The organism is Streptomyces sp. NPDC047981 (assembly GCF_040653315.1).
Classification (GTDB): domain Bacteria; phylum Actinomycetota; class Actinomycetes; order Streptomycetales; family Streptomycetaceae; genus Streptomyces.
The window spans coordinates 111,392-223,597 of the sequence record NZ_JBEZNQ010000001.1; the positions used below are offsets into that span (position 1 = coordinate 111,392).

Genomic DNA, 112,206 nt, shown 5'->3' on the forward strand with positions numbered 1-112,206 from the left:
CTGGTCGCCTCCGCGGTGGACGAGGCGATCATCCGGTACCTCCAGGACGAGCGGGACTACGACGCGGTCACCGAGCTGATCGGGATCGTCGAGGACGCCAAGACGATCGTGACCACGATCAGCTCCGCGATGATGACCTTCATCGGTGTCGTCTTCTCCATCTCGCTCGTCGCCGTGCAGATGGCCAGCGGGCAGTTCAGCCCGCGCGTGGTGCGGATCTTCATCCGGAGCCGGATCACCAAGGCGACGTTCTCCGTCTTCCTCGCCACGTTCCTGCTCTCGCTGCTCGTCCTCACCTCGTACGACAGCGAGACCGACCCTCGGTACGTGTCGACGGTGCCGCTGGTGCAGTCGGTACTGACCGTGCTCATGGTGGGGCTGAGCCTGCTGCTCTTCGTGGCGTACGTGAACTCGACGCTGCGACTGATGCGGGTGGGGCACGTGGTGGACCGCATCACCAGGGAGGCGTTCGGGGTCCTGGCCAAGCAGCCGCAGTACGCGGGAGAGCTCGGCGAGCTGGGCGAGGCGACCGAGCACGTGCTGCACCGGGGGCGCGCCGGGGTGCTGCGGGACGTGAACGTCGCCCTGCTCGTGCGGCTCGCTCGACGCCACGGGGTCGTGCTGCGGCTGCTGCCGCGGATGGGCGACTTCGTGGTGCCGGGGACTCCGATCCTCGCCGTGCACGGAGGGCGGGTGCCCCGCAGGATCGGGGCGGCCGTGTCGGTGGGGGTGGAGCGGACCTTCCACCAGGACCTCGGCTTCGGGCTGCGGCAGCTCGCGGACATCGGGCTGCGCGCCCTCTCCCCCGCCGTGAACGACCCGACGACGGCCGTCCAGGCGCTGGACCGGATCACGCAGTTCCTGGCCGCGGTCGCGAACCGCCCGTTGGGGGCGGTCCACCACCGCGACACGAAGGAGACGGTCCGGCTGGTCCAGGACGGACCGGGGTGGACGGACCTGGTGGACCTCGGCTTCACCGAGATCCGGGGCTGCGCAGCCGGCAACCCCCAGGTGTCACGGCGCATGCTGGCGGGTCTCGACGACCTGCTGTCCCTGGCCCCGCCGGACCGCCGCGAGCCGCTGCTGCGACACCGCACGCTGCTGACCCAACTGGTCGAGCGCACGACGCCGGAGGCCGCCGACCGGGCGTTCGCGCTGGAGGGGGACCGTCAGGGAATCGGCTGACCGAGCCGGCCGCCGGCGGTCACCCCGAGCGGTCGGCCGGCCAGGGGTCACCCTGCACGCGCGCGTGCAGATGCTCGTCGTGCCATCCGTCCGCGTGGAGCAAGGCGCTCCGCATGGTCCCTTCCAGCGCGAAGCCCGCCTCCGTCGCCACCCGGCAGGACGCCGTGTTGGCGACGGAGTGCGTGATACGGAGACGGTGCAGCCCCAGGTCTTCCAGGGCCCACCGGCTGACCCGGTCGGTCGCCCCGGCCATCAGTCCGTGTCCGCGGCCTGACGGCAGCAGCCAGTAGAGGAACTCGGCGCTTCCTCCGTGGAGGTCGATGTCGGCGAGGCCGATCAGGCCGACGGGCCTGCCGTCGCCGAGAGGGGCGATCGCCCAGATCACGGCCTGTTCCGCGAGCCGGCGCTGCCGCCAGCTCGCGATCTTGGCGGCAGCCTCGGCCGGCGACAGAAGCCCGGGGCGGTTCCACTGCTGGATCTCCGGATCGCGGCAGGACTCCGCCAGCACGTCGGCGTCGGCGCTGCTCCACGGCCTGAGTTCGAAGCCGTGCCCGAGGTCGAAGACCGGCTGGCCGCCCGCGCTCATCCGGCCGGCCGGGACCACCGCTGGTATCGGATCGATCATGGCGCCATCATGCCAAGGCCCCTCTACGGCATCAGGTGGTAGTCCGGGAAGTTGCCCGGAAGCCGCTCCCCGTCCGGGCCCTCGGTGACGGCCTTGACGAGGAGGTCGCCGCCGACGAAGGCACCGCGCCAGGAGGCGCCGAAGCCGCCGAACAGCTCGTCCCGGTCACCGCGCGAGCGGGGCTTGCCGTGGCCGGTCTTGAAGGCCCGGATCTGAGGCGCGAGGCGGGCGTACGTCTCCGGGTCGTCGGTGGCGAGGGTCGCGACGAGGGCTCCGTTGGAGGCGTTCATCGCGGCGAGGAGTTCGGCCTCGGTGTCGACGAGGACGATCGTGTCCACCGGGCCGAAGGGTTCGGCGTGGTGGAGGGGGGAGGACGGGGGCGGGTTCAGGAGCGTGACCGGCGGGAGGTACGCCGAGGTGTCCTGGCCCGGCAGGAAGCGGCCGTCGTCGAGGGAGCCCCGGTGGAGCGGGATCGCGCCCCGGTCCACGGCCTCGGCGACCTGGTCGCTGAGTTCCTTGGCCTTGGCCGCGTTGATGAGCGGACCGAAGTCGAGGTCGGGCAGGGGGTCCTCCGGGCGCTCGACGGCGAGCGGGTGCCCGAAGCGGAGTGCGCGGACGGGCGGCAGATAGGCGGCGAGGAAGTCGGCGAAGGCGGTCCGTTCGACGACGAAGCGGGGATAGGCGGTGCAGCGCTGCTTGCCGTAGTCGAAGAGCTTCGGGACCACCGCGGACAGGGCAGGCCAGTCGCTGTGCTTCCAGACGCCCCAGGTGTTGAGCCCCTCCTGTTCGAGGACATGGCGTTTCCCCAGGTCGGCGACCTCGGTGGCGATACGCGCGCCGGTGTCGCGACCGCCCACGAAGGAGACGCACCCGATCTCCGGGGCGCGGACCAGGGCCTCGGAGAGTTCGCCGCCGTTGCCGCTGACGAGGGTGATCGGGACGCCCTCGCGGGCGGCGAGCGCGGCGGCCAGGGTCAGGCAGGCGAGGCCGCCGTCGGTCGGGGTCTTGGCGATGACCGCGTTCCCGGCCAGCGCCTGCACGAGCAGGGCGTGGACGAGGACGGACATGGGGTAGTTCCAGCTGGCGATGTTGGAGACGGGGCCGGGCAGCGGGGTGCGGCCCGCGAGCATGGTGTCGATGCCGTCGACGTACCAACGCACGCCGTCGATCGCCCGGTCCACGTCCGCCTGGGCCAGCCGCCAGGGCTTGCCGATCTCCCAGACGAGGAGGAGCGCGAGCAGCTCGCGGTGGGCGGTGAGCGCGTCGAGGGTGGCGGAGACGCGGGCGCGGCGCTCGGCCGGCGGGATGTGGCGCCAGGCCCGGTGCTGGTCGAGCGAGGCGCGTACGGCCTGGTGGGCGGTGGTGGCGTCGAGGCGCGGCGGGCCCGCGATCGGGCTGCCGTCCACGGGGCTGGTGGCGGGCAGCGGCCGTCCGTCGGGCTGCCAGGTGGCGGCCCAGAGGTTGAGGACGGTGTCGTCGCGGAACGCCTCGGGGGCGACGGTCAGGCAGCGCTGCCAGGCGTCCGTCCAGGCGGTGCCCGGCTTGAGGGTGAGGGTGGGGGAAGGGAAAGGGGATCGGGAAGGGCTCGTTGCCATGGGGTGGTCTCCGCTCTCGGTGCACCGTCGGGGCGGGAAGGGCGATGGCCGCGTCAATTCTTCGCGAGGGTGTCCGGGGCCGCCAGCCGGGCGACGACGAGGGCAGCGGTCTCGGTGGGGGTGGCGCCGACCTGGACCCCGGCCGCCTCCAGCGCCTTCCGCTTCCCCTCCGCCGTGCCGGACGAACCGGACACGATGGCTCCGGCGTGCCCCATGGTCCTGCCCTCGGGCGCGGTGAAGCCGGCGACATAGGCGATGACGGGTTTGGTGATGTGCGCGGCGATGTGGTCGGCGGCGCGTTCCTCGGCGTCGCCGCCGATCTCGCCGATCATCACGATCAGTTCGGTGTCCGGATCGGCTTCGAAGGCGCTGAGGCAGTCGATGTGCGTGGTGCCGACGACCGGGTCTCCGCCGATGCCGACGGCGGAGGAGAAGCCGTACTCCTTCAGTTCGTACATGAGTTGGTAGGTGAGCGTGCCGGACTTGGAGACAAGGCCGATCCGGCCGGGCTCGGGAGCGATGTCGGCGGGGATGATTCCGGCGTTGGAGCGCCCGGGGCTGATCAGGCCGGGGCAGTTGGGGCCGATGATCCGGGTGCCGTGGGCGCGGGCGTACGCCTGGAAGTCCACGGTGTCGTGGACGGGGACGCCCTCGGTGATCACGACGGCGAGGCCGATACGGGCGTCGACGGCTTCGCGTACGGCCGCCTTGGCGAAGGGCGGCGGGACGAAGACGACGGTGACGTCCGCCCCGGTGGCGGCGACGGCTTCGTGGACGGAGCCGAAGACCGGGATCCGGCGGCCGTCGAGGTCGAGGACGGTGCCCGCCTTGCGCGGGTTGACCCCGCCGACGATGCCGGAGCCGGCGGCGAGCATGCGGCGCGTGTGCTTCATGCCCTCGGCGCCCGTCATGCCCTGGACGATGATCTTGCTCTGTTCGGTGAGGAAGATGGCCATGGGTTCACATCCCTTCAGGGGAGGCTTCGGCTGAGGCGCCGTCGGAGGCGTCAGCGGAGGCTTCGGCGGAGGTGTCAGCGGAGGCATCGGCTGAGGCATCGGCTGAGGGGTCAGCGGAGGCATCGGTGGAGGCATCGGCTGAGGGGTCAGCGGAAGCTTCGGTGGAGGCTTCAGCGGGTGGCGAGTTCGGCGGCGCGGGCGGCGGCGCCGTCCATCGTGGTGGCCTGTTCGACCAGGGGGTGGGCGCGCGCGTCGAGGATCGCCCGGCCGCGGGCGGCGTTGTTGCCGTCGAGGCGGACGACGAGCGGCCGGGTGAGGTGGACGGCGTCCAGGGCTCGGACGATGCCCTCGGCGACGGCGTCGCAGGCGGTGATGCCGCCGAAGACGTTGACCAGGACGGCCTTGACCTCGGGGTCGGAGAGGATGACGTCCAGACCGTCGGCCATGACCTGCGCGGAGGCGCCGCCGCCGATGTCGAGGAAGTTGGCGGGGCGGGCGCCCTGGCCGGCGACGACGTCGAGGGTGGACATGACGAGTCCGGCTCCGTTGCCGATGACGCCGACCTCTCCGTCGAGCTTGACGTAGGTGAGGCCCCTGGCCGCCGCGGCGGATTCCAGTGGGTCGAGGTGCGGGTCGGGGTGGTGGGCGGGGCCGGGATCGTCTGTGGGGTCTGCCCAACGGGCCTGTCGGAAACGGGCGTTGTCGTCCAGGGTGACCTTGCCGTCGAGGGCGAGGATCTGCTGGCCGGTGGTGCGGACGAGCGGGTTCACCTCGACGAGCAGGGCGTCCTCGCCGACGAGCACCTGCCAGAGGCGGACCAGGGTGTCGGCGGTCTCCGGCGGCAGCCCCGCCGCCGCGGCGATCTCGGCGGCCTTCGCCGCCGAGACCCCTGCGGCCGGGTCGACGGGGATCCGCGCGACGGCCTCGGGTCGGGTGGCGGCGACCTCCTCGATGTCCATGCCGCCCTCGGCGGAGGCGATGGCGAGGAAGGTGCCGGCCGCCCGGTCGAGGACGTAGCTCACGTAGAACTCCGCCTGGATGTCTACGGGTTGGGCGAGCATGACCCGGTGGACCGGGTGGCCCTTGATGTCCATGGCGAGGATCTGGCGGGCGGTGAACTCGGCGGCGGCGGGGTCGGCCGCGACCTTGACCCCGCCGGCCTTGCCCCGACCACCTGTCTTGACCTGGGCTTTGACGACCACCCGCCCGCCGAGTCGTTCGGCGGCGCGGCGGGCTTCCTTGGGGTGGTCGACGACGGCCGCGTCGGGGACCGCGATGCCGTAGCCCTTGAAGAGTTCCCTCGCCTGGTACTCGTACAGGTCCATCGAGACTCCCTCGCTCGAAAGTGCCGCACACCCCCTGGACACCATCCGGGCGATGCGGGATAACAAGCTTCATACAGTATTCGTCGACTGTATGCAATCGACCGCGATCACCCTCAACTCCCCTACGAAGGGACAGGACTTCGCCATGCCCGACGACAGCCAGCAGCAGCCCGCGCAGGAACGCATCTCCGGTGGACACCTGGTCGCCAAGGCCCTCAAGGCGGAGGGCGTCGACGTCATCTACACGCTCTGCGGCGGCCACATCATCGACATCTACGACGGCTGCGTCGACGAGGGCATCGAAGTCGTCGACGTACGCCATGAGCAGGTCGCCGCGCACGCCGCCGACGGCTATGCCCGGATCACCGGCAAGCCCGGCTGCGCCGTGGTCACCGCGGGCCCCGGCACCACCGACGCGGTCACCGGCGTGGCCAACGCCTTCCGCGCCGAGTCCCCCATGCTTCTGATCGGCGGTCAGGGAGCGCACACCCAGCACAAGATGGGCTCTCTGCAGGACCTGCCGCACGTCGACATGATGACGCCGATCACCAAGTTCGCCGCCACCGTGCCCGACACGGCGCGCGCGGCGGACATGGTGTCCATGGCGTTCCGCGAGTGCTACCACGGCGCCCCCGGTCCCTCCTTCCTGGAGATCCCGCGGGACGTCCTGGACGCCACCGTCCCGGTGGAGAAGGCGCGCGTGCCCAAGGCAGGTCAGTACCGGGCCTCCACCCGCAGCGCCGGGGACCCCGAGGCGGTCGAGCGCCTCGCCGACCTGCTGGTGCACGCCGAGAAGCCGGCCGTCCTGCTGGGCAGCCAGGTCTGGACGACCCGGGCGACGGACGCGGCCGTCGAGCTCGTCCGCACCTTGAACGTCCCCGCGTACATGAACGGGGCGGGGCGCGGCACCCTGCCTCCCGGCGACCCGCACCACTTCCAGCTCTCCCGGCGCTACGCCTTCGCCAACGCGGACGTCATCGTCATCGTCGGCACCCCCTTCGACTTCCGCATGGGGTACGGCAAGCGGCTCTCGCCGGACGCCACCGTCGTCCAGATCGACCTCGACTACCGGACCGTCGGCAAGAACCGGGACATCGACCTCGGGATCGTCGGTGACGCGGGGCTCGTCCTGAGGTCCGTCACGGAGGCCGCGACCGGCCGGCTCAACGGCGGGGCCATCAAGCGCAAGGCGTGGCTGGAGGAGCTGCGCACCGCCGAGCAGACCGCGCTGGACAAGCGGCTGCCGCAGCTGCGGTCGGACGCCTCGCCGATCCACCCGTACCGCCTGGTCAGCGAGATCAACGACTTCCTCACCGAGGACTCGATCTACATCGGCGACGGCGGGGACATCGTCACCTTCTCCGGCCAGGTCGTCCAGCCCAAGTCACCCGGGCACTGGATGGACCCGGGCCCGCTCGGCACGCTCGGTGTCGGCGTCCCCTTCGTCCTGGCGGCCAAGCAGGCGCGTCCGGACAAGGAGGTGGTGGCGCTCTTCGGCGACGGCGCGTTCTCCCTCACCGGCTGGGACTTCGAGACGCTCGTCCGCTACAACCTCCCCTTCGTCGGCATTGTCGGCAACAACTCCTCGATGAACCAGATCCGTTACGGCCAGGCGCAGAAGTACGGCCCGGAACGCGAGCGGGTCGGCAACACCCTGGGCGACGTGCACTACGACAAGTTCGCCCGGATGCTCGGCGGTTACGGCGAGGAGGTGCGGGACCCCGCCGACATCGCCCCCGCGCTTCGGCGGGCCCGCGAGTCCGGACTGCCGTCGCTGATCAACGTGTGGGTCGACCCGGACGCGTACGCCCCGGGAACCATGAACCAGACCATGTACAAGTGAGGGGTCGTCATCATGACCAAGGCTCTCGGTACGAAGGCACTCGACGGGATTCGTGTCCTCGACATGACGCACGTGCAGTCCGGTCCCTCCGCCACGCAGCTGCTCGCCTGGCTCGGCGCGGACGTGGTGAAGCTGGAGGCCCCGTCCGGTGACATCACCCGCAAGCAGCTGCGGGACATCCCAGACGTCGACTCGCTCTACTTCACGATGCTCAACTGCAACAAGCGGAGCATCACCCTGAACACCAAGACCGAGCGCGGCAAGGAGCTGCTGACCGAGCTGATCCGCCGCAGTGACGTGATGGTCGAGAACTTCGGCCCGGGGGCCGTCGACCGGATGGGCTTCACCTGGGAACGGATCCAGGAGATCAATCCACGGATCGTCTATGCCTCCATCAAGGGTTTCGGGGACGGCCCGTACACCGACTTCAAGGCGTACGAGGTCGTCGCTCAGGCCATGGGCGGCTCGATGGCCACCACCGGGTTCGAGGGCGGGCCGCCGCTGGCGACGGGCGCCCAGATCGGTGACTCCGGCACCGGCATCCATGCCGTGGCGGGAATCCTGGCGGCGCTCTTCCAACGCGAGAACACCGGGCGGGGGCAGCGGGTGAACGTCGCGATGCAGCACGCGGTGCTGAACCTCTGCCGGGTGAAGCTGCGGGATCAGCAGAGGCTCGTGCACGGTCCGCTCTCCGAGTATCCCAACGAAGATTTCGGCGAGGAAGTCCCCCGTTCGGGTAATGCTTCGGGCGGCGGGCAGCCGGGCTGGGCGGTGCGCTGCGCGCCCGGCGGTCCGAACGACTACGTGTACGTCATCGTCCAGCCCGTGGGCTGGGCACCGCTCGCGGAGCTCATCGGCCGGCCCGAACTCGCCGAGGACCCGGACTGGGCCACGCCGGAGGCGCGGCTGCCCAGACTCTCCAAGATGTTCCAGCTGATCGAGGAGTGGTCCTCGACGCTGCCCAAGTGGGAGGTCCTGGAGCGGCTGAACGCCAAGGGCGTCCCGTGCGGTCCGATCCTCTCGACCAAGGAGATCATCGAGGACGCCTCCCTGGTCGCCAACGAGATGGTGGTCGAGGTTCCGCACCCCGAGCGCGGCACCTTCACCACGGTGGGCTCCCCGCTCAAGCTCTCCGACTCCCCGGTGGAGGTCGTCAGCTCCCCACTGCTCGGCGAGCACAACGCGGAGGTGTACGTGGGCGAGCTGGGGCTCGGCGACGAAGAGCTGCGGCTGCTGAAGACGAGCGGGGTGATCTAGGTGAGCGCTCACGGCTTCGACGAGCGGGCCGTACGCGAGGTCCTCGACGCGGTCCGGGCGGAGGGACGCACAGCCCTGACCGCGCCCGAGGGGAAGCTTCTCGCCGACGCGTACGGGATCGCCGTGCCGGGCGAGGCCCTCGCCCGGGACGTGGACGAGGCGGTCGCCCAGGCCGACCGGCTCGGCGGGAAGGTCGTCCTGAAGATCGTCTCCCCCGACATCCTGCACAAGACCGACGCGGGCGGTGTGGTGGTCGGGGTGGAGGGCGCGTCGCAGGTCCGCGAGGCGTTCTGCCGGATCGTCGAGAACGCCCGCGCCTACGCGCCGGACGCCCGCATCGACGGGGTGCAGGTGCAGCAACTGCTGCCGCCGGGGCAGGAGGTCATCGTCGGCGCCGTCACCGATCCGGCCTTCGGGAAGGTCGTCGCCTTCGGCCTCGGCGGGGTGCTGGTGGAGGTGCTGAAGGACGTCACCTTCCGGCTGGCCCCGGTGACCGCCGACGAAGCGGTGTCGATGCTGGACTCGATCCGGGCGGCGGAGGTCCTGCGCGGGGTCCGCGGCGCGCCGGCCGTCGACCGCTGGGCGCTCGCCGAGCAGATCAGGCGGGTCTCCCGACTGGTCGCCGACTTCCCGGAGATCGCCGAGGTCGACCTCAACCCGGTGATCGCCACGCCCGAGGGCGCCGTGGCGGCCGACATCCGCGTGATCCTCGGCTCGCAGGCGCCCGCCCCGCGGCGGACCTTCGCCCGCGCGGAGATCCTCCGCTCGATGCGGCGGCTGATGGAGCCGCGCGCGGTGGCCGTGATCGGGGCCTCCAACGAGCGCGGGAAGATCGGCAATTCGGTGATGCGCAACCTCGTCGACGGCGGCTTCCCCGGGGAGATCCATCCGGTGAACCCGCGGGCCGATGACATCCTCGGCCGCAAGGCGTACAAGAGTGTCACGGACGTTCCCGGTGAGGTGGATGTGGCGGTCTTCGCGATCCCCGCCCCGTTCGTGGCGTCGGCGCTCGAGGAGGTGGGCCGCAAGGGCATTCCGAACGCGGTGCTGATCCCGTCCGGCTTCGCCGAGACCGGGGAGCACGCGCTGCAGGACGAGATCGTGGCGGTGGCGGAGCGGTACGGCATCCGGCTCCTCGGCCCGAACATCTACGGGTACTACGCGACCTGGCAGGACCTGTGCGCCACCTTCTGCACGCCGTACGACGTCAAGGGGGGTGTGGCGCTGACCTCACAGTCGGGCGGCATCGGGATGGCGATCCTCGGCTTCGCCCGGGCCACGCGGACGGGTGTGTCGGCGATCGTCGGGCTCGGCAACAAGTCGGACATCGACGAGGACGACCTGCTGACCTGGTTCGGCGAGGATCCCCGTACCGACTGCGTCGCGATGCATCTGGAGGACCTGAAGGACGGGCGGGCGTTCGTCGAGGCGGCCCGGCTGACCGTGCCGAAGAAGCCCGTGATCGTCCTGAAGGCGGGGCGCACCAGCGCCGGCGCGCGGGCGGCCGGTTCGCACACGGGCGCGCTCGCGGGCGACGACGCGGTGTACGACGACATCCTGCGGCAGGCGGGGGTCGTACGGGCGCCGGGGCTGAGCGACATGCTGGAGTACGCGCGGGCGCTGCCCGTGCTGCCGACACCGCGCGGGGACGACGTCGTCGTGATCACCGGCGCCGGCGGTTCCGGGGTCCTGCTGTCGGACGCGATCGTGGACAACGGGCTGCGGCTGATGGAGATCCCGGCCGACCTGGATGCCGCCTTCAAGGCGTTCATCCCGCCCTTCGGAGCGTCCGGCAATCCGATCGACATCACGGGCGGCGAGCCGCCGTCGACGTACGAGGCCACCATCAGGCTCGGCTTGGAGGACCCGCGGATCCACGCGCTCGTCCTCGGCTACTGGCACACCATCGTCACTCCCCCCATGGTGTTCGCCGAGCTCACCGCGCGCGTGGTGGCGGAGTTCCGGGAACGGGGGATCGAGAAGCCGGTCGTGGCCTCTCTCGCCGGCGACGTCGAGGTCGAGGAGGCCTGCCAGTACCTGTTCGAGCGGGGTGTCGTGGCCTACCCGTACACGACGGAGCTGCCGGTGGCGGTGCTCGGCGCGAAGTACCGGTGGGCGCGGGCGGCGGGGTTCCTGGGCGGTGATGCGGTGAGCTGAGCGACAGCTCGAACCACGGGGCTCGCGGCGGCCGCTCGCCGCGGGCCCCGGTGCGAAGGGAACGGACAGGGGGCGCTGGCCAGACTTCTTCCACGCGAGGGGTTCGATCTCCATGACGACAACCGACATCACCACCCCCCTCCCTTACAGGGAGGTGACGGACGCCAACGGCCGTACGTACCGGCTCGGTGAGACCGACGTCGACCTGATGGGCCGCACACGCAAGTGGATGGTCATCCTGCCCTGGGTGGGCATGATGGGCATCAGCTCGGCGGAGTACGCGTTCGCCTCCGCCGAGGACACCCTGCACACCGCGCACAGCTGGAGCAGTGCGCACATCTTCTGGATGCTCGGGGTCTGGGTCTTCTTCCAGGCCGCGGTGGCCTTCCCGGCCGGGAAGCTGCGGGAGAGCGGGCGGTTGCCGGCCCGCTGGGCGATGATGCTGGGCGCCCTGGGCACACTGCTCGGCTATCTCTCGCTCGCCTTCGCCCCGCATGTGATCGTCGCCTATGTCGGCTTCGGGATGTTCAGCGGCATGGGCGCCGGCATGGTCTACGCGACCTGCGTCAACATGGTCGGCAAGTGGTATCCCGAACGGAAGGGCGGCAAGACGGGTTTCGTGAACGGCGGCTTCGCCTATGGCTCGGTGCCCTTCGTCTTCCTCTTCACGGGCTACATGGACCTGACGAACTTCCGCTGGGTGCTGGTCTCCGTCGGGCTCTTCCTGGCCGCGACGGTCGCGGTGGCCGGGTACTTCTTCCAGGACCCGCCGAAGAACTGGTGGCCGCCCCACGTGGATCCGCTGCGGAAGCCGGACGACCCACGCGCGCGGCGGGCCATGGAGAAGAACCCTCCGGCGGTGAAGCAGTACACGCCGATCGAGGCCTGGCGGACCGGGCGGGTCGCGCTGATGTGGTTCTGTCTGCTCTGCACCTCGGGCGTCAACATCTTCGGCATCGCCTTCCAGGTGCCGTTCGGCGACGAGGCGGGCTTCGCGGGCGGGATCGTGGCCACGGCGATGTCACTGAAGGCCATCGTGAACGGCACCGGTCGGGGCGTGATCGGCTGGCTCTCCGACCGCTACGGCCGCAAGCAGTGCCTGATCTTCGTGTGCATCGTCCTGGGGCTCGCCCAGTACGGCATCCTCTGGTCGGGCAACATCCACAACCTGCCGCTGTTCCTGGTCTTCTCCAGCATCTCCGGGTTCGGTGGCGGCGCGATCTTCCCGATGTTCGCGGCGATGACGGCGGACTACTTCGGGGAGAACAACAACGCCTCCAACTACGGCCTGGTCTACAGCTCCAAGCTGGTGTCGGGGCTGCTCGGCTCCGGTATGGGCGCCGTCGTGGTCTCGGCCTGGGACTACTCGGGGGCCTTCGTGCTCGCCGGGTCGATCTCGCTGTTCGCGGGCTTCGTGGCGCTGTTCCTGCACCCGCCCGGGCGGCCGCGGGCCCGCCGGGTAGCGGCGAACCCGCGGCCGATCAGCCGGGACGTGTGAGCGTGACGGCCTGCCGGCTGCTCGGGCAGTTCCGGCTGTACGGGCAGTTACGGCTGGTCGGAGTGCTCCGGCTGGTCGGGGTGCTCCGGCTCAGCGCTGCTTCTCGCGCAGCGAGTGCAGGTGCGCGCTGGACTTGCGGGCGAACGCGAAGGACTCGACGGGGTTGTCGTGTTCCGCCTGCCAGTGGTGCGCGCGGTAGCCGTGGTGGGTGCGGTTCACCGCCGAGATGAAGCGCCGGTAGTCGATGTCTCCGTCCCCGACGTCCGCCATGCGGTAGCCGTCGCGGACGGAGTCGTCCTGTTCGCCGTCCTTCACATGGAAGAGCGGATAGCGGTGGGGCTGGGCGAGGACGTAGTCCAGCGGGTCGAAGGGGGCGGGGGTGCCGTCGGCCCGGCGGGAGAAGCGGAACTGGGCGACGTGCGCCCAGTAGATGTCCATTTCGAGGTGGACGAGGTCGGGGTCGGTCTCGGCGAGCAGGACGTCGTAGAGCCGGACGTTCGGCCGGTCGGTGGCGAAGGAGAACTCTTCGGCGTGGTTGTGCTGGTAGAACTTCATGCCGCGCTTCCTCGCCTCGGCGCCGTACCGGTTGAAGTCCTCGGCGCAGCGCTTCCAGCCGTCGACGGTGGCGCCGTAGCGCCACGGGCCCGACGCTGTGCCGATGTGCGGAAGGCCGAGGGCCTGGGCGTCGTCGAGGACCTTGTCGAGGTTCTGCGCGAAGGTGTACGCGTTCGGGTCGCCGTCGTTGTAGTAGCCGACGTGGCTGCCGATGCCGCGCAGGCCGTGTTCGCGGGTGAGCTTCTTGAGTTCGGCGAGGGTGATCGGTCCTGCGGAGCCCTGGCTGTACCCGGCGAACTCGACCTCGTCGTAGCCGTACTTGCTCAGTTCGGCGAAGACCGCGGCGAAGCCGAGGGTGGAGACCTTGTCGCGGAGGGAGTAGAGCTGGATGCCGAGGCGGCCTGGCGGGAGGACGGGCCGGCCCTTTCCGTGGTGGTGGTCACCGTCCTTGCCGGGGCCGCGGTCGGTCGAGTCGGCGGCCGCGGCCTGGGGCGCGGCCGCTCCGAGCAGGGCGGCGGCGGTGGTGCCGGCGGCGACGCCGAGCATGTTCCGTCTGCTGAGCTTGCGGCTCAGCTCCGGGTCCGGGGTGGTGGGCGAGATGCGGCGGGAGCGGGTCATCTGTGGATAACTCCTCGTTGTCGGTGGTCTCTGCTTCACTGGAGATCGGTCAGGAAAGACCGGCCAGTCGGAGCAAGAGGGACTTCACATCGGTGGCCGCTACGCGGCCGCTCACAGCGCGGGGGGTGGAGCACAGGATGAGCGGACCTTCGTCGTCGCTCGTGGGGAGGCGGCCATGGCTGCCGCGAATAGGTGAGGGGTCCAGGGGGACCACCGCGAGCCGGTAACGCATGCCGAGCTTCTTGCGGGCGATCGCCTTCGCCGCCCTGACCCGTACGTACGGATCGAGCGGGTCCATGAAGAGTTCGGCGGGGTCGTAACCGGGTTTCCGGTGGATCTCGACGAGCTGGGCGAAGTCGGGCGCGAGCGTGTCGTCGAGCCAGTAGTAGTACGTGAACCACGCATCGGGCTCGGCGAGGGCGACCAGTTCGCCCGAGCGGGGGTGGTCGAGACCGTGCTCCTTCTTGCCCTCGTCGTCCAGGAGCCGCTCAACGCCGGGCAGCCCGGCGAGGGTCTCGCGGACGGTGTCGAGGTCCTCGGGGCGGCGGACGTAGACATGGGCGAGCTGGTGGTCGGCGACCGCGAAGGCGCGCGAGGTCATCGGGTCCAGGTACTCCATGCCGTCCTGGGTGTGGACCTCCAGGAGGCCTGCGCGGCGCAGGGCGCGGTTGATGTCGACGGGCCGGCTGACGCGGGTGATGCCGTACTCGGAGAAGGCGACGACCGTGCGGCCTTCGGCTCGGGCGTCGTCGAGGAGGGGGGCGAGGGCGGTGTCCAGGTCGGCCGCGGCGCGCAGCGCGCGCGGGTCGTCCGGGCCGTATCGCTGGAGGTCGTAGTCCAGGTGCGGGACGTAGGCGAGAGCGAGGTCCGGGTGGCGGGTGCGGAGGATGTGGCGGGTCGCGTCGATGATCCATCGGCTGGAGATCAGGTCGGCGCCCGGGCCCCAGAAGTGGAAGAGGGGGAAGGTGCCGAGTTCCTTGGTGAGTTCGTCGTGGAGGGCGGGTGGTCGGGTGTAGCAGTCGGGTTCCTTGCGGCCGTCGGCGTAGTAGACGGGACGGGGGGTGACGGCGATGTCGGTGTCGGCGCCCATGGCGTACCACCAGCAGATGTTGGCGACGGTGTAGCCGGGGTGGGCGCGGCGGGCGGCGTCCCAGAGCCGGTCGCCGGAGACGAGGCCGTTGTGCTGGCGCCAGAGCAGGACGTCGCCGAGTTCACGGAAGTACCAGCCGTTGGCGACGATGCCGTGCTCGGAAGGGAGGGTGCCGGTGAGGAAGGTGGTCTGCGCGGTGCAGGTGACGGCCGGCAGGACGGTGGTGAGCGGGGCCTGTGAGCCGGCCGCGCCGAGGGCCCGCAGGCGGGGCATGTGCTCCAGCAGGCGGGGGGTGAGACCGACGACGTCGAGGACGAGGAGGGGGGTGGGCCGGGTGTCGCCGCGTGGGCTGGTCATGGCAGTTCCTTGAGGCCGAGGTCGGTCAGCAGGTCGCGGGCCAGGGTGAGTTCGGCGGCGATGCCGTCGGCGAGGCGGGCGCGGTTGCGGGGGCGCCGGTCCGCCGGGAGTGCCTGCCAGGTGTAGGTCTCGACCTCCAGGTGGTGGGTGCGGGGGCGCGGGCCGCCGAGGAGGAGGGCGAGGGTGGTGCGGAGGAGCGGAAGAGTGGAGGTGAGTGGAGGCTCGGGCGGGGCGTGCAGGGGGACGTGGAAGTGGGAGCGCCAGGGGGCGCCGTCGGGGAGGGCCCGGCCGGAGACGGCTTCGGGCAGGTCGTCGGTGCCGCGCAGTCCGGCGGCGGTCCTGGTGCGGGTCTGGTGGAGGAAGCGGGGCTCGGCGAAGGCGGCGAGCGCGGCGCGGACCTCCGGGAGATGGGGGTGCTCGGCGTGCAGGGCGGCGGAGAGCTGGGCCTTGACGACGGGGATGCCGGCGGCGCCGAGGGCTTCCAGAGCGGTGGTCGGGTCTTCGAAGGAGGTGGCGAGATGACAGGTGTCGAGGCAGACGCCGACGCGGGGGCTTGAGACGGCGGTGAGGGGGGCGATCGCGTCGGCGGTGGTCTCGACCGTGCAGCCGGGTTCCGGTTCGAGGCCGATCCGGATGCTCTTCCCGGTGAGTTCCTCCAGGGCGTCGAGGCGTTCGGCGAGGGTGGTCAGCGCGGCGAGGGCGGTCGCCTCGGCGCCGGAGTCGAAGGAGGTGCGCCAGGCGAGCGGAAGAGTGGAGACGGAGCCCTCGGTGACGTCGTCGGGGAGGAGGGCGGCGAGCAGCCGGGCCAGGTCCCCGGTGTGGGCGAGACGTTCGGGGCGGGTCCAGTCCGGCTGGTAGACGCGGTACTTGACCTCCGCGGCGCCGAAGCCCTCGTACGGGAAGCCGTTGAGGGTGACGACCTCCAGGCCTCGGCGGTCGATCTCGGCGCGGAGGGTGCGCAGCGAGCCGGGGTCGTTGATCAGGGCCTGGGCGGCGTCCCGGGCGAGCCAGAGGCCGATGCCGAGGCGGTCACGGCCGAGGCGCCGACGGACGGGTTCGCAGTGGTCGCGCAGTTGGTCGAGAACGCCGTCGAGGGTCTCGGCGGGGTGGACGTTGGTGCAGTAGGCGAGGTGGACGGTGGAGCCGTCCGGATGGCGGAAGCGCATCGGTCGGCCCGCCTCATTCCCCGCCGCGGAGGACGGAGTTGCCCAGATGGGTCGGGGCGTCGGAGGAAGGAGGGGCGAGATCGAGGCGGCCGCTGAGGCCGTAGAAGGCGACGGGGTTGCGCCACAGCACGCGGTCGACGTCGTCGTCGGAGAAGCCGGCGGCGAGCATGGCGTCGCCGACCTTGCGGGTCTTCAGCGGGTCGCTGTTGCCCCAGTCGGCGGCCGAGTTGACCAGGACCCGGTCCAGGCCGTGGTCCTTGAGCACGGCGACCATGCGGTCCTCGTCCATCTTGGTGTCGGGGTAGACGGAGAAGCCGAGCCAGGCGCCGCTGTCGGCGGCCTCCTTGACGGTCGTCTCGTTGAGGTGGTCGAGCAGCACCCGGTCGGGGGCGAGGTCGGACTCGCGGACCACGTCGAGGGTCCGGCGCAGCCCGGCGAGCTTGTCCCGGTGCGGGGTGTGGACGAGGGCCGGCAGGCCGTGGTCGGCGGCGAGCTGGAGCTGTGCGGTGAGGGCGGTGTCCTCCGCGGGGGTCATGGAGTCGTAGCCGATCTCGCCGACGGCGACGACGTTGTCCTTGACGAGGTACCGGGGCAGGAGGTCGAGAACGGGGGTGCAGCGGGGGTCGTTGGCCTCCTTGGGGTTGAGGGCGAGGGTGCAGTGGTGGGCGATGCCGTACTGGGCGGCCCGGAAGGGTTCCCAGCCGAGGAGGGAGTCGAAGTAGTCGACGAAGGAGTGGGGTGAGGTGCGGGGCTGGCCGAGCCAGAAGGCGGGCTCGACCAGGGCGCGGACTCCGGCGTCGTACATCGCGCGGTAGTCGTCCGTGGTGCGCGAGGTCATGTGGATGTGGGGGTCGAAGATGCGCATCAGGACTCCTCGGGGCGGGCCGTGGGGGTGGTGAGGGCGAGGACGCGGGGGAGGTCGGTGGGGACGGGGCGGCCGGCGGCGGTGCGTTCGGTGGCGTAGGCGGTGAGCATCCGGGCGAGTTCGGAGTCACCGCGGGCGCGGTCGTGGAGTCCGGCGACGGTGTCGAGGGGGACGCCGGTGAAGAGGCACTTGAGGACGGCGTGCCGCCAGGGGTGGGGGGCGAGGTGGGCGGCGGCGTAGGGGCCGAGGGCGGCGGCGATCAGGTGGGTGTCGTGGGTGCGCAGGGCGTCCTCGACGAGGGGCAGGGCCTCGGGGCCCGTGACGAGGGAGGGGAGGGCGAGGAGGACGGCGCGGCGCTCGGGTGCCGATCCCTGCTGGTAGAGCCGGGTGAGGACGGCCGGGTCGGCGCGGGCCGCGCGGAGCAGGGCGACACGGACGGAGTCGGCGTGTTCCGGGCCGCAGTGCCGGCCGGCGGAGGCGAAGCGCAGCTCCCAGAGGGCGGTGTGGTCGGTGGCGGCGGTGAGGGCCTCGTCGAACCAGGCCCGGGCGGTCGGGTTCAGCATGTCGGCTCCCTCGGTGGGATGGGGTGGCCTGAGGGGCCGGGCTGTCCGGAGTGGCCGCGCAGGAACGCGAGGGAGGAGCGGGCGAGTTCCGGGCCCGCGTGGGAGTGGCGGGGCAGTTCGACGACCGTCAGGCCCTGGTAACCGGCGGCGGTGAGTTCGGCGAGGGCGGCGAGGACGGGTGGGAAGTCGATCTCGCCGTCGCCGAACGGGAGGTGCTCGTGGACCCCGCGGCGCATGTCCTCGATCTGGACGTGGTGCAGCCAGGGTGCGGCGGCCCGGACGCAGTCGGCAGGCGACGCGGGCTCCAGGCACTGGCAGTGGCCGATGTCGAGGGTGAGGCCGAGATGGCGGGGGTCCGGGTCGCCGAGGAGCGAACGGAGGGTGTGGAAGTCGTCGAGGGTGGCGAGGAGGTGACCCGGTTCGGGCTCGACGGCGAGGGGGACCCGGGCGGCGGCCGCCGCTTCGAGGACGGGAGCGAGGGATTCCGCCAGGCGCTTCCAGGCGGTCTCGTCCGTGGTCCCGACCGGGGTGACGCCGCTGAAGCAGTGCACGGCGTGGGCGCCGAGGTCGGCGGCCACCCGGACCGCGCGGAGCAGGAGACCGACGCGGGCGGCACGGGCCTCGGGGTCCGGGTCGAGCAGTGACGGGCCGTGCTTACGGCGGGGGTCGAGGACATAGCGGGCGCCGGTCTCGACGGTCACCCCGAGACCGACGGCGTCCAGGCGCCGGGCCACCTGGGCGGTGCGGGCGGCGAGTTCGGGGGCGAGGGGGTCGAGGTGCATGTGGTCGAGGGTGAGGCCGACGCCCTCGTACCCGAGGTCGGCGAGGACGGCGAGAGCGTCGTCGAGCCGGAGGTCGGTGAGGCCGTTGGTGCCGTACCCGAGGCGGATGCCCGGCGGGGTGGGGGTGGAGGTGGAGGTGCGGGCGGGGTTGAGGATCGGGGTGGGGGCGGGTCCGGGTGTGTGGTGTGCACTCATGTCGGGCTCACCTTCCGGGCGAGGGCTCGGGCGAGGGGGGCGAGGCCGAGCACCAGAAGTGCGGTGCCCGGCGCGCCCGACCGGGCGGCGAGGGTGGCCTGGAGCGGGATCAGGGCACGGATGCCGGCGCCGACGGAGCGCTGGGTGAGGGGCGGTGACGGGTTGAGGGCCGCGTGGAGGAGGGGGGTGGCGGGGGTGCGGGCGTAGGTGGCGGCGAGGGCCGCCGTGACCAGCGGGCCCGCCGCGGCGGCGACCCGCGCGCTGGCCGGAGTAGCAGGTCGCGCGGTGGCCGGAGCAGCGACCCGCGCGCTCGCCGGAGCAGCGGGTCGCGCGGTGGCCGGAGTAGCGGGCCGCGCGGTGGCCGGGGTGGCGGGTCGCGTCTGGGAGCCGGTGGCGGCCGGGGCGGTGGGTCCGCCCGCCACGGCGGCTCCCCGGGCCGTCGCCGGGGCGATGGGGCGCCCGGCGGCCGGGAGCGTGGGCTGCTTCGAGGGGCGGGTCGTGAGGGCCGCGAGGGTCAGGGTGGTCGCGAGGGCCAGCAGGGGGGTGCGGGTCGAGCCGCCCTGGGTCTCGTGGCGGGAGACCGCGGTGACCGCGTAGGTGTGGGCGCCGACGGCGCCGGCCGCGCCCAGGGCCGCGGCTCGGGGGGCGCGGAGAGCGCAGGAGTTCGCCGTGGCGACCGCGCCGAGGAGGACGTCCAGGGCGCGGGCCGCGGCCATCGTGGCGGGGGCCGCCGGGGTGTGCTTGAGGTGGAGGTCGTACGCCCAGACCGTCGCCGTCAGCGCGGTGGCCGTGGCCAGGGCGGGGCGGCCCGCGCGGGCGGCGAGCGCGAGCCCGGCGGCCGTCAGGACGGCGGAGGCGGCGAGGGCGGCGCGCGGGGTGACGCGGCCGGAGGGGAGGGGGCGCCCCGGGCGGTCCACGGCGTCCTCGGCGCGGTCCGCCCAGTCGTTGAGCGCCATGCCCGCCTCGTACAGGCACAGGGAGGAGCCGATGGCGAGGAGGGTGGAGCGGTTGGGGCGCAGGCCGGCCGCCGCCGCGCCCGCGAGGGCGTCGCCGGGCACGGTGGCGAGGGCGGAGACCCGCAGCAGTTCCGCCCAGGCCGTGACGCGTCCGCGCGCCCGGCTCACCGGGCCTCCCCCAGGCGGGCCGCGAAGGAGACGAGGCGGGCGTACTGGTCCGCGAGGCCCGCGGGGGCCTCGCCCTCCGGATCCTTGAAGTAGAAGGCGAGGTCGGAGAGAGGACCGGAGAGGCCGTTCTCGTGGGCACGGGCGGTCAGCCGGGCCAGGTCCAGGACGAGGGGCGCGGCGAGGGCCGAGTCGCACCCCTGCCACGTGGTCTGGAGGACCATCCGGGAGCCGAGGAAGCCCTCGAAGGCGATGTGGTCCCAGGCCGTCTTCCACTCCCCCAGGGCCGGGACGTCGTCGATGTGGACCTCGCCCTCGGGGGCGTGGCCGAAGACGTCCGCGAGGACCCGTTCCTTGCCCGCGTTCTTGGCGGCCGCGGCGGCCGGGTCGGCGAGGGCCGCGCCGTCTCCGCCGCCCAGCAGGTTGGTGCCGGACCAGGCCCGTACGGTCAGGGCGCGCTGGAGGAACATCGGGGCGAGGACGGAGCGCAGCAGGGTCTGGCCGGTCTTGCCGTCGCGGCCCGCGTGGGGAAGGCCGCTCGCCGCGACGGTGTCGGTGAGGGCGGGGTGGCGCAGCCCGGTCGAGGGGGTGAAGTTGACGTAGGGGCAGCCGGCGCGGAGCGCGGCGGCGGCGTAGAGGGAGCTGGGCGGGAGCCCGGCGCCCCCCGACGCCGGCTCCGTGGAGGCAACATTGATCACGACGACGCGGTCCAGTTCCAGCCGGATCCTGAAGTCCGTCAGGTCGGCGGCGAAGGAGGTGATCAGCTCCTCCTCCGTGCGCGTGTCGCCGGGCAGCGGGCCACCGGGGCGGATCTCCGCGTCGGCGGCGCCCAGTTCGGCCGCGACGGCCGGGGCGAGGCCGTGCGGGAGGACGCCCGCGACGGTGAGGTGCTCGGCCCGCTTGGGCAGCGGACACGTCGCCGTGTCGTGTCCGCCGAAGACGAGGGAGGCGAGGGGCGGGAGTCCGGCGGAGGCGAAGGGGGCGGTCTCCGTCACCATGCCGGTCGGTGGGTGCAGGCCGGCCGTGGCGGCCGCGCAGCCCGCGACCGCCGTGGTGGCGACGGAGCCTCTCGCTCCGACCAGCCAGATTCCCGTGCGTGTTCCTGTGGATGTCACGACCCTGCCTCCCTGGACTGTGGTGGAGACGGCGGGCGGGGGGTACGGCGCCTCCCCGCCCGCCGCCGACTGGGCAGGGGGCTCTACGAGGGGAGCTCCCTGAGCTTGATGGCGCGGAAGGACACCTGGTCGGCGGCTCCGTGGTTCTGGATGCCGATGTGGCCGTCCTTGAGGCTCCGTGCCGGGTCGGTGTTGGTGAAGTCGTTGATCTTCACCCCGTTGAGGAACACCTGGAGGCGTTCGCCCTGGACGCGGATCTCGTAGCTGTTCCACTGGCCCGGCGGCCTGAGCACGGCGTCGCGGGCCGCGAGGTTGGCGGACTTGAAGCCGTAGACCGCTCCGGTGGTGCGGTCGGCGGCGTCGGTCGCGTCGATCTGGATCTCGTAGCCCTTGTTCACCGCCGACCAGGGGTCGTCGGAGGCGGGGAAGCCGACGAAGATGCCGGAGTTGTCGTCGCCCGCCGCCTTCCAGTCGAGCGTCAGCGAGTAGGAGGAGAACTCCTTGGCCTGGTACCAGAGCATCCCCATGCCGCCGACCGAGCGCAGTTCACCGTCGACGACGTCGAAGCTGCCCGGTCCGGCCTGCTTCCAGCCCTCGCGGGTCTCTCCGTTGAAGAGCTCGCGGTAGCCGGTCTGCGGCCGGCAGTCGGCCGCGGTCTGCCCGGTGGCGTACCGCAGTCCGCCGAGGAGGTGCTGCCGGAAGGCCGGCTCGGCGTAGGACTCCTTGGTGTGGCCGCCGCCGGTGTAGAAGGACCGCCCGCCGCCGTAGGACTTGCACCAGGCGATCGGGTGGTCGCCCTTCATGGTGCCGCCCTCGTAGGTGGTCTCGTCGAGGGTGGCGAGGATCCGGGCCTGACCGCGCGGGTTGGTGCGGTAGTTGTACCACTCGTCGGTGCGCTGCCAGGTGGCGTCGAGGTGCTCGGTGGCCGGGTGGTCGTGGTCCTCGACGCGTACGGTGGCCGGCTGGATCTGCGGGTGCGACTGGAAGTGGGCGCCGACGAGGCCGCCGTAGAACTCCCAGTCGTACTCGGTGTCGGCGGCCGCGTGGATGCCCATGTAGCCGCCGCCGGTGGAGACGTAGTGCTCGAAGGCGGTCTGCTGTTCGGCGTTGAGGACGTCACCGGTGGTGGAGAGGAAGACCACGGCGTCGTAGCGGGCGAGGTTGTTGGTGGTGAACTGGCGGGGCTCCTCGGTCGCGTCGACGGTGATGCCGCTCTGCGCGCCGAGTTCCTTCAGCGCGGTGACTCCGGTGCCGATGGAGTCGTGCCGGAAGCCGGCGGTACGGGAGAACACGAGGACGCGCTTGGCGTTCCGGTCGATCGGGGCGCTGGAGATCGTGAAGTCGTCCACGTCGTAGAGGGCGCCCGCTCCGCCCTTGAAGACGAGGAAGAGTTCGGTGGTCGTGCGGGGCACGTTCCGCAGGGGTACGTCGATGTCCTGGAAGGTCTCCCAGCCGCCGGTGACGGGGACGGGCGCCGAGCCGTGCAGGGTGCCGGTGGGCGAGCCGGTGCGGACTTCGAGGAAGCCGCCCGCGCCGCCGGAGGAGACCCGGGCGGTCAGCTTGGTGGCCCCGGCGAGGTTGTAGGGCTTGAGCGAGATCCAGTCGCCGTTGTCGATGTCGCCGACGGTCCGTCCGCCGTTCGCCTCGGCCTTGTCGTACGTACGGATGCCCTGCTGGCCGTCGAAGTGCTCGGCCTGGCGGTGGCGCGGCTGGAGCTTGGCCTGGTCGTGGGTGGTGAGCGCGGCCTGGCCGCCGCCTCCGCCGTCGGTGTACTCGGCGTCGAAGACGGCGAAGATGTTGGCGTCGTCGTCGTGGCCGCCGTCGGCGGAGGTCTTGATGGTGCCGGAGCAGCCGTTGGCCGAGGTGACCGGGTGGCCGTGGCTGTCGTGGCCGAGGACGTAGGTGACCTTGACCTTGGCGCAGTCGATCGCGCCGTCCTCCGGGTCGGTGACCGTGACCTTGAAGGGCACCTCGTCACCGAAGGCGAACAGGGCGCCTTCCGCCGGGAGTTCGAGGGTGACCTTGGGTGCGGTGTTGCCGACGACGACCCGGACGGAGGCCGAACCGGTGCGTCCGGTCGTGTCCTTCGCGGTCACGGTCGCGGTGTAGGTGCCGTTCTTCCGGTACGTGTAGGTGGGGTTGGCGGCCGTGGACGTGCCGCCGTCGCCGAACTCCCAGCTGTAGGTGAGGGCGTCGCCGTCGTCGTCGGTGGTGCCGGCGGAGGAGAAGGCGACCTTCAGCGGTGACGTGCCGGACGTCTTGTTCGCGCTCGCCTCGGCAACCGGGGAGCGTCCGCCGGTGGCGTTCTCGATGCGGTAGAGCCCGGAGTTGTGGTCGCCGCCGAACCAGGCGGTGCCGTAGTCGAGGACGTACAGGGCTCCGTCGGGGCCGAAGGCCATGTCCATCACCTGGGTGCCGGTCCACGGCACGGGGTTGATGGACTGCACGGTGCCGTCGGCGCCCTGCTCGACGCGCTTGATCCAGCGCCGGCCGAACTCCCCGGCGAAGAAGTCGCCGTCGTAGGCCTCGGGGAACTTGACCGGGGAGGTGGAGGCGGGGTCGTAGCGGTAGACGGGTCCGCCCATCGGGGACTCGGATCCGGTGCCGAACTCCGGTACGGAGCCGCCGTCGTAGGGGAGCCAGGCGGGTTCGGCAGGCGGGAGGTCGACGAGTCCGGTGTTGTACGGCGAGTCGTTCTTCGGCGCGGCGCAGTCGAAGGCGGCGCCGGAGACCTTGGTCGCGAAGTCGTAGTCGACGTAGGCGTCGTTCTTGCCGGTGCAGAACGGCCAGCCGAAGTTGCCGGGCTTGGTGATCCGGGCGAACTCGACCTGGCCGGCGGGTCCGCGCTTGGGGTCGGCGGCGCCCGCGTCGGGGCCGTAGTCGCCGACGTAGAGGATGCCGGTCGCCTTGTCGACGCTGAAGCGGAACGGGTTGCGGAAGCCCATCGCGTAGATCTCGGGGCGGGTCTTGTCGGTGCCGGGGGCGAAGAGGTTGCCGTCGGGGACGGTGTACGAGCCGTCCGCGGCGACCTTGATCCGCAGGATCTTGCCGCGCAGGTCGTTGGTGTTGCCGGAGGTCCGCCGGGCGTCGAACGCGGGGTTGCGGCCGGGGCGTTCGTCGATGGGGGTGAAGCCGTCGGAGGCGAAGGGGTTGGAGTCGTCGCCGGTCGACAGGTAGAGGTTGCCCTGCGCGTCGAAGTCGATGTCGCCGCCGACGTGGCAGCAGATGCCCCGGGTGGCGGGGATGTCGATGACCTTCTTCTCGCTGGCGTTGTCGAGGGTGCCGTCCGCCTTCAGCGTGAAGCGGGAGAGGCGGTTGACGCCCTCGTACTGCGCGAAGTCGGCCGCCGTGCCGTTCTCGGGGGCGTCCCCGGCGGGGGTGTCGAGCGGCGGGGCGTAGTAGAGGTAGAGGGCCTTGTTCGTGGCGAAGTCCGGGTCCAGGCCGATGCCCTGGAGGCCTTCCTCGTCGTGGGAGTAGACGGGGACGGTACCGATGACCGTGGTGTTGCCGGCGGCGTCGGTGCGACGCAGCTCGCCGCCCCGCGAGGTGTGCAGGACGCTCCGGTCGGGGAGCACGGCGAGCGACATCGGTTCGCCGACCTCCTCGCCGCCCTTGGCGAGGGTGACCTGCTGGAACTCCTCCGCGGCGGCCGCGGGGGCGGCGGTGCCGTTCTCGGTCTCCGCGGCGAGGGCCTGCTGGCCGCCGAGGGCGAGGAGTCCGGCGGCGAGGAGGGCGAGGGGCTTTCTGGCTCGGGGGCGTTTCTTGCTGTGCACGAATGTCCTCCGGAGTAGGGCCGGGTGGGTGCGGGTGTCCGGGGACCGGCGCGCGCCGTCACGCTGGTCGCAACCTTCACGCGTTCACAGATACGTCATGTACACATCAGGGACGGTAGCGGGGTTCGTCCGGGCCGGAAAGCCCTTGCGCACCGCTCCCGTCGAACTTTTCACCGCGACAGGACAAAGCCGGGTGAGGGCAGGGCGGGGCCGCCCGGGTGACGTCGCCGCCACCCGGGCTCCCAGCTGCGTACACAGGCAGTCCTCGGTCTAGTCGCGGCCACCGAACGCCGCGTCGAAGGAGGCCGAGGGCGGGTCGAAGTCGAAGCGCTTGAGGTGGGCAAGCGCTTCCGGAGCGCCGGTGAGACGGTCCATCCCGGCGTCCTCCCACTCCACCGAGACGGGCCCCACGTAGCCGATCGAGCGGAGCATCCGGAAGACGTCCTCCCACGGCACGTCACCGTGGCCGGCCGAGACGAAGTCCCAGCCGCGCCGGGGGTCGCCCCACGGCAGGTGCGAGCCGAGCCGCCCGTTGCGTCCGTCGAGCCGCTTGCGCGCCTCCTTGCAGTCCACGTGGTAGATCCGGTCGCGGAAGTCCCAGAGGAAGCCGACAGGGTCCAGGTCCTGCCAGACGAAATGGCTCGGGTCGAAGTTCAGCCCGAAGGCCGGCCGGCGGTCCACCGCGTCGAGGGCCCGCTGGGTGGTCCAGTAGTCGTACGCGATCTCGCTCGGATGGACCTCGTGCGCGAACCGCACACCCTCCGCGTCGAACACGTCCAGGATCGGGTTCCAGCGCTCCGCGAAGTCCTCGTAGCCGCGCTCGATCATGCGCTCGGGGACCGGCGGGAACATCGCCACCAGGTGCCAGATCGACGAGCCGGTGAAGCCGATGACGGTGTCGACGCCGAGCGCGGCGGCGGCCCGGGCGGTGTCGGCCAGTTCGCGCGCCGCCCGCCGCCGTACGCCCTCCGGCTCCCCGTCGCCCCAGATCCGGGCCGGCACGATCGCCTGGTGGCGCTCGTCGATGGGATGGTCGCAGACCGCCTGGCCGACCAGATGGTTGGAGATCGCCCAGCACTTCAGGCCGTACTTCTCGAGGAGGGCGTGGCGGCCCTCCACGTACGACGGGTCGGCGAGGGCCTTGTCGACCTCGAAGTGATCGCCCCAGCAGGCGAGTTCGAGGCCGTCGTAGCCGAAGTCGCGGGCGAGCCGGCAGACCTCCTCGAGCGGCAGGTCGGCCCACTGGCCGGTGAACAGGGTGAAGGGACGGGACACGGTCGACGGCCTCCTAGACCTGGACGGGGGTGTAGACGGCGTTCTTCTCGGCGCTCTCCTCCACGGCGGCGAGCACCCGCTGCACCTGGAGCCCGTCCGCGAACGACGGGACAGGACCGGTCCCGTGCGCGACGGCGAGGACCAGGTCGCGGGCCTGGTGGACGAAGGTGTGCTCGTAGCCGAGGGCATGACCGGGCGGCCACCAGCCCTCCAAGTACGGATGGCCGGGCTCGGTCACGAGGATCCGGCGGAAGCCCGCGGCGACGGCCGGCTCGGTGTGGTCGTGGAACGAGAGCTCGTTGAGCCGCTCCAGGTCGAAGGCGAGCGAACCCTTCTCGCCGTTGAGCTCGATCCGCAGCGCGTTCTTCCGCCCGGCGGCCATCCGGGTCGCCTCGAAGGAGGCGAGCGCCCCGGACGCCAGCCGCCCGGTGAACAGCGCCGCGTCGTCCACCGTCACCGCCCCGTACGCCGCTCCCCCGGCGGCGCCGGAGAGTCCCGCGGACACGCCCGCGAGCAGCGGCCGCTCCCGCACGAAGGTCTCGGTGAGCGCCGAGACCCCGACCAGGAGCTCCCCCGCGAGGTACTGGGCGAGGTCGACGGCGTGCGCACCGAGGTCGCCGAGAGCCCCGGACCCGGCGTGCGCGCGCTCCAGGCGCCAGGTCAGCGGGAAGCCCGGGTCGACGAGCCAGTCCTGCAGATAGGTGACCCGCACGTGCCGCAGCGCGCCGAGCCTGCCCTCGGCGACGAGCCGGCGGGCGTACGCGAGGGCCGGCACCCGCCGGTAGTTGAAGCCGACCATGGCGACCTGGCCCCGGGCCGCCGCCGCCTCGGCGGCGGCGACCATGGCCTCGGCCTCGGCGACGGAGTTGGCGAGCGGCTTCTCGCACAGGACGTGCTTGCCCGCCTCCAGGGCGGCGACCGCGATCTCGGCGTGGCTGTCGCCCGGGGTGCAGACGTCCACGAGCTGGACGTCGTCCCGGGCGACCAGGGCGCGCCAGTCGGTCTCGGCGGCGGCCCAGCCGTGCTTGTCCGCGGCCGCCCGTACGGCGGCCCGGTCCCGGCCGGCGACAGCGGCGAGGACGGGCCGCAGCGGCAGGTCGAAGACGCGCCCCGCGGTGCGCCACGCCTGGGAGTGGGCGGCGCCCATGAAGGCATAGCCGACCATGCCGATGCCGAGCGTCGGCGCCGCGCCGGCCGCCTCGCCCACCTCGACGGTCTCGGCCGCCTCGACCGTCGCGGCCGTCGTCGACGTCCGGGCTGCCGTCGGCGTGGTCTCGTCGCCTTCGCTCTCCCGCTGTTCCATAGGGTTCCTCCTCGTCGGTTGCACGGTGGGGGGTGCCGGGCTCGGGCCGGCGGCCCGGGCCCGCTCAGCTGAAGCCGGTGGGCAGGTACTCGTCGACGTTCTCCTTGGTCACGACGGCCGAGTAGAGGGTGAGGGAGGCCGGGATCTCCAGCTCGGACAGGCCGCCGACACCCTTCTTCTGGCCCAGCGCACGCGCCAGGTCGATCGCGGAGGCGGACATGGTCGGCGGGTAGAGGACGGTGGCCTTGAGCACCCCGTCGTCGGCCTTGATGGCGTCCATCGCGGACTTGGCGCCCGCGCCGCCGACCATCAGGAAGTCCTTGCGGCCGGCCTGGGCGATGGCCCGCAGCGCGCCCACACCCTGGTCGTCGTCGTGGTTCCACAGGGCGTCGAACTTCGGCTGGGCCTGCAGGAGTTGTGCCATCTTGGCCTGGCCGGACTCGACGGTGAAGTCGGCCGCCTGCCGGGCCACCTTGCGGATGTTGGGGTAGTTCTTGAGGGCGTCGTCGAAGCCCTGGGTGCGCTGCTTGGTCAGCTCCAGGCTGTCCATGCCCGCGAGTTCGATCACCGTGGCGTTCGGCTTGTCCTTGAGCTGCTCGCCGATGTAGCGGCCGGCGTTGAGCCCCATGCCGTAGTTGTCGCCGCCGATCCAGCAGCGGTAGGCCTGCGGAGAGGCGAAGATCCGGTCCAGGTTGATGACGGGGATGCCGGCCTTCATGGCCTGGAGGCCGACCTGTGTGAGGGCCTTGCCGTCGGCGGGCAGGATGACGAGGACGTCGACCTTCTTGTTGATCAGGGTCTGGATCTGGCCGATCTGCACGGCCGTGTCGTTGGAGCCCTCGGTGATCTCCAGGGTCACCTCGGAGTACTTCTTCGCCCGGTCCTTGGCGTTCTGGTTGATGGCGTTGAGCCAGCCGTGATCGGCCTGGGGGCCGGCGAAACCGATGGTGACGGGAGTGCCGGGCTTGTCGTCGGCGGCGGGCACGTTGCTCGCGGCCGGGGCCTGGCTCTTGGGCTCGTTGCTGGTGCAGGCGGTGAGGAGGGCTCCGGCCGAGACGGCGGCGGTGCCGAACAACAGTCCTCTGCGGCTGGTTTCTGGCATGGCGATGGTTCCCTTCGGGGGGTGAGGGAGAGATGTGCCGGGTACGGGGGGGGCGGGGTCAGGTGGTTTCGCCGTGGCGGGCGGTGCGGTGCTGGACCAGGACGGCGGCGACGATGATCGCGCCCTTGGCGATCTGCTGGACGTCGCTCTGCAGGTTGTTGAGCGCGAAGATGTTGGTGATCGTGGTGAAGACGAGGACGCCGAGGACGGAGCCGACGATGGTGCCCCGGCCGCCGCTGAGAAGGGTGCCGCCGATGATCGCGGCGGCGATGGCGTCGAGTTCGTACAGGTTGCCGTTGGTGTTCTGGCCCGAGCCGGAGAGGATGATCAGCAGGAAGGCCGCGATGCCGCAGCACAGGCCGGAGAGCAGATAGAGGTAGAGGCGCTGGCGGCGGACGTCGATGCCGGCGAGGCGGGCGGCCTCCGCGTTGCCGCCGACGGCGACGGTGCGGCGGCCGAAGGTGGTCCGGTTGAGAACCAGCCAGCCGAGGACGGTGACGGCGGCGAAGACCAGGACGAGCGGCGGGATCCCCAGGATGTAGGCGTCCGGGATGCCGAGGTCGAGGACCGATTCGACGCTGACGATCTGGGTGCGGCCGTCGGTGATCTGCAGGGCGAGGCCGCGGGCCGAGGCGAGCATGGCGAGGGTCGCGATGAACGGGACCATCCCGCCGTACGCGACGAGCAGCCCGTTCACCAGGCCGCACCCGACCCCCACCACGACGGCCGTGAAGAGGATGCCGGCGAATCCGTACTCCTGGGTCGCCAGCGTCGTCGCCCACACGGAGGCGAGGGCGACGATCGCGCCGACCGAGAGGTCGATGCCGCCGCTGGTGATGACGAAGGTCATGCCGACGGTGACGACGCCGATCACGGAGGCCTGGGTCAGCACGAGTTGGAGGTTGGAGACGGCGAGGAACTCGTCGGGGCGGGTGAGTCCGCCGACCGCGATCAGGACGGCGAGGACGCCGAGCAGGGAGAGGTTGCGGACATCGGCCCGCAGACCGAGCGGGCGCCGGCCGCCGTCCTGCGCCGACGCCCCGGCGGTCTTGGCGGTCTTGGCGGTGGACAGCGTCATGAGCGGGGGCTCCCTTCCATCACGAGGTCGAGTACGCGGTGTTCGTCGAGCTCCCGGGCGGGTGCCGTGTGGACGACCCGGCCCTCCCTGAGCACCAGGACCCGGTCGGCGAGGCCCAGCACCTCGGGGACCTCGCTCGACACCAGGAGGACGGCGAGTCCGTCGTCCGCGAGGCGCCGGATGACGGCGTACAGCTCGGCGCGGGCGCCGACGTCCACGCCGCGGGTCGGCTCGTCCAGCAGCAGGACGCGGCAGCCGCGCAGCAGCCAGCGGGCGAGGACGGCCTTCTGCTGGTTGCCGCCCGAGAGGGTGCGGACCGGGACGTCGGGGTTCTCCGGGCGGAGCGACAGCTCCCGGGTGGCCGCCCGGGCGGCCTCGCGTTCGCCGGTACGGTCGATCCAGCCGGCGCGGGCGAAACGGGCGAGCGTGGACACCGAGACGTTGCGGGTGACGGACTCCAGCATCAGCAGGCCCTGGGCCTTGCGTTCTTCGGGGGCGAGACCGAGTCCGGCGCGCACGGCGGCGCGTACGCTGCCGGGGCGCAGGGCCCGGCCGTCGACGAGGACCTGGCCCGCTCCGGCCTTCCTGGCGCCGTAGATCGTCTCCAGGATCTCGGAGCGTCCTGATCCGACGAGGCCGGCGAGGCCGACGATCTCCCCGGGCCGCAGTTCGAGGTCGACGGCTTCGAACTCGCCTTCCCTGGCGAGTCCTCGGACCTGGAGCACCGGCGCGGCGGCGGGCGGTTCGGCGGGACGCGGCGGGAAGACGTACTCGACGTTCCGGCCGGTCATCAGGGAAACGATGTCACGCGTCGGAGTCGAGGCGGCGGGCAGCCCGCCGGCGACGGCGCGGCCGTCCTTGAGCACGGTGACCCGGTCGCCGATGCGGCGGATCTCCTCCAGGCGGTGGGAGATGTAGACGACGGCGACACCTGCGGAGGTGAGGTCGGCGACGATACGGAACAGGTTGTCGACCTCGTCGGGGTCGAGGGCGGCGGACGGCTCGTCCATGACGATGAGCCGGACGTCGTGGGAGAGGGCACGGGCCATCGACACGATCTGCTGCTGCGCGGCGGAGAGTTCGCCGACACGGCGGGCCGGGTCGATCTCGGGGTGGCCGAGCCGCTTCAGGAGGGCGGCCGTGGCGGTACGGGCGGCGCGGCCGCGGACGATGAATCCCGCGCTGGTGGGTTCGTGTCCGAGGTGGACGTTCTCGGCGACGGACAGCCCTTCGACCAGGTCGAGTTCCTGGTAGATGGTGGCGATGCCGAGCCGCATGGCGGCGATCGGGGAGCGGAGCTGGACGGGTTCGCCGCGCCAGGTGATCCGGCCGCCGTCCGGCTGGTGGGCGCCTGCGAGGACCTTGATGAGGGTGGACTTCCCGGCACCGTTCTGCCCGAGGAGGCAGTGCACCTCGCCGGGGGCGACCTCCAGGTCGACGCCGTCGAGGGCGCGGACCCCGGGGAAGGACTTGGTGATGGCGGACATGGTGAGCAGGGGTGGGGGCCCATGGGAATCTCGGGGGTCGTGGGGCCCTTGGGATTCTTGGGCCGCTTGGGACTCTTGGGGCGGTTGAGGTTCTTGAGGCATGGGTGGGGTCCCCTCGGCGAATGCGGGTGTGCGCCTGAGCGGGTGCTGACTGCGGCGGTACGGGCGCGGTGGGCGCGGGCGGGTGCCGGTGCGGGTGGGTGCCGGTGCGGGTGGATGCCGGTGCGGGTGGGTGCCGGTGCGGGTGAGCGCTTACGGGTACGGGGCGAGCGCTTGCGGGAAGGGGGCGAGCGCTCGGCGGGTGCGAGTTCGCGCGCCAGGTGGGAGTGGGTGCGGGCGGGTGCGGGTGCGGGCCGGTTGGGGGCGCGGACCGCCGGTGGTGCAGGGCCGCCGGAGGCGGCTACGCCGGGGAGAAGAGGTGGTCGCTGATGAGCCGGGCCGCGCCGATGACGCCGGCGGTCTGGCCCAACTCGCCGAGGACGATGGGAAGGTTGCCGGTGGCCAGCGGGAGGGACTGGCGGTAGACCTGGGTGCGGACACTGGCGAGGAGGTTGTGACCGAGGCCGGTGACCCCGCCGCCGATCACCACCAGACCGGGATTGAAGAAGCTGACGAGTCCGGCGATGACCTGCCCGACCCGGTTGCCGCCCTCACGGATGAGGGCGAGCGCGGTGGCGTCCCCCGCGGCGGCCGCCGCGGCGACGTCGACGGCGGTGAGCGCGCCGACCGCCGCGAGGCGTACGGCGAGCTCCTCGGAGCGGCCCGCGCGCGCCGCGTCCTCGGCGTCGCGGGCCAGGGCGGCGCCGCTGAAGTGGGCTTCCAGGCAACCCTTGTTGCCGCACGCGCAGGCGCGGCCGTCCGGTTCCACCTGAATGTGCCCGATGTCGCCGGCGCTGCCCGTCGTACCGCGGTACACGTCTCCGCCGACGACGATGCCGCAGCCGATGCCGGTACCGATCTTGACGCAGAGGAAGTCGCCGACCGAGCGGGCGACGCCCGCGTGCTGCTCGCCCATGGCCATGAGGTTCACGTCGTTGTCGACCATGACCGGGCAGCCGAGTTCCTGGCTGAGGGCCTCCCGCACGGGGAAGCCGTCCCAGCCGGGCATGATCGGGGGCGCGACCGGGATGCCCTCGGGGAAGCGGACCGGGCCCGGGACGCCGACACCGGCGCCGTCGAACCCTTCGGCGAGCCCGGAGGCGCGCAGCTTCGCCGCCATGGCGAGGGCCTGCTCGAAGACGGCGACGGGGCCCTCGCGGACGTCCATCGGGTGGTTGAGATGTCCTAGCACCTCCAACTCGGCGTTGGTGACGGCCACGTCGACGGACGTGGCACCGATGTCGACGCCGAGGAAGCGGAGTTCGGGGGCAAGCCGGATGTTGTGCGACCGGCGGCCGCCGCGCGAGGCGGCGAGGCCGTCCGCGACGACGAGGCCGGTGTCGAGGAGCCGGTCCACCTCGACGGCGAGCCTGGAGCGGGACAGGTCGATCTGATCGCCGAGCTGTGCGCGGGAGTTGGGGCCCCCGTCACGCAACAGGCGCAGCAGTCGCGCCTGGTGCGCGTTGGCGGGTCGTGCGGTCATGCGTCTCACGCGCCCCTCCCCTAGCCGGTCGGCGAAGCCCTTCGGTCGGCTCTCCGCCGGGCTTTCGAGGGGAACGTAGCAGTGGCGTCCGGGGCTGGGAAGAAGTCGCGCACGGATCCGTGCAGACTTTTTCCCGGAGAAGGACAAAGGCGCGCCGCGACCGTGGACCGGCCGGGCTCGGCGAACGGTCGGCGGACCAGGTCAGCGCACCTCGACCAGTCGGGCGGAGACGACGACGTTGCCGTCGTACCCGCGCTGCCGCGAGAAGCCTCCGCCGCAGGTGATGACCCGCAGCTCGGGGTGCGGGCCCGCCCGGTAGATCCGCTCGGCCGGGAAGCCGTCCTTGGGGACGACCTCGGTGCCGTACACGGAGAAGACGGCGGTCCTGCCGTCCTGCCGGACGATCTCGACCCGGTGCCCCTTGGCCAGTGCGCCGAGTTCGTAGAAGACGGCCCGTCCGTCCGGGGTGTCGACATGGCCGACGAGGACCGCCGTGCCCTTCTCCCCCGGCGTGACGGCGCCGGTGAACCAGCCGGCCAGGTTCGCCTCGTGCGCGGGCGGGGTGTCGATCCAGCCCTCTGCGTCGAGGCCGACAGGGGTGACGGGCGCGTCGACACGGACGGCGGGCACGCGCACCCGGGTGGGCCGGGAGGCGGGCAGCGGATCGGGGGCGCCCGGGGGCGCGAGCGCGGCGGCGTGGACGGGCGCCGCGGCGGTCGGCGGCTGCGGAGGGCCTCCAGTCACCCACCCCTGCGTGCCACCCCGCACGAGATGGACGCCGACGAGCAGGACGACGATGACGACGCCCCACGCGCCACGCCTGGACGGCCCGTTCGACCCGTGCACGATGTGCGCTCCCGGTTCCCGCTGTACGCGATGGCGCTCCTCCACCCCGGACCTCGTCACCCCAGGGCGGAGGAGCTGTTTCAGGCGCGGTCGCCGGCGCGGCGGTGGCGCCGTGCCAGCAGGACGCCGCCCGCGCCGAGCGCGCCTGCGATCAGTACGCCGCCCATGACGGCCTCGGTGGCGCCCATGGCGTCGGCGCCGCCGCCGAAGCCCGCCTTGACGCCCTTGTGCGCGCCGGTGTCCGTGGTGGTTCCGCCGTCCTTGCCACCCGTCGCGTGGCCGCCCGTCGTGTGGCCGCCCGTCGCGTCTCCGACAATGGTGAGGGGGGTGGTGCCCTTCTCGCCCTTGCAGTCGAAGGTGACCTGGTACTCGGCGCCGGCCTTGGCCTCGACGTCGACGGTCGCGGTGCCCGCGCGGCCTTCCTTGAGCGTGACGGTGTCGAAGATCCCGGAGGTGACGGTCACCGAGCCGACCTCGCAGCCGTCGGACGTGAGCGTGACGGTGCCGCCGGGGGCGACCGTCGCGGGTGAGACGGAGAAGCCGAAGGAGGTGATGTCGTGTCCGGTTCCCTCTCCGGTGGGGGCGCCACCGACCGCGCCGTCGCCCGCGCCACCGTCGGCCGTACCGCCACCGTCGCCCGTACCGGCGCCGACAGTCGTACCGCCACCGTCAGCCGTACCGCCGCTGCCTGCACCGCCGTCGCTCAGCGGGATGTCGATCCACGGCACGTCGTCCACCGCCCCGGCCGTCGGCGCGGCGAGGCACAGGGCGGCGGTGGCGAGCAGAGCCGTTGCGGCACCGCGTATCGCGCGCATGGCCGATCGCTCCTCCCGATCACGCGAGGGTGCGCGGCGGACGGTTCCGCGTGCGGTACGAGACGACCCTCGACCCGTCCGAAGCTAGGACGGGCCCGGGGCCGTCGCCACCGGGCTCCGCCGAACGGGGGAAGGGACACAACGCCCACGGCCCGAACGGCCCTTGGCAGCTCTTGCCCACCGTCGGCCATCGGTCATCGACTGTCAGGCGTCCGGCATCAGGCGTCCGACGTCAGGCATCAGGCATCAGGCGCAACCATCCCCATGGCCCCGTGGCCGCCCCGCTCAGCCCTGGCTGTGCTCCCGGTAGGTCGCCCGGGTGTGCTCGGTGTGGGCGCGCATGACGGTCGTCGCGCGGGTCTCGTCGCGGGCCGCGATCGCCGCGATCAGCTGCCGGTGCTCCTTCCAGGACTGCTCGCCGCGCTGCCGGGCGACCGGCGTGTAGTACCAGCGGACGCGGCGGTCGACCTGGCCGGCCAGCTCGGAGAGCACGACGTTCCCCGCCAGCTCCATGACCTTGGCGTGGAAGGCCGCGTTCGTCGCCACCGCCAGGTCGACGTCGTCGTCCGCCACGGCCTGCTCGCCCCGTGCGCAGAGCTCCTCCAGGGCGGCGATCCCGGCCGAGCCGGAGTTCGCGGCGGCGAGCCGGGCGGCCTCCGCCTCCAGGAGCGTACGGACGGAGAGCAGCTGGTCGGCCTCCTCGTCGGTCGGCTCGTGGACGAAGGCGCCCTGCGCGGGCCGCAGGTCGACCCAGCCCTCGGTGTTCAGCCGCTGGAGCGCCTCGCGCACGGGCTGGCGGGAGACACCGAGGTGGCCGGCGAGTTCGCTCTCGACCAGGTGCTGACCGGGGCGCAGGGCGCGGGTCGTGATGAGTTCCAGCAGCGCTTCGTAGACCCGGTCGCGCAGCGGCCCCGGCCGCTCCAGCCGGGGCACGGCCCCTTGCGGCAGTCCTGCGGACAACATCGCGGCCCCCTCGTACGCCGTAGGCGATCACCCTGGATTGGCTATCGTCTACAGTCTACCGACGCACATGTCCAGGCATGCGACCGCTCCGCGATCTCGGCCGAAACAACCCCACGGCCGCCAGGGGGAGTTACGGGACCCGGACGACCTGTCCCGCGTACGAGAGGTTCCCGCCGAAGCCGAAGAGCAGGGTCGGCGCCCCGGACGGGAGCTCCCCGCGCTCGACCAGCTTGGCGAGGGCCATCGGGATGGAGGCGGCCGAGGTGTTGCCCGACTCGATCACGTCCCGGGCCACCACCGCGTTGACCGCGCCGATCTTGGCGGCGAGCGGCTCGATGATCCGCAGGTTGGCCTGGTGCAGTACGACCCCGGCCAGGTCCTCGGGCGCGAGCCCGGAACGCTCACAGGCCTGGCGGGCCAGGGCGGGCAGCTGCTGGGTGGCCCAGCGGTAGACGGACTGGCCCTCCTGCGCGAAGCGCGGCGGCGTGCCCTCGATCCGGACGGCGTGTCCCATCTCCGGGACGGAGCCCCACAGCACCGGGCCGATGCCGGGCGCGGCACCTCGCGCGGCCTCGTCGTCCCCCGTCGCCTCGACGATCGCCGCGCCCGCGCCGTCGCCGACGAGGACGCAGGTCGTACGGTCCGTCCAGTCGGTGACCTCGGTCATCTTGTCGGCGCCGATGACCAGGGCGCGGCGGGCGCCGCCCGCCCGGATCGCGTGGTCGGCGGTGGCGAGGGCGTGCGTGAATCCCGCGCAGACCACGTTGAGGTCCATGGTGGCGGGCGAGGCCATGCCGAGCCGGGCGGCGACGCGGGCGGCGGTGTTGGGCGAGCGGTCGATCGCCGTGGAGGTGGCGACGAGGACCAGGTCGATGTCGGAGGCGCCGAGGCCGGCGGCGGCGAGCGCCTTGCCGGCGGCGTGCGCGGCCAGCTCGTCGACCGGCTCGTCGGGTCCGGCCATGTGACGGGTCCTGATGCCGACGCGGCTGCTGATCCACTCGTCGCTGGTGTCGACGAGCTCGGCCAGGTCGCTGTTGGTGAGCACCTTGGCGGGCTGGTAGTGCCCGAGCGCGGCGATACGAGTGCCCGTCATGCCCGGGACCCCCTTGGGTTCAAGTGGAAGCAGGACCTCCCATCCTGACCAGCGACTGATGGGTAACCAGGCACGTAAACCACCAAGATTCGCCCGTAGGTGTTGGGAGACCATGACAACGGACGTTCCGCGCCCCTTGTCGACCACCCCTCCATACTGTAGACAATATTTCGTCGACACTTCCCTTCCGGTCCCCTCGACCGGTCCACTCGAACGGCTTCCTCGAACGGTTCCCTCGACCGAACGGAGATCCGCACGTGAAGGTCGCAGTACTCGGCGCCGGTGCGATCGGCGCCTATGTCGGAGCCGCGCTCGACCGCGCGGGCGCCGACGTCCATCTGATCGCCCGCGGACCGCATCTCGCGGCCATGAAGCGGCACGGCGTGCGGGTCGAGAGCCCGCGCGGCGATTTCACCGCCCGGGTGCACGCCACCGACGACCCGTCCGACGTGGGCCCCGTCGACTACGTCTTCCTGGGCCTCAAGGCCCACGCGTACGCGGCGTGCGGGCCGCTCGTCGCGCCGCTCCTGCACGACACCACGGCGGTCGTCGCCGCCCAGAACGGCATCCCCTGGTGGTACTTCCACCGGCACGGCGGCCCGCACGACGGCCACCGGGTCGAGAGCGTCGACCCCGGCGGCGCCGTCTCGGCCGTCCTCGCCCCCGAACGCGCCATCGGCTGCGTCGTCTACGCGGCGACCGAACTGAGCGGCCCCGGCGTCGTCCGGCACTTGGAGGGCACCCGGTTCTCGATCGGCGAGCCCGACCGCTCGGCGTCCGAGCGGTGCCGGACGTTCGCGACGGCGATGCGCGCCGGCGGGCTGAAGTGCCCGGTCGAGGCGGAGCTGCGGCACGACATCTGGATCAAGCTGCTCGGCAACATCTCCTTCAACCCCATCAGCGCGCTCGCCCGGGCGACGATGCGCCAGATGTGCCTGCACGGCGGTACGCGGCAGGTGATCGAGCAGATGATGCACGAGACCCTGGCCGTCGCCGCGGCGCTCGGCTGCCGGCCCGACATCTCCGTCGAGCGCCGTCTCGCCGGGGCGGAGCGGGTCGGCGACCACCGCACCTCGACCCTCCAGGACCTGGAAGCGGGCAAGCCACTGGAGCTGGACGTGCTCCTCGCGGCCGTGGTGGAACTCGCGGCCGTCACCGCTGTGCCGGTGCCCACGCTCCACACCGTCCACGCCCTGTCGGACCTGCTCGCGAACCAGTCCAGGAGCACGACATGAAGAAGCGGAACCGCGACCCGAAGACGTACACCCGGCTGACCCACCCGCTCGTCCGGGACGAGAAGGGCGGGCCGCTGCGTCCGGCGAGCTGGGACGAGGCACTGGAGCACGCGGCGGCCGGCTTCCGGGCGGCGCGGGGCGCGTTCGGGATGTTCTCCTGCGCGCGGGCCACCAACGAGATGAACTACGTGGCGCAGAAGTTCGCCCGCGTGGTGATGGGTACCAACGACGTCGACTCCTGCAACCGGACGTGCCACGCGCCGAGCGTCGCCGGCCTCTCGGCGGTCTTCGGCTCGGGCGGCGGCACGTCCTCGTACGAGGAGATCGAGCACACGGACGTGATCGTGATGTGGGGCTCCAACGCCCGTTTCGCGCATCCGATCTTCTTCCAGCACGTCCTGAAGGGGATCAGGAACGGGGCGCGGATGTACGCGGTCGATCCGCGCCGCACCTCGACCGCCGAGTGGGCCGAGAGCTGGCTCGGCCTCGACGTCGGCACCGACATCCCGCTCGCCCATGCCGTCGGCCGCGAGATCATCCACGCGGGCCTGCACAACCGGGCGTTCGTGGAGCGGGCGACCAGCGGCTTCGAGGAGTACCGGGAGCTGGTCGAGCCCTGGACGCTCACGGCGGCCTCGAAGGTGACGGGCGTACCGGCGCCCGCGATAAGGGAGTTGGCGCACGCCCTCGCCCGGGCCGAGCGGGCGCAGTTGTGCTGGACGCTCGGCATCACCGAGCACCACAACGGCACGGACAATGTGCGGGCGTTGATCAACCTGGCGCTGCTGACCGGGCATGTGGGGCGGTACGGCTCCGGGGTGCAGCCGCTGCGCGGCCAGAACAACGTGCAGGGCGGCGGTGACATGGGCGCCATCCCCAACCGGCTGCCCGGCTTCCAGGACATCCTGGACGCGGGGGTGCGGGCGAAGTTCGAGTCCCTCTGGGGCACGCGCATCCAGCCGCGCTACGGGCGGACGCTCACCGAGATGTTCGAGGCGATGGAGAGCGGCGAGCTGCGGGCCGTGTACTGCGTGGGTGAGAACCCGGCGCAGTCGGAGGCGGACAGCGCGCAGGCGATGGCGCGGCTCGCGAAGCTGGACTGCCTGGTGGTGCAGGACATCTTCCTCACCAGGACGGCCGAGTTCGCGGACGTGGTCCTGCCGGCGACGGCGGCCTGGTGCGAGACGGACGGCACCACGACCAACAGCGAGCGGCGGGTACAGCGGGTACGGAAGGCGGTGCGGCCGCCGGGCGAGGCCCGCGAGGACATCGACATCATCTGTGAACTGGCCCGGCGGCTCGGCCACGAGGAGTGGGCGTACCCGGACGCCGAGGCGGTCTGGAACGAGCTGCGGGCGCTCTCCCCCGACCACTGGGGCATGACGTACGACCGGCTGGAGGAGCACCAGGGGATCCAGTGGCCCTGTCCCGACCTGGAGCGGATCGAACCGTCCTTCCTGCACGGCAGGTTGTGGGAGTCCGACCCCGAACAGCGGGGTCCACGAGCGTCGTTCGGTCTGGTGCGGCATGATCCGCCCGTCGATCTGACGGACGAGCGGTATCCGATCAGGCTGACGACCGGGCGTCGACTGGACTCGTACAACACGGGCGTGCAGAGCGGGAGTTTCGCCTCGCCGCTGCGGCGCGGGGAGTACGTGGAGCTGTGCCCGGAGGACGCGGAGCGGTACGGGGTCGCGGTCGGCCAGGAGGTCCGCGTGACGTCGCGGCGCGGGTCGGTGGTGGCACCGGTGTGGGTGGACCCCGCGCTGCGGCCGGGCCTCGCTTTCATGACGATGCACTTTCCGGACGAGGTGGACACCAACCAGCTGACGATCGAGGCGAACTGCCCGATCGCGGGGACGGCGGAGTTCAAGGCGTCGGCGATACGGATCGAGCGGATCGAGCGGATCGGGACGAGCGAGGGGGTGGGCTTCGATGGATCTGCGCTTCGGTGACGCCAAGCCGTCGGACGAGGAGCGGGAGGCGGTCGACACGGTCCTCGGTCCGCCGGAGTCGGCGTGGGAGGGCGCGGACGACCGCTCGGCGGGCGACCTGCGATGGGCGCGGGGCGGACGGGAGGCCCGCGAGCGCCGGGACCTGCTGCTCCCGGGGCTGCACGCGCTCAACGACCGGGTCGGGTGGATCAGTGAAGGCGGCCTGGCCTATCTGTGCCGGCGGCTGACGGTGCCGCCGGCGGAGGCGTACGGGGTGGCCACGTTCTACGCCATGTTCGCGGTGCGCCCGCGCCCGGCGCAGGTCCTCCACGTCTGCACGGACCTGGCGTGCGCGGCGCGCGGCGCCGACGCCCTGACGTCCGGTCTGACGGCACAGGGCGTCGCCTTCGAGCCGAGCCCGTGCCTGGGCCTGTGCGAACGGGCCCCGGCGGCGCTGCTGGTACGGGCGGGGGTCGACGAACGGGAGGACGGGCCCCTGTCCGCGCCACCGCCCGACCCGGGGGCGGCGCTGCCGGCCCCCGGCACGCAGCCACTCGGCACCGGCACCGTTCCACCCGATCCCCTGACGGCGCTGCCCGGACCCGGCACCGCGCTGCTCGGCGCGCTGAGCGGCCTGGCGCCCACCGCACCGCCCTCACCGTCGCCCCCGTCCCCGACCCCGACCTCACCACCGGACTCCCCGCCCACCCGCCTGGCCCGCGTCGTCGCGCCGGCCGACGTCGCGACGCTCGCCCGGGCCACCCGGCATCCCGAGGCCGCCGCACCCGAGGCGGACGCCGTCATGGCCGTCCCGCAGGCGGGGCGGCACGGGCTCACCCTCCTCGCGCGCGTCGGGGTCGTCGATCCGTCGAGCGTGGACGACTACCGGGCGCACGGCGGCTACGCGGCGCTGCGCCGGGCGTTCGCGCTCGGACCCGCCGGGGTGATCCGGGAGGTCACCGAGTCCGGGCTCGTCGGCCGGGGCGGGGCCGCGTTCCCGACGGGGCGGAAGTGGCAGGCGACCGCCGCCCAGCCGGACGGCCCCCACTACGTCGTGTGCAACGCCGACGAGTCGGAGCCGGGCACCTTCAAGGACCGGGTCGTGATGGAGGGCGACCCCTACGCGCTCGTGGAGGCGATGACCGTCGCCGGGTACGCGGTCGGCGCCGGGCGCGGCTACCTCTATCTGCGGGGCGAGTACCCGCGCGCGTACGACAGACTCGCCCACGCCCTCGACGAGGCCCGCGCCCGCGGGCTCCTCGGCGACGACGTCCTCGGCAGCGGTTTCGCCTTCGACATCGAAATCCGGCGCGGGGCGGGCGCGTACATCTGCGGCGAGGAGACAGCCCTGTTCAACTCGATCGAGGGCTATCGCGGCGAGCCCCGGTCCAAGCCGCCGTTCCCGGTCGAGAAGGGCCTCTTCGGCAAGCCCACCGCCGCCAACAACGTCGAGACCCTGGTGAACGTGCTCCCGATCCTGACCCGGGGCGCCGAGGCCTTCCGGGCCGCCGAGACCAAGCTCTTCTGCGTCTCGGGCCACGTCACCCGACCGGGTGTGTACGAGCTCCCGTTCGGCGCCGCCCTCGGCGAGCTGCTCGACCTCGCCGGGCCGCCGGACTCCCTGCGCGCGGTCCTGCTCGGCGGGGCGGCGGGCGGCTTCGTCCGCCCCGACGAGCTGGACATCCCGCTGACCTTCGAGGGCACCCGGGCCGCGGGGACCACCCTCGGCTCGGGGGTGGTCCTCGTCCTTGACGAGTCGGTGGACCTGCCGCGGATCCTGCTGCGGATCGCCGAGTTCTTCCGCGACGAGTCCTGCGGTCAGTGCGTGCCCTGCCGGGTCGGCACGGTCCGCCAGGAGGAGGCGCTGCACCGGATCAAGGACCGTACCGGCGCGGCGGCCTCCGCCGACCTCGCCCTGCTGCGCGAGGTCGGGCAGACCCTGCGCGACGCCTCGATCTGCGGTCTGGGCCAGACCGCGTGGAACGCCGTCGAATCCGCCATCGACCGACTGGGGGTCTACCGATGACCACCGTTCCGCTCGCCCCGCCCCGCCGGCTGCTGGAGTTCACCCTCGACGGCTCGCCCGTCCGGGTCCCCGAGGGCGCGACGATCCTCGACGCCTGCCGCGCGGCGGGCACGGACGTGCCGACGCTCTGCCACGGCGACACGCTGACCCCGAAGAACGCCTGCCGGCTGTGCGTGGTCGAGGTCGAGGGCGCCAGGACCCTCGCCCCGGCCTGCTCGCGCCGAGCCGAGCCGGGGATGGTCGTCCGTACCGACACCGCCCGGACCCGGCACAGCCGCAAGGTCGTCCTGGAGCTGCTCGCCTCCTCGGTGGACCTGTCGACCACCCCGGGCGCGGCCGAGTGGCTCAAGGAGTACGGGGCGGAGCCCGACCGCTTCGGCCCCGAGGCGCGCCGGCTCGGGGAGGCGCCGCGCGTCGACAACGACCTGTACGTGCGCGAGTACGACAAGTGCGTCCTCTGCTACAAGTGCGTCGACGCGTGCGGGGAGCAGTGGCAGAACTCCTTCGCGATCTCGGTGACCGGGCGCGGCTTCGACGCCCGGATCGCCGTGGAGCACGACGGGCCGCTGACCGAGTCCGCGTGCGTGTACTGCGGCAACTGCGTCGAGGTCTGCCCGACCGGCGCGCTCAGCTTCAAGCGCGAGTTCGACATGCGGGCGGACGGCACCTGGGACGAGGCCGCGCAGACGGCGACGACGACGGTCTGCGCGTACTGCGGGGTGGGCTGCAACCTCACCCTGCATGTTCAGGACAACGAGATCGTCAAGGTCACCTCACCGCACGACAACCCGGTGACCCATGGCAACCTCTGTATCAAGGGCCGTTTCGGCTTCCAGCACGTACAGAATCGGGTGTAACCACATGGGACGGGTCACCGAACGACGGCGCGTCATCCGGATCCGGGGCGCGGCCGTCAACGAGCGCCCGGACACGCTGGTGGCCGAGGAGCCGCTGGAGATCCGGCTGAACGGCCGGCCGCTCGCGATCACGATGCGCACACCGGGCGACGACTTCGCGCTCGCGGCCGGGTTCCTGGTCAGCGAGGGTGTGCTCGGCGCCGCCTCGGACGTGCGGAACATCGTGTACTGCGCCGGCGCCAAGGACGACGGGACGAACACGTACAACGTGGTGGACGTCCAGCTGGCGCCCGGTGTGCCCGTCCCCGACATCACGCTCGAGCGGAACGTGTACACGACGTCGTCGTGCGGGCTGTGCGGCAAGGCCAGCCTGGACGCGGTGCGCACCACGGCCCGTTTCCCGATCGCCGACGCTCCCCCGGTCCGGCTGACGCCCGAGCTCCTGGCCCGCCTCCCCGACCGGCTGAGGGCCGCCCAGCGGGTCTTCGACCGGACCGGGGGCCTGCACGCCGCGGCGCTGTTCTCGGAGGAGGGCGAGCTGCTGGACGTACGGGAGGACGTGGGCCGGCACAACGCGGTGGACAAGCTCGTCGGCCGGGCCCTGAGCGACGGGCGCCTTCCGCTGTCCCGGGCGGTCCTGCTGGTCTCCGGGCGGGCCTCGTTCGAACTGGCGCAGAAGGCGGTGATGGCGGGCATCCCGGTGCTCGCGGCGGTGTCGGCGCCGTCCTCGCTGGCGGTGGACCTGGCCGCGGAGACGGGCCTGACGCTGGTCGGCTTCCTGCGCGGGCAGGACATGAACGTGTACGCGGGCGAGCACCGGATCGCCCTCGGGGCCGCGGCCGCGCACGGCTGACCGGGCGCCGCCCGCCGCACGGGTCGGGCCATCGGCCGGCGGGGAGCGCCCCCTGCGCCGGCCGGTCCCGCACCCTCCCGCCGCTGTCAGCTTCCGGCGGCTTCCCCGGCGACCGTGAGCAGCAGCTTGCCGGTGCTCGCCCGCGCGCCCATCAGCCGGTGCGCCTCGGCTGCTTCCGCGAGCGGGAACTCGGCGGTGACCGGCAGGGTCACCGTGCCGTCCGCGACCGTCGCGAAAGCCCGCTCGGCCAGGGCGCGCAGCTCGGCCGGGGCGGTCCGCGCGAGCGAGAGGATCGAGAAGCCGCCGACGTTCAGACCCGTCGGGTACAGCTCGGGCTGCCCGACCTGCCACGGCTCGGCCGAACCCGCGTTGCCGAAGGAGACCAGGCGGCCGAAGACCGCGAGCGAGGCGAGGGCGGCGCGGAAGGTGTCGCCGCCGACCGGGTCGAGCGCCAGGTCGACGCCGCGTCCGCCGGTCGCGTCCCGGACGGCCTTCTCGAACGCGCCGACGAAGACCTCGTCGTAACCGTGGGCGAGCGCGTGGTCGGCCTTGGCCTCGGAGGAGACCACGCCGTAGACCGCGCCCGCGCCGGCGGCCTTCGCCAGCTGGCCGACCACGGTGCCGATGCCGCCGGCCGCGCCCTGCACGAGAAGGCTCTCGCCGGGCCGGATCCGGCCCACGGTGTGGACGAGGGCGTACGCCGTGGGCAGGACCGTGGGCAGCGTGGCGGCGGTCCGCGGGTCGATGCCGGGCGGGAGCCGGAAGACGGTGGTGGCGTCGGCGAGGGCCACCTCCGCGTAGGCCCCGCCGTCCGTCAGTGCGGTCACCTGCTCGCCGACGCTCAGTCCTGTGACGCCCGCGCCGAGCGCCCTGATCCGTCCCGAGGCCTCCAGGCCGGGGCGGTACGGCAGGGCGGGGACCCGGTAGCCCTCGGCGCGCGCCTTGAGGTCGGCGAAGTTCACCCCGGCGTAGGCGACATCGATGGTCACCTGCCCGGGCTCCGGCTCGGGCACGGCGGCCTCCACGGTACGCAGGACCTCGGGACCACCGGTCTGCTCGAACTCGATCGCGCGCATGCCACACCCCTGGCTCGACTGTTCAACGAAAAGCGAACAGTCGCGAGTGTATGGTTTTCATCGAACAGTCGGCAAGGGAAAGGCAGCGGAGCATGACGCAGCGCGCCACCGGTCACCGGGCGGCCCCCGAGCACACCCACCCCGACGAGGTCCCGGTCGAGACCGCCCTCGCCGCCCTCGCCGATCCCGTACGCCTCACCCTCGTACGGGAGTTGGCGGACTCGGCCGAGTGGTCACGGAGCTGCGGCAGCTTCGACGTACCCGTCGGAAAGGCGGCCCTCAGCCACCACTTCTCCGTCCTGCGCGGGGCAGGCCTCGTCGAACAACGCGACGAGGGCCCCCGCCGCGTCAACCGCCTCCGGCAGACGGAGTTCGAGGCCCGCTTCCCGGGCCTGCTGGCGCTGGTCCTGCGCGCGGACCGGAGCTAGCGCCTCACCGCCAGTGCGGGGGGGGCAGGGGTCAGGCCAGGCCACGTCAGCGGCGGCGGCCGGTCGGGGTGGGCTTCGGGGCGGGCGGGTCGATCATCTGGAGGGTGAGGGTGGGCGGGGGCTCGGCGAGGCCGGGGCCGCCCGCTGCCGTCCAGGCCAGGATGTCGTCCAGGCAGTCCTCGTCGGTGACGAACGCGATCCAGGCGGCGCGCCCGCCTCTGCGACGACCCTCGGTGGAGGGCTGGACGACGACGATGTTGGCCTGGGCACAGGGGCCGAGGCAGTCGCTGGTGCGGACGGACAGCCGGCCCCCGGACTCGGCGGCCGCGTGGCGCAGCCGGGCCAGCTGGCCGGCGTGGTCGACGCCGGGGTTCTTGCCCGCGTCGCCGCAGCAGCAGCCGCGGCAGACCACCAGGGAGCAGGGACGGGCGCCGTACCGTATCGGGACCGGGGTCACGCGGGACCGTCCAGGGGGTGCGGGGCGAGGCGTGCGCTGGGGCCGAGGGCTCGTGCGGGCATGGAGGCAACGGTAGCGGGACCGTTGATCTTGACCAGGGGGCGGGGCGTGAATCCGCCACTCCCGACAGCCGTCGCCCGCTCAGCTTCGGTTCGCGGCGCCCGCTCAGCCCGACAGCCGTCGCCCGCTCAGCCCCGGTTCGCGGCGACGGCCTGGCGTGGCTCCGTGACCGCCTCCGCGAGCGCCTCCGGGTCCCGGGCACGGCGCTTGGCGATCACCGCGCAGACCATCAGCTGCATCTGATGGAAGAGCATCAGCGGCAGGACCGCCATCGCGGCCTGCGGCCCGAACAGCACGCTCGCCATCGGCAGCCCCGCCGCCAGGCTCTTCTTCGACCCAGCGAACTGGATCGCGATCCGGTCCCCCCGGTCGAAGCCGAGCCGCCGCGCGCCGAACCAGGTCAGCGAGAGCATCGCGGCGAGCAGCACCGCCTCGACCACGAGCAGCAGCCCGAGCCGCGCCGGGGTGACCTGGTGCCAGATCCCGGCGGTCATGCCATGGCTGAAGGCCGTGTAGACGACGAGCAGGATCGATCCCCGGTCGACGTACCCCAGCACCTTCTTGTTCCGCAGCACGAAACCGCCGACCCAGCGCCGCAGCAGCTGGCCCGCCAGGAACGGCACGAGCAGCTGGAGCACGATCTGCGTCAGCGAGTCGGCGTTGAAGCCGCCCGCCGTCGAGCCGAGGAGCAGCGCCGCGAGCAGCGGGGTGAGCACGACACCGGCGAGCGAGGAGAAGGAACCCGCGCAGATCGCGGCCGGGACGTTGCCCCGGGCGATCGAGGTGAAGGCGATCGAGGACTGGACGGTGGACGGCACCAGGCAGAGGAAGAGCAGGCCGCTGTAGAGCGGGGGCGTGAGAACGGCCGGTACCAGACCCTTGGCCGCGAGCCCGAGCAGCGGGAAGACGACGAACGTGGCCGCGAGGACCGTGACGTGGAGCCGCCAGTGCCGGACGCCGTCCAGCGCCTCGCGGGTGGAGAGGCGGGCGCCGTAGAGGAAGAAGAGGAGCGCGATGGCGGCCGTCGAGGCGCCGTCGGCGACGGTCGCGGCGCCGCCGGACGCGGGCAGCAGGGCCGCCAGGCCCACGGTGCCGAGGATCGCCAGGATGTACGGGTCGATCGGCAGCCAGGACGGTAGGAGGGTCGTACGGCGGCTCATGTGCTCCGGCTCCACTGCTTCGGACAAAAGATCGTGCCTCCCCATCCTGCTCCTCGCGGCGGCGATCGGGAATCCCGTACAGCGCTCTGACTGTCATCACGGAACGCGATAACCTGGCTCCTGTGTACGATCCGGCCCAGCTCCGCACCTTCCTCGCGGTCGCCGAGACCCTGAGTTTCACGCGGGCCGCCCGCCGGCTCGGCGTCCGCCAGTCGACCGTGAGCCAGCACGTGCGCCGGCTTGAGGACGCCACCGGGCGCCCGCTCTTCACCCGGGACACCCACAGCGTGGAGTTGACGCAGGACGGGGAGGCGATGCTCGGCTTCGCCCGGACGATCCTCAGCGCCCACGAGCGGGCCGCCGCGTTCTTCACCGGGACCCGGCTGCGCGGGCGGCTGCGCTTCGGCGCCTCGGAGGACTTCGTGGTCACCCGGCTGCCCGAGATCCTGGAGTCCTTCCGGCGCGAGCACCCCGAGGTGGACCTGGAGCTGACGGTCGAACTGTCCGGGACGCTGAACACCCGCCTGGAGGCGGGGCGGCTCGATCTGATCCTGGCGAAGCGGCGCGCCGAGGAGAGCGGGGGCGAGCTGGTCTGGCGGGACGCGCTGATCTGGATCGGGGCGCCGCGGCTGCGCCTCGACCCGGAGCGCCCGGTGCCGCTGATCGTCTTCCCACCGCCGGGCATCACCCGCGCCCGGGCGCTGGAAGCCCTGGAGGCGCAGGGCCGGGCGTGGCGGATCGCCTGCACGAGCTCCAGCCTGAGCGCCAACATCGCGGCGGCCCGTGCCGGCCTCGGGGTGATGGCGCACACCCGCGGGCTCGTGCCGCCCGGTCTGGCGCGGATGCCCGCCCGGGCGGGGCTGCCGGACCTGGGCGACGTCGACTTCGTGCTGCGGAAGGGCCGACGGCCCGGCTCGGCCCAGGACGCGGCCGACGCGCTGGCCGCCGCGATCCTGGCGGGCGGCGTCCGCCTGCACCGGCCGGACTGACCGACCGGGCCGACCCGGCTGACCCGACCCAGCCGACCCGACCCAGCTGACCCGACCGAGCCGATCCGCCGCGCGCTGGCCGTCGCGGCACGCCGGGCAGGTCCGCCGCGCCCTCGTCGCAGCGGCACGCCGGGCAGGTCCGCCAGGGCAGGTCCGACCGGTCATCCGGGCAGGTCCTCCGGGCAGGTCCACCGGACCTGTTCGCCCTTGCGCCCGCCCCGGGGTCGGGTGAACGGTGAGCAGCCGGTACAGATTCCGTGGAGATTGCCGCCCGCCCTACTTACCCCCCGGTCAGTAACCGCCCCCGATACCCCGCCACTTGCTCCCTCACCCTCCCCTGACCTGTGACAACACCCAATGTCCCGGCTTGGTGAAGGCTCTCCCGCCCGTCCGCCGGGTGGGGTACCGTCACCCGCGCCGTACGGAGCGCGACACCGAGCGTGCGAGGAGTCAGGTCATTGCGCGAGTTCACCGTGCCGCCCATCGAGGCGGCGCCTCAGGTCGGCGGTCTGGCGGACGCCGTGTTCGACCGTGCCGAGCAGACTCCCGACCATGTCGCGCTCGGCCGCAAGGACGCCGGCGGGCAGTGGCGTGACGTGACGTCCGCGCAGTTCAGGGACGAGGTCCTGGCGCTCGCGAAGGGCCTGATCGCGCACGGCGTACGGTTCGGGGACCGGGTCGCCATCATGGCCAGGACCCGCTACGAGTGGACGCTGTTCGACTTCGCGCTGTGGACGCTGGGCGCCCAGTCCGTGCCGATCTACCCGACCTCCTCGGCCGAGCAGGTCTACTGGATGCTGCACGACGCCGAGGTGACGGCCTGCGTGGTGGAGTCCGAGGACCACGCCATGACCATCGGTTCGGTCATCGACCGGCTGCCCAGGCTCCAGCGGCTGTGGCAGCTGGACGCGGGCGCCGGCGCGGTCGCCGAACTCACCGCGGCGGGCACGGAGATCGACGAGGACGTGGTGCAGCGGCACCGGCGGGCGGTGACGCCCGAGTCGGTGGCGACGATCATCTACACCTCCGGCACCACGGGCCGCCCCAAGGGCTGTGTCCTCACCCACTCCAACTTCATGTTCGAGACGGACATGCTGACCGGCCGCTGGGAGCCGGTCTTCCACTCCAAGCCGGGCGACGAGGCCTCCACGCTGCTCTTCCTGCCGCTCGCCCATGTCTTCGGGCGGATGGTGGAGGTGGCGGCGGTCCAGAGCGGGGTGAAGCTGGGCCACCAGCCGGTGCTGCAGGCATCCGCGCTCCTGCCGGACCTGGCCGCCTTCCGGCCCACCTTCATCCTGGCCGTGCCGTACGTCTTCGAGAAGGTCTTCCACGCCGCCCGCCGCAGGGCCGAGAGCGAGGGGAAGGCGGGGCCCTTCGACAAGGCGGTCGACGTGGCGGTCAAGTACGCGGAGGCGGCGGAGCACAAGGCCTTCGGGCTCGGCCCCGGCCCGTCGGCGGCGCTGCGGATGCAGCACCAGTTCTTCGAGAAGGTGGTGTACGGCAAGGTCCGCGAGGCCATGGGCGGACGGGTCAGACACGCCATGTCGGGCGGCTCGGGCATGGACCGGCGGCTCGGGCTCTTCTTCGAGGGTGCCGGGGTGACGATCTTCGAGGGGTACGGCCTGACGGAGTCCTCGGCGGCGGCCACGGCCAATCCGCCCGAGCGGGTCAGGTACGGGACGGTCGGACAGCCGGTGCCGGGAACGACGGTGCACATCGCCGAGGACGGGGAGGTGTGGCTGCACGGCGGCCAGGTCTTCTCGGGGTACCTGAACAACCCGCAGGCCACCTCCGCCGTGCTCAACGACGGCTGGCTCGCCACGGGTGACCTGGGGTCGCTCGACGAGGAGGGCTACCTGACGATCACCGGGCGGAAGAAGGAGATCCTGGTGACCTCCAACGGCAAGAGCGTGGCGCCGTCCGGCCTGGAGGAGCGGGTGCGCGCGCATCCGCTGATCGCCCAGTGCATCGTGGTCGGCAACGACCGGCCGTACATCGCCGCTCTGGTGACGATGGATCACGAGGCGGTCGAACACTGGCTGGCGATGCAAGGGCGGGCTCCGCTGCCGCCGGCCGAGCTGGTGCGCGATCCGAGCCTGGAGACGGAGATCCGACGGGCCGTGGTGGCGGCCAACACCCTGGTCTCGAAGGCCGAGTCGATCCGCACCTTCCGGATCCTGGCCCATCCGTTCAGCGAGGAGCACGGCCTGCTCACCCCCTCCCTGAAGCTGAAGCGGAAGGCGATCGAGCAGGCCTACGCGGCGGAGGTCGAGGCGCTGTACGGCTGATCGGGGCGCCGGTCAAGGGCCTTCGACGCCCCAGAACGTCTTCTGACGCATCATCAATTGACGTTGTATCAGTTATTGACGCTTCATCAGCTCGGTCACAGAATGCGGTCACCCGACGGAGGGACGACCGACCGTGCTGCGACCGATCCGCACCCTCGCCGCCGCCGCGGCGGCCCTGCTCCTCGCCACCGCCTGCAACTCTGCCTCCACCGGCGGCACTTCGGAGAAGCCGGGCGTCTCCGGCGCCTCCGGCGCCTCCGTACGCGGAGTCACCGCCGACACCATCAAGGTCGGCGGGATCGTCTCCATGACGACCGCGAGCGGCTACTCCAAGAAGGACACCGACCTCGGTGCCAAGGCCCGCTACGACCGGGCGAACGCCGAGGGCGGGATCAACGGCAGGAAGATCGACTACCTGGGCGCGGAGGACGACGGCCAGGACCCGGCGAAGAACCTCGCGGCCGCCCGCAAACTCGTGCAGCAGGACAAGGTCTTCGCGGTCTCCCCGATGAGCTCGGTCACCTTCGCGGGCGCCGACTTCCTCAACGGTCAGAAGGTCCCGACCGTGGGCTGGGGCACGCTCCCGTCGTTCTGCGGCCCGGAGTACATCTACGGTTTCAACGGCTGCCTCGTCCCCACCCCCGGCGGCACCCTCAACCAGACCTGGCCCGAGGGCCTCGCCGCCGTCCTCGGCGGCGCGCGCGGCAAGTCGGTCGCGCTGATCGCCGGCGACAACGACGCCGGCAAGTTCGGCATCCGCACCTTCACCCAGGGCTTCAAGTCGGCCGGTTTCCAGGTCCCGTACGCCAAGGCCGTGGTGCCCGCGACCTCGATGCCCAGCGACTGGTCGGCCTACACGAAGGAGATCCTGCGCTCGGGGCCCGGCGGCGGCGCGCCCGACGCCGTCGTCTCGGTGATGCAGACGCCGTACAACATCGGCCTGTTCACGGCGCTCAAGCGGTCCGGCTACAAGGGGATTCTCACCGACCCGACGGACTACGACCCGGGGCTCCTCGCGAAGGACGCGACGAAGCAGGCGCTCGACGGGGTGCACGTACTGCTGCAGTTCCAGCCCTTCGAGGCCGACAGCCCGGCGATGCGCCAGTTCAAGGAGGACATCAGGAAGGCGGCGGGCGGCAAGGACGTGCCGCTCAACATGCACATGATGACCGGCTACATGAGCGCCGACCTCTTCCTCGCCGTCGCCGCGAAGGCGGGCAAGGACCTCACCGTCGAGTCCTTCCAGCGGGCCGCCGCCGGGTTCTCCGACACCGGCACGCTCGTCGGCGACCGGGCCCTGCCCAAGGGGCAGAAGGAGAGCTTCGGCTGCGGGTCGCTGGTCCGGCTGAAGAACGGGCGGTACGAGGTGGCCGTGCCGTTCAAGTGCTACCCGCCGATCCCGTTCGGCTGAGGGGCGCGTTCGCGTGGGTGACCTGCTGGGCTTCGTCCTGAGCGGTCTCGTCTCGGGCGCGCTGTACGCGCTGCTCGCGACCGGGCTCGTCCTGTCGTACTCCGCCTCGGGGCTCTTCAACTTCGCGCACGGCGCCACCGCGTACCTCTGCGCGCTGGCGTTCTACGAGCTCCACTCCGGCTTCGGCTGGCCGGCCGTGCCCACCGCGCTGCTCCTGGTGTGCGTGGTCGCGCCCGGCCTCGGCTGGGGGCTCGACCGGCTGATGTTCCGGAAACTGGCGGGCGTCGGAGAGACGGCGCAGATCGTGGCGACCATCGGTCTGCTGGTCGCCCTGCCGGCCGCCGGGCTGTGGGCGGTCGAGCTCCTGGAACGGGCCGGGGCACCGGTCCTGCCCGCCGAGAACCAGTTCGGCCTGCCGGGCGTCGGGCCGAGCCCGGCGGAGTCCTGGCAGCTCCTCGACGGCGTCGGCATCGACTCCGATCAGCTCATCACCTGGGTCGCGACAGCGCTCGCGGCAGCCGGGCTCTGGGTGCTGATGCGGCACACCCGGCTCGGGCTGCTGCTGCGCGCCGCCGTCGACAACCGCTCGCTGACCGAGCTGCGCGGGATCAGCGCGGACCGGCTGTCCTCGATCGCGTGGATGCTGTCGTCCGGTCTGGCGGGCCTGGCAGGGGTCCTCGCGACCCCGCTGCTCGGGCTCTCGGCCCACGACTACACCCTCTTCCTCTTCGTCTCGGCGACCGCGGCGGTGCTCGGGCGCTTCGCCTCCGTGCCCCTCGCCTTCGCGGGCGGCCTCGGCCTCGGGGTGCTGCAGAACCTGGTGGCCGGCTACACCTCCTTCGCCGAGGACATCACCGGTTTCCGTACCGCCGTCCCCTTCCTCATCCTCTTCGCCGGTCTCGTCGTGCTCGCCCAGCGGCGGCGCGCGGCGGGCACGGCGGCGGCGGACCCTCCCCCGGTCGACTATCTGGCCGGGAAGGGCTGGGGCAGACGCTGGGGCGCCTGGGCGGTGGGCGGTGTGCTGCTCGGCACGGCCTTCTACACCGTCACCACCCCGTTCTGGAGCGGGATCCTGGCCCAGGGGCTCGCCATCGGGCTCGTGTTCATGTCCTTCACCGTGGTCACCGGGCTCGGGGCGATGGTGTCGCTGGCCCAGGCCACGTTCGTGACCGGCGCCGCCCTGGTGGCCGGTCTGCTGATGAGCCACGGCTGGCCGTTCGTCGCGGCGGCGGCCGTGGGCACGGTCGCGGCGGCGGTGCTCGGCGCGGTGGTGGCGCTGCCCGCGCTGCGGCTCGGCGGGCGGTCCCTGGCGCTCGCCACGCTGGCCCTCGCCTTCCTCGCGGACCAGGTGCTCTTCCAGCTGGGGTGGCTGCGCAACGGCGACACCGGCTGGGAGATCCCCCGGCCGGTCGTCGGCCCGGTGGACCTGGCCGACGACCGGGCGCTCGGGCTCGCGCTCGTGCTGCTCTGCGGTGCGGTGGTGGCGCTGCTGACCTGGCTGCGCGGCTCGCGGTGGGGCCGGGCGATCCTGGCGGTGCGGTCGGCGCCGGAGGCCGCCGCCGCGTCGGGCGTGTCGGTGGTGCGGACGAAGCTCCTGCTCTTCACCGTGTCTGCGGGGCTCGCGGGGTTCGGGGGCGTGCTCCTCGCCTCGTACAGCACCCGGATCACGGCGACGGACTTCACGGCGATGACGGGTCTGGTCTGGCTGGCGGTCGTCGTCGCGGCAGGGGTGCGGCGCCCGCAGTTCGCCGTGGTGGCGGGGCTCGTCTTCGCGGTGGTCCCGCACCTGATGGCGACGTACGTGACGGAGTCCGCGCACCTGCCGGTGATCCTCTTCGGTCTGGCCGGCCTCGCGCGGGCCAACGACCCGGACGGCTACTGCGCGGCCTGGCCGTCCCGACGGGCGGCGCGCGCGGCCGCCGCCCCCGTCGCCGCGGCGATCCCAGCGCAGCCCGTACGGGAGGACGTACGGCCCCGGCGCCCGGAGGCGGGTCCCGCGTCGGCTCCCGGTGTCCGGCCCGCGCTGGAACTGCGCGGGGTACGGGCCGGATACGGCGGCGCGGCCGTGCTCAACGGGGTGGACCTCGCGGTGCGCGGGGGCGAGGTGCTGGTGCTGCTCGGGCCGAACGGGGCCGGGAAGTCGACCCTGTGCCGGGTCGCGGCGGGGCTGCTGCGGCCCACCGAGGGTCTGGTACGTGTACGGGGCGAGGACGCGACCCGGGACGGCGCGGTCGGGCGGGCGCGGCGCGGCGTGCGGCTCGCGCCCGAGGGCCGGGGGATCTTCGCGGGGCTCTCGATCGAGGAGAACCTGGCCCTGCACCTGCCCGCTGCCGAGGACCGGGACGCCGTGTACGCCCGCTCCCCGGTCCTCGCCGCCCGTCGCGGGGTCCCGGCCGGGTCGCTGTCGGGCGGTGAGCAGCAGCTGCTGGCGCTCGCCCCGCTCCTCCAGCACCCGCCGGAGGTCCTGGTCGCCGACGAGCCGTCCCTCGGGCTCGCGCCCCGTGTCGTGGACGAGGTCTTCGGTCTGCTCACCGAGCTCCGCGCGCACGGGACCGCGCTGGTCCTGGTCGAGGAGAAGGCGGCCGAGGTCCTCGCGCTCGCCGACACCGTGGCGTATCTCGCCCAGGGCGAGACCGCCTGGTCCGGGCCGAGGTCCAAGGTGGACCCGGACCGGCTCGCCGAGGCCTATCTGGGAACGGGGGTACGCCGATGACCGCCGCCATGCTCCGCGCGAGCGGGATCTCCGTCCGCTTCGGCGGCGTCCACGCCCTGCGTGACGTGAGCGTCGACGTCGGGCCGGGTGAGGTCTGCGGCCTCATCGGCCCCAACGGGGCGGGCAAGACCACGCTCTTCGACGTCCTGTCCGGCATCCGCCGCCCGGACGCGGGCGGGATCTCGTACGCGGGGGCGGACATCACCCGCCGCTCCCCCGTCTGGCGGGCCCGCCACGGCATCCGCAGGACCTTCCAACGCCAGCAGCTCTTCGGGCAGTTGACCGTGGCGGACAACCTGGTCGTGGCCCAGGACTGGCGGGGCGGGGCCCGCCGGGGCGCGCACCGGCGGGAGCGCGCCGCGGCCGTGCTCCACGAGTGCGGGCTCGACGCGCTGGCCGCTTCGTACGCCGGCGCGCTGCCCGTCGGGCAGGCCCGCATGGTCGAACTCGCCCGGGCCCTCGCCGATCCGCCCCGGGTCCTGCTGCTCGACGAGCCCGCGTCCGGCACGACCGCCGAGGAGCGGAGCCAACTGGCCGCCGTCATCCGGCACATGGCGGACGAGGAGGGCTGCGCGGTGCTGCTCGTCGAGCACAACGTGGCCTTCGTGATGGAGCTGTGCTCGCGGGTCGTCGTGCTCGACCTCGGCCGGGTGCTCGCCGAGGGGACGGCGGCCGAGGTCCGGGCCGACCCGGCGGTCCGGGAGGCGTATCTCGGCTCGACCGCCCCGCCCGGGAACGGTCAGGGGCGGGGGGCCGGGGAATGAGACCGCCGACGCGTGCGTTGTCGTGGGGAGTACCACTCCCCACGACCTAAGGATCGACCGCACGTGACCACGGACAACAAGGTCCCCTCCCTCACCCTGAACAACGGCGTGGAGATGCCCCAGCTCGGCTTCGGCGTCTGGCAGGTGCCGGACGACGAGGCTGCGGGCGCGGTGACGACCGCCCTCGAGGCGGGTTACCGCTCGATCGACACGGCAGCGATCTACGCGAACGAGAAGGGCACCGGCCGGGCCATCGCCGCGTCCGGTCTCCCCCGCGAGGAGCTGTTCGTCACCACCAAGCTGTGGAACAGCGAGCAGGGCCACGACTCGACGCTGCGGGCCTTCGACGCCTCGCTCGACAAGCTGGGCCTGGACTACGTGGACCTGTACCTCATCCACTGGCCGGTGCCGGCGAAGGACGCGTACGTCGACACCTACCGGGCGTTCGAGAAGATCCTCGCCGACGGCCGGGCGAAGGCGATCGGTGTCTCCAACTTCCTTCCGGAGCACCTGGAGCGGCTGATTGGCGAGACCTCGGTCGTCCCCGCCGTCAACCAGATCGAGCTGCACCCGCAGCTGCAGCAGCACGCGTCGCGCGAGGCGCACGCCCGGTACGGCATCGCGACCGAGGCGTGGTCGCCGCTGGGCCAGGGCAAGGGACTGCTCGACGTCCCGGCGATCGTCGCCGTCGCCCAGAAGCACGGCAGGACCCCGGCCCAGGTGGTGCTGCGCTGGCACCTGCAGACGGGGAACGTGGTCATCCCGAAGTCGGTGACCCCCTCCCGGATCCGCGAGAACATCGACGTCTTCGGCTTCGCGCTCGACGACGAGGACATGGCCGCGATCGCGGCCCTCGACGAGAACCGGCGGCTGGGTCCGAACCCGGCCGAGTTCAGCGTCGGCGCCTGAGCGCGGACGCGACGTGTGACGGCCGAGGTGGGCGCCGGTCAGTCCCGGGCGCCCACCTCACGGGTCCGTACGGCGCGTCCGTACGGTGGGTCAGACGGTCAGGACGAGCTTGCCGCGCGTCCGGCCGGACTCGCCGAGCGCGTGCGCCTTGGCCGCCTCCGCCAGCGGCAGGACGGTGTCGACCTCGGGGCGCAGCCGCCCGGCCTCGACCAGCTCGGCGAGGGCGAGCAGCCCGGCGTAGTCCGGCTCGACCAGGGTGAAGCCGGTGCGGATGCCGCGCTCGGGCGCGGGCGCGTCGAGGGGCGAGGGCAGTGTCACCAGCGAGCCGCCGTCGCGCAGCACGGGCAGCGAGCGCGTGCCGTAGTCGCCGCCGTAGCAGTCGAGGACGATGTCCACGTCGCGTACGGCGGTGGCGAAGTCGGTCGTCGTGTAGTCGATCGGCTCGTCCACGCCGAGGGAGCGCAGGAAGTCGTGCTTGGCGGCGCTCGCGGTGCCGATGACATGGGCGCCGCGCGCCTTGGCGATCTGGACGGCGAGGTGGCCGACACCGCCGGCGGCCGCGTGGACCAGGACCCGCTGCCCGGCGCGCAGGCCGGCCGTCTCGACGAGCGCCTGCCAGGCGGTGAGCCCGGCCAGCGGCAGCGCGGCGGCCTCCACGTGGCTGAGCCCGGCGGGCTTGCGGGCGAAGTGGCGGGCGGGGGCGGCGACGTACTCGGCGTAGCCGCCCGCCTGCTGAGGGAACTGCGGCATGCCGAAGACCTCGTCGCCGGGCGCGTACAGGGTGACGCCGAGTCCGACGGCCTCGACCACGCCGGAGACGTCGAAGCCGAGGATCGGGGGCTCGCCCCAGGGGCCGAAGCCGCCGGTGGCGCGGATCTTCCAGTCGGCGGGGTTGATGCCGGCCGCGTGGACCCGGACGAGGATCTCGGTCGGACCGGGTTCCGGGCGGGCGACCCGGGTCTCGGCGAGGACCTCGGGGCCGCCCCACGCGGTGGCGGCGATCGCGCGCATGGTGGCGGGGGCCTCGGTGGCGGTGTCGTTCATCGGAGGAGCTCCTGGTGGCGGGGGTGTGCTGATGACCTGATGTCCACCAGCCTCGGACGGTCTCTCCCTCACCGGTACTGGCCAGATAGCCATGATGTGACAGAATCTGGCCATGACCTCCTGCGTGCCCCTCCCGCCCGGAGAGCGACCGGCCGACGCGCCCCCGCCCCACCGGGTGGCGGTCCTCGCCCTGGACGGGGTCATCCCGTTCGAGCTGGGCATCCCCGCCCGGATCCTCGGCGGCGCCCTCACGTCCGACGGCTGGCCCCTGTACGACGTGCGCGTCTGCTCCCTCGACGGCTCCCCCGTGCGCACCTCCGACGGTTTCTCCGTCGTCCCCGAGCACGGCCCCGAGGAGCTGTCGGCGGCCGACACCGTCGTCGTCCCGCCCACGGCGAACATGCGCGCCCTCGCCGACGAGGGCAGCCTTGCCGCCCTGGCCGGCGAAGCCCTGGCGCGGATCGGGCCGGGCGCGCGGGTGGTGTCGATCTGCAACGGCTCGTACGCGCTCGCGGCGGCCGGACTGCTCGACGGCCGCCCGGCCACCACCCACTGGTGGGAGGCGGCCCACTTCCGGACCCTCCACCCGCACGTCCTGCTCCAGGAGGACGTGCTGTTCGTCGACGACGGGGACGTCCTGACCTCGGCGGGGGCGGCGGCCGGGGTCGATCTCTGCCTGCACCTGGTACGCCGCGACCACGGCAGCGCCACCGCCAACGCGGTCGCACGGCGCTGCGTGGTCCCGCCGTGGCGGGACGGCGGGCAGGCGCAGTACATCGAGCGTCCGGTCCCCGAGCCGACCTCGACGACCACGGCCCCGACCCGCGCGTGGGCCCTGGAACGGCTCGACCGTCCACTGACGCTGGCCGAACTGGCCGGGCACGCCCGGATGAGCGTGCGCACCTTCACGCGCCGTTTCCGGGACGAGGCCGGGACGACCCCCGGCCAGTGGCTGACCGCCCAACGGGTCGAGCTGGCGAAGCAGTTGCTGGAGACGAGCGATCTGACCGTGGATCACATCGCGTCCCGGACCGGATTCGGCAGCGGGAACTCGCTTCGGCAGCACATGCGTGCCCTGGTCGGGGTCTCCCCGGCCGCCTACCGGCGCACCTTCCATCTCACCTCCAAGGAAAAGGAGTTCGCGCAGTGAGCAGTACGAGCGGTTCGACCGCCCCGGTCGTCGAGGGGCTCTACCGGGTGCGGAACGTGGCGAGCGGGCTGCTCCTGGAGGTGTACGACGGATCGAGCCGCAGCGGCGCCAACGTGCAGCAGGGCAAGGAGAGCGGCGCGCCCGGCCAGCACTGGCACGTCACCGCCGTGCCCAACGGCAGCGGCCTGTACCACCTGGTGAACGCGGCCAGCGGCAAGCGTCTCGACGTGGCCAACGCCTCGACGGAGAACGGCGCGAACATCCAGCAGTGGAAGGCGAACAACTTCGGCGCTCAGGAGTGGATCATCGAGCAGGACCTCCAGTCGCCGGGCACGGTCGCGCTGGTGAGCTTCATCAGCGGGCTGCTGCTGGAGGTCGAGGAGGGCTCGATGGACGACGGCGGGAACGTACGGCAGTGGGAGGACACCGACTCCCCCTCGCAGTGGTGGCAGTTGGAGCCGGTGTCCTGACTCGCTCAGCCCTTGCGGGCGGTGTGCACGGTGGAGGCGGAGAGCATGAAGAGGTCCGTGCGCCGGTGCAGGGAGAGCGGGTTCGCCGGGTCGAGCAGCCGGTCGAGGCTCGCCACGTCCTCGGCGTCGAGCCGCTCGCCGATCGGCTCCCGCAGCCGCGTGAAGTGGGCGACGATCTGTTCGCGGTGGATGGCGGGCACGGGCGCCGGGACGTCGGTGAGGAACGTCCGGGTGCCGCTCGGGGTGAGACCGGCCGCCGCGAGCAGCCCCCGCCAGTCGTCCGGTTCCTCCTTGCTGTCCGGGAGTTCGGCCCGCATCAGGGCGAACCACTCCGCGTGCGCGGCCTCGATCCTGGTCTCCAGGCCGGGCCTGCCGAAGCCGATGTTCGCGGGCAGGTGGCGGGCGTAGAGCCCGCCCTCGACGAGGGCGATGAGCCCGCCGGGCCGCAGCAGGCCGGCGAAGGAGGCGAGGGCGGCCCGCTGGTCGCCGATGTGGTGGGTGGAGTTGCCGGCCCAGATCAGGTCGGCCTCGCCCAAGGTGGCGAAGTCCGCGGGGAGTTCGGCGCGCAGGGTGGTGACGCGGCCGGCCAGGCCCCGCGCCTCGGCGCGCGCGAGCGCCCGCTCCAGGAGTTCCGGGCTCGCGTCCACGGCGACCACCTCGGAGAGCGGGAAGGCCTCGGCGAGCAGGGTGGAGATCACCCCGGGGCCGCTGCCGACGTCGAGGGTCCGGCGGACGCCGACGGCCGGGACGAGCTCGCCGAGCCAGTCGGCGGCCTGGGTGTAGAGGGGGCCGTGGAGCTCGGCCTGGCGCTCCAGGAGCGGCGCCATCGCGGCCCAGTCGAGGTGGGTGGCGTGGTGGTGACCGTGCTTGTGGTCGTGGTCGTGGTCGTGGCCCTGCCGGTGCGCGCTGTCGTGGTCGTGAGTCATGCGGCCAGCCTGCGGGCGTCGCGCGGAAAACGCGAGAATTCTTGCCGTTCCGGCAACACGGTTCACTCCCGCCGCCGGTACTCCTGCGGGCTGACTCCCCGGACCCGCTTGAACGCGGCGCTCAGTGCGAAGGCGCTGCTGTAGCCGACCTGCCGGGCCACCGACTCGACCGTCGCGTCCGTCTGCCGCAGCAGGTCGGCGGCGCGGGCGAGCCGCCAGCCGGTGAGGTACGCCATCGGCGGCTCGCCGACCAGCTCGGCGAACCGGCGGGCGAGTCCGGCACGCGAGACACCCGCCGCGACGGCCAGCGAGGAGACCGTCCAGGGGTGGGCCGGGTCGTTCTGCAGCAGGCGCAGGGCGCGGCCGACGACGGGGTCGGCCATGGCACGGTACCAGGCGGGGGCCTGGGCGCCGGGCCGGGAGAACCAGGCCCGTACGGCGGCGATGAGCAGCAGGTCGAGGACCCGGTCGAGGACCACGCTCTGCCCGGGTTCGTCGCGGGAGATCTCCTCGTCGAGGAAGGGCATGAGCGGGCAGTTCCACACCTCGGTGGGCAGGTGCAGCAGCGGCGGCAGCGCGTCGAGGAGGCGGCGGCTGACCTCGCCGCCCATCTGGTAGGTGCCGACGAGCACGGTGGTCGCGCCGTCGAGGGCGTTGCCCCAGGTCCGTACGCCCAGGTGCATGGACTCGGCGAGCGGCTCCCCGCTCAGGGTGGTGCAGACGCCGCCGGGGCCGATCCTGGCGCGCGGCGGGGCGTCGGGCGCGTCCGCGACGGTGTACGGCTCCGGGCCGCGCGCGATCGCGACGTCGCCGGGGCGCAGCAGGACGGGCTCTCCGCGGTCGGGGACGATCCACGCCTCGCCGGCGGTGACGCACATCAGGCAGAGCGGCGCGCGGTCCTCGATCCGTACGGACCACGGCGGCTCCATGATCATCCGGAGCAGGAAGGCTCCTTTGGCCCGTGGTCCGTCGAGGAGTCCCGCGAGAGCGTCCATGGGGCGCAAGGGTAGACGCACGCGTATGGGAGTGAGTCCGTGGAGCATGGGACGCGGGGCCTGGTCCCGCGAGTCTTGAGCCATGACGACGAACACGAACCAGACGATGTACACGGACACCGGCCTCGCGACGCGGACGGTCCTCGTGACAGGAGCGACCGGCAAGACGGGCCGCCGGGTGGCCGAGCGGCTCGAAGCCCTCGGCGCGACCGTCCGGGCGGGCTCCCGGTCCGGCGCGACCCCCTTCGACTGGGAGTCGTCGGCCACCTGGGGCCCGGCGCTGCGTGGCGCGGACTCCGCGTACGTGAACTACTACCCGGACCTCGCCGCTCCGGGCGCGGTCGAGGCGATGCGGACCGTCGGCGAGCTCGCCGCGGCGAACGGTGTCCGGCGGCTGACGCTGCTGTCGGGGCGCGGCGAGCCGGACGCGGTCCGCGCGGAGGAGGCGCTGCGTGCGGGGCTCGGCTCCTCGGGCGCCGAACTGACCGTCGTACGGGCCTCGTTCTTCGCGCAGAACTTCAACGAGGGGGCCCTGGCGGACGGAGTCGCGGCGGGCTCGCTCGCCTTCCCGGCGGGCGGGACGGCCGAGCCGTTCATCCACGCCGACGACCTGGCGGACGTGATCGTGGCGGCGCTGACCGAGGACGGCCACGCGGGCGTGGTGCACGAGGTGACGGGCCCGCGGCTGCTGACCTTCACGGAGGTGGCGGCGGAGCTGTCGGCCGCGTCCGGGCGCGAGGTGGCGTACGTGCCGATGACCGAGGGCGAATACGCCTCCCTGCTGCAGGAGTTCGGCCTCCCGGAGGGGGATGCGCGGTGGCTCTCGGCGCTCTTCTCGACGCTGCTCGACGGCCACAACGCCGCGGTGACCGACGGAGTGAAGCGGGTCCTCGGCCGCGAACCGCGCGACTTCACGGAGTTCGCGGCGGAGGCGTGGGCGACGGAAGCGGGGGCGTGACTCCGTAGCGGGCCGCAAGGCGGGAGACGGTCTCGGTCAGGCGGTCACGGAGCTCCGCCGGCTCCAGGACCTCGATGTCCGCGCCCAGGGCGAGGAAGGCCTGGTGGGCGTGGGCGACCGACTCGATCGGGAGGGTGGCGCGGATCCTGCCGTCCGGCTCGGGGACTCCGGTGTCGGCGAGGGCCCGCGCCGCCTCGCCGCTGAGGCGCTTCGCCCCGTCCGGGGAGACCAGGACGAGGGCGTCGCCGCCGTGCAGCCGGGCACGGAAGGCGATCTGGTGGGCGGCCCACCAGTCGGGCAACGAGAAGTCCTCGGGGATGTCGAACTCCTCTGCGGTGAAGTGGAGTTCGAGGATCTGGTCGACCCGGTAGCTACGCGGTCCGGGGGCCGCGACCAGGTACCAGCGGCCCGCTTTGAGGACCAGGCCGTACGGTTCGAGGCGCCGGTCGACGTCCGTGGGCTCCTTCCAGCGGCGGTAGCGGACGGCGAGGACACGGCCCGCCCGCACGGCCTCGGCGACCCCCGGCAGGAACGGCGCTTCGGTGTTCTCCGCGTACCACCCGGGCGCGTCGATGTGGAACCGGGACCGCAGCCGGTCGACATGGTCGCGCAGCGGCGCCGGCAGGGAGGCGCGCAGCTTCAGCTGGGCGTCGACGAAGTGTGCGCCGAGCCCGAGTTCGGCGGCGGCGCCGGGGATCCCGGCGAGGAAGAGCGCCTCGGCCTCCCCGGCGAACAGGTCGGTCAGCCGGGAGAAGCGGTGGCCGGCGAGCAGTTGGTACCCGCCGGAGTGGCCGGCGTCCCCGTAGAGCGGCACACCGGCCGCGTGCAGGGACTCGACGTCGCGGTAGACCGTCCGTACCGACACCTCCAGCTCGTCGGCGAGCTGGGCGGCGGTCATCCGACCGCGGGTCTGGAGCAGGAGAAGGATCGAGATGAGACGGCTGGACTTCACTGACACAGGGTGTCAGTGAAGCGTTCCTACAGTCCAGCCATGGCTTTCGCAGAGAAGTTGCTCTTCGTGCCCCCGCCGATCGAGGTCGGCGGCCGGCGCGTCAAGCGGTACCACGTCACCCACGACCCGGCGGGCATCGCGCCGGAGGTGGAGAAGGCGGCGTACGCGCTCCTGCCCGAGATCCTCCCCGAGCCCGACTCCACACCGGCGGCGTCCTTCGTCGTGCTGCACCGGGGCGGCGACACCGGCGCGTATCTGAACGTGTACAGCTGGGTGTGGGACAACGTGATCCACTTCGCCGGCGCGGCGGCCGGTCAGCCGGTCCTGGGCTGCCCGGACACGGACCCCACCCACTTCGTACGGACCGACCTCCGCTGGATCGGCTGCGTCTGGGAGCTGCCGCCGATCCAGCACGAACGGAACGCCTGGGTCCGGCACATACTGACGCCGGACACCCCCGACCTGGACGCCTACGCCCTCGACTCCCTTCCCGCGGGCACCACGGGAGACAGTGCATGACCACCGACCAGGGCTTCGCCTTCCTCGACGGGCGGTGGACCGTCCACAACCGCCGGCTCGCCGATTTCCTCGACCCCGAGAGCGGCTGGGAGGAGTTCGACGGCCACACCACGGGCCGGCTCTTCTGGGGCGACCGGGCCCATGTCGACGAGATCGTCTTCCCGTCCAAGGGGTTCAGCGGGCTGACGTTGCGTCTGTACGAGCCGGACACCGGCGAGTGGACCCTGAACTGGTCGAACAGCCGCACCGGCCGGCTCGATCCGCCGGTCAGGGGGCGGTGGGCCGGGGACGGCACGGGAGAGTTCCACGGCGAGGACAGCTACGCGGGCAAGGACGTGCGGGTGCGGTTCCGCTGGTCGGGGATCTCGGCGGACACCGCCCGCTGGGAGCCGGCGTTCGCGCTCGACGGCGGGGAGTGGGTGACGAACTGGGTGATGTCGTTCAGACGTCCGTGACCGGCCGCTTCTCGAAGGCGACGAGCCGGTAGGCGGGGTCGGCGCGGGGTCGGTCCTGGTCGGGGAGGGCGGCGAGTGCGGCGGCGAGCGCGTCCGTGGTCGCCTGCGGGCCGTCGAACCAGGAGGCGTAGTAGCCGCGCCGCAGGTTCTCCGCCGTACGGCGCGGTGTGGCGCCCTGGCCGTGTCCGGTGAAGCGGGTGGCGCCCGCCGGGACGAGGCCGTGGGTGGCGGCGGTCGCGGTGATCGGGTCGGCCCGGTCGAAGGCCCGCCCGTGGGAACGGTACGGAGCGAGGACGCGGTCGATGTCGCTGCCGACGTCGTGGGCCGCGTCCTTGTCGACCGTGGCGACGAACACCCCACCGGGGCGCAGCACCCGCGCCGCCTCGGCCACGATCGCGGCCGAGAACGGCACCAGGTGCAGCAGCCAGACGGCGCTGACCGCGTCGAGGGAACCGTCCGCGAGGGGCAGCGCGCGGGCATCGGCCAGCACGACCCCTCCCGGGACCCGCCGGGCGGCCCTGCGCGCCATGCCGGCCGCCGCGTCCGCGCCGTACACCCGCAGTCCCGGGCGGACCAGACGCTCGGTCACGAGCCCGGTTCCGCAGGCCAGGTCGAGCAGCGTACGCGCCTCGGGCGGGACGAGCCGGAGAACGGCCCCGGCCGCCGCCTCGGCCCGAGGCACCCCGCCCCGCGTCTCGTCGTAGCGGTCCGCCTCGGCGTCGTAGTCCAGCACGGTCTCCCCCATGGGGAGACCGTAGTCCCCCGGGTCAGCTCGCGCCGTGGCCGGGGGCGATGTGGTCGACGCGGGCGGCCAGTTCGAAGTCCTTCTCGGTGACCGCGGGACCGGCCGAGTGGGTGTTCACGGAGACCGCGACGGTGTTGTAACCGAGCGTCAGATCCGAGTGGTGGTCCAGCTCCTGCTGGATCTGCGCCACATGGACGACCATGGCGGTGGCCGCGAAGTGGTCGCCCAGGCGGTACGTGCGGGTGATCCGGTCGTCGTCGAGGGCCCAGCCGGGGAGCTCGCGCAGCCGGTCCTCGATCTCCTTCTGCGACAGCGGCTCTGTGGCCATGTCCGTACTCCCTCCGGTCGGGTTGCTCACGGTGACGATACGGGCCCCTTGACTCGATACCCGGACCGACACCTGGGATAGCGTCGGAGCATGACATCGGTGGACACGAGTACCGGAGTGGGGCCGCTGCTGCGCGGCTGGCGCGAGGAGCGGCGGCTGAGCCAGCTGGAGCTGGCGCTGCGGGCCGACTCCTCGGCCCGGCACATCTCCTTCATCGAGACCGGCCGCTCGCGGCCGAGCGAGCAGATGGTCCTGCGCCTCGCCGAGCACCTGGACGTGCCCGTACGCGACCGCAACGCGCTGCTGCTCGCCGCCGGTTACGCCCCCCGGTACCGGGAGTCGACGCTCGACGACCCGCGCCTGGAGACGTTCCGCGAGGGCATCGAGCAGCTGCTGCGCGGCTACGACCCGTACCCGGCGCTCGTCGTGGACGGCGCCTACGACGTGGTGGCCGCGAACGACAGCATCGGCCTGCTGCTCTCCGGGCTGCCGGAGCACCTGCTCACCCCGCCCCTGAACGCGATGCGCATCACGCTCCACCCTGAGGGGCTCGCCCCCCGGATCCGGAACCTGCGGGAGTGGCGGGGCCATCTGCTGGCCCAGATGGAGCGGCAGATCGCGCTGTCCCGCTCGCAGCCGCTGCGCGAGCTGTACGAGGAGGTGGCGGCGTACCCGCTGCCGCAGGACGGCGTCGCGGACCCGGAAGACCGGGAGGACCCGGAGCCGTACCCGTACTTCGCGCTGCCGCTGCGGATCGAGCACGACGGCCGGGTGCTGTCGTTCGTGTCGTCGATCTCGACGTTCAACACCCCGATGGACGTGACCGTCGCCGAGCTGGCCATCGAGACGCTGCTCCCGGCCGACCCGGAGACGGTCGCGTATCTGCGGTCGCTCAAGGCGTAGCGGTCGCCCGCAGGGCCGACCACTGGAGGCCGGCGAAGCCGGCGACGGTGGCGGCCTGCATGAGGGTCCAGACCGTGCCCGCCGTGGTGGGCTCCAGCCAGGCGAGGAGGGCGACGACGCTGAGCAGCGTCCACAGGACGTTGATGTCGACGACGAGCTTGACGCCGAGGGCCGGGGGCTCGGCGCGGCTCGCGACCCAGGCCACGCCGGCGGCGTACACGGCCAGGAAGAGGCCGAGTTCGACGAGCAGCGCGGAGTCGACGCCGAACAGCTCGCCGAGCGGCCCGGAGGCGGCGAGGTAGGCGAGGGCGTTGCCCCCGGTGACCACGGCGTCGAGCGCGAGGAACCGGCGCAGCATGGACGTCGGGCGGGTGGTGCGGGAGAGTCCGGCGAGCAGGGCCTGGGACATGGCGGATCAGCCTCCATCGAGGACGTTTCTGCTGGTCGTGGTCCCGGGTCTCGGCCGGAGTGCGCCGGCCGAGCCCCGATGGCCACCACGATGCCGCCGCGCCGGACGTGGGTCGATTACGTGGGAGGTAATGCGACCCGTCTCGCGGCCACCTTCAACCCATCCACCACCCCACAGGCTGGGAGCCACAGCGTTCGCCGAAGTACGCCTGAGTTCGTTGCGTGTCGCCTCCCGTGGCTCCCCGTCTGGCTCCCCGAGCTGTCAGGAGGCGGCCCGGGCAGTCAGGTGCTTCCGCCCTCAGCCACGAGAACACAGCGCCACACAGGTGCGGAATCTACGCATTGCTTCCTGTTGCGCAGGAAGTGACGAGCCATCTCGCCGGCCTCCCTCGATCGCAGATTCGACTGTCGGAGGGTTCCACCCGTGTGGCGGTTCTCTGTGGCCTTTGGTGTCTACGAGCCACCTTCCAACGGCCCAGACGCCAGGCTGGGTGTCATCACGCCCCCTTCACGCTATGAGATCAAATGACAGGCGCGCATCCAGGAAGCGAAGTTAGGGCTTCTCCCAATTCACCATCCTCCTCTTCTGAATGCGGTGCTGAAAATCTCGAACTGAGGAAACGAGCCCTTCGGGCCCCTGCTCGGGATCCCACGTCCTCATCACAATGAGCGGCTCACCATACCCTTTCTCCCGCATCAGGTAGTTCTTCACGACAGATGAAACCTGACCCGTTGGCGTCACCACCAAGAGACCCGAGAGGCCACTGATTTCAGCCAACCCTCGAAGTTGAGTCAATTCCTTAAGTCCGATCACCTGCACCATTTTGACCTCAACACCGAAGGGACCGTTCGAAGTTTCAATAATGGCATCAGGGAGGATCTCACCCTTCGCCGACACGGAATGACGAGTATCCGCCATCCCAGGAAATGCTTCCTGCAAAGCCGAAATCACTGCAGCCTCGTACTGAACGTAATCCCCCAGGGAAGACCTTGTCACCTGCTGAATCGCCTCCGGAGACACTTCTTTCGCCAGGAACTGGGCGCTCCTTCTCAGGAATCCAGACAATCGCTGCTGATAGTACTTGACGCCAACCGATTCCATCTCCTTAACCAATTCGACGCGAGGCCCAATGGTCCGACCACTCTGCTCCCGATACCAGTCCTCCTTGGCGTCGTTCGTGACAAGGAGTACCCGATCGGGACCTCCTTCACGGTGGCTCTTCAAATGCTCCAGCAGCTCCAGCCAAAGGAGGGCATCCCCGTACCGGTTGGCAAGCGGCTTAGAGGCATCCTTGTACCCGGGCGGAACCTCCGCTTCATACCTCACCTCAGCCTCCTTAATCCACCCTTCCCGGATCACTCCCGACGGAGCCTCACCGACTCTCCCTTCGAGAATTGACTCCCATCGCGAGAGGATCGAATCCAACCTCAACGCATCCTCAAGCTTCTCATCCCGCCCTTCACCGAGACGCGCAACAAGCGCAATCGCATCTTCCAAATGTCGGGTGATGCGAGATTGCTCTTGATCGGTCACCACAGGATGCCCCTTCAGGGTCTTCATGTGAGCTTCAATGGATTGCAAAGCCTGCTTTAGAGGCTTCTCCAGATCCGCATAGACCTTGTCCTCGCCACCGAGAACATTCGGGCGATTCTTGAAGAACTCCCAACCTGCCTGATAAGGAATCCAGATACGCTCCTTGAGTTCCTCCAGCACGGAGAAAACTTGCACCCTTGTTTCCGCATCAACCCGATAGGGAGTGAGCAATACGTTCGCATCAAGAACAATCATCCCCTCACTAACGAATCGCTCGTACTCCGAGTCATCCGGCGTGTAGTACTCAGAAAACGATGCGCGCATTCCCACCCCTAAAGCCAACGAAGCCTCGCGCGCCATCATCAACGAGAGGACCTGGAAGCCGCAACCGTTTCACCGAGATATCGAAACCCTTCCAGCCACCCAGCCCACCCGCACGCCACGGGTGCCGCAGAAGCGAGGCAACGATGGCCGCCCACGTGAAGACAGAGCCCCGATACGCTGGCCGCTACCAGTCGCCAATTGGGGAGCGTGTGCCAAGGATGGGACCCAAGACACAGAGGGTCTACGAGACGATCCGGTCCAGGATCGAGTTGGGCCGATACGGCCCAGGCGACAAGCTGCCGTCCGAGCGGGCGCTGAGCGCCGAACTTGAGATCGGCCGTACCGCGCTCCGCCAAGTACTCGCACGGCTAGCGAACGAGCACTTCATCAGGGCTCACGATCGCAGCTCCTACCGAGTCCTAGGAGGCGAGAGCGCTCCGACGCCAGCAGAGATGGAGCCGTGGAAGATCCATGGCTCCCGCCACGTCTATGAGAACCGTTGGGTGAACCTGGACCTGGTCGACGTCGAGCCTCCCGGCGTCGAGCGCTTCGAGCATCACGTCGTCCGGCTCTTCCGCGTTGCCATCACCGCTGTGATCGACGACCAAGACCGTGTGCTCATGCTGTGGCGCTACCGCTTCGTTCCGGAGCAGTGGGGCTGGGAACTGCCGGGCGGAATCGTGGATGCGGGCGAGGACGCCTCTACCACTGCGGCCCGCGAGACCGAGGAAGAGACGGGTTGGCGTCCCGGCCCAGTCAAGCACGTCGTCAGCTACCAGCCGATGATCGGCATGGTCGACTCGCCACATGAGATCTTCGTAGCCCGCGGCGCCGAGAAGGTCGGTGAACCGACCGACGCGGAGGAGGCCGGCGAGGTCGCCTGGATTCCCTTGGACGACATCCCACGCTTGATGTCCGAGGGCAAACTCATGGGTTCGGGCACGCTCGTGGCTCTGCTTCACATCCTGGCCTCCCGCACTAGAGGCGACCGGTAAGCAGATCCACGCGACGGCGATACCGCACAGACCCCGTGCGGTTCGCCAGCAACCTGGCTTGCTGAAGGTGGGACCGAGCGTCTTCCAACTCCCCCCGGGCCAAGTGCGCCTGAGTGAGATCGCAGTGCAGGCCGGAAGTCGCGCGTACGAAGGACGCGTCCGCGCTGGCCAGGGAGGCATACAGCTCTTCCATCGCTGAGGCGTCCCCGAGCTTGGCGAGGACGTTCCCACGCCACCTCGCCAGGTGATCCGTGTTGAGGAAGATGCTCAACATTTCGGCATCGCGCACTTCACCGTCGTCGGGGAGGAGCGAGGTCGCTCGCTCAAGGGCTGCCCGCGCCTCCGACTCCCAGCCTTCCCCCGCCGCTGCACACAACTCGGCCTCGGCGGCAGCCAGCCAAGCACGCAGCCTCGGCGACTGACGCTCGGCATGGGTGCGCTGTGCGTCGTGCACCAGCTCGATCGCGAGCTGGGGTCGCCCGGCGTCCGCGAGTACGTACGCCTGCTCACCCATGGCGTGCGCGAGGTAGAGCGGGGAGTCGGCGTCCTGCGCGGCCTTCTTGGCGAGTTCGTACCTGCGCCAAGCCCTGTCAACAGCGCCGGCGTCCAGAGCTTGCCACGCGGCGAGGGTGGACGCTCCTGCGAGCGCGGTCGCGATGGGCTTCCGCATCCCTGGCAGAACAGCGAAAGTCAGCGCTTCCTCCATGGCCGCCAAGTGGCCATTCATCTGGTCAACGAGGCCAGTCGCACCCATCTGGCGGTCCATGGTACGGAGTAGCTCGGTTTGGGCCAGGAACGACGGAACCATGGATTCGCTCAGGCTGCCCGCCGCATCGATCCGGCTCAGCAGATCCGCGTAGCCGTCTGCCTGCTGCTCGGGCGCGCTGGCCTCGCCGCGCAGCTCATCATCCGTAACACCCAGGAGCGGCCTAAGGATCACGGCGTACCGATCCGTGATCGCGCGTCGGCCGTTCTCCCACTCCGAGATGTACGTCTTGAGGCTCGCGGCCGAGGCGATGTCGAGTAGCCGTTGCTCCGCAAACCGCTGCATCTCGTAGATCAATCGGTCCTGAGACCACCCTCGCGCGGTCCGGACTGTCCTTAACCCCTTAGCCACTCCGCCTCCCGAAAAGCCCCAGGTGAGAGCTGGTTAACACCCTTGAGGTTAACCGCAGTTGGCTACCGCAGCACCCAACTCAAGCCGTTCTCTGGAGAAGCACACCGACACGCACCCCACACCAAGGGTTGCATCTGGTGCGCACCAGATGCCAATCTATTGGTGCGCACCAGATGGGTCGGATGGCCCGGGTCTGATGTGCCTACAACTCAACAGAGTGATCCACCGCAGCAACACGACCGTGAAGACGCCGGCGAGGCGAGTGGAGACCAGCCGACCGAGACCGGGCCCGCGTCACAACCGGGCCCCACACCCCGTAGGGGGACACGCCATCGGCTCTAAAGAACCGCGTGGCCGACAGCCGCACAAGCTCCGGGAACCAGACCTCCCCGGGGTTAGCGCCACCACGCGACTAGGGGGTCTGACCCGCAACACCCCACCATCTCCGCAGCCCAGCGCTGCGGCCGGTTGCCTCCTCCGCCCGTCTCGTACGGGCGGGGTTGAGGGGAGCCGGATCCCTGGTTCTAACGGCGAGAGGCCCCGGAGTTGCCGCTCCGGGGCCTCGTTTCGGGCCGTTCCTGACTGGAAGGAACACACCCAATGAAGTCCATCGCTGCACTTCAGGCCCTTGTTACCTCCACCCCGTTCGACGGTGAGCCGTCGGACGCGGAGCTGGACGGGATCGAGCAGGAGATGCCGCTGGTCCTGGCGGAGGTCGACCTGCTCGACGCACAGATCGCGACGCTCGACCGCACGCCGTCGGTGCTGGACGCCCGCCGGATCCGCCGAGCCCACCGCCGCGTCCTCGCCGCCCGCACCACGCTCGCCAACCAGGCCGCCGCGGCGGCGCCGGAGGTGGCGTGATGGCCACGACCATCACCGCGCACCTGACCAGCCGGCACGACCGCTGGCGCCTCTTCGTCCTCCTGCCCGGACCGGTCGCCGACTGGCCCGAGCACGACCTCGGAACCGGTGACGTACCGACGATCCGGGAACGTTCACGGGCGCTGAACGCGCTCGGCTACGTGTTCACGGACGACGCCGAGTGGTCCTGGACGGAGCCCACCCTGCGGCCCAACGACCCGGACGCCCGGGCCTACCTGATCGCCTCGATCGAGGTACGGGAAGCGGCGGAGGCGCGGGGATGAACAGTGTTCAGATCCGTTCAGCCGAGCGCGCGCTGTCGGCCGGCACGTGGCTGATCGTCGGCGGCGCAATGCTCTACTCGATCCTCACCGTCACCCCGCTCATGGCTGCCCACACCCCCGACAAGTGGGACTGGACGGCCCCGATCCTTCCCCTCGTCGTGGACGCGGCGGTCGTGATCGTGGTCCGCCTGGACGCCGTGCTGGCCCGACTGGGCGGGCACGGCGGCCGGTGGCCGATCGTGCTGCGGTGGATGACCGGCTGCATGACCCTGGCCCTGAATGTGGCGGATTCCGCGCTGAGGAATGACCTGGTGGGCGTGGCCGTCCATGCGGTCGCGCCGCTGCTGCTGATCGTGACGGCGGAGACCGGACTCGCCTACCGGCGGGCCATCACCGCCGCTCTCGCCGCGCAGGAAGTCCAGCGCAAGGCCGAGCAGGCGGAGCGCGACCGGGAACTCCGGGAACGGCGCGATACCGAGGCTCGGCGGGTCCGCGAGGAGCGCGAGCACGCCGAGTCGCTTGCTCGTGAACAGCGTGAGCATGAGGCCCGCCTCGCCCGTGAACAGGCCGAGCGGGACGAGGCCACGCGCCGCGCCGAGCGAGCCGAAGAGCAGGAGCGTGAGCGTGCGGAACAGGTGGCCCGTGAACACCGTGAGCGCGAGCGTGAACAGCAGCAGCGGGAGCGTGAACGCCTTGAACGCGAGGCCGCTCAACGCTCTAAGGCCGACCGACTGGAGCGCGAAGCCGCGGCCCGTCGGGAGGAGGCGGAGCGCTCGGAGCGGGCGGCGCGTGAACGGGCCGCGCTGCTCGCCGGGGGGCCGGTGAACGAGAAGCTCCCCGAGGCCCGTGCCCGTCAGATCGTCGCCGCCGCCGTCGCGGAGGGCATGTCCGTGAGGGCAGCTGTGGACCTGTGCGGCTGGTCGGTCGGCTGGGTCTCCACCCGCTACCAGGAACTGCGCGACACCACCCCTGAGTCTGCTCGTGCTCTGGAAGGAGCCGCGTCGTGAAGCTCTCGCCGAACACCGCCCCGGTGGAGCCGGTCAACCTCCTGATCCGCTTCCACAACCAGGTCGGCGCCGCCGTCGACGTCACCGGCACCACGGCCTACATGGGCTCGCGCTGGCGCTGCCACGGCTGCGGCGACGACGACGGGCTGCACGGCATCATCTCCACCCGTCGCAACGCCAACGACCACGCTGGCTTCTGCCGCGCCGCGTACCACCGCCTGTGATGGGCACCATCCCCACCTACCGGTGGCGGTGCGCCCCCGACGGCTACGCCACCTACCGCCAGCTGCGGGCGATGGGCCTTCGGCCCGGCGGTCAGGACGTGGCCGCGCAGCTCGAACGGCCGCGCCGCCGACGGGGGCCGCTGGTCGCCTACCTCTACCGGATCGACCGGGCCAAGCCCGTACGCCCGATGACGCCCGCTCGCTGGGCGGCCCTCGATCGAGCGAACACGGCCCGCAGGATCTGCCCCAACTGCCGCCGCGACGCCGGGTATCGCATCCCGCCCTCGCTCGGCATGTGCGTCCCGTGCGCGGACGCTCCCCAACTCGCCGCGTGAAACAGGAGAGAAGCCCTGTGGCCAGCACCAACCCCCGGAACCTGCGCCTGGCGGCCGGGGCGGCCCTCGTGGTCGCCACCGTCTGCGGCGCAACCACCGCGATCCGACTCGACGCCTACAACGTCCCGTTCAGCCTGGCCGTGGCGTGCGGGCTCGGTGCCGCGAGCACCGCGTTCGCGCTCCTGATGCGGCTGGTCGGACGCCTCGGCACGACGGTGTACGCCTGCCCGGTCGACGGATGCAACTTCCGCGCCCGGCTCACGGCCGCGAGCCCGGCCGATCACCGCCGCTTGCGGGAGGCCGCCGCCGCCCACCCCGCCCATCACGTTCCGCGTTCCTGACCTGCAACACCTCGCCCAGCAGGGCCCACACGCCTCGCCCTAGGAAGCCTTGCGTGTGGGCCCTGCTGTTTCTCCGCGAAGGAGTGCACACCAGCATGACGGACACCACCCTCGCCCCGGTAGAAGCCACCGAGGCCCCTCCGGACACCACCCCGTCCCCCGCCCCCGAACCCGTTCCCGCCCCTGTCCCGGCCGTTGAGCACACGCCGGGCGGTTGGCCGGTCGTGCCGCTCGCGGTGACCGGAACGAACGCCACCACAACGCTCCTGGCCGCCGCCGCCCTGGTCGGCGGCCTTGCCGCGCTCGCGGTCGCCGCCACCGGGGCCGTCGTCCTCGGCACCGCCGCCGCAACCGCCCGCCACCGCCGCGACCGCAAGGCCAAGCCGAAGAGCAAGGCCGCCAACGGCCGTACGACCCGCACGGGCAGCACGGGCAGCACGGGCAGCACGGCAGGGGCGGCATCGGCCGGTCGACGCGGTACCGGCCGGGTGCCGACACAGACCCGAAACGGGAGCTCCGGCACCACCAAGCCCGGTCGCGGGCGCGGCACCGGATCCCGGACCACCGCCGCATCGGCCCCGGCAGGGAAGAAGGCGGCCGGGCTGAACGGCACCCGCAAGACGGCCACGGTCGGCGCGTCCACGCTGGGTTCGTCCTCCGGGTCCCGCAGGCCTGCGGGCCGTGTCGGACAGGTCAAGGCGCTGCGTGACCAGACTCGGCAGGCGGCGCCGTCCCGGGCAGAGCGCCGCAACGACACCAAGGGCGCCCGCCGCTCGGTCGCGGACGCCCGCCGCCAGGCCAAGGCCAACCAGCGGTCCGCCTCGCTCGCGAAGAAGAGCCCGGTCGGCCGGGCTGTGGCCAAGGCCGCCGGCCGGATCGGCAAGGCCCGTGGCACCGCGATCGAGCGGGCCCGTACGGCCCAGGACCGCCGGGCGGCCGGGCGGGTCGACGCGCAGCGTGACCAGGTCCGCAAGGCCCCGGTCCGGAAGGCGGCCCGGAGGGCGCTGCGCAGGTCGGCGGCCCGCTTCCAGCGGCGGCGCCTGCTCGCGGCTCTGCTCGCCGGGGCGCTCGGGATCGTCGGGATGCTCACCACGCCGCTCGGGCGGAAGCTCGGCATCCCGTGGCTGATCCAGCCCGGCCGGCGCCTGTTCGCCCGCCTCATGTGCACCGCCGCCGAGCAGCGCCAGGGCCGCGACGCACAGATCCGGGCCGCCCTGCAGGACGACGAGGCCGCGATCGACGCCCAGGCGGCCGACGACGCGGCCGAGCAGATCAGCGACATGGCGGAGCGGCCCGCCGGCCTCGTTCCCGCCGCACCCAACAGCAGCAACAACAGCAGCGAGGGAGAGAACGTGTCGGGTTTCCGGTTCGAGGAGCACGCGGCGGAGATGGAAGCCGCGGCGAACAGCTACGACCCCGAGAACGCCATGGAGATCCTCGCCATGGTCGAAGGGCTCCCGGCCGCGCTGACCAGCGTGGCGAGGGTGATGCAGATCCTGGCCGAGCGCGCCGACTCCGAGTTCCCGCTGGAGAAGGAAGTCGCGGACGGCTTCAACGACATCTACACCGCCCTCATGAGCGCGGTCACGGTCGCGGAGGACATGGGGCCGCTGTTCCGCACCGCGCACGAGCAGGACATCGCCCGCCACGAAGACCCCCGCAACGGGTCCGAGGCCGAGAAGGGATGGAACGTCTGACCATGGCATCCAACACCGCCTCCACTGGGCCGGTGTGGGACTGGGCGGCCGGTCACGGACCCGTGACCGGCGCCCTGTCCGCCACCACCGGAGCCCTCGCCATCGCCACCACCGGCGCCGCCACCGGCATGCCCCCCGGCTGGGCCCTCGCCGTCGGCGCCGCCGGCGCGATCGGCCACACCATCACCAGCCTCCGCGACCGCCTGGCCGCCCGCACCGTCACCATGCGCGCCGCCTCCTGGCTCGTCGGAGCAGGCTGGACCACCTGGGCCATGGCTTCTGGGCCCCTCACCTGGGCCGCTCTCGGTTCCTTGGCCACGCTCGGCGTCGGTCTGGGTGCGGCGGCCCGCTCCACGCTCCTGTATGAGGAGGCACGGGAGTTGGAGGCGATCGCGCAAGCCGAGCGTCAGGTCGCGGCGGAGCTCTCCGCCGAGCGGCGTGCCATCGCGGCGGAGTGGGTGGACCGGATCCAGCGCGTCTGCAACATCACCGTCCGCGTCCTCGCGGTGGAGATGTGGCCGACGGGGACCGGGTTCACGATCGACGCCGAACTCCCGCCCGGCGGCGCCACCTACGACCGCATCGCCCAGTACGCCGCGCAACTGGGCTCCGACGCCCGCCTGCCGCACGGCTGCACCGCCAACGCGTCACGCGGCATCAACCAGGGGCGCGTCCTGATCGACGTCACCACCGTCAACGTCCTCGCCGAGGAGATCACCTACCCCACCGACTACACGCCGCTTTCGATCTACACCGGGATCCCCTGGGGTTACCGGACGAACGCGGAGGAGATCTGCGTCTACATGCGTGAGCAGTGTGCGCTGGTGGTGGGGCCGACGGGGTCGGGCAAGACGAACATGGTCCACGTGATCCTGGCCGGGTTCGCCCGCACCACCGATGTCCTGACCTGGGTCATCGACCTCAACGCCGGATCCGCCGGCCTGCCCTGGGTCCGCCCGGCGCTCGATGCCGAGGGCGGGTTCATCGACGGTGTTACGCCGGGGGTGGACTGGCTCGCGTCCTCCTACGAGGAAGCCGTCCTGATGCTGGATACGGCGCTCGCGATCGGGCATCACCGCAAGGTCGCCTACCAGGATCTGCTGGCCGAGCGGAACACCGACCAGCTTCCCGTCAGCCCGCAGATTCCGCAGATCATGCTGGTCATCGACGAGGGCGCCGAGATCCTCATCAGCAACGACCGGCGCATCAAGGAACTCGCCAAGAAGATCCTGGAGATCATCCGGATGATGCGCGCCATGGGCATCCGCACCGTCCTCACCGCACTGGGCGCGACCGGGTCCGTGCTGGGGAACCTGATGATCCGCCGCGAGGCCAAGGCCCGCGTCTGCCTGACCGGCGGCGAGATCGAGGGCATGGACCTGAACAAGGTCTTCCCCGGCTCCCGTGGCCTGCGGGTCGACCAGGCCCCCTATAAGGGCTCCGGGTTCATGGGCACCCCCGAATCGCCCGCAGCCCTGTTCAAGAACTGGCGGATCCTGCCCAACCAGATCCGGGACATCGTCGCCGCCACCAGCACCATGCACCCCACCCTCGACGACACCTCCCGCCACGTCGCAGGCCCCGCCTACACCGAGCGGTGGGACCCCGACCGCACCGCCTGGATGCGCGCACACAGCCACAACCCCGTGGGCAGCAACCAGGAGTCGCCCAGCAGGCCGGGGCGCTTGAACCTGTCCGCGCTCCGCACCGAGCAGCCGCCCGCGGCCTCACCCGAGTCCGAGGCTGACGCGCTCGCGCGGCGGTTCCGCGAGCAGATCGACGCCCAGTTCGCCACCACCCCCGAACCCAACGGGCCCGAGCCGGTGGCCGAGCAGCCGACCGCGGCCGAGCTGAACCTGTCCGCGCTCCGCGACGAAGACAACGCCGCCCGCGCCGCAGCCCTCGCGGCCCTCCTCGCCGCCGGGCCCGACGGCACCGGGGCGTCGGCGATCGCACGGGCCCTCGCCGACGAGTACGGCACCTCACGGCAGACCGTGGTCGGCTGGCTCAGGACGTGGACCGAGGACGGCACCGCCGTCCGCGTCGGCACCGGCACCAAAGCCCGCTACGTCCACCACCGCCACGCACCCGCCAACCCCGACGCGGACTAGAACCGCACAGGCCCACCATCGGGCTTTCCAGCGCGGCCATGGTGAGCGGTGAAGCGGTCCAGCAGCCGGATCGCCATGCTGTGGCCGTACCCCTTTGCCACGTCGTAGGCGGACCTACCGTCCACCGTCATGGACGGGTCTGCGCCATAGGCGAGGAGGATCGCGGTCAGGGCGCTGTCGATCGGCTCCCCTGACTGGAGAGCCGAATCGCCCTCCAAGTCGATCGCGTGCATCAACAAGGTCATCCCGCAATAGACATCGTTCACGTCGCCTCCCTCGTCGAGGAGACGCGTGAGCGCGGCGTGATCACTCACCTCGACCGCCTGATGAGCGGGCGGCCACGGCTCTGGTTCCAACTCAATGATGCTCACCACGGCATCATGCCGGACGCCTCCAGACCCCCGACCGACACGTCAGCCCCGCGCTGCTTGTCGCTTGTCGCCCACGCCCCGCGAGACCGGGTCTGGGCGGCTAACCGAGGGCCGGAAACGGGTTGTGACCTGCAATGCGACAAGCGACAAGCCAAGCGCGCGACAAGACAAGCGACAAGCCGCACGACAAGCGACACGACAAGCAGAGCACCGGCCGACACCCCCACCGCGGGTGCCGGCCGCCGTCGTTGAAGGGACCCCGTTGTGCACTACGAGACCCCGTACGAGAGCCCCGCCCCTACCCGCTACGGCGACCCGCTGTACCGACCTGCCGTCGTTCAGCAGCCGGTGATCCTCCCGGGGGAGATCCCGCCCGGCATCGACTGGGTCACCCTCCCCAACGGCGTCCGCACCCTCGCCTACACCCACCCCACCGCCCCGCCTCCCGCCGTGCCGGTCAGTCAGCCGGTGCCCGCGTGGGCCAAGACCACCGCCCTGCTCGCCCCCACGGTCGGCGGCGGCATCGCCGCCGCCGGCATCGGACTCTCTTACGCCGCCCCGGGACTCATCGCCATGAGCCAAGCCCTCTGGTCCGCCGCCGCCCTCGTCATCGCCGCCGTCATCGCCGTCCCCCTCCTCCTGCGGACCGGCCGCCGCGCCGTCGGCAGCAGCGGAGGCGGAACCCGGACGACGACGCACATCACACAGAACATCACCGCCACCGGCCTCTTCGGCCGGGCCAACGGCACCATCAACCACCACTAGGGAGCACCCGTGGCCGTTCGACGCGTCACCTGCTACGTCGCCGTCTGCGACCTGTGCGGCAACACCACGCACGACGAGGGATTCACCCCGCACCTCGACACCCCCGCCGAGGCCATCCAATACGCCATCGAGAACGCCGTGGATGAGCACAGCGGCTGGACCCTCACCCCCGACGGCGTCCTCGTCTGCGACCAGGTCAAGGACACCGCCCACGAGGACGCACACGCCGCCGCCGGAAAGCGCATGGGCCACGACGCCATGCGCGTCACCTTCACCCCCGCCTAGTAACGCCAAGGGCGGCCCCCTCACGCCAATGATCGGGGCCGCCCTCGCCTGCCAGTGCTTCTCACAGAACTGGAGACACCCAGCATGACCCATGCCCCCCGTCCCGCGCTGCTGTCCGCAGCGCTGGACGCAGCCGAACGCGGCTGGCCCGTGTTCCCGTTACGCCCCAGCGACAAGCGCCCCGCCGGCCACTCCGCAGCGCGCTGCCCCGGAACTGGCCGGTGCGCGGACGGGCACCTCGTGCCCGAGCAGCGCGCCACCACGAACCCCGACCTGATCCGGGCCGCATGGACGATGCGGCCGTACAACGTCGGGATCGCGACCGGCCCGGCGGGGCTGCTCGTGGTCGACCTCGACACGCTCAAGCTGAAAGACGAAGAAGGAACGCCTGACGGCGCAACTTCCTTCAAGGCGCTCTGCGAGCGCGCCGGGCAGCCCGTCCCGGCGACCTACCGGGTGCGGACCGCGAGCGGGGGAGAGCACCTGTACTTCACCGCCCCGGCGGGTGTCCGGCTGCGGTCGACGGCGGGCACGCTCGCCCGGAAGATCGACACCCGAGGGTGGGGCGGCTACGTCGTCGCGCCCGGCAGCATCCTCCCCAGCGGGGCGTACGAAGTCATCGACGCCACCGCCACCGCTCCCCTGCCCGACTGGCTCGCGAACGCTCTGCGGCCCGCCCAACGGGCCGTGCGGGCGGTGCCGGAGTTCGTAGTCGGCAAGACGTCCGCATACGCGACCGCCGCCCTGCGCAACGAGTGCCACAACGTCGCCACATCGGCGGACGGCACCCGCAACAGCACGCTCCTGAGGGCCGCACGAGCACTCGGCAGGCTGATCGCCACGGGCGACCTCGACCGGTCGGAGGTCGAGCAGGCTCTTAGTAGCGCTGCGACGGTGGGCGGAAGCGAGTCGCAGCGCTACTACGACGACGTCATCACCAGGGCCCTGAACTGGTCCATCGCCCACAACCCCACCCGGCGGCCGGCATGAACCAGCCCAAGCCAACACCTACTAAGAGCATCGGAACCACCGACCACCCCACGATCGCCGAACAGCCCCGCCGCCTGCGGGCCGTGGGCGCCCCGAAGGGCGTCGCCGAAGGCGTCCCCACTAGCCCTGACCCGCACCCGGCCACCGGGCCCCGGATCGTCGGCATGCTCCACGTCTGCATGCCCAGCCCCCGCGCCATCCCGACCGCCACGTCGCGGTGCGAGTGCGGACGCAACCGCAGCGCGGTCGGACACCGCCAGGTACTCGCGCTCATCGCCGACCACACCGCCCACCGGAACCTGTGCCCGCTCCTTACGGAAGGGAGGACTGCCGCATGACCACACACGACTCCGAACTGTGGGCGGGGTTCGAGGAGATGTCCGCCGAGGACGTCGCCGGGCCCGTCTGGGATGAGCCGGTACCCATCAACCCCCGCGGCCCGCTCCCCGCCTTCCCTGTCGACGCGCTGCCCGGCTGGCTCGGCGCGATGACGGCGGAGGTCGCCGAGGAGACCCAGACCCCTGTCGACCTCGCCGGGTGCCTCGCGCTGGCCGTCATCGGCACCGCCGCCGGCGGACGCCTCGCCGTCAGCGTGCGCGGGCAGTGGAGCGAGCCGGTCAACCTCTACACCGCCGTCGCCCTCCCGCCCGGCAACCGCAAGAGCGCCGTGTTTGGGCTCATGACCAAGCCCCTGCTCGCCGCCGAGCAGGCACTCATCGAGCTGACCGCTCCGCAGCGGGCCGAGGCCGCCGCGGCGGCGCGGATCGCGAAGGCGGCCGCCGAGAGGGCGGAAAAGCTGGCCGCCAGCGCCGAGCCGGACAAGGTGGCCGACCTGACCGCCTCGGCCGTTTCCATGTCGGATGCCGCCGAGCGGGCCGTGGTCCCAGCCGAACCGCAACTCGTCGCCGACGATGTCACCGCTGAGAGCCTGACCACGCTCCTTGCCCAGCAGGACGGGCGGATCTCGATCCTGTCTCCCGAGGGCGAGATTTTCGAGATCATCGCGGGCCGCTACTCCGGCGGCACCCCGAACATGGGCATCTTCCTCAAGGGCCACGCCGGAGACCTTGCCCGCGTCAACCGACAGGCCAGAGACGCCCAGCACATCGAGAACCCCGCAATCACCATGGGCCTCGCGGTACAGCCGGCCGTCCTCGACGCGATCGGCCAGATCAAAGGCGCCGACGGACGCGGCCTGCTCGCCCGGTTCCTCTACTCCAAGCCCGAATCCCTCGTCGGCCGCCGCAACCTCACCCCTCAGCTCCTCTCCCCCGACACCGCCGCCACCTACGCCCACAACCTCGGCCGCCTCGCCCTGACCCTCGCGGCCTGGACCGAGCCCGCCACCCTCACCCTGTCGCCCGAGGCGGACGCGGTCCTGCTCGCCTACCAGCGCGTCACCGAATCCCGACTCGGCAAAGGCGGATCCCTCGCCCCGATCATCAACTGGGCCAGCAAGCGCGACGGGGCCGTCGCCCGCATGGCCGGACTCCTCCACCTCGCCGCCCACCCCGACGACGCCTGGGAGCTCCCGATCGGCGCGGAGACCATGGCCGCCGCCACCCGCCTCGGGGACTACTTCACCGCCCACGCCCTCGACGTCTTCGACGCCATGGGCGCCGACCCCGCACTCGCCGCCGCCCACACCGTGCTGACCCACCTGCGCGAGACCCGCACCACCGCCTTCACCAAACGCGACCTCTTCCGCGCCGTGCCCCGGGGCGAGTTCCCCGCCATGCGCGACCTCGACCCCGCCCTGGCCCTCCTCGAAGAACACGGCTGGGTCCGCCAGCAGCCCCCGCCGCCCCGCAACGGACGCGGCGGCCGGCCGCCCTCCCCCCGCTACGAGACCCATCCCCGCGCCACCCCCGGCGCCTGAAAACCCCCACCCCCAATGACAGAACTGACAGAACCTCCCGGAACGGCACCTGACCTGCGGAAACAAGCACTCCCGTATCTCTGACAAAACCTCCGGAAACTCTGACAGAACCTCGACCCGCCCAACCGGCCCGCTGTGACAGAACCCCAGCCCGGAGGTTCTGTCAGAGTTTTCCGAGGTTCTGTCACAGCGAATGAGGCCACCAAAACCGCAGCTCAGAGGCCGTACGGCGAGGTTCTGTCAGTTCTGTCAGCACACCCCGGGGTTCTGTCACCCCGAACCGAGCTGAAGGAGCCCGATGGCAACCGCCAAACCCCCGCAGCCCGCGATCCCCATGACTCTTCAGAGGCGCCTTCACCCCGTTCCCGACGCCGCCTACATGCTCGGGTTCGAGCGCACCACCGCCTGGGAGGAGATCCGCCTGGGACGACTGCGCACCGTTCGCGTCGGCCGGCGGCGCCTCGTCCCCACCGAATACATCGAGGAGTACGTCGAACTGCTGAAACGCGAAGCCCAAGCCGCCTGACAGTCAGCACCCTCGGAGGCCGCGCCACTAGGCGCGGCCTCTCCGCTTACAGAGAGGCACCCACACCTTGCCCAACAGCGAACCTCCACCGCGCAGGAAGGCGGCGAACGGAGAGGACTCCATCTACTGGGACAAATCCAAGAACCGGTACATCGGAGCCATCTCGCTCGGCCACGAGCCGAATGGGACTCGCCGACGTCCGAAGGTCTCAGGGAAGACGAAGACGGAAGTGCGGAGCAAGCTTCGACAGCTCAGGAAGGAGCTGGAGGTAGGTGTGCAGCCTTCCGCAAAGCACACCGTGCAGAGGGTCGTGGAGACTTGGCTCGACCGCGGGTTGCGCGGACGAGACGAGCGCAGCCTCAAGACGTATCGAAGCCTGGCCAAGAATCACGTCATCCCCGATCTGGGGAAAGCCAAGATTACAGACCTTTCACCCGATGAGGTCGACGAGTGGCTGGCCGCGAAGGCTGAGGAAGTCTCGCACGAGACTCTGAAGCGGATCCGGTCGATTCTCCGCCGGTCGATCGCTCTCGCTCAACGAGACGGGAAGGTCGCACGGAACGTCGCCGAGTTCGTCGAACTCCCGCAGGGGCGGGAAGGACGCCCCAGTAAGTCCCTCTCCTTGGAAGAGGCCCACGCTGTCCTCCACGCCGAGCAAGGAACGTGGATCCACGCCTACGTGGTGCTGGCACTGCTTGTCGGGGTCCGCACGGAGGAGGAGCGGCCCCTGACGTGGGCCCACGTCCACATCGACACCGACGGAGACGATCGCCCGTACATCGACGTCTGGCGCTCAGTGAGGAAGCAGGGCGAGACCAAGACACGCAAGAGCAAGCGATCGCTGACAATGCCTCACCACGCAGCCGTTGTGCTGACGCAGTATCGGCAGGCACAGCAGGCCGAGTGCGCCGCCAGCGGGGTCGAGTGGTCCGCAGAGCGGCTCGTGTTCGGTCACGCAGATGCGACGCAGCGGAGTTCCACGGACGTCCTGCGCGACCTGCGGTCGCTGCTCAAGAGCGCCGGCTTCTCGACTCCGAAGGCCTGGACAACCCGGGAGCTCCGAACGAGCTTCGTCTCCCTGCTTTCGGATCACGGGACGCCGATCGAGGTCATCGCCAGGCTGGTCGGCCACAGCGGCACTGCGACGACGGAGACGGTCTACCGCAAGCAGATCCGCCCCGTAATCACCGAGGGGGCGGAGGCCATGGACGAGATCTTCCGGCAGAAGAGGCGTAACTGACGGGCGGTGGCTCCCCATTTGGCTCCCCCACCAGCCATCGAGGGCCATCTGTGGCCGTGACCTGGGCCTACCCGTGCGACCGGAGTTACGTGGGAGGTAATCGGGGCCCGCAGGGGCCTCGGTCGGGCCCGCGGGGTTTCGGTGGGGGTTCTGCGGTGAGGCGAGCAGGACCGTCCTGTACCCGTCCTCGACTCATCGAGTCGTCGACTCGTCCCCTGGGGAGCCATGGAGAGCCTTCTTCGTCTCGCGCTCGTGCTCGGCGGTTCGGCGCTGGTGACGTTCGCCGTCGCCCGCGTCGCCGACCTCCTCCTGCGGCACGCGGACGCCCGCCATCCCGAGACCCCGCTGTGGGGGCTGCTGCGCCGGTGCCGCACACCGCTGTACGTCGTCCTGCTGACCGCGCTCCTGGGGTGGACCCAGCGGGCCTCGGACTGGGGGCCGTTGCGCGAACACCGGGCGGGGGTCGCGCACGTGCTGCTGCTGTGCCTGATCGGCGGCGGCGCCTGGCTGGCCGTGCGGGTCGCGGCGGCCGTCGTCGAGTCCTCGTACGCGCGCTACGCCGGGCGCTCCAGCGACCTGGCCCGGGTGCGCCGGGTCCGTACGCAGGTCACGCTCATCATGCGGGTGGTGGCTGTCGTCGTCGGTGTGGTCGCGACGGCGGTGGCCCTGGTGACCTTCCCGTCCTTCCGCACGCTCGGCACCTCGCTGCTCGCATCGGCCGGGATCATCGGCATCGTGGCCGGTGTCGCGGCGCAGTCGACACTGGGGAACCTCTTCGCCGGGTTCCAAATCGCGTTCGGCGACATGGTCCGCATAGGCGACACGGTCGTGGTCGACGGCGAATGGGGCGTGGTGGAGGAGGTCACGCTGACCTTTCTCACGGTACGGACCTGGGACGAACGACGGGTCACGCTGCCCGTCTCGTACTTCACCTCCCGGCCCTTCGAGAACTGGTCGCGGGGCGGCGCGGAGATGACCGGCACGGTCTTCGTCCACTGCGACCACGCCACGCCCGTGGCCGAGATGCGCGCGCACCTCAGGACGTTCCTGGAGACCTGCCCCACCTGGGACCGGCGGGGCTGGGACCTGGCCGTCACGGACACCTCCCCGACCGGCATGACGGTCCGGGCGCTCGTGACCGCGAAGGACGCCGACGACATATGGACCACCCGCTGCGCCGTGCGGGAGGAGCTCGTCGGCTGGCTTGTGCGGGAACACCCCGCCGCCCTCCCGCGCATCGTCACGGCGTCGGCGCCGCTCCCCTCGCCGGAGGATCCGGACGACGACCACATCAGTTCTACCCATCGTGACTAGTTCTCGACAGGGAGTGAGCAACTCCGCATGACGGCTGCCGCCATGGGCAGGAATCGGGTGGTACGTCCGCCACCGGCCGCCAGAGGAGCCGCTCATGTCCACCCGACCGCCCCTGCCTCCTCCCCTGCCTCCGCCTCGGGCCTCCGAGCCGGTCTTCACCGCCGACTTCGCCTCACCGGAGCAGTGGATCGCCGGGCGCTCGTGGGCCTATCCGAACGGCGGCCCGGTCAACCCGGGCGACAACAAGCTGGACCATCTGACGGCGGATCCCGCCTACAGCCGGTCCGGCGTCTTCCGCGCGACCCGCCGGGCCGACGGGCGGTGGGACTCCGGGCTGCTGACCACGGAGGGCAGCGCGCAGGGTTTCGAGGTGCGCGCCGGGGACGTGCTGGAGGCGCGGGTGCGGCTCCCCGTGGAGACCGGGGCGTGGCCGGCGATCTGGACCTGGCGGGACGGCGGCCAGGAGATCGACGTCTTCGAGTACCACCCCGACAACCCCGACCTGCTCGAACTGTCGAACCGCGTGCGGGGCACCTACCGCTACCACCGCTCCCCCTCGGTCCGGCCGGGCGGCTGGATCCGGCTGCGGACCGAGTTCGGCTCCCGCTCGGTGGTGTGGTGGCTCGACGACGAGAAGGTGTTCGCCGACGGGCGCGGGGTCGGCGCGTCCTGGCACGCCTTTCTGATCGTCAATCTCTCGGTCTGCGCGGGCCGTTACCACCCGGCGCCGGATCCGGAGACGCGCGAGATGTCCTTCGAGGTGCGTGACCTGCGGGTGTTCCGGCCGGGCCGGTAGAGCGGCTCGCGTCGGGCCGGACACGTACCGCGCGCGTGGGTATTGTTCGCGCCGTGGCGGCGGGGGTTCGCCCACGGGACGGCGGGAGACGCACATGGCGTGGCGCAGGGACCGGGCGCGGATGGTCGCGACCGGGGACGAGCACCGGGTGACTCCCGCGGAACTCTTCTTCGACCTGGTGTTCGTGTACGCGATCACTCAGGTGACGGCCCTCATGGCGGCCGATCCCTCGCCGACGCGGGTGGCCGGCGCGATGATCGTGCTCGCGCTGCTGTGGTGGTGCTGGTGCTGCTTCGCGTGGCTGGGCAACGTCGTCCGGGCCGACTCCGGCGCGCTGTTCGCCGTGCTCGTCACGGTGATGGCGGTCGTCTTCATCGTGTCGCTCGTGGTGCCCGAGGTGTTCGCGGACAAGCCGGGCGGGCTCTCGGCGCCCCTGCTCTTCGTGCTCTGCTACGGAGCCGTGCGCGTGCTCCATCTGGTCTCGTACTGGCTCTCCAGCCCCGGGGATGCCGCCCTGCGAGCCACGCTGCGGCGCACGGCGCTGCTGTCCGTGCTGCCGCCGATGGTGCTGCTGCTGATCGGCTCCGCGTACACGGGCAGTGTGCAACTCCTGCTGTGGCTGGGCGCGGTGGTCATCGACTACGGCGGCATCTATGTGACCGGGGCCTCCGGCTGGCGGGTCAACTCCCCCGCGCACTTCTCCGAGCGGCACGGCCTCATCGTCATCATCGCGCTCGGCGAGTCGATCGTGGCCATGGGCGTGGGTGTCGGGGGCTTCCCCGTCACGGTCGCCGTCCTGGGCACGGCGGCGGCCGGACTGCTGCTCTCGGCCGCGCTGTGGGCGCTGTACTTCTGGCGGCTCGCGGAGGGGGCCGAGCACCGGCTCGCCGCTCTGGAGGGCGACGAACGGACCCGGTTCGCCCGGGACGTCTACACCTTCCTGCATCTGCCGCTGGTCGCCGGTGTCGTGCTGTGCGCGCTCGGCATGAAGAAGGTCCTGCAACAGGTCGCCGACACCGGCCACTACGACCTCGCCGAGCCCCTGCACGGGGTCGTGGCCTGGTCGCTGACCGGCGGGGTCGGGGTGTTCCTGCTCGGCGGCGCCGCGATCGTGCTGCGCAGTTCGGGCCGCCGTCCGACGGTCCTCGCCGTGGGCGGGGTGTGCGCCCTCGCGTCCGGCGCGCTCGTCGGTCTCGTCCCCGCCCTCGTGGCCCTCGTGGTCCTCGCCGCCGCGCTGACCGCGCTGGTCGCCCTGCACGGCCGGGGTGCCGGGGCGCGGCCCGCCCACGAAGCGGGCTGAAAGGGCCTTCCTCCGGCCCGGTTTGGAGGATCACGACAGCTTCGCGCCGTCGTGCGGGCCGATCCCACAAGGCTCGGCGACCCCGGCCCGCGCCCGCCCCCTCCTGGGCACACTGGCCCCATGGCTCCCACGGTCCCGCACCCGGTCCCCCGTCGCCCGCCCGAGCGGAAGCCGACCCTGATCGGCTCGGTCCGGCGGGCCCTGCTCCTCCTGGAGATCGTCTCCGAGTACGGCGAGGTCACCGCCAAGCGCGTCTCCCGGACCGCGGGACTGCCGCTCGCCACGACGTACCACCTGCTGCGGACCCTGGTCCACGACGGCTATCTGCACCACGAGCGGGGCAGGTTCCGGCTCGGGCCCGCCGCGCACCGGCTGGGCGGCGAGGGTCAGGGCGGGGGCGCGCGGCTGCCGGACTGGTTACGGGCGCTCCACGAGGAGCTCGACGCCCCCGTGTACTACGGCGTGTTCGTGGCGGAGGAGGTCGAACTCGTCGCGTACGCCGACACCCCGGAGCGACCGGCGGTCGAGGAGTGGACGGAGTTCCGCAGCAGCGCGCACGCGCACGCCCTCGGGCAGTGTCTGCTGGCCCAGCTGGACCCGGACGCCCGTCGCGCCTATCTCTCCCGGCATCCCGTCGGCCGGCTGACCCCGAGGACGGTCCCGGACGAGGAGGCGCTGATGCGGCGGCTCTCCGGCATACGCCGAGGGGCGCCGGTGCACGAGTGGGAGGAGTACGTGCTCGGTACCGTCTGCGCTGCTGTTCCCGTCTCGGTCGGCGCGGTCCGGTCGGCGGTGGCCGTCTCGCTGCCGGTTGCGGAGCGCGAACGGCTGCGGGGCACCGCCCGGAAGCTTCAGCTCCGTCTCGAACAGACGCTGCTCACGCAGGCGTTCACGGTCGTCCTCTGATCCCGGGGAGCGCGGGGCCTCGGTACGCGGCGGCGCGGTGCCCTCGGAACCCGGCGGCGCGGTGGCCTCGGTACGCGGCGGCTCAGTACGCGGCGGCGCGGTGCTGGATGTAGGCGCGCAGCCTGGTCGTGTCGGCGGCCGTCCAGCCCTCCGGCGGGGCCACCGCCGCCCAGCCGTCCACGGCCCCGGCGCCGTAGCGGTGCCCGTGGGGTGCCTGCACCCCGTAGCTGACGGCCATGTCGATCGAGGTCTGCCAGAAGGCGACGAACGGGAACCAGTCGATCTCGGGAGTGATGTCCGGGCCGAGCGGGTCCGCGAGCCACGCGGGGCGCTCCAGGAGGAGGGCCGGGGACCACCAGACCACGGGGTCGGAGGCGTTCTGCAGATAGACCGCGCGTGGGAACCCCCAGCGGGCCGGGGGCCGGGTGAGGTCGGCCGCCGGGAACTGGGCGAAGCGCACCCGCGCCCCGCCCTCGTACTGCGGGCGCCACACGGGGCTGCCGGGGTCCCGGTCGCGCCGGATCTCCTGGGAGATCGGGGAGAAGTTCGGGGTGCCGAGCAGCAGGGCCCCGTCCGTGCGGGCGAGCAGGTCGTCGGGGCCGTCGAAGGAGGCCTCCACGGCGTAGGCGCCGAGGCTCTCGCCGGTGACGAGGAACGTGGGGCGGCGCTCGGCCGGGAGCGTGTCGAGCCGGGCGCGTACTTCCCGCACGAGCGCCCGGGTGGCCTGGCCGGCCTTCTCCTTGTCGACGAGGAAGGAGACCCAGCTGGGCAGGTACGAGTACTGGACGGCGACGATCGCGGTGTCGCCGCCGTACATGAACTCCAGCGGCTCGGCCACGTTGGGGTTGACCCAGCCCGTGCCGGTGGTGCCCGCGACGACGAGCACCCGGCGGTCGAAGGCGCCGGTGCGCTCCAGCTCCCGTACGGCGAGCCGGGCCTGGGCGGCGAAGGGGCGCTCGTCCGTGAAGGCGGCCGGCAGCGCGGAGGGTATGTAGACGCGGACCGGGTCCTTGGCGGGGCCTCCGGAGACGGCGGTGACGCGGGCGCGGGTGGGGACGGATCCGGTGAAGTTGCGGCCCTGGTAGCCGAGGTCCTGCCAGGCGATGAGGGAGCCGGGTCCGCCGGAGACGTACCGCGAGACGGGCCGCTGGATGCCGTCCTTCGTGCCGCCGTTGGTCGCCTCGGCGATCCGGTCGGCGACGTCGACGATCCCCCGGTCGAAGACCACGTCCCGGACGCCGACGAGGACGGCGAGGGCGGAGAGCAGCGCCCCGACGGCGAAGGCGACGGGTTTCGGCAGGAGCCTGCCGAGCAGCCGGATCAGCTTGGCCGAGGCGAGCCGCACGGCCCGGGCGACGAGGAGGAGGGCGAGCAGCAGGGCGGTCGCCATCAGCGCGATCATCGGGGTGTGCCAGGTCAGGCCCTGCGGCAGGCCTTGCAGGACCCGGAGCTGACGCTGCATCCGGGCGCTCTCGGAGATCAGCAGGCCCGACAGCACGGGCGCGGCCACCCAGTACGTCTGCCAGCACCGGGCCCGCACGCGCTCACCGGGCAGCCGGGGCGCGAGCGCCCGGACCAGCCAGGCGGCCGAGGAGCCGAGCGCGTAGCCGATGGCGGCGGTGATGCCGCCGACGACGCCCTGGAGGTACCAGGGTCGCGGGACGAGCGAGGGGGTGAGGGAGGCCCAGAAGAAGAGGGTGGCGGCGCAGAGCGCGGTCAGGTCGGGCCAGCGGCGGATCAGGTACGAGGGGTCGGGGCGGTCCCAGTAGGGCCGGCGGACGAGGGCCAGGAGCCGGTCGCGGAGCGCCGCGACCCGGGCGGCGGGGCCGGTGCGGGCGGTGGGGTCAGTGGAGCCGGCGGACCGATCGGTGGTGGGGTGCCGGTCGGTCGAGGTCATCGGCTCAGCCTCGTTCACCGTGCACCGTTGTGCAACCGGCCCGCCGGCCGGGCCTGCTTCCGGACACGGCCTAGTACGAGGGCCGTTCCTCCCGGGCGTCCCGGACCTGCCGGACCTGTCGGACCTGTCGGGCCGGGCCGCCGGGGGCGGGCTCTGCGGTCCGGGCGGGTGTCCGTTCCGGCTCGGCGGGCGCGCCGCGTTCGGCGCGTGCGGCCTCGGCGCGCAGCAGGGCGCGCAGGACGGCGAAGGGGTCGGTGGGCATGGCGAAGCTCCTTGGGGTGGGGGGTGAGGTGCGTGAGAGGTACGGGCCTCTCAGCAACGCATCACCACACACCGCAGGGCGGCGCCGTGCGGACGCGGTACGGGTGCGGGGGCGGACACCCGGGCGGCGGACTGGTCCCCGCCGGGAGCCCGGCGCGCGTCCCGGGGGCGGACGCCCCGGCGGCGGGAGCGGAACCGTCCGGGTGCCGCGGCCGCCGCCTCGGCGAGTTCGTGCGCCTCACTGCCGGGGTCGGCGGGCTGGCTCGTGGACAGGTGCCTGGCTTCCGCGCAGGCCGGTCCACCGACGCCGGCGCCCACCCCGAACAGGGCGGCGAGCACCAGCGCGAGGACGAGCACGGCACGCCGGGCCGCACTCGCCGGAGCGGCGGGCGCGGGGTGGGGGGTCGTGCCGGGGCTCATGGAGATGCGTACTGCCCCGGGGCGGGCCCGACGTGCGGGAACGGGCGGCGGATCCGCCCGAGCGGCCTACGCGGGCACGCCCGAATTCACGCGCTCGGCCGCGCCGTCGGCGGCGTGCGGGGAGGCCTCCGGCCCGGCGTCCGCACCCGCGCCCGCGCCCGCCTCGGCGTCCGCCCCGCCGTCCATCCCGGCGTTCGCGCCCGCTTCCGCGCCTGCGTCCGCGCCCGCGTCCGCCGTGCGCGTCTTGCGGGCCGACATCCACGCGTAGACGAGCACGCCCGCGAAGAGGAACAGGACGCCCTGGTACACGGCCGCGTAACCGGAGCCCGCCACCAGCCACATGGAGAAGCCGAACGCGGCGGCGGCCAGGACGCCGTCGCGGGCGAGCCGCGCGCGGTCGACGCGCTCGGCGCGGCCGGAGAGCAGGAAGTAGATCTGCGCGGCGGTGGACAGCAGGTACGGGACGGTGGCGGTGAAGGTGGTGACGAGGACCAGGATCTCGAAGACCCCCTCGGTGCCGACCGTGTAGTTGTAGACCGTCAGGAGCGAGGCCAGGACCACGGTCACGAGGACGCCGACCGTCGGGACCCCGCGCCGCTTGCGGGCGAAGACCTGGGGGAAGAGGCCGTCGCGGGCGGCGGCGTACGGGGTCTGGGCGCTGAGCAGCGTCCAGCCGTTGAGCGCTCCGACCATGGAGACCAGGGCCATGCAGGCGATGGCGGTGCCGCCCCAGGAGCCGCCGAACATGACGTTCACGGCGTCCGAGAAGGGCGCGGTGGAGTCGACGAGCCGGTCGTGGGCGACCGTACCGAAGACGGCGACCGTGCCGAGGAGGTAGATGGTGGCGGCGCCCAGGGTGCCGAGGACGGTCGCGCGGCCGACGTTGCGGCGGGGGTCGCGGACCTCGCCGGCGCTGACGGCGGCCGACTCGACGCCCAGGTAGCTGAAGAGCAGGATCGCGGCGGAGGCGGAGACCGCGCCGAGCGCGTCGTCGCCGCCCGCCTGGAAGGGGCCGAGGTTGGCGCTGTCGAAGAAGAAGAGCCCGCCGACGGCGACCAGGAGCAGCGGGACGAACTTGAGGACGGTCGCGACCAGCTGGACCGCGCCGACGTAGCGGGTGCCCGCGAGGTTGGCGAGGGCCGGCAGCCACTGGAGCGTCAGGGCGGCGGCGATGGTGGCGGCCGTCGACTCGTGGACCGGGATCAGGACGTCGAGGTAGCCGACGGCGGCCACGGCGAGGGCCGCGTTGGAGACCCAGGCGGTGATCCAGTACGACCAGGCCGCCAGGAAGCCGGCGAAGTCGCCGAAGGCGGCGCGGGCGTAGACGTACGGGCCGCCGGTCTGCGGGTGACGGTGGGCGAGCCGGCCGAAGACGAGGGCGAGGGCGATCGCGCCGAGGGTGAGGACGCCGAAGGCGACGAGGCTGATCGTGCCGAAGGGCGCGACGGAGGCGGGGAGGAGGAAGATGCCGCCGCCGATGATGTTGCCCATGACCAGGGCGGTGGCGATCGGGAGTCCGAACCGCCGGGCGTGCCTGGTCTCTTCGGCGGAATCGGACGGTGGTGCGGGGGTGGCCGTGCTCATGGGGGGTGGTGCGCCTCTCGTCGTACAAACCCGAACATGGTCCGGGAGGTGAGACGCCTCGCCAAATCAGGTGTTTTTCTCCGGTGCGACCGCCCCGTCAACCGGAAGAAACACTTCCGCATCGCTCGTGGGCGGGGAAATCTCCAGCGGCACCTGCGGGCCCGCGCACTCCCACAGCCAGCGGCGCAGCACCTGGTGCACCTGCTCGGCGCCCACCAGTTCGCCCCCGTCCCCGACCGGCTCCGAGAGGTCCACGGGCGACAGCAGGAACGGGTGCCCCTGCTCCCCGCCGAGGCCGCCGTGCGAGCCGATCTGCTCCTCGAAGGCGTGCACGGTCCCGGTCGCCGGGTCGTACATCGAGTTGACCATGATGTCGGCGACGTGCGGGAAGCCGTCCGTGCGCCGGACCGCGTCCGCCGCGCCACGCCCGAACACCGCCAGCGGACCGTCGTCGTCGAGCGCCGCGACCGGCACCTCGGCCCCGTCCCGCCCGAGCACGACCGAACCGTGCTCGGCGCTCGCCACCAGCAGGAAACCGATGCCGGGGTGGTTGGCGAGGGTGCGCAGCAGCCCGGGATGACGGCGCTCGATCTCCTCGCGGGTCATCCGGTGCGGAACCTCGGGGAAGGAGATCAGCCCGAGGTTCCCGGAGGCCAGCACGACGGGCTCGGCCCTGCCCCCGGTCTCCTCGCCGCCAACCCGCTCCCCTTCGCCCTCCTCGTCCACCGGCCGGTGGAGCGCGCTGCGCAGCGCGTCGCGGGCCGCGTCACGGGCCTCGGAGCCTCCCCCGGACTCCGTCTGGGGGTGCCCCCAGCGGGTCCGCCGGACCCTGCGCGGCACGGGCAGCCCGCAGCCCGCCCGTACGAGATCGCGCAGGGTCAGCCCGTAGGCGCCCTCGAAGGTCGGTCCCGCGCTCTGGCCGTGGTCGGAGAGGAGCACGATCCGGTACGGGCGGGGCGCGTGCTCGGCGACCTTGGCGATCAGCGCGATCGACCGGTCGAGCCGGGCCAGCACCCGGTCGGTGTCGTGGCCGTGCGGCCCCGAGTGGTGCGCCACCTCGTCGTACGCGACGAGGTCGGCGTAGACGGCGGTCCGCCCCGCCAGCAGATCACCGATCACGGCGGCGACGACCACGTCCCGTTCGACGACGGTGGCGAAGGCGCGGACGAAGGGGTAGAGGCCGCCCCGCGAGACCCTGGGGCTGTCCTTGCGCAGCCTGGACCTCGTCGACTGGACGATCTCGCGGACCACCTCGGTGACGAGGGAGCCCGCCGTGCGGACGGCGTTGGCCGGGTCGGAGAAGTACGTGAAGTACCCGGCGCGGGAACGGTTGCGGCGGCCCCTGCGGGCCGCCATCGACAGGACCAGGGCCAGCTGGTCCGCTCCGCCGCTGAACAGGTTGCCGCGCGAGGCCCCGTCGACGGTGAGCAGTCCGCCGTCATCGGTGCGGGCGATGGCGCGCCGCTGGAGCTCGACGGCGCTCGCGGGCCGGTTGGAGACCATCAGCCGGCCGGTGTCCTTCTCGTACCAGCGGAAGGCGGGCACGTCCTCGTTGGAGCCGTGCAGGATGCCGAGCTGGCTGGCGCCGGTCTGACTGGACCAGTCGGTGCGCCAGGGGGTGAGCCGGTGGCTGGTGTCGAGCCAGTCGGCGACGGTCGGCATCAGTCCGTCGGCGACCGCGTCACGGAGCACCTGGTGGCCGACCCCGTCGAGCTGGAGGAAGAGCGTCCCGGGCGGGGTCTGCGGGCCACCGGTCACCGCCCGGGGCCGCTTGCGGTCCGCGAGCCGGTACAGGCGCCTGCGGTAGGCGTCGTCGTCCCTGACCGCGAGGGCGGTGGAGGTCGCCGAGGCGACGGCCGACATCACGGCGGCGACCACGACGGCCGTCTCCGGGTTGGCGGCGCCGCGCCCGTCGGGGACCAGCCAGAGCGCGATGAGCAGCAGCGAACCGTTGAGGAAGAACACCAACAGGCCGAGGACCAGGGCCGGTACGAGCAGCAGCGCGCGGACGACGACGGGCCAGACGAGCGCGGTGAGCAGACCGAAGACGCCCGCGCCCCACACGGCGGTCAGCGCGGTGCGGGTGATGCTGTCGCCGTCGGCGGACTGGAGTTGGAAGTCGGGGAGCAGCCCGGCCAGGGCGAGCATGGTCAGTGTGGACACCGCCCAGACCACGATCACCCGCACCACGGCGCTGCCCGCGGTCCGCCAGCGGCCGTCGGTACGCCATCGCCCGTCACCCACGCCTGGTTCACCTTTCACCCGTTACCTGCCTCAAGCGTGGCACATCACCCACATGACGCGGCGCGGCCGCGGGGGCGGGCGAGGGCCTGGGGGCCTGCGGGGCCCGCGGACCTGAGGGCCTGGGGACCTGCGGAACTCGGGGCCTGGGGCTCGGCCCGGGTGGCGGGTGGCGGGTGGCGGCTTCAGCAGCCGTCGTAGCCGGCGGTGGGCATGGAGAGCCTGCGGTGGACGTCGGCCTTGCGGGCCGAGTCGTAGGACGGCTCGTCGAGCCCCGCGGTCTCCAGCCGTACACCGCGCCGCTCGCACTCGGTGCGGAAGCCGGCCACATCCGTCAACGCCCGCGACAGGACCCGTTCGTTGGGGGCGACGAAGAGGTCGACCTGGCCGGCGTCCACGTCCGCCCAGAGCACGGCGTGGTCGGGCCTGATGCCGTAGAAGAGGAGCTGTCTGGTCACCGCGTAGCCCTTGTCCAGGGCCCAGCGGGCGCACATGGCGTGCTGGCTGCGCGTGTCGACCAGGAAGGGGTCGCTGTCGAGTTCCTCGAGCGGGGTGAGGCTGGCGATCGCCGCCACCCGAACGTCGTCCATGGACCGACCCTACTCCGAACCGGGGCACCCGAGCAGACCACGCCCGCGCGGCGCGCACCGGTCTCACGGCGGCGAGGAGTAGCCACAGGTGTGGCAGATCTTCCAGCCGTCCTGGGTGACGGCGAGGACGCCCCCGCAACGCGGGCACTGCGCCGAATTGCAGGTCGTCCCCATCGTGCTCACCGCGACTCCCATCCCCTTGCTGACGGATGGCTACCCCCGCATCCCACCGTAGACGCCCCGCGTCGCCCGCCGCGGACAATTACTCTCGAGACAAGGCGAGGACGGACGACGGCGTGGACGTACCGCGGTACGGAACGGAAGGAGCCGGGCCGGTGGAGGTCACCTGGTGGGGTCATGCCAGCTGCACGGTCGAGGACTCCGGCGTCAGGTTCCTGACCGATCCGCTCTTCGCCCGCAGGCTGGCGCATCTGCGGCGGCGCAGAGGCGCGGCGCCGCCACCCGAGGCCGCGCGCGCCGAGGCGGCGCTCGTCTCCCATCTGCACGCCGACCATCTGCACGTTCCCTCGCTGGCCCGGCTGGCGCCCGGCACCGTCGTCGTGGTGCCGCGCGGCGCGCCCCGGGCCGTGCCGGGACTGCGCAGACTCGGCGAGCGGGGGCTGCGGCTGACCGAGGTGGGGCCGGGCGACACGGTGACGGTCGAGGGCGTGACGGTACGGGCCGTCCCGGCGCTGCACGACGGGCGACGGCTGCCGGTGGGGCCGCACCGCTCCCCCGCGCTCGGCTACGTCGTCGAGGGCGAGGCGCGGACGTACTTCGCCGGTGACACCGGGCTCTTCGAGTCCATGGCGGAGGCGGTCGGCCCGGTGGACGTGGCGCTGCTCCCGGTGGGCGGCTGGGGGCCGTATCTGGGACACAACCATCTCGACGCGGGCCGGGCGGCGCAGGCGCTCGCCGCGCTCTGCCCGGCGGCGGCGGTGCCGGTGCACTACGGCACGTACTGGCCCATCGGGATGGACGCGGTGCGGCCGCACGAGTTCCACGCGCCGGGCGAGGAGTTCGTCCGGCAGGCGGCGCGGCTCGCGCCGAAGGTGGTGGTGCACCTGCTCGGTCACGGCGCGCGGGTGCGCCCCGAGGTCGCCCGGTGATCCATGGCCTGTTGGCGGCGGCGGGCGATGTGCCCCCGGAGTCGACGCAGCAGGCGGTCGGCTACCCCTCGCTCTTCCTGCTCGTGGCCCTCGGCTCGCTGGTGCCCGTGGTGCCGACGGGGGCGATCGTCAGCTCGGCGGCGGTCGTCGCCTTCCACCAGACGGCTCCGCTGGCGCTGCTCTACGTCTTCCTGGTGGCCGCCCTCGCGGCGCTGCTCGGGGACGTGACGCTGTACTGGCTGGGGCAGCGGGGGGTCCGTTCGCGCAACGGCTCGCGGTGGCTGGCCGCGCTGCGGGGCCGGGTCACGCCCGAGCGGCTCGCGCAGGCCCAGGAGAAGCTCGCCACCCACCAGGTCTCGGTGCTGGTCCTGTCGCGGCTGGTGCCGGCCGGGCGGATCCCGGTGATGCTGGCGTGTCTCCTCGCGAAGGTGCCGCTGCGGAGGTTCGTGCGCGGGGACCTGCCGGCGTGCCTGGCCTGGGCGGCGACGTATCAGCTGATCGGCATCCTGGGCGGTTCGCTCTTCCCGGAGCCGTGGCAGGGCGTCGTGGCGGCGGTGGGCCTGGCGTTGCTGATCAGCGGGGCACCGGCGCTGTGGCGGCGGGTACGGGGAGAGGGGCGCGGCGGCGGGTCAGGGACCGAGCAGGCGTGAGGCACCGACCGGGAGGTCCCAGAGGTCCTCGCGGGGCAGGCCGGCCCGCTCCCAGGCGGCCCTGACCCGGGTGAGCGGTTCGAGGACGGGCTCGGAGGAGAGCACGAACGTCGCCCAGTGCATGGGGGCCATGCGGCGCGCGCCGAGGTCCTGGAAGGCGCGGACGGCCTCCTCGGGGTCGGTGTGGACGTCGCTGAGCCACCAGCGGGGCGCGTAGGCGCCGATGGGGAGCAGGGCGAGGTCGATACCGGGGTGACGGGCGCCGATCTCGGCGAACCAGTGGCCGTAACCGGTGTCGCCGGCGAAGTACACCTGCCGTCCGGGGCGGTCGGCGCGGTCGGGGTGTTCGGACCGGTCGGAGGGATCGGACCGCTCCGAGAGGACCCAGCCGCCCCAGAGCGAGCGACAGGTGTCGAGGAGGGTCCGCTTGGACCAGTGGTGCGAGGGGACGAACTCGAAGCGCACACCGTCGAGTTCGGCCGCCTCCCACCAGTCGAGCTCGGTGACGTGGCTGAACCTGCGGCGGGCGAACCAGCGCCCGAGACCGGCGGGGACGAAGACGGGGGTGTCTCTCGGCAGCCGTCTGAGGGTCGGGGCGTCGAGGTGGTCGAAGTGGTTGTGGCTGATGACGACCGCGTCCACGGGCGGCAGGTCCTCCCAGCGGACCCCGACGGGCGTGATCCGGGCGGGGGTGCCGAGGATGCGCCGGGACCAGACGGGGTCGGTGAGGACGGTGAGGCCGCCGATGCGCAGGATCCAGCTGGCGTGGCCCGCCCAGGTGACGGCGAGGGTGTCGGGCCCGGCTTCGGGGAGCGGGCCGGGGGCGAACGGCAGCAGCGGAATGTCGCGGAGCCCCTCGACGCCTGGGCGCACGGCGCCCTCGCGGGCGAGCCTGGCCATGGCACGGACACCGGGGAGCGGGGCGGTGAGGCGGTCGACGAAGGAGCGGGGCCAGTCGGGGCGGGTCCGGCCCAGGGGCTGGAGGACGGGGGACGGGGCGGGGGCGGCGGGAACCGGTCCGGGGGCGGCGGGAGCCGGTCCGGGGGCGGTCCCGCTCTCGCGCACGGGCTGCGGGGCCTGCGTAGGCCGTGCCGTCTGTTCCGTCATCTGCGGGCTCCGTTTCTACGCGGTTCGTCGGGACGGTCTCGATGGCGGTGGCCGAAGCGCCCCGGCGGTCACCGGAGTTCCTCCAGTGCCGCCCCGAACTCGGCCAACGCCCGTGCCACGTATGGCAATTCCACCGGGTTCGGAGAGGCGAGGGACTCCGTGCGTTCCTCCTCGTCGGCCCCCAGGAAGGCGCCGGTGTCGAACCGCACGCGCAGGGCGCCGAGTTCGTCGCCGAATCGGTGACCGCCTGGTACGGGCGTGCCGAGCCGCCGACTGAGGTGGTTCTCCAGCTCCATGGAGTCGGTGACGCCCCGCGCGGCGAGCCCGGCTCGCAGTGGCCCGAGGTCCGCGTAGAGGTGGCGGCCCGCCTGGGGCGGCCGGGCGAGGGCGCCCGCGGCGAGGACGGCTCGGTGGACGGCGGCGGCCACGTGTCCGTGCAGGGCGGCGGCGCGGGCGGCCCGTACGGTGACGTCCTCCGGTTCGTCGAGGGCGTGCGCGGCGGCGGGGGCGACGGGCCCCGCGACGAAGGCGCCGAGGGCGGTGAGGACGTCGAGGGTGCGGGCGCGCGGGTCGGTGTAACGGTCGGCCCGGTCCGGCGCGGCGGGTGGGAAGCGGGCCACGGCACAGGGCCAGGCGGGCGGGGCGAGGGCGCCCGCGAGGTCGTACAGGACGGTGACGTCGTCGGGGCACATCTCGGCGGGGCTCAGCAGCACGGTGTCGGCGCGCCGGTGCAGGGTGTCGCGCCAGGTCTCGTCGCTGATGATGTGCAGCCCCTCGGCGACGGCGGCCTCGCACGCCTCGCGGACGAGTTCGGGCGGGGCGACGGTGGCGGTCGGGTCGTCGGCGACGGAGAGCAGCAGCAGTCGCGGGTGACCGCCCTCGGCGCGGACCCGGCGGACGGTTTCGAGCAGGGCGTACGGGTCGGGCACGCCGCCGCACTCGGCGGGGGTGGGCACGTGATAGGCGGGACGGCCGAGGAGCCGGGCCTGCGGGGTCCACCAGGCCGGGCAGGGCCGGGGCATGAGGACGTCGCCGCCGTGGGCGGCGATCAGGGCGAGCATCAGCGGCCGGGCGCCCGGCGCGGAGACCACGTCCTGGGCGTGGGTACGCAGGCCACGCCGCCACCAGTAGCCTGCGGCGGCCTCGCGGAGCACGGGTCCGCCGCCGGGCGGCTCGACGGCGGTACGGCCCGCGGCGGCGGCCAGGATCGCGGCGAGGCCGGGCAGCACGGGAAGACCGGGCTCCGGGGCGGGTGGTCCGTAACTGACCGGTCCGCGCCCTTCCGGGGCCGTCTGCCGCATCTCCCGCACCTCCCGCACACCGAAACACAGAGCACCGCCGACACGGCACCCCCAGTGCCTTTATACGAAGGTTCGGAACGCTTCGCCGTCCCAGCGGCCGCCCATCCGCCGAACCCAGCCCACCACCCCACCCACGAACCGGACGCCCCGGCCCATGCGACACCACCGACGATCGCGCCCAGCCGCGCGACGGGGAGACCGGGACCGCAACGGCGCGGTCGACGAGGGCCGTACGGGTGACGGGGGCGGGCAAGGTCAAGCCTTGCCTCTGGCGTCTACCACCCACTCGGGTGGACCGGTACCAGCCTGTCAGGCCGGCCCGACGGCGCCGGCCGTCCGGCCGCACGGCCCGGCAGCCGCTCTCAGGTGTACACGAGGGGGCAGCCGCGTCGGATCGCGTGTTGGGCAGCGCGCAGGAACAGCGCGACGTAGAAGGTCGCGTCCAGGTCCTTGCTCCACGGTGCTGTTCGCGTAGCGGCCAGTTCCTTCGCCTGGTGCCTGAACCACATGCTCAGGTCGAGGTTGTCGCAGGTCATCGGGGTCTCGCGGGGCAGGTCGATGGCCGTAGCCAGCTTCATCGCGAGGCGCAGTACCTGGGGAGCGCCGGCAACCATGGATTCATGCTCATCCGATTCGATGGGCAACCAGATCTCCTCGTCGAGGGAGAAGGGCACGAGGACGGTCCAGCCGCAGAGCGTTTCCAACTCTTCCCGTGTCAGGTGCGTCCTGCACAAGGCGAGGAACCCGGTCATGGGTGGGGCCAGCTTCTCCTCGAAGGCTTGCCCTGAGCCGCGGGCGAAGTCCGTCTCCGGGGGCACGTCCTCGTAGGGCGGCAGGCCCCGCCGCCCGAGTTCGGCGTTGAGAGCCGAGGCGACCTCACCCCATCCGTCCTCTTCCTCGCCGAACCATTCCTCCGCGCCGACGCTCACCACATAGACACCCATGCGCGGAAGGTACAGCCCGCATGTGACATCGATCCGTGAGCCTGCCGGGGGCGACCGCAGCCGCGCCCTTGGCCCGGGCCCGGGCCCGGGCCCGCAGGTCGTACCGTCGCGCCGGATCCGGAGTCACGCCTGTCGCGTGCGGGCCAGGAGTCCTGCGAACTGGGTCGCCAGGGCGTCCTCGAGGGTGGGGCAGAAGTCCATGCGCATCGCCGCCAGGGCGGGGTCGGACGCGTAGGCGGCGAGCATGCTGGGGGCGGGTTGGGTGTGGGGCCAGAGGGCGCCGGTGAACAGGACGGTCGTGGCGCTCGCCTTCCAGGCGCCGTCGTCGCCGAGTTCGGGGACGTGGAGGCGGATCAGCTCGGCCAGGGCGGTGAGGTCGGCGTGGGCGGCCCGCTTGTGGCGTGCGGCGGCTTCCGGGGACACGTTGTGCTCCAGGACGGCGGCCTGGGCCGCGAGCAGGTCGCAGAGGACCCGGTGCCCGGAGAGGGACCGGGCGAGCGTGCCGGCGAGGCGGTCGCCGCGCGTGGCGACCGGGTCGCTCGGGTCGATGTCGGCGCGCAGACGCTCGGCGAGTTCGGCCAGCCACTGCTTGCATGCCTGGCCGAAGAGTTCGAGCAGGATCGCCTCGCGGGACTCGAAGTAGCGCAGGACGTTGGACTTGGCGAGGCCGGTCCGGCGGCTGAGCTCGTTCAGGCTGATCTCGCTGACCGGCATCGTGTCGAGCATCGTGGCCGTGGTGTCCAGGATGGCCCGACGCCGGACCTCCCGCTGCTCCTCGCTTCGCGCACGTTGGAAAGCCGTCATGCACGGCATTTTACAGACCGCCGGTCCATTGACACCAGACCGTCGGTCTCTTACCGTCGGAAGGAAGAGACCGATGGTCTGTAAGGAGAGGACCTGTCATGACGCAGAACTGGACCAGCGACGACATCCCCGAGCAGCACCATCGCGTCGCCGTGGTGACCGGCGCGAACACCGGCCTCGGCTTCGAGACCGCCCGAGCCCTTGCCGCACGCGGTGCGACGGTGGTCCTGGCGGTGCGGAACGTGGAGAAGGGCAAGGCCGCCGCCGCCCGCATCGCCGACGCCGTGCCCGGTGCGGACGTCACCGTGCAGGGCCTCGACCTCGCGTCCCTGGAGTCGGTCCGTCAGGCCGCGGCGGAGCTGCGGGACGCCCACCCCCGGATCGACCTGCTCATCAACAACGCGGGCGTGATGTACACGCCGAAGCAGACCACGCGGGACGGGTTCGAGTCGCAGTTCGGCACCAACCACCTCGGGCACTTCGCCCTCACCGGCCTGCTCCTGGAGCGGCTGCTGCCGGTGGCGGGGTCCCGGGTGGTGACCGTCAGCAGCGTCGGGCACCGGATCCGGGCCGGGATCCACTTCGACGACCTGCAGTGGGAGCGTTCGTACAGCAGGGTCCCCGCGTACGGACAGTCCAAGCTCGCGAACCTGATGTTCACGTACGAGCTGCAGCGACGGCTCTCCGACCGGGACACCACCGTCGCGGTCGCCGCCCACCCGGGCATGGCCGACACCGAACTCATGCGGTACACGCCCCGACCGCTGCGCGTGGCCGTCTCGGCCGTCGGCCCGCTGGTCCTCCAGAGCACGGAGATGGGGGCGCTGCCGGTACTGCGCGCGGCGACCGACCCCGGCGTGCGCGGCGGCCAGTACTACGGACCGAGCGGAATCGGCGAGACACGGGGCCATCCGAAGCTCGTCGAGTCCAGCCGGCTCTCCCACGACATGGCCGTCCAGCACCGCCTCTGGGCCGTCTCGGAGGACCTGACGGGCGTCACCTTCCCCGTCTGAGGCCCCGCCGCGACACCCCGGCCCGGTCCTCACGCCCCGGTCCGAGTGGCGCCGCCGACGACGGTCCGGGCACCAGGCATCCGGTCGCCCGCGTGTCGGTACGGCGCCACATGCGTTCGCCGCGTGCGGCCGTGCGGGTCGAGAATGCGGCGCATGTCGATCCGAGCAGCGCTACCCGAGGACGCGGCGGCGATCGCCCGCGTTCATGTCCGGTCCTGGCAGGCCGCCTACCGCGGGCTGCTCCCGCGTGCGTACCTCGACGCGCTGGACGTCGAGGAGCGGGCCGCCGTCTGGGCGGAGCGGCTCGGTGGGGTGGGGGCGCCCGGTGTGTTCGTGGCCACGGAGGAGGTCTCCGGGCCGGTAGTGGGGTTCTGCTGTTTCCGGGGACGGCCGGGAGGCGGGAGCGACGACCTGGACCCGCTCGCCACCGGGGAGATCGCGGCGCTGTACGCCTTGCCGGAGGTGTGGGGGACGGGCGTGGGGCGGAGGCTGCTGGCCGCGTCCGAGGAGGCGCTGGCGGCGGACGGGTTCCGGGACGCGGCGCTGTGGGTCCTCGCGGACAACGCGCGGGGCCGCCGTTTCTACGAGGCCGCGGGCTGGCGGCCGGACGGCACCGTCACCCAGGACACGACCGCGGGCCGGACCCTCGACGAACTCCGCTACCGGCGGCGCCTCTTCACATGACCCTAGGTCCGCATCGCGAGATGACCATCTCGCGATGTGGCAGGCGGGCGTACGGTTGGCACAGCCACCCACACAGAGGGAGTCCGGTCATGACGCATGCCTCCGAACAGTCCAGGCCGCACGAGACCGCCGTCTACACCCACGGGCACCACGAGTCGGTGCTGCGCTCGCACACCTGGCGCACCGCGGCGAACTCCGCGGCCTACCTGCTGCCCGAACTGAAGCCCGGCCTGGACGTCCTGGACGTCGGCTGCGGCCCCGGCACGATCACCGCCGACCTGGCCGCGCTGGTCGCGCCGGGCCGGGTGACCGCGGTCGACGCCGCCGAGGACGTACTGGACCGGGCGCGCGCGGTCGCCGCCGAACGGGAGCTGGAGAACGTCGAGTTCGCGGTCGCCGACGTCCACGCCCTGGACTTCCCCGACGACTCCTTCGACGTCGTCCACGCCCACCAGGTACTGCAGCACGTGGGTGATCCGGTCCAGGCGCTGCGCGAGATGCGACGGGTGTGCCGCCCCGGCGGTGTGGTAGCCGCGCGCGACAGCGACTACGGGGCCTTCACCTGGTACCCGGCCTCCCCCGCCCTGGACCGCTGGCAGGAGCTGTACCGGCGGGTGGCGCGGGCCAACGGCGGCGAACCGGACGCGGGGCGGCGGCTGTTCGCCTGGGCGCGGCAGGCGGGGTTCACCGACATCACGACGACGGCGGGCACCTGGTGCTACGCGACACCCGAGGAGCGCGCCTGGTGGAGCGGGCTGTGGGCGGACCGGACGACGGAGTCGGTCTACGCGCGGCTCGCGGTGGAGGGTGGCCACGCGACCCCCGACACGCTGCGGGAGGTCGCGGAGGCGTGGCGCGAGTGGGGCGAGCGGGAGGACGGCTGGTTCATGGTCCCGCACGGCGAGATCCTCTGCCGGGTCCCGTGAGCCTCAACCAGGCTCGCCCATGTGGTGATTCTGGGAACCACACTGCGTGTCTGCGTCGACGATCTCGAAGGAGCGGTCGAGTTCTACGAGCGGCTCACCGGTGCCCCCGCCCAGCGATTCGAGCGGGGCGGGGTCTCGGTGGCGGCCGTGGGCTGTTTCCTCCTGATGAGCGGTCCGGAGGCGGAGTTGGAGGTCCTGCGCCGGGTCTCCGCGACCATCTCCGTCCAGGACGTGGACGCGGCGTTCACCGCGCTCACCGAGGCCGGCGCGAAGATCCTGGCGGGCCCGGTCCCCACGCCGGTGGGCCGCAATCTGATCGCGGTCCACCCGGACGGCTCGGTCTTCGAGTACGTCGACCGGCGAGCCGCTTGAGTCCCTGGGTCAGGCGGCGGACGCACCCTGGCCGAGGGCGCGTTCCACCGACTCGTAGGTGATGCCGTGGTCCGCGAGGACCTCGGCGACGACGCCCGGGCGGGCGGTCAGGGCGAGGAGCAGGTGCTCGTCGCCGATCACCTTGTCGCGGCGCCCCAGGCAGATCCGCAGGGAGCGCTCCAGGACGCTCGCTGCCTCGCGGCTGAAGGTGGGCCTTCCGAAGCGCCGGGAGCCCCCCTCGCGGTCGTCGGCGAGGGCGCCCGGCCCGTGGGCCTCCTCGACGCGGGCGACGATCTCCGGCACGTCGATACCGAGGCCCGCGAGCGCCTCCATGTCGGCCTTCGACAGGCCGCCCCGCCGGTGGGCGTCGGAGAGCTGCGCCTCCAGCGAGGCCCGTCGGTCGGTCGCGCCGAGGGCCCGCAGGACGAAGGACGCCTTGGTTCCCTCCGCGTCGAACATCGCGAGCAGCAGGTGCTCTTCGGTGACCATGGCGGCGCGGTCGCGCCGGGCCCGCTCCACGGCCTCGATCACCGCGGCCCGAGCCCCCGCCGAGAATCGCTCGAACATCAATGCCTCCCGTACTTCTTGTGCACGGCCTGCCTGCTCACACCCAGCTCCGCCGCGATCTCCTGCCACGACCAGCCCTGGGCGCGGGCGCTGCGCACCTGGACGGCCTCCAACTGTTCGAGGAGTCGCCGCAGGGCGGTGACGGCCCGTAGGCCGACCCGGGGATCACGGTCCCCCGCCCGCGCGGCGAGATCGGTTGCATCGGTCATGATGTCAACCTACGTTGACACCCTCTCTCCTGTCAACCATGGTTGACAGGAGAGAGGGTGTCCGCCGGTCCGACGCCGGTCGGCGTGAGGGCCATGCCCCGTGCTGGGCGCCGACGCCCAGCACGAGGAACAGCAGCGCGAGCGCGAGCCCGGCTGCCGTGCGTATGTGTGTCATACGGCGAAAGCCGGCCACCTCGATGTTCGGTTTCCGGTCATTCATCAACGGAAGTCATCAACGTGACCGGAAGAGTTCAGGCTACGGCCGCATCCGGAACTCGTAGGCGTCCGGCAGCGGTTCGTCGGTCAGGGCCGACCACAGCTCGCCGAGGGTCTCCGCGCCCTCCCGCAGGTCGGCGACCTCGAAGCCCGTGTCGAAGACCGCCCGGGCCTCGGCCTTCCGCCCCTCGGCGAGGAGGAGGCGGGCCTCCAGGAGGCGGAAGGCGCCACGCCCGCGTACGTCCGCCGGCAGCCGCTCCAGGAGTGCGCGCGCCCGCGGGGCGCATCCGGCGGCCAGGAGCGCGGTCACGGCCTCCCGGCCGAGCGCGGCCCGCACCACGGAGTCCCCGGAGCCCAGGGCCTCGAAGGCGTCGAAGGCCTGGGCGTGTCGGTCGGCGGACCTGACCGGGTGCCCGCCCTCCTGGTCGGCGACGGCCAGGCAGTACAGCAGCGGCCAGCGGAGGCCGCCCTCGTGCCGGAGCCCGCGCTCCCAGCTCCGTACCGCCTGAGCCAGGTCGCCCGCGGCCCACTGCGCGATCCCCAGGTGGTACTCCGTCAGCGGCGTCGGCGTCGCGGTCTCCAGCATGTCCCGCCAGTGGTCCGCCACCAGGGACGGGCCGGGCGGGGCGCCCTCGGGCCCCTCCGGCAGCGGTGGCAGGACGCCCGTGCGGAGCAGCTCCAGCCAGGGCTTCTGCTCCTCCCCCAGGGCCGACGCGGGGAACGGTGTCCCGGGCAGTTCGTGTCCGTGGGCCAGGACTTCGAGGGCGCCCCAGCCGGATCCCGTCGCGAGGACGGTGACCGGTTCGGCGTCGGCGGCGGTTTCCCTCCAACTCGCGTACGCGGCGTCGACGGCGGCGCGCGGCAGCGCCGCCTCCAGGGCTCGCTCCACGTCCGCGCGGGCCGCCGACCAGTCCTCGCCGTGGACGGTCCCGGCCTCGGCCGTGAGCGGTCCGTACGTCTCGAGCCAGCTGAACTCCGCGCCGCCCTCCAGCTTCAGGTGCTCCAGCTGCGTACGGGCGAGGCCGGCCTGGACCTCTGCGTATCCGGGGGCGCCGGGGGCGGTGAGCCACTCCTGCCAGCGGCGGCCGCCGCGCGCGGTGCCCCAGAGGAAGAGCTTGCGGCCGCGCAGCAGGTCCGTCGAGGTCTGCACCAGGCCCGCCCCCGTCTCGTCGAGGGCGGCGATCCAGCGCCGTGCCGTGTCCGGGACGTCGTAGAACCAGTCGGCGGGGAGCGTGCTCCGCAGCGGATACGTGCGGTCCTCGGAGCGGCCCGTGCCGTCCTGGGCGACGGGGACGGGCACGCGGCGCAGGCCGCGCTCGTAGCCGTGGTGGAAGGCGGTCTCGGCCGGGGCGAGGATCCTGCGGTCCTCGGGGACGGCGGTGTTGGACCACCAGTAGACGGGGACGGTCCGCTCGTGCGGATTGCGGATCCGGACACCGACATGGAGGAAGTCGCTGCCCTCGGGCAGCCACAGGTCGACCTGGAAGGGCAGGTCCCGCAGCCGCTCCCACTCCCACAGCCGCAGCAGCTGCCCGCCGCCGGGCGCCGCGACGATCGCGGCGTGCACCGGGGAGCAGGAGAGAGTGGTGTGGCCGGTGGCGCCGATGTTCCATTCGATGCCACCGGCGAACCAGGCGCCGTTCAGCGCGAACGCCGCCGGCTGGAACACCGGGTTGCGGTGGACGAGTTCACGGCCGTCGGCCTTGTGTTGCAGGGAGTGGACGCGCCCGCCGAGCCCGGGCAGCACGATCGCGCGCACCCGGTCGTTCTCGATGACGATCGCGTCGAGGTCCGTGGGCACACGCGCGCGTCCGTAGCCGTCGCGGACCGGCGCGGGCAGCACGGTGCGCAGCGGGGCGTACCCGAGCTGCCGGGCCATGTCGCGCGGCAGGTCGTCCGCGACGGCGCGCGGGTCGACCGCCGGGGTCCCGTCGAGGAGCCGCAGGGCGGGCAGCGGGTTGTCCGGGCCCAACGGAGCCGCGGGCAGGGGCAGTACGGCACGTCGTACGGTCGTCATGGCGTCATCGAACACGGCGGGCGCGCGTCCGACCAGGGGGTCTGTCCGTCAGTCTTCGGCAAAGGCGGCGACGACGAGGTCCGTCAGAAGCGCTCCGGCCGTGCCGTCGGGGTCCAGGTCGGGGTCGTAGATCGTGACGTTGAGCCCGACGCAGCGCTCGGAGCGGACCAAGGTCCGCAGCAGGGGCAGGAGTTCCTCGGGCAGCAGCCCGTCGGGGTCGGGGCTGTCGACGGCCGGCATCACGGAGGGGTCGAGGACGTCGGCGTCCAGGTGCACCCAGAAGCCGTCGAGCGCGGGGGCCCCGAAGGCGGTGACCGTGGCGGCGGCGAGTTCGGCCGGGCCCCAGGCCCGCAGATCGGCGACGGTGACGACGGGGACCTTCAGGGCGCGCAGCTCCACGAGTTCGGGGTCGTCGTGGTAGGCGTCGCGGATGCCGAAGAGCCGGACGTCCTCCTCGCGGAGGTAGGGGCCGCGGCCCTCCAGGTCGGTGAGGTCCCGCTGGCCGCGGCCGGTGGCGAGGGCCAGTTCCTCGCCGCCCGCGGCGCCGACCCGGTCGGAGTTGCCGGGGTGGCGGAAGTCCGGGGAGGCGTCGACTGCGGCGAGTCCGTAGCGGCCGATGCGGCGCAGGGCGAGCGAGGCGCCGAGCTGGATCGAGCAGTCTCCGCCGAGGACGAGAGGGAAGTCCCCGGCCCTGACGTGGTGCTCGATCCGGTCGGCGAGCGTGCGGGTGTACGTGGCGAGGGCGGCGGCGTTGAAGACGCCGTCGCTCTCCTGCCAGTCGCCGAGGTCGTAGCGGGGCGGGACGACGACTCCGCCTTCGATGGCGCCGAGCCGGGCCACGATCCGGTTCTCACGGAGGGCCCCGGCGAGCTTGTGGCAGCCGGGCACGGTACCGGGGAGCGGGGGGCGCAGACCGAGGTTCGAGGGGGCGTCGAGCGCGACGATATTCCGCATGCGCCTCATCCTCTCCGCCGTACTCTGCGACTTCAACGGGTTTCGGGAGTACGGAGAGAGAGATGAGCACCCAGCACACCTACCGGGTGATCGTGCGCGGCACGTTCGACGGACTGTCGGAGGAGAGCCGGGCCCGGCTGCTCGCCGAGGTGGACGCGCACGGGATGGAGGCGATGCGCTTCTCCGAGGAGGGCTCGCTCAGCTACGACAGGACGCTGAAGCACTTCTCGTACCGCCTGGTCGTGGTCTCGGACGCGGCGGACGGCGAGGAGATGGCCGGTGTGCTCGCCGAGGACCGGGTGGAGCGGGCGCTCGCGGAGCTGGGGCACGCGCACGGCAGGCTGAGGTCGAAGGTGACCGACCTGGACACGATGAAGATCAACTACAAGCGCTGAGCCGATGCCGCGTTCTCCGGGGCGGTGATCGCCCAGCGTTCGTGGTCCCGCCAGGCGCCGTCGATGTGGAGCATGGCGGGTGAGAACCCTTCGAGGCGGAAGCCGGCCCGGCGCACGAGCGCGCGGGAGGCGGCGTTGCCCGGCTGGATGTTGGCCTCCAGGCGGTGCAGCCCGAGGGGGCCGAAGGCGTACGGGAGGAGCAGGCCGAGCGCCTCGCCCATCAGCCCCCGCCCCGCCGCGTGGGCGAAGGCGCCGTAGCCGAGCGCGCCGCTGAGGAACGCGCCCCGGACGATGTTGTTGATGTTGAGGAACCCGGCGATCCGGCCCTGCTCCGCCCGCTCGCAGATCAGGAACCCGGCCCGCGCCGGGTCCTCGGTCAGGGCCCTGGCGTACGGCTCGTAGGTCTCGGTCCTGTCGGGCGGGAAGAGCCACGGCCGGTGGGTGGCGCGGCTCTCGCGGGCCCGCGCGGTGAACTCCTCGGCGTCGTCGAGCGAGTAGCCGCGCAGGCCGACGCGCGGGCCGGCGGTGAGGTACTGACCAAGATCGTCGGACATGCCCCCAGGGTGCCAGGCACCGGCGCGGCCGGTCGCGCCGGTGGGGCCGATCGCGCCGGCGCAGCCGATCGCGCATGTCGGGCCGATCGGGCCAGGCCCTGGCGCGACGGGTCGCGCCGGTGGGGCCGGTGGGGCCGATGACTCCGGTGGCGCCGGTCGCTCGGGGGGTCCCGTCAGCGGCGGGCCGCGCGGACTCGGGGCGGGACGGTCTCGCCCCGCTTGACCACGCCGAGCACGACCGTCGTCCGGCCGTCGAGGGGTTCGCCCTCGGCCGGGTACTGCGTGCACACCCACCAGTTCGGCGGCCACAGCACCCGCCGGTCGCGGCCTTGGACGTCGTGGACGTCGAGGCGGGTGCGCGGGGCGAGGGCGGTGAAGACCCGCCAGAGGCCCTTGCCGAGGAACCCGGGCATCGGCCGGGCGGGCACCGGCGCCGCGTCGTCGGCCGCGACCGCGTCCTGCGACGAGGCGACCGCCACGGCCGCCAGGGCGAGGAGGGCACCGACCCCCAGGAACGCCGCCCGCCTCATGCGCGCCGCCGGGTCGCCGCGTAGTAGCCACAGGCCCCGCCGAGCAGGGTCGTGGCGAGGAGCGCCAGATAGAGCGGCATCGTCACCTCGGGAATGATCAGCCGGATCCTGACCTGCCGGGTGTTCTCGAAGATCAGGACGAGGGTGAGGACGGCGACGACGGCCATGGCGATCCGGGCAGGCGTGAAGGGTCCGTCGGAGCGGGGCCTCCCGCCGCTCGATGTCTCCTTGGGACTCATGCCCGGACCTCTCCTCCGTCGTACGCGGCCGCCCCCGTGGGACCAGGATGGAGGGATCCGGTCCGCACGGGGGCGGTGGGAGGGGCCGTACGGGTGAGGGTGCGGCCTCGCCCGCCGTGCCCGGCAGGTGGGCCCCGTCGGTGGGCCCCGCTGTGGGCCGACCGGGTCAGTGGTGGGCGAGGACCAGTTGCGGCTCGTCGGCCGGTTCCTCCGCCGGGTCGGGGCGCTGGATGAGGAAGGCGGAGACGACGCCGATGCCGAGCAGGGCGAGGGCCGCGTACATGGCGTGCTGGTAGCCGGCTTCGGTCGGTCCGCCCGCGTCGCTGCCCGCCGTGATCATCGCGGAGGCCAGGGCGATGCCGAGGGAGGCGCCGATCCCGAAGCAGGCGCCGTTGAGCCCGGACAGTGAGCCGGGCTTGTCCTTGGGCGCGGTGGTGACGGCGAGGCCGTTGAGGCCGGTCAGCATGAAACCGCCGTAGGTGACGCCGAGCGCGGCGAGCGAGGCGACCAGGACCCACTCGTCGTGCAGGAAGAAGGTGGCCAAGAGGAAGATCGCGAAGTTGGCGACGGCGCCGGTCACGACGATCTTCCGCCAGCCGATCCTCGGGCCGAGGCGGCCGGTCAGCGGGGCGGAGACCACGCCGATCAGCTGGATCGGGGTGAGGAAGAGGACGGCGGCGGTCACGGCGGAGAGGCCGAGGCCGACCCGGGCGTCCTGGGAGAAGAGCGGAATGGTCAGGGCGATGGCGCCGAAGGCGCCGCCGAGGGTGCAGACGGTGGTGAGCAGCAGCGGCCAGGCCCGGCGGGAGGCCAGTACCTCGATGTCGATGACCGGGTCGGCCGCGCTCTTCTGCGAGACGACGAAGAAGACCAGTGCGGCGAGGCCGCCGAGCAGGAAGCCGAGGGTGAGGACGGAGGTCCAGCCCCAGGCCGCGCCCTGGGCGAGGCCGACCAGGATGCCGGTGAGGCCGACCGCGAGGGCGGCGATGCCCCGGGAGTCGAAGCGGCCCTCGGGCGCGGTGGCCGGGACCTCGGGGACGTACTTCCGTACGCCGATCAGGCCCGCGACGGCGATCAGGGTGGAGCAGACGAAGATGCCGCGGAAGCCGATGGTGTCGGCGATCTGGCCGCCGGCGATGGCGTCCACCCCGGCGAGGCCGCCGTTGACGGCGGTGATGACGCCCGCGGCCTTGCCGAAGCCGGCCGGGGTGAGGAGCTGGTTCAGGGTGAGGAAGGCGAGGGTGAACATCGCCGCGGAGATGCCCTGGAGGATGCGGCCGGCGATGAAGAACTCGATGTTCGGCGCGAAGACGCACATCAGGTTGCCGGCGATCAGGACGAAGGCGCAGACGATCATCATCGGCTTGCGGCCGCGCCGGTCGCTGAGGCGGGCGAGGGTGACCTGGCCGATGGCCGCCATCAGGAAGAAGAGGGTCTGGGAGAGGCCGGCAGCGGCCGTGGTGGTGCCGAGCCGCTCGATCACATCCGGCAGCGCGGGGCTGAGCATCGTGGCGTTGATCTGGTACCCGAGGACGGCGAGCACCATCGCCAGGAGCATGGGACCTCGGCCCTTGAGGTCGGATGTGGCTGACATTGGGGCCCCTTTGCCGTGGATGTCCTAGCAGTGGACGAAGCTTGTCAGACAAGCAACTCCCGAACAGAGTGAGTTCTACGCGCGTCACACGTCAAGACCCTTTGACCTGTGATTCGGAATACCGTTCACTTGCCGACAAGTCGAAGGAGGAGGGGCAGTGGCGGTCAGCGGACAGCAGCGGCGGCCGGTCGTGGTGCTCTACGAGCGCATCGCGGACGCCATCCACGACGGCACCTATCCCCCGGGCTCGACCCTGCCCTCCGAGCCGAAGCTCGCCGGCGAGCTGGGCGTCAGCCGCCCGGCCCTGCGCGAGGCCCTGCTGCTGCTCCAGGAGGACGGCCTGCTGTCCGTGCGGCGCGGGGTCGGCAGGACCGTCAACGACCACCCGCCGCGCCGGGGCTTCGAGCACATCCAGCCCCTGGAGGAGCTGATCGGCACGGGCGCGCCCCTGCGGGTGCGGGCGCTGCTGCGGGCGGTCGAGGAGCCGACCGACTTCACCACCCAGCACCTGCTCGCCCCGGCCAGGGCGGAGCTGCGGTTCTGGGAGTCGCTGCTGGCCGGGGAGGGCGCGGCGGCGGCCCTCAGCCAGGAGTGGGCGGCGGCCGACGACGTACTGGAGCGGGCGCACCCGGCCTTCGCCCAGGCGCTGCGCGCCGAGCCGGCGCCCGAGCGCACCTCGATGCTGGCGGTGCTCGCCGGGGCCTCGCGGGGCGTGTCGCTCGGCGCGCACAGCAGCGTGACGGCGACCCTGCTCGGGCAGCGCAGGGGCGAGCAGCTCGGCCGCCCGGCCGACACCCCCGCGGTCCTGGTCACCCAGGTGGTGCGGGTCGGGGAGACCCCGGTCCTGGCCGCCAAGCACATGCTGCCGACGGGCGCTCCCGCGCTGCCGGTCCTCCAGTCGAACTGAGCGGGCGACGACCGCCACAGCACCCCGCGCCTGTCGTGGCGTACACTTCCGCGCCATGCACTTGTCTGACAACCCTGCCGCTGCGCCTGCCGCCGCCCCCGTCGCCGTCGCCGTCGCCGAGTGGATCCGCCGCGCGCCGAAGGCCGTCCTCCACGACCACCTGGACGGCGGGCTCCGTCCCGCCACGATCGTCGAACTGGCGCGGGAGTGCGGCTACACCGCGCTGCCGACCGAGGACCCGGCCGCGCTCGCGGTCTGGTTCCGGGACGCCGCCGACTCCGGCTCGCTGGAGCGGTACCTGGAGACCTTCGCCCACACCTGCGCGGTGATGCAGACCCGCGAGGCGCTGCACCGGATCGCAGCCGAGTGCGCCGAGGACCTGGCGGCCGACGGGGTCGTCTACGCCGAGATCCGCTACGCCCCCGAGCAGCACCTGGCGGCCGGGCTGACCCTGGACGAGGTCGTCGAGGCGGTGAACGAGGGCTTCCGCGAGGGCGAGCGCCGTTCGGGCGGCCGGATCACCGTCCGCACCCTCCTCACGGGCATGCGCCACACCGACCGTTCGCTGGAGATCGCCCAGCTCACGGTGGCGCACCGGGACCAGGGCGTGGCCGGCTTCGACATCGCCGGCGGCGAGATCGGCAACCCGCCGGCCCGCCACCTGCCCGCGTTCCAGCACCTGAAGCGGCACAACTGCCACTTCACGATCCACGCGGGCGAGGCCGTCGGCGCGGAGTCGATCCACGAGGCCGTGCAGGTCTGCGGCACCGAGCGGATCGGTCACGGCGTGCGGATCACGGACGACATCGCCGAGGACGGCACGCTCGGCAGTCTCGCCGCGTACGTCCGCGACAACCGGATCGCCCTGGAGGTCTGCCCGACCTCCAACCTCCAGACGGGCGCGGCCAAGGACTACGCCTCGCACCCGATCGACGAGCTGCGCCGGCTCGGCTTCCGGATCACGCTGAACACGGACAACCGGCTGGTCTCCGGCACCACCATGAGCGAGGAGTTCCAGCACATGGTGGACGCCTTCGGCTACGGCCCGGAGGTCTTCGAGGAGTTCACGGTCGCGGCCCTCAACGCGGCCTTCCTGCCGCTCCCGGAGCGGCAGCGGCTGATCGACGAGGTCGTCCGCCCGGGTTACGCGGCGCTCAAGGCGGCGTAGGCGCACGACGGCGGGCCGGGACGGGCCGGGCAGTGTGGGAGACGGGGGATCCCACACCGCCCGGCCCGTGTCACGTCTCGGCCGTCCCGGCCCGTGTCACGTCTCAGCCGTCCCGGTCGGTGAGCAGTCGCCAGGTCGTGAGCGCGACGGTGGCCCGTACGAGGCCCGCGGGTTCGGTGAGTTCGACGCCCAGGGTCCTCCCGATCTGCTCCAGCCGGCGAGCGACGCTGCTGTGGTGGAGGTGGAGCAGCTGGGCGGCCCGGCGCTGGGATCCGGTGGCGCAGTAGGCGTCCAGGGTCGCGAGGTCGCCCGGGTTGTCGGCGAGGGCGGCGATCGCCGCCACGTCCGCGTTCTCCCGTGCGGCGTCCGGCGTCACGTGGGCGAGGAGCGCCAGCGCCCCGAGCCGGGCGTGGTGGACGACGGGCCGGTGCGCGGTGGTGAAGCGGAGTGCGGTGCGGGCCTGCCGCCAGGACCGTTCCGGGCTCTCGGCGGCGCCGATGCCCGCGCGGGCGTCGGCGGGGAACCGGTCCTCGTCCACGCCGCCGGCCAG

Annotated in this window: 107 protein-coding genes (2 of these 107 only partly in view); 52 read left to right on the forward strand and 55 right to left on the reverse strand. The window is 72.3% G+C overall.

The window, feature by feature from the left end; all coding sequences use genetic code 11:
* Positions 1-1,185: the 3' portion of a DUF2254 domain-containing protein gene (locus AB0E14_RS00550; protein WP_362410324.1), read on the forward strand. The gene continues 84 nt to the left of window position 1, outside the view; the window shows 1,185 of its 1,269 coding nt (coding positions 85-1,269); the start codon falls outside the window, past its left edge; it ends in the stop codon at positions 1,183-1,185.
* Positions 1,186-1,204: 19 nt separating this feature from the next.
* On the opposite strand, the gene AB0E14_RS00555 is transcribed toward AB0E14_RS00550, so the two are convergent.
* The 4 genes from AB0E14_RS00555 to sucC form a co-directional block, all read right to left on the reverse strand.
* Positions 1,205-1,810 carry a GNAT family N-acetyltransferase gene (locus AB0E14_RS00555; protein WP_362409745.1) on the reverse strand — a complete coding sequence of 202 codons (606 nt, stop codon included), beginning with the start codon at positions 1,808-1,810 and terminating at the stop codon, positions 1,205-1,207.
* 23 nt (positions 1,811-1,833) lie between these two features.
* Positions 1,834-3,405: an aldehyde dehydrogenase family protein gene (locus AB0E14_RS00560; RefSeq protein ID WP_362409747.1), complete on the reverse strand. Its 1,572-nt coding sequence runs from the start codon at positions 3,403-3,405 to the stop codon at positions 1,834-1,836.
* Between the two features lie 53 nt (positions 3,406-3,458).
* On the reverse strand, positions 3,459-4,361 hold the full coding sequence (gene sucD / locus AB0E14_RS00565) for a succinate--CoA ligase subunit alpha (RefSeq protein ID WP_362409749.1): 903 nt from the start codon (positions 4,359-4,361) through the stop codon (positions 3,459-3,461).
* Positions 4,362-4,531: 170 nt separating this feature from the next.
* Complete coding sequence (sucC, locus tag AB0E14_RS00570; protein ID WP_362409751.1) at positions 4,532-5,686, reverse strand: ADP-forming succinate--CoA ligase subunit beta; 1,155 nt, start codon at positions 5,684-5,686, stop codon at positions 4,532-4,534.
* A gap of 145 nt (positions 5,687-5,831) precedes the next feature.
* Here sucC and AB0E14_RS00575 point away from each other — a divergent pair, with 145 nt between their 5' ends.
* The 4 genes from AB0E14_RS00575 to AB0E14_RS00590 all read left to right on the forward strand — a co-directional run bounded on the left by AB0E14_RS00575 (position 5,832) and on the right by AB0E14_RS00590 (position 12,441).
* Positions 5,832-7,529 (forward strand): thiamine pyrophosphate-binding protein, encoded by a 1,698-nt coding sequence (locus AB0E14_RS00575; RefSeq protein WP_362410327.1) that lies wholly within the window; start codon positions 5,832-5,834, stop codon positions 7,527-7,529.
* Between the two features lie 12 nt (positions 7,530-7,541).
* A complete protein-coding gene (frc, locus tag AB0E14_RS00580; protein ID WP_362409753.1) occupies positions 7,542-8,786 on the forward strand; it encodes a formyl-CoA transferase in 1,245 nt (414 codons plus the stop codon).
* A complete protein-coding gene (locus AB0E14_RS00585) occupies positions 8,787-10,943 on the forward strand; it encodes an acetate--CoA ligase family protein (protein ID WP_362409755.1) in 2,157 nt (718 codons plus the stop codon).
* Positions 10,944-11,055: 112 nt separating this feature from the next.
* Entirely contained in the window at positions 11,056-12,441 is a 1,386-nt protein-coding gene (locus AB0E14_RS00590; RefSeq protein ID WP_362409757.1) for an OFA family MFS transporter, read from the forward strand.
* 90 nt (positions 12,442-12,531) lie between these two features.
* Here AB0E14_RS00590 and AB0E14_RS00595 read toward each other — a convergent pair whose 3' ends face one another.
* The 19 genes from AB0E14_RS00595 to AB0E14_RS00685 form a co-directional block, all read right to left on the reverse strand.
* Entirely contained in the window at positions 12,532-13,614 is a 1,083-nt protein-coding gene (locus AB0E14_RS00595; RefSeq protein ID WP_362409759.1) for a sugar phosphate isomerase/epimerase, read from the reverse strand.
* A gap of 49 nt (positions 13,615-13,663) precedes the next feature.
* A complete protein-coding gene (locus tag AB0E14_RS00600) occupies positions 13,664-15,061 on the reverse strand; it encodes a nucleotide pyrophosphatase/phosphodiesterase family protein (RefSeq protein WP_362409761.1) in 1,398 nt (465 codons plus the stop codon).
* Positions 15,058-16,227 (reverse strand): metabolite traffic protein EboE, encoded by a 1,170-nt coding sequence (gene eboE / locus AB0E14_RS00605; RefSeq protein ID WP_362409763.1) that lies wholly within the window; start codon positions 16,225-16,227, stop codon positions 15,058-15,060. The genes AB0E14_RS00600 and eboE overlap by 4 nt, the downstream gene beginning before the upstream one ends.
* Positions 16,228-16,240: 13 nt before the next feature.
* A complete protein-coding gene (locus tag AB0E14_RS00610) occupies positions 16,241-17,092 on the reverse strand; it encodes a TatD family hydrolase (protein WP_362409765.1) in 852 nt (283 codons plus the stop codon).
* Entirely contained in the window at positions 17,092-17,655 is a 564-nt protein-coding gene (locus tag AB0E14_RS00615; RefSeq protein ID WP_362409767.1) for an EboA domain-containing protein, read from the reverse strand. The genes AB0E14_RS00610 and AB0E14_RS00615 overlap by 1 nt, the downstream gene beginning before the upstream one ends.
* Complete coding sequence (locus tag AB0E14_RS00620; protein ID WP_362409769.1) at positions 17,649-18,632, reverse strand: sugar phosphate isomerase/epimerase family protein; 984 nt, start codon at positions 18,630-18,632, stop codon at positions 17,649-17,651. Before AB0E14_RS00620 ends, AB0E14_RS00615 begins: the two co-directional genes overlap by 7 nt.
* Entirely contained in the window at positions 18,629-19,756 is a 1,128-nt protein-coding gene (locus tag AB0E14_RS00625; RefSeq protein ID WP_362409771.1) for an SCO3242 family prenyltransferase, read from the reverse strand. The genes AB0E14_RS00620 and AB0E14_RS00625 overlap by 4 nt, the downstream gene beginning before the upstream one ends.
* Positions 19,753-20,868, reverse strand: a complete 1,116-nt coding sequence (locus AB0E14_RS00630; protein WP_362409773.1) for an inositol-3-phosphate synthase — start codon at positions 20,866-20,868, stop codon at positions 19,753-19,755. Before AB0E14_RS00630 ends, AB0E14_RS00625 begins: the two co-directional genes overlap by 4 nt.
* 83 nt (positions 20,869-20,951) lie before the next feature.
* Complete coding sequence (locus AB0E14_RS00635; RefSeq protein WP_362409775.1) at positions 20,952-24,641, reverse strand: ThuA domain-containing protein; 3,690 nt, start codon at positions 24,639-24,641, stop codon at positions 20,952-20,954.
* Between the two features lie 270 nt (positions 24,642-24,911).
* Complete coding sequence (locus AB0E14_RS00640; protein WP_362409777.1) at positions 24,912-25,916, reverse strand: sugar phosphate isomerase/epimerase family protein; 1,005 nt, start codon at positions 25,914-25,916, stop codon at positions 24,912-24,914.
* A 13-nt stretch (positions 25,917-25,929) separates the two neighbouring features.
* Complete coding sequence (locus AB0E14_RS00645) at positions 25,930-27,081, reverse strand: Gfo/Idh/MocA family oxidoreductase (protein WP_362410330.1); 1,152 nt, start codon at positions 27,079-27,081, stop codon at positions 25,930-25,932.
* Positions 27,082-27,283: 202 nt separating this feature from the next.
* A complete protein-coding gene (locus AB0E14_RS00650) occupies positions 27,284-28,321 on the reverse strand; it encodes a substrate-binding domain-containing protein (RefSeq protein ID WP_362409779.1) in 1,038 nt (345 codons plus the stop codon).
* 58 nt (positions 28,322-28,379) lie between these two features.
* Positions 28,380-29,399 (reverse strand): ABC transporter permease, encoded by a 1,020-nt coding sequence (locus AB0E14_RS00655; RefSeq protein ID WP_362409781.1) that lies wholly within the window; start codon positions 29,397-29,399, stop codon positions 28,380-28,382.
* Positions 29,396-30,886: a sugar ABC transporter ATP-binding protein gene (locus AB0E14_RS00660; protein WP_362409783.1), complete on the reverse strand. Its 1,491-nt coding sequence runs from the start codon at positions 30,884-30,886 to the stop codon at positions 29,396-29,398. Before AB0E14_RS00660 ends, AB0E14_RS00655 begins: the two co-directional genes overlap by 4 nt.
* A 400-nt stretch (positions 30,887-31,286) precedes the next feature.
* The gene (locus AB0E14_RS00665; RefSeq protein ID WP_362409785.1) at positions 31,287-32,468 is read right to left on the reverse strand and encodes an ROK family transcriptional regulator; all 1,182 of its coding nucleotides are present in this window, start codon (positions 32,466-32,468) and stop codon (positions 31,287-31,289) included.
* 201 nt (positions 32,469-32,669) lie between these two features.
* Positions 32,670-33,314 carry a class F sortase gene (locus tag AB0E14_RS00670; protein ID WP_362409787.1) on the reverse strand — a complete coding sequence of 215 codons (645 nt, stop codon included), beginning with the start codon at positions 33,312-33,314 and terminating at the stop codon, positions 32,670-32,672.
* 80 nt (positions 33,315-33,394) lie between these two features.
* Complete coding sequence (locus AB0E14_RS00675; RefSeq protein WP_362409789.1) at positions 33,395-34,129, reverse strand: hypothetical protein; 735 nt, start codon at positions 34,127-34,129, stop codon at positions 33,395-33,397.
* Positions 34,130-34,414: 285 nt separating this feature from the next.
* Complete coding sequence (locus AB0E14_RS00680) at positions 34,415-35,092, reverse strand: GntR family transcriptional regulator (protein WP_362409791.1); 678 nt, start codon at positions 35,090-35,092, stop codon at positions 34,415-34,417.
* 130 nt (positions 35,093-35,222) lie between these two features.
* On the reverse strand, positions 35,223-36,185 hold the full coding sequence (locus AB0E14_RS00685; RefSeq protein WP_362409793.1) for a beta-ketoacyl-ACP synthase III: 963 nt from the start codon (positions 36,183-36,185) through the stop codon (positions 35,223-35,225).
* 257 nt (positions 36,186-36,442) lie between these two features.
* Between AB0E14_RS00685 and AB0E14_RS00690 the strand changes: the two genes are divergently transcribed.
* From AB0E14_RS00690 to fdhD, 5 genes are read left to right on the forward strand one after another with little or no spacing between them, the layout of a single operon-like run.
* A complete protein-coding gene (locus AB0E14_RS00690) occupies positions 36,443-37,420 on the forward strand; it encodes a 2-dehydropantoate 2-reductase (RefSeq protein WP_362409795.1) in 978 nt (325 codons plus the stop codon).
* The gene (locus AB0E14_RS00695; RefSeq protein WP_362409797.1) at positions 37,417-39,375 is read left to right on the forward strand and encodes a molybdopterin-dependent oxidoreductase; all 1,959 of its coding nucleotides are present in this window, start codon (positions 37,417-37,419) and stop codon (positions 39,373-39,375) included. The genes AB0E14_RS00690 and AB0E14_RS00695 overlap by 4 nt, the downstream gene beginning before the upstream one ends.
* Positions 39,356-41,380: an NADH-ubiquinone oxidoreductase-F iron-sulfur binding region domain-containing protein gene (locus AB0E14_RS00700; RefSeq protein WP_362409799.1), complete on the forward strand. Its 2,025-nt coding sequence runs from the start codon at positions 39,356-39,358 to the stop codon at positions 41,378-41,380. Before AB0E14_RS00695 ends, AB0E14_RS00700 begins: the two co-directional genes overlap by 20 nt.
* A complete protein-coding gene (locus AB0E14_RS00705; RefSeq protein WP_362409801.1) occupies positions 41,377-42,237 on the forward strand; it encodes a 2Fe-2S iron-sulfur cluster-binding protein in 861 nt (286 codons plus the stop codon). The genes AB0E14_RS00700 and AB0E14_RS00705 overlap by 4 nt, the downstream gene beginning before the upstream one ends.
* A gap of 4 nt (positions 42,238-42,241) precedes the next feature.
* Entirely contained in the window at positions 42,242-43,090 is an 849-nt protein-coding gene (fdhD, locus tag AB0E14_RS00710) for a formate dehydrogenase accessory sulfurtransferase FdhD (protein ID WP_362409803.1), read from the forward strand.
* Between the two features lie 86 nt (positions 43,091-43,176).
* Here fdhD and AB0E14_RS00715 read toward each other — a convergent pair whose 3' ends face one another.
* Positions 43,177-44,166, reverse strand: a complete 990-nt coding sequence (locus AB0E14_RS00715) for a zinc-binding dehydrogenase (protein ID WP_362409805.1) — start codon at positions 44,164-44,166, stop codon at positions 43,177-43,179.
* Between the two features lie 92 nt (positions 44,167-44,258).
* Here AB0E14_RS00715 and AB0E14_RS00720 point away from each other — a divergent pair, with 92 nt between their 5' ends.
* A complete protein-coding gene (locus tag AB0E14_RS00720) occupies positions 44,259-44,594 on the forward strand; it encodes an ArsR family transcriptional regulator (protein ID WP_362409807.1) in 336 nt (111 codons plus the stop codon).
* 46 nt (positions 44,595-44,640) lie between these two features.
* Here the strand turns inward: AB0E14_RS00720 and AB0E14_RS00725 are convergent, their stop codons facing one another.
* Positions 44,641-45,051: a (2Fe-2S) ferredoxin domain-containing protein gene (locus AB0E14_RS00725; protein WP_362409809.1), complete on the reverse strand. Its 411-nt coding sequence runs from the start codon at positions 45,049-45,051 to the stop codon at positions 44,641-44,643.
* A 188-nt stretch (positions 45,052-45,239) separates the two neighbouring features.
* Positions 45,240-46,271 (reverse strand): bile acid:sodium symporter family protein, encoded by a 1,032-nt coding sequence (locus AB0E14_RS00730; protein WP_362409811.1) that lies wholly within the window; start codon positions 46,269-46,271, stop codon positions 45,240-45,242.
* 113 nt (positions 46,272-46,384) lie between these two features.
* Here AB0E14_RS00730 and AB0E14_RS00735 point away from each other — a divergent pair, with 113 nt between their 5' ends.
* The 6 genes from AB0E14_RS00735 to AB0E14_RS00760 all read left to right on the forward strand — a co-directional run bounded on the left by AB0E14_RS00735 (position 46,385) and on the right by AB0E14_RS00760 (position 55,345).
* Positions 46,385-47,260 carry a LysR substrate-binding domain-containing protein gene (locus tag AB0E14_RS00735; RefSeq protein WP_362410333.1) on the forward strand — a complete coding sequence of 292 codons (876 nt, stop codon included), beginning with the start codon at positions 46,385-46,387 and terminating at the stop codon, positions 47,258-47,260.
* 458 nt (positions 47,261-47,718) lie between these two features.
* Positions 47,719-49,548, forward strand: coding sequence for an AMP-dependent synthetase/ligase (locus tag AB0E14_RS00740; RefSeq protein ID WP_362409813.1), 1,830 nt, complete (start codon positions 47,719-47,721; stop codon positions 49,546-49,548).
* Positions 49,549-49,681: 133 nt separating this feature from the next.
* On the forward strand, positions 49,682-50,959 hold the full coding sequence (locus AB0E14_RS00745) for an ABC transporter substrate-binding protein (protein ID WP_362409815.1): 1,278 nt from the start codon (positions 49,682-49,684) through the stop codon (positions 50,957-50,959).
* Between the two features lie 13 nt (positions 50,960-50,972).
* The gene (locus tag AB0E14_RS00750; protein WP_362409817.1) at positions 50,973-53,672 is read left to right on the forward strand and encodes an ATP-binding cassette domain-containing protein; all 2,700 of its coding nucleotides are present in this window, start codon (positions 50,973-50,975) and stop codon (positions 53,670-53,672) included.
* Positions 53,669-54,436, forward strand: coding sequence for an ABC transporter ATP-binding protein (locus AB0E14_RS00755; RefSeq protein WP_362409819.1), 768 nt, complete (start codon positions 53,669-53,671; stop codon positions 54,434-54,436). Before AB0E14_RS00750 ends, AB0E14_RS00755 begins: the two co-directional genes overlap by 4 nt.
* 114 nt (positions 54,437-54,550) lie before the next feature.
* The gene (locus AB0E14_RS00760; protein ID WP_362410336.1) at positions 54,551-55,345 is read left to right on the forward strand and encodes an aldo/keto reductase; all 795 of its coding nucleotides are present in this window, start codon (positions 54,551-54,553) and stop codon (positions 55,343-55,345) included.
* 90 nt (positions 55,346-55,435) lie between these two features.
* On the opposite strand, the gene AB0E14_RS00765 is transcribed toward AB0E14_RS00760, so the two are convergent.
* Positions 55,436-56,389 (reverse strand): NADP-dependent oxidoreductase, encoded by a 954-nt coding sequence (locus tag AB0E14_RS00765; RefSeq protein WP_362409820.1) that lies wholly within the window; start codon positions 56,387-56,389, stop codon positions 55,436-55,438.
* Positions 56,390-56,501: 112 nt separating this feature from the next.
* On the opposite strand from AB0E14_RS00765, the gene AB0E14_RS00770 reads away from it, so the two are divergent.
* Positions 56,502-57,539, forward strand: a complete 1,038-nt coding sequence (locus AB0E14_RS00770; RefSeq protein ID WP_362409822.1) for a helix-turn-helix domain-containing protein — start codon at positions 56,502-56,504, stop codon at positions 57,537-57,539.
* Positions 57,536-58,009 carry an RICIN domain-containing protein gene (locus AB0E14_RS00775; RefSeq protein ID WP_362409824.1) on the forward strand — a complete coding sequence of 158 codons (474 nt, stop codon included), beginning with the start codon at positions 57,536-57,538 and terminating at the stop codon, positions 58,007-58,009. The genes AB0E14_RS00770 and AB0E14_RS00775 overlap by 4 nt, the downstream gene beginning before the upstream one ends.
* A 5-nt stretch (positions 58,010-58,014) precedes the next feature.
* On the opposite strand, the gene AB0E14_RS00780 is transcribed toward AB0E14_RS00775, so the two are convergent.
* Positions 58,015-58,935 carry a methyltransferase gene (locus tag AB0E14_RS00780; protein WP_362409826.1) on the reverse strand — a complete coding sequence of 307 codons (921 nt, stop codon included), beginning with the start codon at positions 58,933-58,935 and terminating at the stop codon, positions 58,015-58,017.
* Positions 58,936-58,997: 62 nt separating this feature from the next.
* A complete protein-coding gene (locus AB0E14_RS00785) occupies positions 58,998-59,930 on the reverse strand; it encodes an AraC family transcriptional regulator (RefSeq protein WP_362409828.1) in 933 nt (310 codons plus the stop codon).
* A gap of 82 nt (positions 59,931-60,012) precedes the next feature.
* Between AB0E14_RS00785 and AB0E14_RS00790 the strand changes: the two genes are divergently transcribed.
* Positions 60,013-60,888, forward strand: a complete 876-nt coding sequence (locus tag AB0E14_RS00790) for an NmrA family transcriptional regulator (RefSeq protein WP_362409830.1) — start codon at positions 60,013-60,015, stop codon at positions 60,886-60,888.
* Here AB0E14_RS00790 and AB0E14_RS00795 read toward each other — a convergent pair.
* The gene (locus tag AB0E14_RS00795; protein WP_362409832.1) at positions 60,842-61,840 is read right to left on the reverse strand and encodes a WYL domain-containing protein; all 999 of its coding nucleotides are present in this window, start codon (positions 61,838-61,840) and stop codon (positions 60,842-60,844) included. The genes AB0E14_RS00790 and AB0E14_RS00795 overlap by 47 nt on opposite strands.
* A gap of 39 nt (positions 61,841-61,879) precedes the next feature.
* Here AB0E14_RS00795 and AB0E14_RS00800 point away from each other — a divergent pair, with 39 nt between their 5' ends.
* Positions 61,880-62,359 carry a hypothetical protein gene (locus tag AB0E14_RS00800; protein ID WP_362409834.1) on the forward strand — a complete coding sequence of 160 codons (480 nt, stop codon included), beginning with the start codon at positions 61,880-61,882 and terminating at the stop codon, positions 62,357-62,359.
* Positions 62,356-62,814 (forward strand): hypothetical protein, encoded by a 459-nt coding sequence (locus tag AB0E14_RS00805; RefSeq protein ID WP_362409836.1) that lies wholly within the window; start codon positions 62,356-62,358, stop codon positions 62,812-62,814. Before AB0E14_RS00800 ends, AB0E14_RS00805 begins: the two co-directional genes overlap by 4 nt.
* Here the strand turns inward: AB0E14_RS00805 and AB0E14_RS00810 are convergent.
* Positions 62,801-63,547: a class I SAM-dependent methyltransferase gene (locus tag AB0E14_RS00810; RefSeq protein ID WP_362410339.1), complete on the reverse strand. Its 747-nt coding sequence runs from the start codon at positions 63,545-63,547 to the stop codon at positions 62,801-62,803. The genes AB0E14_RS00805 and AB0E14_RS00810 overlap by 14 nt on opposite strands.
* Positions 63,548-63,581: 34 nt before the next feature.
* Positions 63,582-63,887, reverse strand: coding sequence for a 4a-hydroxytetrahydrobiopterin dehydratase (locus AB0E14_RS00815; RefSeq protein ID WP_362409838.1), 306 nt, complete (start codon positions 63,885-63,887; stop codon positions 63,582-63,584).
* Between the two features lie 90 nt (positions 63,888-63,977).
* Between AB0E14_RS00815 and AB0E14_RS00820 the strand changes: the two genes are divergently transcribed.
* A complete protein-coding gene (locus AB0E14_RS00820) occupies positions 63,978-64,790 on the forward strand; it encodes a helix-turn-helix transcriptional regulator (RefSeq protein WP_362409840.1) in 813 nt (270 codons plus the stop codon).
* On the opposite strand, the gene AB0E14_RS00825 is transcribed toward AB0E14_RS00820, so the two are convergent.
* Both AB0E14_RS00825 and AB0E14_RS00830 read right to left on the reverse strand, forming a co-directional pair.
* Complete coding sequence (locus tag AB0E14_RS00825; RefSeq protein ID WP_362409842.1) at positions 64,780-65,199, reverse strand: hypothetical protein; 420 nt, start codon at positions 65,197-65,199, stop codon at positions 64,780-64,782. The genes AB0E14_RS00820 and AB0E14_RS00825 overlap by 11 nt on opposite strands.
* 552 nt (positions 65,200-65,751) lie before the next feature.
* Positions 65,752-67,095: a PIN-like domain-containing protein gene (locus AB0E14_RS00830; RefSeq protein ID WP_362409844.1), complete on the reverse strand. Its 1,344-nt coding sequence runs from the start codon at positions 67,093-67,095 to the stop codon at positions 65,752-65,754.
* Positions 67,096-67,274: 179 nt separating this feature from the next.
* Here AB0E14_RS00830 and AB0E14_RS00835 point away from each other — a divergent pair, with 179 nt between their 5' ends.
* Positions 67,275-68,051, forward strand: coding sequence for an NUDIX domain-containing protein (locus AB0E14_RS00835; protein ID WP_362410342.1), 777 nt, complete (start codon positions 67,275-67,277; stop codon positions 68,049-68,051).
* On the opposite strand, the gene AB0E14_RS00840 is transcribed toward AB0E14_RS00835, so the two are convergent.
* A complete protein-coding gene (locus AB0E14_RS00840; protein ID WP_362409846.1) occupies positions 68,035-69,168 on the reverse strand; it encodes a helix-turn-helix transcriptional regulator in 1,134 nt (377 codons plus the stop codon). The genes AB0E14_RS00835 and AB0E14_RS00840 overlap by 17 nt on opposite strands.
* A gap of 600 nt (positions 69,169-69,768) precedes the next feature.
* Between AB0E14_RS00840 and AB0E14_RS00845 the strand changes: the two genes are divergently transcribed.
* The 8 genes from AB0E14_RS00845 to AB0E14_RS00880 all read left to right on the forward strand — a co-directional run bounded on the left by AB0E14_RS00845 (position 69,769) and on the right by AB0E14_RS00880 (position 76,031).
* A complete protein-coding gene (locus AB0E14_RS00845; protein WP_362409848.1) occupies positions 69,769-70,032 on the forward strand; it encodes a DUF6284 family protein in 264 nt (87 codons plus the stop codon).
* Entirely contained in the window at positions 70,032-70,316 is a 285-nt protein-coding gene (locus AB0E14_RS00850) for a DUF6303 family protein (RefSeq protein ID WP_362409850.1), read from the forward strand. The genes AB0E14_RS00845 and AB0E14_RS00850 overlap by 1 nt, the downstream gene beginning before the upstream one ends.
* The gene (locus AB0E14_RS00855) at positions 70,313-71,323 is read left to right on the forward strand and encodes a DUF2637 domain-containing protein (RefSeq protein ID WP_362409852.1); all 1,011 of its coding nucleotides are present in this window, start codon (positions 70,313-70,315) and stop codon (positions 71,321-71,323) included. The genes AB0E14_RS00850 and AB0E14_RS00855 overlap by 4 nt, the downstream gene beginning before the upstream one ends.
* Positions 71,320-71,547 (forward strand): hypothetical protein, encoded by a 228-nt coding sequence (locus AB0E14_RS00860; protein ID WP_362409854.1) that lies wholly within the window; start codon positions 71,320-71,322, stop codon positions 71,545-71,547. The genes AB0E14_RS00855 and AB0E14_RS00860 overlap by 4 nt, the downstream gene beginning before the upstream one ends.
* The gene (locus tag AB0E14_RS00865) at positions 71,547-71,882 is read left to right on the forward strand and encodes an RRQRL motif-containing zinc-binding protein (RefSeq protein ID WP_362409856.1); all 336 of its coding nucleotides are present in this window, start codon (positions 71,547-71,549) and stop codon (positions 71,880-71,882) included. Before AB0E14_RS00860 ends, AB0E14_RS00865 begins: the two co-directional genes overlap by 1 nt.
* Before the next feature lie 17 nt (positions 71,883-71,899).
* The gene (locus AB0E14_RS00870; RefSeq protein WP_362409858.1) at positions 71,900-72,223 is read left to right on the forward strand and encodes a hypothetical protein; all 324 of its coding nucleotides are present in this window, start codon (positions 71,900-71,902) and stop codon (positions 72,221-72,223) included.
* 95 nt (positions 72,224-72,318) lie between these two features.
* The gene (locus tag AB0E14_RS00875) at positions 72,319-73,920 is read left to right on the forward strand and encodes a hypothetical protein (protein WP_362409860.1); all 1,602 of its coding nucleotides are present in this window, start codon (positions 72,319-72,321) and stop codon (positions 73,918-73,920) included.
* A 2-nt stretch (positions 73,921-73,922) separates the two neighbouring features.
* Positions 73,923-76,031, forward strand: coding sequence for a hypothetical protein (locus AB0E14_RS00880; protein WP_362409862.1), 2,109 nt, complete (start codon positions 73,923-73,925; stop codon positions 76,029-76,031).
* Here AB0E14_RS00880 and AB0E14_RS00885 read toward each other — a convergent pair.
* Complete coding sequence (locus tag AB0E14_RS00885) at positions 76,028-76,402, reverse strand: ankyrin repeat domain-containing protein (protein ID WP_362409864.1); 375 nt, start codon at positions 76,400-76,402, stop codon at positions 76,028-76,030. The genes AB0E14_RS00880 and AB0E14_RS00885 overlap by 4 nt on opposite strands.
* 318 nt (positions 76,403-76,720) lie before the next feature.
* Between AB0E14_RS00885 and AB0E14_RS00890 the strand changes: the two genes are divergently transcribed.
* The 11 genes from AB0E14_RS00890 (at position 76,721) to AB0E14_RS00940 (ending at position 86,403) form a co-directional block, all read left to right on the forward strand.
* On the forward strand, positions 76,721-77,167 hold the full coding sequence (locus tag AB0E14_RS00890; RefSeq protein ID WP_362410345.1) for a hypothetical protein: 447 nt from the start codon (positions 76,721-76,723) through the stop codon (positions 77,165-77,167).
* Between the two features lie 9 nt (positions 77,168-77,176).
* Entirely contained in the window at positions 77,177-77,452 is a 276-nt protein-coding gene (locus AB0E14_RS00895) for a hypothetical protein (RefSeq protein WP_362409866.1), read from the forward strand.
* Positions 77,453-77,536: 84 nt separating this feature from the next.
* Positions 77,537-78,442, forward strand: a complete 906-nt coding sequence (locus AB0E14_RS00900) for a bifunctional DNA primase/polymerase (protein ID WP_362409868.1) — start codon at positions 77,537-77,539, stop codon at positions 78,440-78,442.
* Positions 78,439-78,780 (forward strand): hypothetical protein, encoded by a 342-nt coding sequence (locus AB0E14_RS00905; RefSeq protein ID WP_362409870.1) that lies wholly within the window; start codon positions 78,439-78,441, stop codon positions 78,778-78,780. The genes AB0E14_RS00900 and AB0E14_RS00905 overlap by 4 nt, the downstream gene beginning before the upstream one ends.
* Complete coding sequence (locus AB0E14_RS00910; RefSeq protein WP_362409872.1) at positions 78,777-80,321, forward strand: YfjI family protein; 1,545 nt, start codon at positions 78,777-78,779, stop codon at positions 80,319-80,321. The genes AB0E14_RS00905 and AB0E14_RS00910 overlap by 4 nt, the downstream gene beginning before the upstream one ends.
* A 298-nt stretch (positions 80,322-80,619) precedes the next feature.
* Positions 80,620-80,847, forward strand: coding sequence for a helix-turn-helix domain-containing protein (locus AB0E14_RS00915; RefSeq protein ID WP_362409874.1), 228 nt, complete (start codon positions 80,620-80,622; stop codon positions 80,845-80,847).
* A 67-nt stretch (positions 80,848-80,914) separates the two neighbouring features.
* Positions 80,915-82,087, forward strand: coding sequence for a tyrosine-type recombinase/integrase (locus AB0E14_RS00920; RefSeq protein ID WP_362409876.1), 1,173 nt, complete (start codon positions 80,915-80,917; stop codon positions 82,085-82,087).
* Positions 82,088-82,312: 225 nt separating this feature from the next.
* Positions 82,313-83,401 (forward strand): mechanosensitive ion channel domain-containing protein, encoded by a 1,089-nt coding sequence (locus AB0E14_RS00925; protein ID WP_362409878.1) that lies wholly within the window; start codon positions 82,313-82,315, stop codon positions 83,399-83,401.
* A 94-nt stretch (positions 83,402-83,495) separates the two neighbouring features.
* The gene (locus AB0E14_RS00930) at positions 83,496-84,197 is read left to right on the forward strand and encodes a beta-glucanase (protein ID WP_362409881.1); all 702 of its coding nucleotides are present in this window, start codon (positions 83,496-83,498) and stop codon (positions 84,195-84,197) included.
* A gap of 94 nt (positions 84,198-84,291) precedes the next feature.
* The gene (locus AB0E14_RS00935) at positions 84,292-85,497 is read left to right on the forward strand and encodes a low temperature requirement protein A (RefSeq protein WP_362409883.1); all 1,206 of its coding nucleotides are present in this window, start codon (positions 84,292-84,294) and stop codon (positions 85,495-85,497) included.
* 120 nt (positions 85,498-85,617) lie between these two features.
* Positions 85,618-86,403 carry an IclR family transcriptional regulator C-terminal domain-containing protein gene (locus tag AB0E14_RS00940; RefSeq protein WP_362409885.1) on the forward strand — a complete coding sequence of 262 codons (786 nt, stop codon included), beginning with the start codon at positions 85,618-85,620 and terminating at the stop codon, positions 86,401-86,403.
* Between the two features lie 82 nt (positions 86,404-86,485).
* On the opposite strand, the gene AB0E14_RS00945 is transcribed toward AB0E14_RS00940, so the two are convergent.
* The 6 genes from AB0E14_RS00945 to AB0E14_RS00970 all read right to left on the reverse strand — a co-directional run bounded on the left by AB0E14_RS00945 (position 86,486) and on the right by AB0E14_RS00970 (position 93,396).
* Complete coding sequence (locus AB0E14_RS00945) at positions 86,486-88,300, reverse strand: alpha/beta hydrolase (protein WP_362409887.1); 1,815 nt, start codon at positions 88,298-88,300, stop codon at positions 86,486-86,488.
* Between the two features lie 70 nt (positions 88,301-88,370).
* Entirely contained in the window at positions 88,371-88,562 is a 192-nt protein-coding gene (locus AB0E14_RS00950) for a hypothetical protein (RefSeq protein ID WP_362409889.1), read from the reverse strand.
* Positions 88,563-88,612: 50 nt separating this feature from the next.
* Complete coding sequence (locus AB0E14_RS00955; protein ID WP_362409891.1) at positions 88,613-88,981, reverse strand: hypothetical protein; 369 nt, start codon at positions 88,979-88,981, stop codon at positions 88,613-88,615.
* Between the two features lie 66 nt (positions 88,982-89,047).
* Positions 89,048-90,565 carry an amino acid permease gene (locus AB0E14_RS00960; protein WP_362409893.1) on the reverse strand — a complete coding sequence of 506 codons (1,518 nt, stop codon included), beginning with the start codon at positions 90,563-90,565 and terminating at the stop codon, positions 89,048-89,050.
* A 66-nt stretch (positions 90,566-90,631) separates the two neighbouring features.
* The gene (locus tag AB0E14_RS00965; RefSeq protein WP_362409895.1) at positions 90,632-92,809 is read right to left on the reverse strand and encodes a phage holin family protein; all 2,178 of its coding nucleotides are present in this window, start codon (positions 92,807-92,809) and stop codon (positions 90,632-90,634) included.
* Between the two features lie 182 nt (positions 92,810-92,991).
* Positions 92,992-93,396, reverse strand: a complete 405-nt coding sequence (locus tag AB0E14_RS00970) for a hypothetical protein (protein WP_362409897.1) — start codon at positions 93,394-93,396, stop codon at positions 92,992-92,994.
* Between the two features lie 335 nt (positions 93,397-93,731).
* Here AB0E14_RS00970 and AB0E14_RS00975 point away from each other — a divergent pair, with 335 nt between their 5' ends.
* Positions 93,732-94,505: an MBL fold metallo-hydrolase gene (locus AB0E14_RS00975; RefSeq protein WP_362409899.1), complete on the forward strand. Its 774-nt coding sequence runs from the start codon at positions 93,732-93,734 to the stop codon at positions 94,503-94,505.
* Positions 94,502-95,155, forward strand: coding sequence for a VTT domain-containing protein (locus AB0E14_RS00980; protein ID WP_362409901.1), 654 nt, complete (start codon positions 94,502-94,504; stop codon positions 95,153-95,155). Before AB0E14_RS00975 ends, AB0E14_RS00980 begins: the two co-directional genes overlap by 4 nt.
* Here AB0E14_RS00980 and AB0E14_RS00985 read toward each other — a convergent pair.
* From AB0E14_RS00985 to AB0E14_RS01000, 4 genes are all read right to left on the reverse strand, one after another.
* Positions 95,135-96,262: an MBL fold metallo-hydrolase gene (locus AB0E14_RS00985; RefSeq protein ID WP_362409903.1), complete on the reverse strand. Its 1,128-nt coding sequence runs from the start codon at positions 96,260-96,262 to the stop codon at positions 95,135-95,137. The two genes, AB0E14_RS00980 and AB0E14_RS00985, sit on opposite strands and share 21 nt — an antisense overlap.
* A 68-nt stretch (positions 96,263-96,330) precedes the next feature.
* Complete coding sequence (locus AB0E14_RS00990) at positions 96,331-97,563, reverse strand: aminotransferase class I/II-fold pyridoxal phosphate-dependent enzyme (RefSeq protein WP_362409905.1); 1,233 nt, start codon at positions 97,561-97,563, stop codon at positions 96,331-96,333.
* 362 nt (positions 97,564-97,925) lie between these two features.
* Positions 97,926-98,507, reverse strand: a complete 582-nt coding sequence (locus AB0E14_RS00995) for a hypothetical protein (protein WP_362409907.1) — start codon at positions 98,505-98,507, stop codon at positions 97,926-97,928.
* Positions 98,508-98,630: 123 nt separating this feature from the next.
* Positions 98,631-99,311 (reverse strand): TetR/AcrR family transcriptional regulator, encoded by a 681-nt coding sequence (locus AB0E14_RS01000; RefSeq protein ID WP_362409909.1) that lies wholly within the window; start codon positions 99,309-99,311, stop codon positions 98,631-98,633.
* A 98-nt stretch (positions 99,312-99,409) separates the two neighbouring features.
* On the opposite strand from AB0E14_RS01000, the gene AB0E14_RS01005 reads away from it, so the two are divergent.
* From AB0E14_RS01005 to AB0E14_RS01020, 4 genes are all read left to right on the forward strand, one after another.
* Positions 99,410-100,324, forward strand: coding sequence for an SDR family NAD(P)-dependent oxidoreductase (locus AB0E14_RS01005; protein WP_362409911.1), 915 nt, complete (start codon positions 99,410-99,412; stop codon positions 100,322-100,324).
* Between the two features lie 153 nt (positions 100,325-100,477).
* On the forward strand, positions 100,478-101,008 hold the full coding sequence (locus AB0E14_RS01010; RefSeq protein WP_362409913.1) for a GNAT family N-acetyltransferase: 531 nt from the start codon (positions 100,478-100,480) through the stop codon (positions 101,006-101,008).
* Between the two features lie 89 nt (positions 101,009-101,097).
* A complete protein-coding gene (locus tag AB0E14_RS01015; RefSeq protein WP_362409915.1) occupies positions 101,098-101,934 on the forward strand; it encodes a methyltransferase domain-containing protein in 837 nt (278 codons plus the stop codon).
* A gap of 21 nt (positions 101,935-101,955) precedes the next feature.
* Positions 101,956-102,306: a VOC family protein gene (locus AB0E14_RS01020; RefSeq protein WP_362409917.1), complete on the forward strand. Its 351-nt coding sequence runs from the start codon at positions 101,956-101,958 to the stop codon at positions 102,304-102,306.
* A gap of 9 nt (positions 102,307-102,315) precedes the next feature.
* Here the strand turns inward: AB0E14_RS01020 and AB0E14_RS01025 are convergent, their stop codons facing one another.
* The 4 genes from AB0E14_RS01025 to AB0E14_RS01040 all read right to left on the reverse strand — a co-directional run bounded on the left by AB0E14_RS01025 (position 102,316) and on the right by AB0E14_RS01040 (position 106,269).
* On the reverse strand, positions 102,316-102,873 hold the full coding sequence (locus tag AB0E14_RS01025) for a Clp protease N-terminal domain-containing protein (protein ID WP_362409919.1): 558 nt from the start codon (positions 102,871-102,873) through the stop codon (positions 102,316-102,318).
* Positions 102,873-103,082, reverse strand: coding sequence for a helix-turn-helix domain-containing protein (locus AB0E14_RS01030; protein ID WP_361962939.1), 210 nt, complete (start codon positions 103,080-103,082; stop codon positions 102,873-102,875). Before AB0E14_RS01030 ends, AB0E14_RS01025 begins: the two co-directional genes overlap by 1 nt.
* 256 nt (positions 103,083-103,338) lie before the next feature.
* A complete protein-coding gene (locus AB0E14_RS01035; protein ID WP_362409922.1) occupies positions 103,339-105,315 on the reverse strand; it encodes a DUF5107 domain-containing protein in 1,977 nt (658 codons plus the stop codon).
* A 48-nt stretch (positions 105,316-105,363) separates the two neighbouring features.
* The gene (locus AB0E14_RS01040; protein WP_362409924.1) at positions 105,364-106,269 is read right to left on the reverse strand and encodes an arginase family protein; all 906 of its coding nucleotides are present in this window, start codon (positions 106,267-106,269) and stop codon (positions 105,364-105,366) included.
* Positions 106,270-106,331: 62 nt separating this feature from the next.
* On the opposite strand from AB0E14_RS01040, the gene AB0E14_RS01045 reads away from it, so the two are divergent.
* Complete coding sequence (locus AB0E14_RS01045; RefSeq protein WP_362409926.1) at positions 106,332-106,664, forward strand: DUF6204 family protein; 333 nt, start codon at positions 106,332-106,334, stop codon at positions 106,662-106,664.
* On the opposite strand, the gene AB0E14_RS01050 is transcribed toward AB0E14_RS01045, so the two are convergent.
* The 4 genes from AB0E14_RS01050 to AB0E14_RS01065 form a co-directional block, all read right to left on the reverse strand.
* The gene (locus AB0E14_RS01050; RefSeq protein ID WP_362409928.1) at positions 106,652-107,218 is read right to left on the reverse strand and encodes a GNAT family protein; all 567 of its coding nucleotides are present in this window, start codon (positions 107,216-107,218) and stop codon (positions 106,652-106,654) included. The genes AB0E14_RS01045 and AB0E14_RS01050 overlap by 13 nt on opposite strands.
* Positions 107,219-107,391: 173 nt before the next feature.
* A complete protein-coding gene (locus tag AB0E14_RS01055) occupies positions 107,392-107,748 on the reverse strand; it encodes a hypothetical protein (protein WP_362409930.1) in 357 nt (118 codons plus the stop codon).
* Complete coding sequence (locus AB0E14_RS01060; protein ID WP_362409932.1) at positions 107,745-107,987, reverse strand: DUF1049 domain-containing protein; 243 nt, start codon at positions 107,985-107,987, stop codon at positions 107,745-107,747. The genes AB0E14_RS01055 and AB0E14_RS01060 overlap by 4 nt, the downstream gene beginning before the upstream one ends.
* A gap of 166 nt (positions 107,988-108,153) precedes the next feature.
* Positions 108,154-109,581, reverse strand: coding sequence for an MFS transporter (locus tag AB0E14_RS01065; RefSeq protein WP_362409934.1), 1,428 nt, complete (start codon positions 109,579-109,581; stop codon positions 108,154-108,156).
* A gap of 157 nt (positions 109,582-109,738) precedes the next feature.
* Between AB0E14_RS01065 and AB0E14_RS01070 the strand changes: the two genes are divergently transcribed.
* Complete coding sequence (locus AB0E14_RS01070) at positions 109,739-110,488, forward strand: GntR family transcriptional regulator (RefSeq protein WP_362409936.1); 750 nt, start codon at positions 109,739-109,741, stop codon at positions 110,486-110,488.
* Positions 110,489-110,543: 55 nt separating this feature from the next.
* The gene (locus AB0E14_RS01075) at positions 110,544-111,656 is read left to right on the forward strand and encodes an adenosine deaminase (RefSeq protein ID WP_362409938.1); all 1,113 of its coding nucleotides are present in this window, start codon (positions 110,544-110,546) and stop codon (positions 111,654-111,656) included.
* Between the two features lie 103 nt (positions 111,657-111,759).
* On the opposite strand, the gene AB0E14_RS01080 is transcribed toward AB0E14_RS01075, so the two are convergent.
* On the reverse strand, positions 111,760-112,206 hold the 3' end of the coding sequence (locus AB0E14_RS01080; RefSeq protein ID WP_362409940.1) for a helix-turn-helix domain-containing protein. Its footprint extends 639 nt past the window's final position; the window shows 447 of its 1,086 coding nt (coding positions 640-1,086); the start codon falls outside the window, past its right edge — the gene reads right to left on this strand; the stop codon is at positions 111,760-111,762.

Coding starts and splice junctions, on each gene's coding strand:
- AB0E14_RS00910 (WP_362409872.1), top strand. CDS start 78,777: ATGACCACACACGACTCCGAACTGTGGGCGGGGTTCGAGGAGATGTCC.
- AB0E14_RS01065 (WP_362409934.1), bottom strand. CDS start 109,581: ATGTCAGCCACATCCGACCTCAAGGGCCGAGGTCCCATGCTCCTGGCG.
- AB0E14_RS00835 (WP_362410342.1), top strand. CDS start 67,275: ATGGGACCCAAGACACAGAGGGTCTACGAGACGATCCGGTCCAGGATC.
- AB0E14_RS00730 (WP_362409811.1), bottom strand. CDS start 46,271: ATGAGCCGCCGTACGACCCTCCTACCGTCCTGGCTGCCGATCGACCCG.
- AB0E14_RS00955 (WP_362409891.1), bottom strand. CDS start 88,981: ATGAGCCCCGGCACGACCCCCCACCCCGCGCCCGCCGCTCCGGCGAGT.
- AB0E14_RS00930 (WP_362409881.1), top strand. CDS start 83,496: ATGTCCACCCGACCGCCCCTGCCTCCTCCCCTGCCTCCGCCTCGGGCC.
- AB0E14_RS00700 (WP_362409799.1), top strand. CDS start 39,356: ATGGATCTGCGCTTCGGTGACGCCAAGCCGTCGGACGAGGAGCGGGAG.
- fdhD (WP_362409803.1), top strand. CDS start 42,242: ATGGGACGGGTCACCGAACGACGGCGCGTCATCCGGATCCGGGGCGCG.
- frc (WP_362409753.1), top strand. CDS start 7,542: ATGACCAAGGCTCTCGGTACGAAGGCACTCGACGGGATTCGTGTCCTC.
- AB0E14_RS00850 (WP_362409850.1), top strand. CDS start 70,032: ATGGCCACGACCATCACCGCGCACCTGACCAGCCGGCACGACCGCTGG.
- AB0E14_RS00855 (WP_362409852.1), top strand. CDS start 70,313: ATGAACAGTGTTCAGATCCGTTCAGCCGAGCGCGCGCTGTCGGCCGGC.
- AB0E14_RS01055 (WP_362409930.1), bottom strand. CDS start 107,748: ATGAGGCGGGCGGCGTTCCTGGGGGTCGGTGCCCTCCTCGCCCTGGCG.
- AB0E14_RS00715 (WP_362409805.1), bottom strand. CDS start 44,166: ATGCGCGCGATCGAGTTCGAGCAGACCGGTGGTCCCGAGGTCCTGCGT.
- AB0E14_RS00950 (WP_362409889.1), bottom strand. CDS start 88,562: ATGCCCACCGACCCCTTCGCCGTCCTGCGCGCCCTGCTGCGCGCCGAG.
- AB0E14_RS00560 (WP_362409747.1), bottom strand. CDS start 3,405: ATGGCAACGAGCCCTTCCCGATCCCCTTTCCCTTCCCCCACCCTCACC.
- sucD (WP_362409749.1), bottom strand. CDS start 4,361: ATGGCCATCTTCCTCACCGAACAGAGCAAGATCATCGTCCAGGGCATG.
- AB0E14_RS00845 (WP_362409848.1), top strand. CDS start 69,769: ATGAAGTCCATCGCTGCACTTCAGGCCCTTGTTACCTCCACCCCGTTC.
- AB0E14_RS00935 (WP_362409883.1), top strand. CDS start 84,292: ATGGCGTGGCGCAGGGACCGGGCGCGGATGGTCGCGACCGGGGACGAG.
- AB0E14_RS00645 (WP_362410330.1), bottom strand. CDS start 27,081: ATGGTCGGCTATGCCTTCATGGGCGCCGCCCACTCCCAGGCGTGGCGC.
- sucC (WP_362409751.1), bottom strand. CDS start 5,686: ATGGACCTGTACGAGTACCAGGCGAGGGAACTCTTCAAGGGCTACGGC.
- AB0E14_RS00615 (WP_362409767.1), bottom strand. CDS start 17,655: ATGCTGAACCCGACCGCCCGGGCCTGGTTCGACGAGGCCCTCACCGCC.
- AB0E14_RS00610 (WP_362409765.1), bottom strand. CDS start 17,092: ATGCGCATCTTCGACCCCCACATCCACATGACCTCGCGCACCACGGAC.
- AB0E14_RS01010 (WP_362409913.1), top strand. CDS start 100,478: ATGTCGATCCGAGCAGCGCTACCCGAGGACGCGGCGGCGATCGCCCGC.
- AB0E14_RS00785 (WP_362409828.1), bottom strand. CDS start 59,930: ATGGACGCTCTCGCGGGACTCCTCGACGGACCACGGGCCAAAGGAGCC.
- AB0E14_RS00770 (WP_362409822.1), top strand. CDS start 56,502: ATGACCTCCTGCGTGCCCCTCCCGCCCGGAGAGCGACCGGCCGACGCG.
- AB0E14_RS00830 (WP_362409844.1), bottom strand. CDS start 67,095: ATGATGGCGCGCGAGGCTTCGTTGGCTTTAGGGGTGGGAATGCGCGCA.
- AB0E14_RS00875 (WP_362409860.1), top strand. CDS start 72,319: ATGACGGACACCACCCTCGCCCCGGTAGAAGCCACCGAGGCCCCTCCG.
- AB0E14_RS00805 (WP_362409836.1), top strand. CDS start 62,356: ATGACCACCGACCAGGGCTTCGCCTTCCTCGACGGGCGGTGGACCGTC.
- AB0E14_RS00765 (WP_362409820.1), bottom strand. CDS start 56,389: ATGAACGACACCGCCACCGAGGCCCCCGCCACCATGCGCGCGATCGCC.
- AB0E14_RS00595 (WP_362409759.1), bottom strand. CDS start 13,614: ATGACCCGCTCCCGCCGCATCTCGCCCACCACCCCGGACCCGGAGCTG.
- AB0E14_RS00555 (WP_362409745.1), bottom strand. CDS start 1,810: ATGATCGATCCGATACCAGCGGTGGTCCCGGCCGGCCGGATGAGCGCG.
- AB0E14_RS00665 (WP_362409785.1), bottom strand. CDS start 32,468: ATGACCGCACGACCCGCCAACGCGCACCAGGCGCGACTGCTGCGCCTG.
- AB0E14_RS00620 (WP_362409769.1), bottom strand. CDS start 18,632: ATGAGTGCACACCACACACCCGGACCCGCCCCCACCCCGATCCTCAAC.
- AB0E14_RS00790 (WP_362409830.1), top strand. CDS start 60,013: ATGACGACGAACACGAACCAGACGATGTACACGGACACCGGCCTCGCG.
- eboE (WP_362409763.1), bottom strand. CDS start 16,227: ATGCGCTTCCGCCATCCGGACGGCTCCACCGTCCACCTCGCCTACTGC.
- AB0E14_RS00985 (WP_362409903.1), bottom strand. CDS start 96,262: ATGACGGAACAGACGGCACGGCCTACGCAGGCCCCGCAGCCCGTGCGC.
- AB0E14_RS00905 (WP_362409870.1), top strand. CDS start 78,439: ATGAACCAGCCCAAGCCAACACCTACTAAGAGCATCGGAACCACCGAC.
- AB0E14_RS00685 (WP_362409793.1), bottom strand. CDS start 36,185: ATGACGGGCACTCGTATCGCCGCGCTCGGGCACTACCAGCCCGCCAAG.
- AB0E14_RS00825 (WP_362409842.1), bottom strand. CDS start 65,199: ATGTCCCAGGCCCTGCTCGCCGGACTCTCCCGCACCACCCGCCCGACG.
- AB0E14_RS00945 (WP_362409887.1), bottom strand. CDS start 88,300: ATGACCTCGACCGACCGGCACCCCACCACCGATCGGTCCGCCGGCTCC.
- AB0E14_RS00720 (WP_362409807.1), top strand. CDS start 44,259: ATGACGCAGCGCGCCACCGGTCACCGGGCGGCCCCCGAGCACACCCAC.
- AB0E14_RS00800 (WP_362409834.1), top strand. CDS start 61,880: ATGGCTTTCGCAGAGAAGTTGCTCTTCGTGCCCCCGCCGATCGAGGTC.
- AB0E14_RS00655 (WP_362409781.1), bottom strand. CDS start 29,399: ATGACGCTGTCCACCGCCAAGACCGCCAAGACCGCCGGGGCGTCGGCG.
- AB0E14_RS01050 (WP_362409928.1), bottom strand. CDS start 107,218: ATGTCCGACGATCTTGGTCAGTACCTCACCGCCGGCCCGCGCGTCGGC.
- AB0E14_RS00995 (WP_362409907.1), bottom strand. CDS start 98,507: ATGGGTGTCTATGTGGTGAGCGTCGGCGCGGAGGAATGGTTCGGCGAG.
- AB0E14_RS00675 (WP_362409789.1), bottom strand. CDS start 34,129: ATGCGCGCGATACGCGGTGCCGCAACGGCTCTGCTCGCCACCGCCGCC.
- AB0E14_RS00650 (WP_362409779.1), bottom strand. CDS start 28,321: ATGCCAGAAACCAGCCGCAGAGGACTGTTGTTCGGCACCGCCGCCGTC.
- AB0E14_RS00990 (WP_362409905.1), bottom strand. CDS start 97,563: ATGCGGCAGACGGCCCCGGAAGGGCGCGGACCGGTCAGTTACGGACCA.
- AB0E14_RS01040 (WP_362409924.1), bottom strand. CDS start 106,269: ATGCGGAATATCGTCGCGCTCGACGCCCCCTCGAACCTCGGTCTGCGC.
- AB0E14_RS00600 (WP_362409761.1), bottom strand. CDS start 15,061: ATGACCAGCCCACGCGGCGACACCCGGCCCACCCCCCTCCTCGTCCTC.
- AB0E14_RS00900 (WP_362409868.1), top strand. CDS start 77,537: ATGACCCATGCCCCCCGTCCCGCGCTGCTGTCCGCAGCGCTGGACGCA.
- AB0E14_RS00815 (WP_362409838.1), bottom strand. CDS start 63,887: ATGGCCACAGAGCCGCTGTCGCAGAAGGAGATCGAGGACCGGCTGCGC.
- AB0E14_RS00660 (WP_362409783.1), bottom strand. CDS start 30,886: ATGTCCGCCATCACCAAGTCCTTCCCCGGGGTCCGCGCCCTCGACGGC.
- AB0E14_RS00960 (WP_362409893.1), bottom strand. CDS start 90,565: ATGAGCACGGCCACCCCCGCACCACCGTCCGATTCCGCCGAAGAGACC.
- AB0E14_RS00880 (WP_362409862.1), top strand. CDS start 73,923: ATGGCATCCAACACCGCCTCCACTGGGCCGGTGTGGGACTGGGCGGCC.
- AB0E14_RS01045 (WP_362409926.1), top strand. CDS start 106,332: ATGAGCACCCAGCACACCTACCGGGTGATCGTGCGCGGCACGTTCGAC.
- AB0E14_RS00940 (WP_362409885.1), top strand. CDS start 85,618: ATGGCTCCCACGGTCCCGCACCCGGTCCCCCGTCGCCCGCCCGAGCGG.
- AB0E14_RS00820 (WP_362409840.1), top strand. CDS start 63,978: ATGACATCGGTGGACACGAGTACCGGAGTGGGGCCGCTGCTGCGCGGC.
- AB0E14_RS01060 (WP_362409932.1), bottom strand. CDS start 107,987: ATGAGTCCCAAGGAGACATCGAGCGGCGGGAGGCCCCGCTCCGACGGA.
- AB0E14_RS01025 (WP_362409919.1), bottom strand. CDS start 102,873: ATGTTCGAGCGATTCTCGGCGGGGGCTCGGGCCGCGGTGATCGAGGCC.
- AB0E14_RS00680 (WP_362409791.1), bottom strand. CDS start 35,092: ATGTTGTCCGCAGGACTGCCGCAAGGGGCCGTGCCCCGGCTGGAGCGG.
- AB0E14_RS01005 (WP_362409911.1), top strand. CDS start 99,410: ATGACGCAGAACTGGACCAGCGACGACATCCCCGAGCAGCACCATCGC.
- AB0E14_RS00755 (WP_362409819.1), top strand. CDS start 53,669: ATGACCGCCGCCATGCTCCGCGCGAGCGGGATCTCCGTCCGCTTCGGC.
- AB0E14_RS01000 (WP_362409909.1), bottom strand. CDS start 99,311: ATGACGGCTTTCCAACGTGCGCGAAGCGAGGAGCAGCGGGAGGTCCGG.
- AB0E14_RS01030 (WP_361962939.1), bottom strand. CDS start 103,082: ATGACCGATGCAACCGATCTCGCCGCGCGGGCGGGGGACCGTGATCCC.
- AB0E14_RS01075 (WP_362409938.1), top strand. CDS start 110,544: ATGCACTTGTCTGACAACCCTGCCGCTGCGCCTGCCGCCGCCCCCGTC.
- AB0E14_RS00925 (WP_362409878.1), top strand. CDS start 82,313: ATGGAGAGCCTTCTTCGTCTCGCGCTCGTGCTCGGCGGTTCGGCGCTG.
- AB0E14_RS00915 (WP_362409874.1), top strand. CDS start 80,620: ATGGCAACCGCCAAACCCCCGCAGCCCGCGATCCCCATGACTCTTCAG.
- AB0E14_RS00970 (WP_362409897.1), bottom strand. CDS start 93,396: ATGGACGACGTTCGGGTGGCGGCGATCGCCAGCCTCACCCCGCTCGAG.
- AB0E14_RS00575 (WP_362410327.1), top strand. CDS start 5,832: ATGCCCGACGACAGCCAGCAGCAGCCCGCGCAGGAACGCATCTCCGGT.
- AB0E14_RS00705 (WP_362409801.1), top strand. CDS start 41,377: ATGACCACCGTTCCGCTCGCCCCGCCCCGCCGGCTGCTGGAGTTCACC.
- AB0E14_RS00695 (WP_362409797.1), top strand. CDS start 37,417: ATGAAGAAGCGGAACCGCGACCCGAAGACGTACACCCGGCTGACCCAC.
- AB0E14_RS00760 (WP_362410336.1), top strand. CDS start 54,551: ATGCCCCAGCTCGGCTTCGGCGTCTGGCAGGTGCCGGACGACGAGGCT.
- AB0E14_RS01035 (WP_362409922.1), bottom strand. CDS start 105,315: ATGACGACCGTACGACGTGCCGTACTGCCCCTGCCCGCGGCTCCGTTG.
- AB0E14_RS01015 (WP_362409915.1), top strand. CDS start 101,098: ATGACGCATGCCTCCGAACAGTCCAGGCCGCACGAGACCGCCGTCTAC.
- AB0E14_RS00865 (WP_362409856.1), top strand. CDS start 71,547: ATGGGCACCATCCCCACCTACCGGTGGCGGTGCGCCCCCGACGGCTAC.
- AB0E14_RS00780 (WP_362409826.1), bottom strand. CDS start 58,935: ATGACTCACGACCACGACAGCGCGCACCGGCAGGGCCACGACCACGAC.
- AB0E14_RS00590 (WP_362409757.1), top strand. CDS start 11,056: ATGACGACAACCGACATCACCACCCCCCTCCCTTACAGGGAGGTGACG.